The organism is Amycolatopsis sp. VC5-11, from assembly GCF_037034185.1.
GTDB classification, from domain to species: Bacteria; Actinomycetota; Actinomycetes; order Mycobacteriales; family Pseudonocardiaceae; genus Amycolatopsis; species Amycolatopsis nivea.
The window spans coordinates 393,403-505,332 of record NZ_JBAGKF010000001.1 but is presented as its reverse complement, the minus strand read 5'-3'; the positions used below and the strand labels follow the sequence as shown (position 1 = coordinate 505,332).

General features: G+C 69.0%; 113 protein-coding genes, 1 tRNA gene, 2 pseudogenes and 1 riboswitch (2 of these 117 cut by a window edge). Of the genes and pseudogenes, 59 read left to right on the top strand and 57 right to left on the bottom strand.

Annotated features, from left to right (window positions below; translation table 11 throughout):
- On the top strand, window positions 1-378 hold the 3' portion of the coding sequence (locus tag WA670_RS02585; protein ID WP_134670276.1) for a TetR/AcrR family transcriptional regulator. 228 nt of this gene lie to the left of the window's left edge; only the last 378 of its 606 coding nucleotides appear in the window; its start codon lies off the left edge, out of view; it ends in the stop codon at window positions 376-378.
- Between the two features lie 6 nt (window positions 379-384).
- Here the strand turns inward: WA670_RS02585 and WA670_RS02580 are convergent, their stop codons facing one another.
- Together WA670_RS02580 and WA670_RS02575 are read right to left on the bottom strand one after the other, a co-directional pair.
- Entirely contained in the window at window positions 385-798 is a 414-nt protein-coding gene (locus WA670_RS02580; protein WP_134670274.1) for a RidA family protein, read from the bottom strand.
- A 14-nt stretch (window positions 799-812) separates the two neighbouring features.
- Window positions 813-1,469, bottom strand: coding sequence for an HD domain-containing protein (locus WA670_RS02575; protein WP_238603829.1), 657 nt, complete (start codon window positions 1,467-1,469; stop codon window positions 813-815).
- A gap of 72 nt (window positions 1,470-1,541) precedes the next feature.
- Here WA670_RS02575 and WA670_RS02570 point away from each other — a divergent pair, with 72 nt between their 5' ends.
- Window positions 1,542-2,474 (top strand): GlxA family transcriptional regulator, encoded by a 933-nt coding sequence (locus WA670_RS02570; RefSeq protein WP_238603830.1) that lies wholly within the window; start codon window positions 1,542-1,544, stop codon window positions 2,472-2,474.
- Here the strand turns inward: WA670_RS02570 and WA670_RS02565 are convergent.
- From WA670_RS02565 to WA670_RS02555, 3 genes are read right to left on the bottom strand one after another with little or no spacing between them, the layout of a single operon-like run.
- Window positions 2,450-3,160 (bottom strand): FadR/GntR family transcriptional regulator, encoded by a 711-nt coding sequence (locus tag WA670_RS02565; protein ID WP_336156828.1) that lies wholly within the window; start codon window positions 3,158-3,160, stop codon window positions 2,450-2,452. The two genes, WA670_RS02570 and WA670_RS02565, sit on opposite strands and share 25 nt — an antisense overlap.
- Window positions 3,157-4,143, bottom strand: a complete 987-nt coding sequence (locus WA670_RS02560) for a lactonase family protein (protein ID WP_336156827.1) — start codon at window positions 4,141-4,143, stop codon at window positions 3,157-3,159. The genes WA670_RS02565 and WA670_RS02560 overlap by 4 nt, the downstream gene beginning before the upstream one ends.
- Window positions 4,140-4,754 (bottom strand): bifunctional 4-hydroxy-2-oxoglutarate aldolase/2-dehydro-3-deoxy-phosphogluconate aldolase, encoded by a 615-nt coding sequence (locus tag WA670_RS02555; protein ID WP_134670264.1) that lies wholly within the window; start codon window positions 4,752-4,754, stop codon window positions 4,140-4,142. Before WA670_RS02555 ends, WA670_RS02560 begins: the two co-directional genes overlap by 4 nt.
- A gap of 80 nt (window positions 4,755-4,834) precedes the next feature.
- Between WA670_RS02555 and WA670_RS02550 the strand changes: the two genes are divergently transcribed.
- The 9 genes and pseudogenes from WA670_RS02550 (at window position 4,835) to WA670_RS02515 (ending at window position 12,892) form a co-directional block, all read left to right on the top strand.
- Window positions 4,835-5,515 carry an SDR family NAD(P)-dependent oxidoreductase gene (locus WA670_RS02550; protein WP_336156826.1) on the top strand — a complete coding sequence of 227 codons (681 nt, stop codon included), beginning with the start codon at window positions 4,835-4,837 and terminating at the stop codon, window positions 5,513-5,515.
- Window positions 5,516-5,523: 8 nt separating this feature from the next.
- Entirely contained in the window at window positions 5,524-6,672 is a 1,149-nt protein-coding gene (dgoD, locus tag WA670_RS02545) for a galactonate dehydratase (protein WP_336156825.1), read from the top strand.
- 158 nt (window positions 6,673-6,830) lie between these two features.
- Window positions 6,831-6,944 (top strand): annotated as a pseudogene (locus WA670_RS45165) (enolase C-terminal domain-like protein); the annotation flags it as partial.
- Between the two features lie 34 nt (window positions 6,945-6,978).
- Entirely contained in the window at window positions 6,979-8,406 is a 1,428-nt protein-coding gene (purB, locus tag WA670_RS02540; protein WP_043834707.1) for an adenylosuccinate lyase, read from the top strand.
- Between the two features lie 145 nt (window positions 8,407-8,551).
- Window positions 8,552-9,355 carry a substrate-binding periplasmic protein gene (locus WA670_RS02535; protein ID WP_336156824.1) on the top strand — a complete coding sequence of 268 codons (804 nt, stop codon included), beginning with the start codon at window positions 8,552-8,554 and terminating at the stop codon, window positions 9,353-9,355.
- Between the two features lie 20 nt (window positions 9,356-9,375).
- Entirely contained in the window at window positions 9,376-10,137 is a 762-nt protein-coding gene (locus WA670_RS02530; RefSeq protein ID WP_037808728.1) for an ABC transporter substrate-binding protein, read from the top strand.
- A gap of 4 nt (window positions 10,138-10,141) precedes the next feature.
- Window positions 10,142-10,882, top strand: a complete 741-nt coding sequence (locus tag WA670_RS02525) for an amino acid ABC transporter permease (RefSeq protein WP_037808725.1) — start codon at window positions 10,142-10,144, stop codon at window positions 10,880-10,882.
- Window positions 10,879-11,619, top strand: a complete 741-nt coding sequence (locus tag WA670_RS02520) for an amino acid ABC transporter ATP-binding protein (RefSeq protein WP_037808724.1) — start codon at window positions 10,879-10,881, stop codon at window positions 11,617-11,619. Before WA670_RS02525 ends, WA670_RS02520 begins: the two co-directional genes overlap by 4 nt.
- Before the next feature lie 385 nt (window positions 11,620-12,004).
- A complete protein-coding gene (locus WA670_RS02515; protein WP_336156823.1) occupies window positions 12,005-12,892 on the top strand; it encodes an MOSC domain-containing protein in 888 nt (295 codons plus the stop codon).
- Here the strand turns inward: WA670_RS02515 and WA670_RS02510 are convergent.
- Window positions 12,775-13,569 carry an SAM hydrolase/SAM-dependent halogenase family protein gene (locus WA670_RS02510; protein ID WP_336156821.1) on the bottom strand — a complete coding sequence of 265 codons (795 nt, stop codon included), beginning with the start codon at window positions 13,567-13,569 and terminating at the stop codon, window positions 12,775-12,777. The genes WA670_RS02515 and WA670_RS02510 overlap by 118 nt on opposite strands.
- Window positions 13,570-13,616: 47 nt before the next feature.
- Here WA670_RS02510 and WA670_RS02505 point away from each other — a divergent pair, with 47 nt between their 5' ends.
- The 6 genes from WA670_RS02505 to WA670_RS02480 all read left to right on the top strand — a co-directional run bounded on the left by WA670_RS02505 (window position 13,617) and on the right by WA670_RS02480 (window position 19,500).
- Entirely contained in the window at window positions 13,617-14,498 is an 882-nt protein-coding gene (locus WA670_RS02505; RefSeq protein ID WP_336156820.1) for a phosphoribosylaminoimidazolesuccinocarboxamide synthase, read from the top strand.
- 71 nt (window positions 14,499-14,569) lie between these two features.
- Complete coding sequence (locus WA670_RS02500) at window positions 14,570-15,391, top strand: helix-turn-helix domain-containing protein (protein ID WP_336156819.1); 822 nt, start codon at window positions 14,570-14,572, stop codon at window positions 15,389-15,391.
- A gap of 30 nt (window positions 15,392-15,421) precedes the next feature.
- Window positions 15,422-16,258 carry a patatin-like phospholipase family protein gene (locus WA670_RS02495; RefSeq protein WP_336156818.1) on the top strand — a complete coding sequence of 279 codons (837 nt, stop codon included), beginning with the start codon at window positions 15,422-15,424 and terminating at the stop codon, window positions 16,256-16,258.
- Between the two features lie 627 nt (window positions 16,259-16,885).
- Entirely contained in the window at window positions 16,886-17,416 is a 531-nt protein-coding gene (locus WA670_RS02490; RefSeq protein ID WP_078870270.1) for an NADPH-dependent FMN reductase, read from the top strand.
- Between the two features lie 436 nt (window positions 17,417-17,852).
- Window positions 17,853-18,713, top strand: coding sequence for a class I SAM-dependent methyltransferase (locus tag WA670_RS02485; RefSeq protein ID WP_336156817.1), 861 nt, complete (start codon window positions 17,853-17,855; stop codon window positions 18,711-18,713).
- A gap of 88 nt (window positions 18,714-18,801) precedes the next feature.
- On the top strand, window positions 18,802-19,500 hold the full coding sequence (locus WA670_RS02480; RefSeq protein ID WP_336156816.1) for a DUF2334 domain-containing protein: 699 nt from the start codon (window positions 18,802-18,804) through the stop codon (window positions 19,498-19,500).
- A 2-nt stretch (window positions 19,501-19,502) separates the two neighbouring features.
- Here WA670_RS02480 and WA670_RS02475 read toward each other — a convergent pair whose 3' ends face one another.
- A complete protein-coding gene (locus WA670_RS02475; protein WP_043834695.1) occupies window positions 19,503-20,144 on the bottom strand; it encodes an MBL fold metallo-hydrolase in 642 nt (213 codons plus the stop codon).
- A gap of 199 nt (window positions 20,145-20,343) precedes the next feature.
- Here WA670_RS02475 and WA670_RS02470 point away from each other — a divergent pair, with 199 nt between their 5' ends.
- Both WA670_RS02470 and WA670_RS02465 read left to right on the top strand, forming a co-directional pair.
- Window positions 20,344-21,840, top strand: coding sequence for an aldehyde dehydrogenase family protein (locus WA670_RS02470; protein ID WP_238603843.1), 1,497 nt, complete (start codon window positions 20,344-20,346; stop codon window positions 21,838-21,840).
- A gap of 9 nt (window positions 21,841-21,849) precedes the next feature.
- Complete coding sequence (locus tag WA670_RS02465) at window positions 21,850-23,013, top strand: lactate 2-monooxygenase (protein WP_336156814.1); 1,164 nt, start codon at window positions 21,850-21,852, stop codon at window positions 23,011-23,013.
- A gap of 4 nt (window positions 23,014-23,017) precedes the next feature.
- Here WA670_RS02465 and WA670_RS02460 read toward each other — a convergent pair whose 3' ends face one another.
- The gene (locus WA670_RS02460) at window positions 23,018-23,353 is read right to left on the bottom strand and encodes a hypothetical protein (protein WP_037808705.1); all 336 of its coding nucleotides are present in this window, start codon (window positions 23,351-23,353) and stop codon (window positions 23,018-23,020) included.
- Window positions 23,354-23,447: 94 nt separating this feature from the next.
- On the opposite strand from WA670_RS02460, the gene WA670_RS02455 reads away from it, so the two are divergent.
- Window positions 23,448-24,632: a glycosyltransferase 87 family protein gene (locus tag WA670_RS02455; protein ID WP_037808702.1), complete on the top strand. Its 1,185-nt coding sequence runs from the start codon at window positions 23,448-23,450 to the stop codon at window positions 24,630-24,632.
- Here the strand turns inward: WA670_RS02455 and WA670_RS02450 are convergent.
- Together WA670_RS02450 and WA670_RS02445 are read right to left on the bottom strand one after the other, a co-directional pair.
- Window positions 24,629-25,441 (bottom strand): class I SAM-dependent methyltransferase, encoded by an 813-nt coding sequence (locus tag WA670_RS02450; protein WP_037808699.1) that lies wholly within the window; start codon window positions 25,439-25,441, stop codon window positions 24,629-24,631. The genes WA670_RS02455 and WA670_RS02450 overlap by 4 nt on opposite strands.
- On the bottom strand, window positions 25,438-27,018 hold the full coding sequence (locus WA670_RS02445; protein ID WP_336156813.1) for a GMC family oxidoreductase: 1,581 nt from the start codon (window positions 27,016-27,018) through the stop codon (window positions 25,438-25,440). The genes WA670_RS02450 and WA670_RS02445 overlap by 4 nt, the downstream gene beginning before the upstream one ends.
- Before the next feature lie 443 nt (window positions 27,019-27,461).
- Between WA670_RS02445 and purS the strand changes: the two genes are divergently transcribed.
- Complete coding sequence (purS, locus tag WA670_RS02440; protein WP_037808692.1) at window positions 27,462-27,701, top strand: phosphoribosylformylglycinamidine synthase subunit PurS; 240 nt, start codon at window positions 27,462-27,464, stop codon at window positions 27,699-27,701.
- Window positions 27,698-28,375, top strand: coding sequence for a phosphoribosylformylglycinamidine synthase subunit PurQ (gene purQ, locus WA670_RS02435; protein WP_037808690.1), 678 nt, complete (start codon window positions 27,698-27,700; stop codon window positions 28,373-28,375). Before purS ends, purQ begins: the two co-directional genes overlap by 4 nt.
- 51 nt (window positions 28,376-28,426) lie before the next feature.
- Here purQ and WA670_RS02430 read toward each other — a convergent pair whose 3' ends face one another.
- The 4 genes from WA670_RS02430 to WA670_RS02415 form a co-directional block, all read right to left on the bottom strand.
- Window positions 28,427-28,795, bottom strand: coding sequence for a pyridoxamine 5'-phosphate oxidase (locus tag WA670_RS02430; protein WP_336156812.1), 369 nt, complete (start codon window positions 28,793-28,795; stop codon window positions 28,427-28,429).
- Window positions 28,796-28,946: 151 nt separating this feature from the next.
- Window positions 28,947-30,296, bottom strand: coding sequence for an outer membrane protein assembly factor BamB family protein (locus WA670_RS02425; RefSeq protein WP_037808688.1), 1,350 nt, complete (start codon window positions 30,294-30,296; stop codon window positions 28,947-28,949).
- Window positions 30,297-30,403: 107 nt separating this feature from the next.
- Window positions 30,404-32,146 (bottom strand): ABC transporter ATP-binding protein, encoded by a 1,743-nt coding sequence (locus tag WA670_RS02420; RefSeq protein WP_037808686.1) that lies wholly within the window; start codon window positions 32,144-32,146, stop codon window positions 30,404-30,406.
- The gene (locus WA670_RS02415) at window positions 32,143-33,777 is read right to left on the bottom strand and encodes an ABC transporter ATP-binding protein (protein WP_442893060.1); all 1,635 of its coding nucleotides are present in this window, start codon (window positions 33,775-33,777) and stop codon (window positions 32,143-32,145) included. Before WA670_RS02415 ends, WA670_RS02420 begins: the two co-directional genes overlap by 4 nt.
- 109 nt (window positions 33,778-33,886) lie before the next feature.
- On the opposite strand from WA670_RS02415, the gene purL reads away from it, so the two are divergent.
- Window positions 33,887-36,193 carry a phosphoribosylformylglycinamidine synthase subunit PurL gene (gene purL, locus WA670_RS02410; RefSeq protein ID WP_037808684.1) on the top strand — a complete coding sequence of 769 codons (2,307 nt, stop codon included), beginning with the start codon at window positions 33,887-33,889 and terminating at the stop codon, window positions 36,191-36,193.
- Between the two features lie 36 nt (window positions 36,194-36,229).
- On the opposite strand, the gene WA670_RS02405 is transcribed toward purL, so the two are convergent.
- From WA670_RS02405 to WA670_RS02390, 4 genes are all read right to left on the bottom strand, one after another.
- Window positions 36,230-36,892, bottom strand: a complete 663-nt coding sequence (locus tag WA670_RS02405) for a nitroreductase (RefSeq protein ID WP_336156810.1) — start codon at window positions 36,890-36,892, stop codon at window positions 36,230-36,232.
- A gap of 16 nt (window positions 36,893-36,908) precedes the next feature.
- Window positions 36,909-37,844 carry a pentapeptide repeat-containing protein gene (locus WA670_RS02400; RefSeq protein WP_336156809.1) on the bottom strand — a complete coding sequence of 312 codons (936 nt, stop codon included), beginning with the start codon at window positions 37,842-37,844 and terminating at the stop codon, window positions 36,909-36,911.
- Between the two features lie 4 nt (window positions 37,845-37,848).
- The gene (locus WA670_RS02395) at window positions 37,849-38,685 is read right to left on the bottom strand and encodes a hypothetical protein (RefSeq protein WP_336156808.1); all 837 of its coding nucleotides are present in this window, start codon (window positions 38,683-38,685) and stop codon (window positions 37,849-37,851) included.
- 189 nt (window positions 38,686-38,874) lie between these two features.
- On the bottom strand, window positions 38,875-39,765 hold the full coding sequence (locus tag WA670_RS02390) for a lysozyme (protein ID WP_275292931.1): 891 nt from the start codon (window positions 39,763-39,765) through the stop codon (window positions 38,875-38,877).
- Between WA670_RS02390 and WA670_RS02385 the strand changes: the two genes are divergently transcribed.
- Window positions 39,758-39,892, top strand: a complete 135-nt coding sequence (locus tag WA670_RS02385; RefSeq protein WP_255443103.1) for a hypothetical protein — start codon at window positions 39,758-39,760, stop codon at window positions 39,890-39,892. The two genes, WA670_RS02390 and WA670_RS02385, sit on opposite strands and share 8 nt — an antisense overlap.
- A gap of 46 nt (window positions 39,893-39,938) precedes the next feature.
- Here WA670_RS02385 and WA670_RS02380 read toward each other — a convergent pair whose 3' ends face one another.
- Both WA670_RS02380 and WA670_RS02375 read right to left on the bottom strand, forming a co-directional pair.
- On the bottom strand, window positions 39,939-40,727 hold the full coding sequence (locus WA670_RS02380) for a lysozyme (protein WP_240014529.1): 789 nt from the start codon (window positions 40,725-40,727) through the stop codon (window positions 39,939-39,941).
- A 119-nt stretch (window positions 40,728-40,846) separates the two neighbouring features.
- Window positions 40,847-41,500, bottom strand: coding sequence for a type VII secretion system-associated protein (locus WA670_RS02375; RefSeq protein ID WP_037808668.1), 654 nt, complete (start codon window positions 41,498-41,500; stop codon window positions 40,847-40,849).
- Window positions 41,501-41,559: 59 nt separating this feature from the next.
- Here WA670_RS02375 and WA670_RS02370 point away from each other — a divergent pair, with 59 nt between their 5' ends.
- From WA670_RS02370 to WA670_RS02355, 4 genes are all read left to right on the top strand, one after another.
- The gene (locus WA670_RS02370) at window positions 41,560-41,940 is read left to right on the top strand and encodes a sterol carrier family protein (RefSeq protein WP_106961382.1); all 381 of its coding nucleotides are present in this window, start codon (window positions 41,560-41,562) and stop codon (window positions 41,938-41,940) included.
- A gap of 168 nt (window positions 41,941-42,108) precedes the next feature.
- Window positions 42,109-42,987, top strand: a complete 879-nt coding sequence (locus tag WA670_RS02365; protein WP_336156806.1) for a helix-turn-helix domain-containing protein — start codon at window positions 42,109-42,111, stop codon at window positions 42,985-42,987.
- A gap of 486 nt (window positions 42,988-43,473) precedes the next feature.
- Window positions 43,474-43,713: a DUF397 domain-containing protein gene (locus WA670_RS02360; RefSeq protein ID WP_020664000.1), complete on the top strand. Its 240-nt coding sequence runs from the start codon at window positions 43,474-43,476 to the stop codon at window positions 43,711-43,713.
- On the top strand, window positions 43,700-44,092 hold the full coding sequence (locus WA670_RS02355; RefSeq protein WP_336156805.1) for a hypothetical protein: 393 nt from the start codon (window positions 43,700-43,702) through the stop codon (window positions 44,090-44,092). The genes WA670_RS02360 and WA670_RS02355 overlap by 14 nt, the downstream gene beginning before the upstream one ends.
- A gap of 108 nt (window positions 44,093-44,200) precedes the next feature.
- On the opposite strand, the gene WA670_RS02350 is transcribed toward WA670_RS02355, so the two are convergent.
- The gene (locus WA670_RS02350; protein WP_134662128.1) at window positions 44,201-44,494 is read right to left on the bottom strand and encodes a DUF1330 domain-containing protein; all 294 of its coding nucleotides are present in this window, start codon (window positions 44,492-44,494) and stop codon (window positions 44,201-44,203) included.
- 81 nt (window positions 44,495-44,575) lie between these two features.
- Here WA670_RS02350 and WA670_RS02345 point away from each other — a divergent pair, with 81 nt between their 5' ends.
- The 4 genes from WA670_RS02345 to arfB all read left to right on the top strand — a co-directional run bounded on the left by WA670_RS02345 (window position 44,576) and on the right by arfB (window position 48,281).
- Complete coding sequence (locus WA670_RS02345; RefSeq protein ID WP_078870268.1) at window positions 44,576-45,058, top strand: MarR family winged helix-turn-helix transcriptional regulator; 483 nt, start codon at window positions 44,576-44,578, stop codon at window positions 45,056-45,058.
- A 120-nt stretch (window positions 45,059-45,178) separates the two neighbouring features.
- Window positions 45,179-46,717, top strand: a complete 1,539-nt coding sequence (purF, locus tag WA670_RS02340; protein ID WP_037808661.1) for an amidophosphoribosyltransferase — start codon at window positions 45,179-45,181, stop codon at window positions 46,715-46,717.
- A 31-nt stretch (window positions 46,718-46,748) separates the two neighbouring features.
- Entirely contained in the window at window positions 46,749-47,819 is a 1,071-nt protein-coding gene (purM, locus tag WA670_RS02335) for a phosphoribosylformylglycinamidine cyclo-ligase (protein ID WP_037808659.1), read from the top strand.
- Window positions 47,820-47,852: 33 nt separating this feature from the next.
- Window positions 47,853-48,281, top strand: a complete 429-nt coding sequence (gene arfB, locus WA670_RS02330) for an alternative ribosome rescue aminoacyl-tRNA hydrolase ArfB (RefSeq protein WP_336156803.1) — start codon at window positions 47,853-47,855, stop codon at window positions 48,279-48,281.
- On the opposite strand, the gene WA670_RS02325 is transcribed toward arfB, so the two are convergent.
- Both WA670_RS02325 and WA670_RS02320 read right to left on the bottom strand, forming a co-directional pair.
- A complete protein-coding gene (locus tag WA670_RS02325) occupies window positions 48,278-49,009 on the bottom strand; it encodes a GNAT family N-acetyltransferase (RefSeq protein ID WP_238603857.1) in 732 nt (243 codons plus the stop codon). The genes arfB and WA670_RS02325 overlap by 4 nt on opposite strands.
- 182 nt (window positions 49,010-49,191) lie before the next feature.
- Window positions 49,192-50,088: a Gfo/Idh/MocA family protein gene (locus WA670_RS02320; RefSeq protein WP_037808651.1), complete on the bottom strand. Its 897-nt coding sequence runs from the start codon at window positions 50,086-50,088 to the stop codon at window positions 49,192-49,194.
- 83 nt (window positions 50,089-50,171) lie between these two features.
- Window positions 50,172-50,229: riboswitch (cobalamin riboswitch) on the top strand.
- A 49-nt stretch (window positions 50,230-50,278) separates the two neighbouring features.
- On the opposite strand from WA670_RS02320, the gene WA670_RS02315 reads away from it, so the two are divergent.
- Genes WA670_RS02315 through WA670_RS02300 form a run of 4 tightly spaced genes read left to right on the top strand, consistent with a single transcriptional unit; the run spans window position 50,279 to window position 54,372 of the window.
- Window positions 50,279-50,929 (top strand): hypothetical protein, encoded by a 651-nt coding sequence (locus tag WA670_RS02315; protein WP_037808649.1) that lies wholly within the window; start codon window positions 50,279-50,281, stop codon window positions 50,927-50,929.
- Window positions 50,916-51,995, top strand: a complete 1,080-nt coding sequence (locus WA670_RS02310) for a CbiQ family ECF transporter T component (protein ID WP_106961381.1) — start codon at window positions 50,916-50,918, stop codon at window positions 51,993-51,995. Before WA670_RS02315 ends, WA670_RS02310 begins: the two co-directional genes overlap by 14 nt.
- A complete protein-coding gene (locus tag WA670_RS02305) occupies window positions 51,992-53,590 on the top strand; it encodes an ABC transporter ATP-binding protein (protein WP_336156801.1) in 1,599 nt (532 codons plus the stop codon). Before WA670_RS02310 ends, WA670_RS02305 begins: the two co-directional genes overlap by 4 nt.
- Window positions 53,587-54,372 carry an ECF transporter S component gene (locus WA670_RS02300; protein WP_037808640.1) on the top strand — a complete coding sequence of 262 codons (786 nt, stop codon included), beginning with the start codon at window positions 53,587-53,589 and terminating at the stop codon, window positions 54,370-54,372. Before WA670_RS02305 ends, WA670_RS02300 begins: the two co-directional genes overlap by 4 nt.
- On the opposite strand, the gene WA670_RS02295 is transcribed toward WA670_RS02300, so the two are convergent.
- The 3 genes from WA670_RS02295 to WA670_RS02285 all read right to left on the bottom strand — a co-directional run bounded on the left by WA670_RS02295 (window position 54,365) and on the right by WA670_RS02285 (window position 56,420).
- Window positions 54,365-55,198, bottom strand: coding sequence for an alpha/beta hydrolase (locus tag WA670_RS02295; protein ID WP_336156800.1), 834 nt, complete (start codon window positions 55,196-55,198; stop codon window positions 54,365-54,367). The two genes, WA670_RS02300 and WA670_RS02295, sit on opposite strands and share 8 nt — an antisense overlap.
- A 68-nt stretch (window positions 55,199-55,266) precedes the next feature.
- Entirely contained in the window at window positions 55,267-56,127 is an 861-nt protein-coding gene (locus tag WA670_RS02290) for a 3-hydroxybutyryl-CoA dehydrogenase (RefSeq protein WP_078870267.1), read from the bottom strand.
- Window positions 56,128-56,237: 110 nt separating this feature from the next.
- Entirely contained in the window at window positions 56,238-56,420 is a 183-nt protein-coding gene (locus tag WA670_RS02285; RefSeq protein WP_037716129.1) for a DUF3073 domain-containing protein, read from the bottom strand.
- Window positions 56,421-56,627: 207 nt separating this feature from the next.
- Here WA670_RS02285 and WA670_RS02280 point away from each other — a divergent pair, with 207 nt between their 5' ends.
- Entirely contained in the window at window positions 56,628-57,524 is an 897-nt protein-coding gene (locus WA670_RS02280) for a hypothetical protein (RefSeq protein WP_238603863.1), read from the top strand.
- On the opposite strand, the gene WA670_RS02275 is transcribed toward WA670_RS02280, so the two are convergent.
- From WA670_RS02275 to ygfZ, 3 genes are read right to left on the bottom strand one after another with little or no spacing between them, the layout of a single operon-like run.
- Window positions 57,505-58,449: an asparaginase gene (locus WA670_RS02275; RefSeq protein ID WP_134727620.1), complete on the bottom strand. Its 945-nt coding sequence runs from the start codon at window positions 58,447-58,449 to the stop codon at window positions 57,505-57,507. The genes WA670_RS02280 and WA670_RS02275 overlap by 20 nt on opposite strands.
- Entirely contained in the window at window positions 58,446-59,009 is a 564-nt protein-coding gene (locus WA670_RS02270) for an RsiG family protein (protein ID WP_037809370.1), read from the bottom strand. Before WA670_RS02270 ends, WA670_RS02275 begins: the two co-directional genes overlap by 4 nt.
- A gap of 49 nt (window positions 59,010-59,058) precedes the next feature.
- Entirely contained in the window at window positions 59,059-60,180 is a 1,122-nt protein-coding gene (gene ygfZ, locus WA670_RS02265; protein WP_037808630.1) for a CAF17-like 4Fe-4S cluster assembly/insertion protein YgfZ, read from the bottom strand.
- A 31-nt stretch (window positions 60,181-60,211) separates the two neighbouring features.
- Here ygfZ and WA670_RS02260 point away from each other — a divergent pair, with 31 nt between their 5' ends.
- Window positions 60,212-61,057 carry an aminodeoxychorismate lyase gene (locus WA670_RS02260; protein WP_134727618.1) on the top strand — a complete coding sequence of 282 codons (846 nt, stop codon included), beginning with the start codon at window positions 60,212-60,214 and terminating at the stop codon, window positions 61,055-61,057.
- 43 nt (window positions 61,058-61,100) lie between these two features.
- On the opposite strand, the gene WA670_RS02255 is transcribed toward WA670_RS02260, so the two are convergent.
- From WA670_RS02255 to WA670_RS02210, 10 genes are all read right to left on the bottom strand, one after another.
- Window positions 61,101-61,502 (bottom strand): hypothetical protein, encoded by a 402-nt coding sequence (locus WA670_RS02255; protein ID WP_134662116.1) that lies wholly within the window; start codon window positions 61,500-61,502, stop codon window positions 61,101-61,103.
- Between the two features lie 2 nt (window positions 61,503-61,504).
- Window positions 61,505-62,356 (bottom strand): biotin-dependent carboxyltransferase family protein, encoded by an 852-nt coding sequence (locus WA670_RS02250; RefSeq protein WP_134727617.1) that lies wholly within the window; start codon window positions 62,354-62,356, stop codon window positions 61,505-61,507.
- Entirely contained in the window at window positions 62,356-62,958 is a 603-nt protein-coding gene (locus WA670_RS02245) for a 5-oxoprolinase subunit B family protein (RefSeq protein ID WP_134662114.1), read from the bottom strand. Before WA670_RS02245 ends, WA670_RS02250 begins: the two co-directional genes overlap by 1 nt.
- A 16-nt stretch (window positions 62,959-62,974) precedes the next feature.
- Window positions 62,975-63,586: an FABP family protein gene (locus tag WA670_RS02240; protein WP_037808622.1), complete on the bottom strand. Its 612-nt coding sequence runs from the start codon at window positions 63,584-63,586 to the stop codon at window positions 62,975-62,977.
- A gap of 129 nt (window positions 63,587-63,715) precedes the next feature.
- Window positions 63,716-65,050, bottom strand: coding sequence for an MFS transporter (locus tag WA670_RS02235; RefSeq protein ID WP_134727616.1), 1,335 nt, complete (start codon window positions 65,048-65,050; stop codon window positions 63,716-63,718).
- A 100-nt stretch (window positions 65,051-65,150) separates the two neighbouring features.
- Window positions 65,151-65,456, bottom strand: coding sequence for a DUF1416 domain-containing protein (locus WA670_RS02230; protein ID WP_037808620.1), 306 nt, complete (start codon window positions 65,454-65,456; stop codon window positions 65,151-65,153).
- Complete coding sequence (locus tag WA670_RS02225; protein WP_134727615.1) at window positions 65,456-66,292, bottom strand: sulfurtransferase; 837 nt, start codon at window positions 66,290-66,292, stop codon at window positions 65,456-65,458. The genes WA670_RS02230 and WA670_RS02225 overlap by 1 nt, the downstream gene beginning before the upstream one ends.
- Window positions 66,293-66,321: 29 nt before the next feature.
- Window positions 66,322-66,756 carry a DUF4395 domain-containing protein gene (locus tag WA670_RS02220; protein WP_134727614.1) on the bottom strand — a complete coding sequence of 145 codons (435 nt, stop codon included), beginning with the start codon at window positions 66,754-66,756 and terminating at the stop codon, window positions 66,322-66,324.
- Between the two features lie 619 nt (window positions 66,757-67,375).
- Window positions 67,376-67,810 (bottom strand): TlpA family protein disulfide reductase, encoded by a 435-nt coding sequence (locus WA670_RS02215; RefSeq protein WP_134727613.1) that lies wholly within the window; start codon window positions 67,808-67,810, stop codon window positions 67,376-67,378.
- Window positions 67,811-67,815: 5 nt separating this feature from the next.
- Window positions 67,816-68,718 (bottom strand): LmeA family phospholipid-binding protein, encoded by a 903-nt coding sequence (locus WA670_RS02210; RefSeq protein WP_158714415.1) that lies wholly within the window; start codon window positions 68,716-68,718, stop codon window positions 67,816-67,818.
- 174 nt (window positions 68,719-68,892) lie between these two features.
- Between WA670_RS02210 and WA670_RS02205 the strand changes: the two genes are divergently transcribed.
- The 6 genes from WA670_RS02205 (at window position 68,893) to pstB (ending at window position 74,722) form a co-directional block, all read left to right on the top strand.
- A complete protein-coding gene (locus tag WA670_RS02205) occupies window positions 68,893-69,624 on the top strand; it encodes a winged helix-turn-helix transcriptional regulator (RefSeq protein ID WP_037809366.1) in 732 nt (243 codons plus the stop codon).
- Between the two features lie 22 nt (window positions 69,625-69,646).
- Entirely contained in the window at window positions 69,647-70,546 is a 900-nt protein-coding gene (gene mshD, locus WA670_RS02200) for a mycothiol synthase (RefSeq protein WP_134727612.1), read from the top strand.
- A gap of 239 nt (window positions 70,547-70,785) precedes the next feature.
- Entirely contained in the window at window positions 70,786-71,916 is a 1,131-nt protein-coding gene (gene pstS, locus WA670_RS02195) for a phosphate ABC transporter substrate-binding protein PstS (protein ID WP_037808611.1), read from the top strand.
- 188 nt (window positions 71,917-72,104) lie between these two features.
- Window positions 72,105-73,025 (top strand): phosphate ABC transporter permease subunit PstC, encoded by a 921-nt coding sequence (pstC, locus tag WA670_RS02190; RefSeq protein ID WP_037808608.1) that lies wholly within the window; start codon window positions 72,105-72,107, stop codon window positions 73,023-73,025.
- A 2-nt stretch (window positions 73,026-73,027) separates the two neighbouring features.
- The gene (pstA, locus tag WA670_RS02185; protein WP_037808607.1) at window positions 73,028-73,942 is read left to right on the top strand and encodes a phosphate ABC transporter permease PstA; all 915 of its coding nucleotides are present in this window, start codon (window positions 73,028-73,030) and stop codon (window positions 73,940-73,942) included.
- A gap of 3 nt (window positions 73,943-73,945) precedes the next feature.
- A complete protein-coding gene (gene pstB, locus WA670_RS02180) occupies window positions 73,946-74,722 on the top strand; it encodes a phosphate ABC transporter ATP-binding protein PstB (RefSeq protein ID WP_009084706.1) in 777 nt (258 codons plus the stop codon).
- A gap of 114 nt (window positions 74,723-74,836) precedes the next feature.
- Here the strand turns inward: pstB and phoU are convergent, their stop codons facing one another.
- The 6 genes from phoU to WA670_RS02150 all read right to left on the bottom strand — a co-directional run bounded on the left by phoU (window position 74,837) and on the right by WA670_RS02150 (window position 82,703).
- Entirely contained in the window at window positions 74,837-75,511 is a 675-nt protein-coding gene (phoU, locus tag WA670_RS02175) for a phosphate signaling complex protein PhoU (RefSeq protein ID WP_037808604.1), read from the bottom strand.
- Between the two features lie 84 nt (window positions 75,512-75,595).
- Window positions 75,596-76,966: an LCP family protein gene (locus WA670_RS02170; RefSeq protein ID WP_240691208.1), complete on the bottom strand. Its 1,371-nt coding sequence runs from the start codon at window positions 76,964-76,966 to the stop codon at window positions 75,596-75,598.
- A 1,676-nt stretch (window positions 76,967-78,642) separates the two neighbouring features.
- Window positions 78,643-78,969: a hypothetical protein gene (locus tag WA670_RS02165; RefSeq protein ID WP_336156794.1), complete on the bottom strand. Its 327-nt coding sequence runs from the start codon at window positions 78,967-78,969 to the stop codon at window positions 78,643-78,645.
- Between the two features lie 1,414 nt (window positions 78,970-80,383).
- Window positions 80,384-81,043, bottom strand: coding sequence for a GGDEF domain-containing protein (locus tag WA670_RS02160; RefSeq protein ID WP_051172550.1), 660 nt, complete (start codon window positions 81,041-81,043; stop codon window positions 80,384-80,386).
- A gap of 114 nt (window positions 81,044-81,157) precedes the next feature.
- The gene (idi, locus tag WA670_RS02155; RefSeq protein ID WP_275292918.1) at window positions 81,158-81,721 is read right to left on the bottom strand and encodes an isopentenyl-diphosphate Delta-isomerase; all 564 of its coding nucleotides are present in this window, start codon (window positions 81,719-81,721) and stop codon (window positions 81,158-81,160) included.
- 148 nt (window positions 81,722-81,869) lie between these two features.
- Entirely contained in the window at window positions 81,870-82,703 is an 834-nt protein-coding gene (locus WA670_RS02150; RefSeq protein ID WP_134662108.1) for an alpha/beta fold hydrolase, read from the bottom strand.
- A 165-nt stretch (window positions 82,704-82,868) separates the two neighbouring features.
- Here WA670_RS02150 and WA670_RS02145 point away from each other — a divergent pair, with 165 nt between their 5' ends.
- The gene (locus WA670_RS02145; protein WP_134727607.1) at window positions 82,869-83,288 is read left to right on the top strand and encodes an Hsp20/alpha crystallin family protein; all 420 of its coding nucleotides are present in this window, start codon (window positions 82,869-82,871) and stop codon (window positions 83,286-83,288) included.
- A gap of 220 nt (window positions 83,289-83,508) precedes the next feature.
- On the opposite strand, the gene dusB is transcribed toward WA670_RS02145, so the two are convergent.
- Complete coding sequence (gene dusB / locus WA670_RS02140; protein ID WP_336156788.1) at window positions 83,509-84,681, bottom strand: tRNA dihydrouridine synthase DusB; 1,173 nt, start codon at window positions 84,679-84,681, stop codon at window positions 83,509-83,511.
- 95 nt (window positions 84,682-84,776) lie between these two features.
- Between dusB and WA670_RS02135 the strand changes: the two genes are divergently transcribed.
- Both WA670_RS02135 and WA670_RS02130 read left to right on the top strand, forming a co-directional pair.
- A complete protein-coding gene (locus WA670_RS02135; RefSeq protein ID WP_336156787.1) occupies window positions 84,777-87,206 on the top strand; it encodes a DUF2339 domain-containing protein in 2,430 nt (809 codons plus the stop codon).
- A 181-nt stretch (window positions 87,207-87,387) separates the two neighbouring features.
- Window positions 87,388-87,789, top strand: coding sequence for a TIGR03667 family PPOX class F420-dependent oxidoreductase (locus WA670_RS02130; RefSeq protein ID WP_037808590.1), 402 nt, complete (start codon window positions 87,388-87,390; stop codon window positions 87,787-87,789).
- A 14-nt stretch (window positions 87,790-87,803) separates the two neighbouring features.
- Here the strand turns inward: WA670_RS02130 and WA670_RS02125 are convergent, their stop codons facing one another.
- Entirely contained in the window at window positions 87,804-88,391 is a 588-nt protein-coding gene (locus tag WA670_RS02125; protein ID WP_037808587.1) for a superoxide dismutase, read from the bottom strand.
- A gap of 1,038 nt (window positions 88,392-89,429) precedes the next feature.
- Between WA670_RS02125 and WA670_RS02120 the strand changes: the two are divergent.
- A pseudogene (locus tag WA670_RS02120) lies at window positions 89,430-89,903 on the top strand (DUF6328 family protein); the annotation flags it as partial.
- Between the two features lie 124 nt (window positions 89,904-90,027).
- Entirely contained in the window at window positions 90,028-91,857 is a 1,830-nt protein-coding gene (locus tag WA670_RS02115; RefSeq protein WP_275292913.1) for a LamG-like jellyroll fold domain-containing protein, read from the top strand.
- 1,294 nt (window positions 91,858-93,151) lie between these two features.
- Here the strand turns inward: WA670_RS02115 and WA670_RS02110 are convergent.
- Complete coding sequence (locus tag WA670_RS02110; protein WP_009084674.1) at window positions 93,152-93,649, bottom strand: Lrp/AsnC family transcriptional regulator; 498 nt, start codon at window positions 93,647-93,649, stop codon at window positions 93,152-93,154.
- A 180-nt stretch (window positions 93,650-93,829) separates the two neighbouring features.
- Here WA670_RS02110 and WA670_RS02105 point away from each other — a divergent pair, with 180 nt between their 5' ends.
- Window positions 93,830-95,356: an APC family permease gene (locus WA670_RS02105; RefSeq protein WP_336156784.1), complete on the top strand. Its 1,527-nt coding sequence runs from the start codon at window positions 93,830-93,832 to the stop codon at window positions 95,354-95,356.
- Here the strand turns inward: WA670_RS02105 and lysA are convergent.
- Complete coding sequence (lysA, locus tag WA670_RS02100; RefSeq protein ID WP_037808576.1) at window positions 95,353-96,687, bottom strand: diaminopimelate decarboxylase; 1,335 nt, start codon at window positions 96,685-96,687, stop codon at window positions 95,353-95,355. The genes WA670_RS02105 and lysA overlap by 4 nt on opposite strands.
- Window positions 96,688-96,897: 210 nt before the next feature.
- Between lysA and WA670_RS02095 the strand changes: the two genes are divergently transcribed.
- The gene (locus WA670_RS02095) at window positions 96,898-97,863 is read left to right on the top strand and encodes an RNA polymerase subunit sigma-70 (RefSeq protein WP_240691206.1); all 966 of its coding nucleotides are present in this window, start codon (window positions 96,898-96,900) and stop codon (window positions 97,861-97,863) included.
- 4 nt (window positions 97,864-97,867) lie between these two features.
- Here the strand turns inward: WA670_RS02095 and WA670_RS02090 are convergent, their stop codons facing one another.
- Entirely contained in the window at window positions 97,868-98,770 is a 903-nt protein-coding gene (locus WA670_RS02090) for a dihydrodipicolinate synthase family protein (protein WP_037808572.1), read from the bottom strand.
- A 373-nt stretch (window positions 98,771-99,143) separates the two neighbouring features.
- A complete protein-coding gene (locus WA670_RS02085; RefSeq protein ID WP_134727602.1) occupies window positions 99,144-100,373 on the bottom strand; it encodes a M20 metallopeptidase family protein in 1,230 nt (409 codons plus the stop codon).
- 76 nt (window positions 100,374-100,449) lie between these two features.
- On the opposite strand from WA670_RS02085, the gene WA670_RS02080 reads away from it, so the two are divergent.
- The 5 genes from WA670_RS02080 (at window position 100,450) to WA670_RS02060 (ending at window position 102,744) form a co-directional block, all read left to right on the top strand.
- The gene (locus tag WA670_RS02080; protein WP_037354362.1) at window positions 100,450-100,932 is read left to right on the top strand and encodes a tRNA adenosine deaminase-associated protein; all 483 of its coding nucleotides are present in this window, start codon (window positions 100,450-100,452) and stop codon (window positions 100,930-100,932) included.
- A 23-nt stretch (window positions 100,933-100,955) separates the two neighbouring features.
- Window positions 100,956-101,396, top strand: a complete 441-nt coding sequence (locus WA670_RS02075) for a nucleoside deaminase (protein WP_037808568.1) — start codon at window positions 100,956-100,958, stop codon at window positions 101,394-101,396.
- Window positions 101,397-101,439: 43 nt separating this feature from the next.
- Window positions 101,440-101,526 (top strand) — tRNA-Ser (locus tag WA670_RS02070).
- Window positions 101,527-101,616: 90 nt separating this feature from the next.
- Window positions 101,617-101,940 carry a hypothetical protein gene (locus WA670_RS02065; RefSeq protein ID WP_134727601.1) on the top strand — a complete coding sequence of 108 codons (324 nt, stop codon included), beginning with the start codon at window positions 101,617-101,619 and terminating at the stop codon, window positions 101,938-101,940.
- Between the two features lie 9 nt (window positions 101,941-101,949).
- Complete coding sequence (locus WA670_RS02060) at window positions 101,950-102,744, top strand: SAM-dependent methyltransferase (protein ID WP_037808562.1); 795 nt, start codon at window positions 101,950-101,952, stop codon at window positions 102,742-102,744.
- Here WA670_RS02060 and WA670_RS02055 read toward each other — a convergent pair.
- A complete protein-coding gene (locus tag WA670_RS02055) occupies window positions 102,741-103,310 on the bottom strand; it encodes a hypothetical protein (RefSeq protein ID WP_037808561.1) in 570 nt (189 codons plus the stop codon). The two genes, WA670_RS02060 and WA670_RS02055, sit on opposite strands and share 4 nt — an antisense overlap.
- Window positions 103,310-103,603, bottom strand: a complete 294-nt coding sequence (locus tag WA670_RS02050; RefSeq protein ID WP_037808560.1) for a hypothetical protein — start codon at window positions 103,601-103,603, stop codon at window positions 103,310-103,312. The genes WA670_RS02055 and WA670_RS02050 overlap by 1 nt, the downstream gene beginning before the upstream one ends.
- 325 nt (window positions 103,604-103,928) lie before the next feature.
- On the opposite strand from WA670_RS02050, the gene WA670_RS02045 reads away from it, so the two are divergent.
- On the top strand, window positions 103,929-104,855 hold the full coding sequence (locus tag WA670_RS02045) for a TauD/TfdA dioxygenase family protein (protein WP_134727600.1): 927 nt from the start codon (window positions 103,929-103,931) through the stop codon (window positions 104,853-104,855).
- A 4-nt stretch (window positions 104,856-104,859) separates the two neighbouring features.
- Here WA670_RS02045 and WA670_RS02040 read toward each other — a convergent pair whose 3' ends face one another.
- Entirely contained in the window at window positions 104,860-105,423 is a 564-nt protein-coding gene (locus WA670_RS02040) for a TetR/AcrR family transcriptional regulator (RefSeq protein ID WP_134662095.1), read from the bottom strand.
- 94 nt (window positions 105,424-105,517) lie between these two features.
- On the opposite strand from WA670_RS02040, the gene WA670_RS02035 reads away from it, so the two are divergent.
- The gene (locus WA670_RS02035) at window positions 105,518-106,225 is read left to right on the top strand and encodes an alpha/beta fold hydrolase (protein WP_134662094.1); all 708 of its coding nucleotides are present in this window, start codon (window positions 105,518-105,520) and stop codon (window positions 106,223-106,225) included.
- Window positions 106,226-106,602: 377 nt separating this feature from the next.
- On the opposite strand, the gene WA670_RS02030 is transcribed toward WA670_RS02035, so the two are convergent.
- Entirely contained in the window at window positions 106,603-107,619 is a 1,017-nt protein-coding gene (locus WA670_RS02030) for a CapA family protein (protein WP_134727599.1), read from the bottom strand.
- Window positions 107,620-107,744: 125 nt separating this feature from the next.
- Between WA670_RS02030 and WA670_RS02025 the strand changes: the two genes are divergently transcribed.
- A complete protein-coding gene (locus tag WA670_RS02025; RefSeq protein ID WP_336156779.1) occupies window positions 107,745-110,246 on the top strand; it encodes an endonuclease/exonuclease/phosphatase family protein in 2,502 nt (833 codons plus the stop codon).
- Between the two features lie 372 nt (window positions 110,247-110,618).
- Here the strand turns inward: WA670_RS02025 and WA670_RS02020 are convergent, their stop codons facing one another.
- A complete protein-coding gene (locus WA670_RS02020; RefSeq protein ID WP_037808549.1) occupies window positions 110,619-110,990 on the bottom strand; it encodes a hypothetical protein in 372 nt (123 codons plus the stop codon).
- Window positions 110,987-111,930: the end of an FtsK/SpoIIIE domain-containing protein gene (locus tag WA670_RS02015; RefSeq protein ID WP_336156778.1), read on the bottom strand. It continues 1,807 nt past the right edge of the window; the window shows 944 of its 2,751 coding nt (coding positions 1,808-2,751); its start codon lies beyond the right edge, outside the window — the gene reads right to left on this strand; its stop codon occupies window positions 110,987-110,989. Before WA670_RS02015 ends, WA670_RS02020 begins: the two co-directional genes overlap by 4 nt.

The following is a 111,930-nucleotide window of genomic DNA, read 5'->3' as shown; positions in this document are numbered from 1 at the left end:
CGGCAGCTCGAGGACCTGACGACCCGGAACCGGGGCGTGCAGGCGACCGTGGAACTCGTGCTGGACATGCTGCTCGGCCCGCAGAGCGGCGATCCGGAAGCCGACGCCGAGGCGGTCCTGCTGCGCTACGAACGCCTGGTCGCGACCGGGCGGCGGCCGTATCTGCGCCCGTTGATGCGGACGCTGTCCCAGCAGCTCAACGAACTGCTGACGGAGATCCTGGCCCGTTCCGGGACGCCGGTGGCCAAGGACGAACTGGACCGGCTGGTCGCACTGGTCGACGGGGCCGTGGTCAACGCGCTGATCGCGGTCGACCCGGCTCCGCGCGCCGCGGCCGGGCGGATGCTGCGGACCGCGCTCGCCGAGACCGTCCATTAAGGACGGTTACTCCGGATAGGCCGCCGTGGCTCGGATTTCGATCAGCAGTCCCGGGCTGGCGAGTCCGCTGACGCCGATCATCGACCACGCCGGGTACGGCTCGGCGGTCACGAGGCGCTTCTTGGCTTCCAGGAAACCGGGCAGGTGCTGGTGGATGTCGACGTGGTAGCTCGTGATGTCGACCAGCGCGGAGAGGCCGAGTCCTTCCAGGCGAAGGATTTCCTCGATCCGGCGGAGCGCGATCTCGGTCTGTTCTTCGATGGTTTCCGCGATCTCTCCGTCCGGGCGGCGGCCGATCGTCCCCGCGATGAAGAGGTGGTTGCCCGCGCGGACGGCGGCTGAGTAGCCGAATCGGCTGAAGGCTGATGCCCCGGACGGCCCGAAAACCTCGGAGTCCTCGGGGATTTTGACGGCGTACATGGTGGATCCCTTTCTCAGATTCCCCAGCGCGATGTGCGCGAGGCGCGTTCCAGCCGGGTTTCGCCATCGGCCTCGCGTTCCCGCAGGAAATCAGCGGGGACGGACGGGACTGGCGCGTTCTTCGGATTCTTCGCGGCCTGCGCGACGATCGCGTCGGTGAGCGAGCGGACCATCTCGAGCCGCGGGTAAGCGGCGTGGATCGCCACGCCCTCCTCGTCGGTGACGGCCGAGAGGTACTCGGCGCCGACCGGGCCGCCGAAGTCGACGGAGACCCCGGCGCGGACGAGCACGCACAGCGGACCACGGCGTTCCGCGATGCCCGCGGTGGTGTGCAAGGCGATGGCTTGCCAGACCTCGTCGGCGTCCGCGGTGGAAATCCCTTGTTTTGCCAGGAAACCAGCCGCTCGGTCGGCACCTTCGACCTCGAAGCGTTCCACGTGCGGACCGTCCGGTGCGACGCCGATGTCGTGCATCACGCACGCGGCGAACAGCAGGTCGTCGGCATAGCCGGATACCGCCAACCGGTCGGCGACCAGCCGCGCGAACAGGTAGGAGCGGACGCTGTGGTTGAACACCGACTGCGATTCCACCGGGCGGACGACCTCGAGGACGGCGTCCGCCAGCGGAGTCGCGGGCAGCGCGACCACCGGGTCCGAAAGGAGTTCGGTCATGCCTTCAAGCCTGGCCCGCACGGCTCTGACCTGGTGAGTGGCAAGTTTGCCGTACTTCGATAGAATCTTGCCATGACGGTGCATCGGGTCGCGGTGCTGGCGCTCGACGGGGTCCTTCCGCTGGACCTGGCGATTCCGGCGCAGGTGTTCCAGGTCCGGCCGCAAACGCACTACGAGATGTCGCTGTGCGCGCTCGGTCCGACGGTCGCGACCAGCGCCGGGTTCGAGCTGGCCGCGGAAGGCGGGATCGAGGAGCTGCGCGCGGCGGACACGGTGATCGTGCCGGGGTACGACCCGATCCGCGAGACGCCGGAAGCGGCGGTCGAGCTGCTGGCCGAGGCGCGCGATCGGGAACGGCGGGTGGTGTCCATCTGCACCGGTGCGTTCGCGCTGGCCGCCGCGGGAGTGCTGGACGGCCTGCACGCCACGACGCATTGGGAATATATCGACGAATTTGAGCGGGCGTACCCTTCGGTCCAGGTCGACCGGGATGTGCTTTACGTCGACGAGGGCGACGTGCTCACCTCAGCGGGGGTGTGTTGCGGCATCGATCTGTGCCTGCACATCGTGCGCCGCGACTTGGGTGCCGCGGTCGCCAATCGGATCGCGCGCGGTCTCGTCGCCGCTCCGCATCGCGAAGGCGGGCAGGCCCAGTACGTGCCCGCGCCGCTCGCGGACGCTGGCGACGCTTCGCTGTCCGCCACGCGCGAATGGGCGTTGCAGCGACTGGACGAATCGCTCAGCATCCGCCTGCTCGCCCGGCACGCGGAGATGTCGCAGCGGACGTTCCTGCGCAGGTTCGCCGAGGAAACCGGGACCACGCCGTTGCAGTGGCTGCTCAACGCCCGGCTCGGCAAAGCGCGGGAACTGCTGGAAACCACGGACTATTCGGTGGACCGGGTCGCGCGGGACTGCGGTCTCGGCACTCCGGCCAACCTGCGGCTGCATTTCCGGCGGACTCTCGGGACCACGCCGACTGCCTATCGCCGCGCGTTCACTTCCTGACCCGACCGCTTCGCGTCGGCGGCGGATTTCACCAGCAGCTCCAGCATCGCGGTCTCCGCGCCGACCGCGTCGTGCGCGGCGATGGCGTCGAGCACCCGGCGGTGGCTCGGTACCGGATCGTCGGTGGGACCGGCGCTGTGGACGAGTTTGTCCCGCTCCGCCAAGCCGATCGCGATGACGCGTTCGATCTGGAGCAGGAAGTTGTTGTGCGCGGCGGTCAACAGGCTGCGGTGGAACGCGAGATCCGCCTCGACGCTCGCTTCCGGATCCGGTGCTTCGACCATCGCGTCGAGGGCGGATTCAAGCGCGGCAAGGTCTTCGGCGGTCGCACGTTCGGCAGCCATCCGCGCCGCCGCGGGCTCGACCACGGCGCGGACTTCGGCCAATTCGTCCAGCAGACCAACGTTTCCGCGTGCGGTGGTTTGCCAACGCATGACGTCGGCGTCGAGCAGCTGCCAGCTCTCGCGCGGTTGCACGTAAGTGCCGTGCTTCTGCCGCGCGCCGATCATTCCCTTTGCTGCCAACACCTTCAGCGCTTCCCGCAATGCGGTGAGGCTGATGTCGAGCTCCTCGCGCAGCGCGGGAAGGTCCAGCACCATGCCCTCGGGCCATTCGCCGGACAGAATGCGCGCGGCGAGCGTTTCCACGGTCTGTCCGTGCAGGCCGCGAGGGCGTTGGTCGGTCACCGGAGTGGGAGTACGCACGTCGGGGAGCCGGTCGGATACTTCCGGACGTTCGCGTTTCCCAATTCCTTCAACGGGAAAGCGGAAACGACATCGTCTTTGAAGGCGGCGGTGTAGCAGGTTCCGTCCGCTACCGCGAAGTTCCACGGGAACGAACCGCACGGCTGATCGGCCGTCGCGCGCAGCGGGGTCCCGGCGAACGACGTGATGCATTCCGGGCCGCGATTCGACAGGTAGATCCCGGTGTCGAGCACTTCCAGGTGCGCCACCAGGGATTCGCCGCCGGCCGCCGTCGCCGGGGTCGCCGCGACGAACTCGAACGCTCCCGGCGAAGTCTCGCGCATCGTGATCAGCTCGCCGGACAATTCCCCGGCCACGTAAGCGATTCCGTCCGCGCCGCGCACGAGCTGTCGCGGTCCCGTGCCCGGCGGGAGCGACGAGACGGCCAGCGGAGTCAGTTTTCCTTCGGGAGACAACGTGTAGCTGCGGATTTCGTCGGTGCCCAGATCGACGGCGCTCACCACCGAGCTGTCCGCCGACGACACAGCCATGTGGACGTGCGGACCTTCCTGCCGGTCGGCGCGCGGCCCGCTTCCGGTGTGCTGCACCAGGTCCGTGCGTCCGTCGATCCGGCCGTCCTCGCGCAGGGCGAACACCGCGAGGCTGCCGCCGCCATAGTTGGCGCACAACAGAAACCGGCCGTCCGGCGTCACCGCGAGATGGCACGGGCTGGCCCCGCCGGATTCGACCACGTCGAGCGCGACCAGGCCGTCGGCGACCGAAACGGAGGTGATCTCGCCGTAGCTCGTCTCGTTGGTCGCGTACACCATCGGCAGCGCGGGATGCTGGGTCAGCCAGGTCGGCGACACCATCGGCAACGTCGAATCCGCGGTCAGTTCCTCGCCGGAGCGCCGGAAAACCGCGATTCCCGTGCCGTTCCCGCCGGTTTCGGCGGTACGGCAGCCGACGAGTACGACGTCGCTCACGAGCTCTCCCTCACCAATGCGGCCACTCGGGCCCGGATGTCCTCAGCGGATCCACGGGTCAGCGCCGACCCGATCCCGCAGGCGACGGCGCCCGCGTCGAGCCAGCGTGGCACGTCCTCGGGAGCGATTCCACCCGTCGGCACGAGCGGGGCTTGCGGAAGCGCGGCGCGCACGTCCTTGATCCACTGCGGGCCGAGCGCGGACGCGGGGAAAACCTTTACGGCATCAGCACCTTCCTCCATCGCGCGCACGATTTCGGTGACCGAACCGGTGCCGGGCAGCGCCGCGACGCCGTACCGATGAGCGGTACGCAAGACCTCGGTGTGCAGCGACGGGGAGACGAGAAACCGGGCCCCTGCCCGGATCGCGGCCGTCGCGGACGACTCGTCGAGCACCGTGCCGGCCCCGATCGTGGCGTCCGGATACGCGGTGCTCAGCTCCTCGATCGCGACGAGCGCGCCCGCGTTGGTGAGCGGGACTTCGACCGACTTCAACCCGGCGTCGAGCACTGCCCGCGCGGCGGCGACGGCCGAGGCGGCGTCCGCCGTCCGCACGATTCCGACGACGCCCTGACGCACCGCTTCGCGCGTGATCTCCCACCGGTATCCCATGGCGGCCAGCCTAGCAGGCAAATTATAAATTACTAATTATTCTTGACTGTGGCTCGAGCGCCCCGGCATGCTTGCGAACCATGCGCACTGCCGTGGTGACCGGTGCGGCGTCCGGAATCGGAGCCGCGACCGCCCGTCAGCTCGAAGCCGACGGTTACCGGGTGATCGGCGTCGACCTCGCTCCCGTGCCCGGCGGCGTGCGAGGCGACGTGACGGATGACGAGACGTGGCAACGAGTTCTTGATCTGGCGCGCGAAGTCGACGCCGTGGTCAGCAACGCGTACCTGCCGACTTTGGGCCCACTGCACGAAACCGACCGCGCGCAATGGCAACGGCAGCTCGACGTGAACCTCACCGCGTCGTACCTGGCCGTCCGGACTTGCCTGCCCTCGCTGCGCTCTCGGCGCGGCTCGGTGGTGCTGGTTTCCTCGGTACACGCCCGATTCGGGCTTCCCGGACATCCGGCGTACGCCGCCAGCAAAGGCGCATTGGTGTCTCTGGCGCGGCAATTGGCCGTGGAGTACGCGCCGGAGGTCCGGGTGAATTCGGTGCTTCCCGGTCCGGTCGAGACCGAGGCCTGGGACCGGATCAGCGCGGAAGACCGCGAACGCACCACCCGCGCGACACCCGTCGGACGGCTGGGCGACCCGGCCGAAGTCGCCGCGGTGATCGCGTTCCTGCTCTCGCCCGCGGCTTCGTTCGTGACGGGGGCGGACCTGACCGTCGACGGCGGCTGGTCGGCCGCGAAAGATTCTGCTTAGGAGACAAGGTGCAGATCACCGGGATCGAAACGTTCCTCGTCGCGCCGCGCTGGTTGTTCCTCAAGATCAGCACCGACGAGGGCATCGCCGGCTGGGGCGAACCGGTCGTGGAAGGCCGCGCCGGGACCGTGCGCGCGGCCGTGCACGAGCTGGCCGAGCTGCTCGTCGGGAAGGATCCGCTGCGCATCGAGGACCACTGGCAGGTGCTGCGCCGAGGCGGCTTCTACCGCGGCGGTCCGGTGCTCTCCAGCGCGCTCGCCGGGTTCGACCAGGCGCTGTGGGACATCGCGGGCAAGGCCCGGAACGCGCCGGTGCACGAGCTGCTCGGCGGTCCGGTGCGCGACCGCGTGCGGGTGTATTCGTGGGTCGGCGGCGACCGTCCGTCCGGGATCTTCGACGCGGTTTCCGCGCAGGTCGAGCGGGGTTTTACCGCGGTGAAGATGAACGTCGCCGGACCGCTCGGGCCGATCGTCACGCCCGCCGAGGCTCAGGCGGCGCTGGCCCGCGCGAGGGAGGCCAGGGAAGCGCTCGGACCCGACCGGGACCTGGCGATCGACTTCCACGGCCGCGTCTCGCCCGCGATGGCGCGGCGGCTGGTGAAGATGCTCGAAGAAGTACAGCCGATGTTCGTCGAGGAGCCGGTGCTGCCGGAACTGCCCGCCGACGTGGTGGCGTCGGTGGTCGAGGCCTCGACGGTGCCGATCGCGCTCGGGGAACGGCTGTTCTCGCGCTGGGAGTTCAAACCGGTGCTGGACGCGGGCGTCGCCGTCGTGCAGCCGGACCCGTCGCACGCGGGCGGCATCTCGGAGCTGCGCCGGATCGCCGCGCTGGCCGAGGTGTACGGCGCGAACCTGGCCCCGCACTGCCCGCTCGGCCCGATCTCGCTGGCCGCCGCGATGCAGGTCGCGTTCGCGACGCCGAACTTCCTCATCCAGGAGCAAAGCCTCGGCATGCACTACCACGACGGCCGCGAGCCGGTCGCCTATCTCGCCGACGACGCGCTGTTCCGCTTCGTCGACGGCTACGCCGCACGCCCGACCGCGCCCGGGCTCGGCATCGAGGTGGACGAGGCCGCGGTCCGCCGCGCCGACGAGACCGGACACGCCTGGCGGTCCCCGGTGTGGCGGCTGCCCGACGGCAGCTTCACGGAGTGGTGAGGTGTCGGCGGTGTCGCTTCCGATCGCGTGCGCGTTCAGGAAGTCGCCGACACCGGCCGGTGGGCGTGGTGGCTGAGACCTCCGCGATACGCGAGCGGTGACGAGCAGGCCGGGTTGGCGATGCCGGTGCAAGACCCGCGTCGACGGGACGCCACGCCCCCGGCCTCGGTATCGAGGTGGACGAGGCCGCCGTCCGCCGCGCGGACGAGACCGGACACGCCTGGCGGTCCCCGGTGTGGCGGCTGCCCGACGGCAGCTTCACGGAGTGGTGACCGCCCCGCTGACCTGCGCAGGTATCGTGGCCGCGTGACGGACAAGCCCCGCATTCCGAACGTGCTCGCCGCCCGCTACGCCTCGCCTGAGCTGGTGGCGCTCTGGTCGCCCGAACGCAAGGTCGTGCTCGAGCGGCGGCTGTGGCTCGCCGTGCTGCGGGCCCAGGCCGAACTGGGCGTCGAGGTGCCCGACGGCGTCCTCGACGACTACGAGCGCGTGGTCGAGCAGGTCGACCTCGACTCGATCGCCGCGCGCGAACGCGTCACCCGGCACGACGTGAAGGCCCGGATCGAGGAGTTCAACGCCCTCGCCGGGCACGAGCACGTGCACAAGGGCATGACCTCGCGCGACCTCACCGAGAACGTCGAGCAGCTGCAGCAGCTGCGGTCGCTGGAACTGGTCCGCGGTCGCGTCGCCGCGGTGCTGTCGCGGCTGGCCGCGCTGGCGGTCGAGCACTCCGACCTGGTGATGGCCGGCCGCTCGCACAACGTCGCCGCGCAGGCGACCACCCTCGGCAAGCGCTTCGCGACCGCCGCCGACGAGCTGCTCGTCGCGTTCTCCCGGCTGGACAACCTGATCGAGCGCTACCCGCTGCGCGGCATCAAGGGCCCGGTCGGCACCGCGCAGGACATGCTCGACCTGCTCGGCGACGAGTCCACTTTGGACCAGCTGGAATCCCGGATCGCCGAGCACCTCGGCTTCGGCAACCGGTTCGTCAGCGTCGGCCAGGTGTACCCGCGTTCGCTCGACTTCGACGTGCTGTCCACTGTGGTCCAGCTCGCCGCCGCGCCGTCCAGCCTCGCCAAGACGATCCGGCTGATGGCCGGCCACGAGCTGGTCACCGAGGGCTTCAAGCCGGGCCAGGTCGGGTCGTCGGCCATGCCGCACAAGATGAACACTCGGTCCTGCGAGCGCGTGAACGGGCTCGCCGTGGTGCTGCGCGGCTACCTGTCGATGATCGGCGAACTGGCAGGCGACCAGTGGAACGAGGGCGACGTCTCGGATTCCGTGGTGCGCCGCGTCGCGCTGCCGGACGCGTTCTTCGCGCTCGACGGCCTGCTCGAAACCTTCCTCACCGTGCTCGGCGAGTTCGGCGCGTTCCCGGCCGTGGTCGAGCGTGAGCTTGATCGCTATCTCCCGTTCCTCGCGACCACCAAGGTGCTCATGGCGTCGGTGCGCCGGGGCGTCGGGCGTGAGACGGCTCACGAGGCCATCAAGGAGAACGCCGTCGGGGTCGCCCTCGCGATGCGCGAACGCGGCGCGGAGAACGACCTCCTCGACCGGCTCGCGGCCGACGAACGCCTCCCGCTCGACCGCGCTGACCTGGACGAACTCCTCGCCGACCGGATCTCGTTCACCGGCGTGGCCCCGCGTCAGGTCGAAGAAGTCGCGGCGCGCGTCGAGGACGTGCTCAAGCGATTCCCGGACGCCGCGGCGTACGCGCCGCAGCCGATTCTGTGAGTGCGCGCACGTCGTCCACGTGCTGAGACGGCATTACTCGATCGGGCGAAGCTTTTAGTCTTTGTGCCGAACCCGGAAGCGCCAGGCCGCCACCCCGCGGCCTGGCGCTTCTTGTCTGCGCACGCCGGATATTCAGGAAGAAGTCATGAGAAAGATCCTCAGCACGCTCGCCGTCGTTGTCGCCGCCACCGCGGGCCTCACGGCGTGCGGATCCTCGGACGCTTCCGGGGAAACCCTGCGCGTCGGCACCCTCACCGACGCCCCGCCCAGCATCTACCTCGAAAACGGCCAGTTCACCGGGTACGACAACGAACTGCTGCGGGACATCGCCAAGCGCGAGGGCTTCCAGGTCGAGTTCGTCGGCACCGAGTTCTCCGGCTTGCTCGCCAAGGTCGCCGGCGGCCAGCTCGACATCGGCAGCTCGACGATCTCCGCGACGGCCGCGCGCAAGAAGACCGTGGCGTTCAGCAACGGCTACGACACCAGCTACACCACCGTCGTCAGCAAGAAGGGCGCCGCGCTGCCCGCCGCGAACTCGTTCGCGGGCAAGCGGGTCGGCGTCGTGCAGGGTTCGGTGCAGGACGAGTTCGCGGGCAAGCTCGCCGGTGCGCAGGTTGTCCGTTTCCCGGACTACAACGCCGGTTTCGCGCAGCTGAAGACCGGCGGTCTCGACGGCTGGGTCGTGCCGAAGGACATCGGCCAGAAGTACATCGACCAGAACCCGACGATTCCGCTCGAATTCGGCTACACCGTCGCGGACAAGGACACCCCGTCCGCCTTCGCGGTCGCCAAGTCGAACCCGGAGCTGCTGAAGAAGATCAACGACGGTCTCGCCAAGGCGATCGCCGACGGCACCGCGGCCCGGCTGCACGCGCAGTTCTTCAAGCAGGCTCCGGTCGCGAAGGAGCTGGAGAAGGGCGGCCCCGGCCTCCCGGTGGCGAACTCCTGATGCCCGGGCACACTGGTGGCATGAAGAAACTGATCGTCACCGCCTTCGCGGCGGCACTGGTCGCCGGTCTCACCGCGTGCGGTGGCGACGCGGGCGAGACCCTGCGAGTCGGCACGCTGAGCGATTCCCGGCCCAACGCCTACCAGGAGAACGGCCAATTCACCGGCTTCGACAACGAGCTGCTGAAGGATATCGCCGCGAAAGAAGGCCTGAAGCTGGAATTCGTAGCGACCGATTTCTCGGCGCTGCTCGGCAGCGTCGCGAACGGCCGGTTCGACATCGGCAGTTCGGCGATCGCGCAGACCGACGAGCGCAAGAAGACGGTGGCGTTCAGCGATCCGTACAACTACCAGTCGCTCGGCATCGAGGCGAAGGCGACCGCGGGCATCTCCGACGAGAACTCGTTGACCGGCAAGCGGATCGGCGTGGTGCAGGGCACGGTGTCGGACACCTGGCTCGCCGCGAACGCGCCGAAGGCACAGGCGGTCCGGTTCCCGAACGACGCGGCGGCGCTGAGCGCACTGAAGTCGGCGGCGATCGACGGCGCGGTGTTCGACCAGGTGTCCGCGGAGGATTACGCGAGCAAGAACCCCGAGCTGAAGGTCACGAAGGCGATCACGACCAGCATCCCGCACGGATACGCGGTGCGGAAGGGCAACACCGAACTGCTGGGCAAGCTGAACGACGGCATCAAGAAGGCCGTCGCGGACGGCACCTGGGCGAAGGTGCACCAGCAGTTCGAGCCGAGCATTCCGGTTCCCGCGGATTTCAAGACGAAGTAGCCTGATGGACCAGTTTTTCGACACTTTCCTCAACTGGCAGTACATCTGGGAGGTTTTCCCGGACCTGCTCAAGACCGGCCTGCTGAACACCCTGATCCTGTCGGTGGCGGCGGCTATTATCGGGACCCTGCTCGGCATGGTGCTCGCGGTGATGGGCCTGTCCACCAAACGCTGGCTGCGCTGGCCCGCGCGGGTGTACACGGACATTTTCCGTGGCCTGCCCGCGATCCTGACGATCCTCGTGATCGGTCAGGGCGTCGGCCTGCTCGCTCGCGGCCTGGTGGGCAACAACCCGTACCCGCTGGGCATCGCCGCGCTGAGCCTGATCGCCGCCGCGTACATCGGCGAGATCTTCCGGGCGGGCATCCAGAGCGTCGACAAGGGACAGCTGGAGGCGAGCCGCGCGCTCGGCATGAGCTACACCAAGGCGATGCTGCTGGTGGTGATCCCGCAGGGCGTGCGGCGAGTGCTGCCCGCGCTGGTGAACCAGTTCATCGCGCTGGTGAAGGACTCGACCCTGGTGTACTTCCTCGGTTTCCTTACCTCGCAACGGGAACTGTTCCGCATCGGCCAGGACCTCGCGGCCAACACCGGCAACCTGTCGCCCCTGGTCGCGGCGGGCGTGGTCTACCTGGTGATCACGGTTCCGTTGACCCACCTGGTGAACTACATCGACAAGCGGTTGCAGACCGGTCGAAAGGTGACCACGGAGACCAAGGAAATGATCGCGGGCGGGACGGTATGAGTACAGCGATTCGTTCGTCCTCGGTGGAACTGAAGGACATCCACGTCCGATTCGGGACGCTGGAAGTCCTGCGCGGGGTGAACCTGAAGGTGCCGAGCGGCAGCACCACGTGCGTCATCGGCCCGTCCGGTTCTGGGAAATCGACTCTGCTGCGCTGTGTGAACCGCTTGCAGGAGCCGGATAGCGGCGACCTGCTGCTGGACGGGGAAAGCGTCATCTCCTCGGATCCGGACGCGCTGCGCCAGCGGGTGGGGATGGTGTTCCAGCACTTCAACCTGTTCGGACATCGTTCGGTGCTGGACAACATCGTGCTCCCCCTGCGCAGCGTGCGCGGTCTGTCCAAAGAGGACGCAGTGGAAGTCGCCCGGGCGCGACTGGCGGAAGTCGGACTCGCGGACAAGGCCCCGTACCGCCCGGCGGCGTTGTCCGGAGGCCAGCAACAGCGGGTGGCGATCGCCCGTGCGCTGGCGATGGAACCGGAAGTGATGCTCTTCGACGAGGCCACGAGTGCGCTGGACCCGGAGTTGGTGAAGGGCGTCCTGGACCTGATGGCTGGGCTGGCTTCGCGGGGCCTCACGTTGATCGTGGTGACGCACGAGATGGGCTTCGCCCGCAGCGTGGCCGACGAGGTCGCGTTCATGGACGCTGGGCGGATCGTGGAGCAGGGGACGCCGCAGCAGATGTTCGAGGCACCGGCTAGTCCTCGGTTGCAGCAGTTCTTGTCGCAGGTTTTGTGACGGGACGGCCGTCCTCGCAGACGCTGTCGCTGGTCCGCGTGGCTTCCCGGGAGTCCTGGAGCCGCCGGGCCAGCGACGGTGCCACTCGCTGCACTGCCTGGTCGATCGGCAGCAGATGGACGGCCCGGATCTCCGGTCGGTGAGGGGTAGCCGGGCGGCTTCCGAGGTGGAGATCCGCCCGCCGTCGAAGATGAACGCGAGCCCTTCCGGCATCCGGCCGTCGTCCGGCGCGTAGTCGAGAACCAGCAGCGGGCTCGACGAGCAGGACGCGTCCGGTTTCGTCGCGGAGCAGGGTGCCAGCCGACATCCGCGTACCGGCGCGGCGGCGGTCCGTGCGGGATCGTGCGCCCCAATCCCCTCCTGACCACCAGGTACCGTGAACCCCATGGGGACGATCTCGCGGCTCACGTATTACCCGGTCAAAGGCTGTGCCGGCACGACCGTCCAGTCCGCCGACGTGACCCCGGCCGGTCTCGCGCACGACCGCGAGTTCATCGTCACCGCGGCCGACGGCGACTTCCGCAGCCAGCGCCGCTTCCCCGTCATGGCCGCCATCCGGCCGCGCCTCCTGGACGGCGGCGCCCGCCTCGCCCTGTCCGCGCCCGGCGTCGAAGACCTGACCATCGAGGTCCAGAAGGACGGCCGACGGCACCCCGCGTCCACCTTCAACTGGACCGGCGAGGGCGTCCACCAGGGTGCCGACGCCGCGGAGTGGTTCTCCGCCGTGGTCGGTCAGCCGTCCGTGCTGCTCGGCGTCACCCCGGAGCATGACCGCGTCACGAGCGGTGAGACTCCCGGCACCGCGCGGTTCGCCGACGGGCACGCGATCCTCGTGATCTCCGAGTCCTCTTTGGACCACCTGAACGAACGGATCGCCGAGCGCGGCGGCGAACCGGTGCCGATGGACCGGTTCCGGCCCAATCTCGTGATCCGCGGCTGGGCGGAACCGCACGCCGAGGATTCGGTGCGCCGGATGGAAGCCGGCGGGGCCGAGTTCGCCTACGCGAAGCTGTGCGTGCGCTGCGCGGTGCCGATGGTCGATCAGGAAACCGGCAAGCGCTCCGGTCCGGAGCCGATCCGCTCGCTGGCGGCGTACCACCGCGACCCGGACGGCGGCGTCCTCTTCGGCATGAAGGCGGCGGTGACCCGCCCCGGTCAGCTGGCGGTCGGCGACGCGGTGATGGTGCATTCCTCGGTCGGCCCGATCCGCAGCACCGAAGCCGCCGAACCGCCGTTGACCGCGACGGCCAGCTTGCCCGCCGAGTCGGTGTAGACGAGGTTCGCGCCGCGCGGCACGTCGGCGAAGGTCCGGCCGATCGTGGCGGACACCGCGACGTGCTCGCTGTGCACGGTCACCTCACCGGTCAAGCCGGTTAGTTCGAGGTCGGCGGGGGCGGCGGCGAGCTGGACGTTGCCGAAGTGGTCGACGGTCAACACGTCCGACACGAGCTTGCCCGGAAACGCCGCGATCAGCGGCTCTGGCAGCCGCACCAGGTCGCGGACGGCGGGGCCGAAAGAGCCGGGGTGTGCACCGAGAGCGAGCTTTGCCGCGACAGGGGCGAAGATGTCTCGGCCGTGAAAGGTCGCGGACGTCGGCGTGCGCACGTCGATCACGTACGCCGCGTACACGCCGCCTAGCGCCTCTGCGGCAGGTAGAAGCAGGCCGTTGTCCGGGCCGACGAGGATGCCGTGCGTCGCGACCACCACGATGCCGCGGCGCTCAGTGCCGACGCCTGGGTCGACGACAGCGAGGTGTACTGCCTTAGGCAGCGACGGCACGGTCTGCGCGAGCACTGCCGCGCCTGAGCGCACCTGCTGCGGCGGGACGAGGTGCGTCACGTCGAGAACGCGTACGTCGGGCGCGATGCCCGCGATGACCCCGTGGCAGGCGGCCACGAAGCCGTCGTGCAGCCCGTAGTCGGAGGTGAACGAAATCCAGCGGTAGGCCATGACCTGCATCATCCTCGCTGTAGCGGTGCTCGGGTTAGGGTGCAGCAGTGACGACGCTCGCCGATTACCCGAAGATCGCCGCCGGAAAAGTCCGGGACCTGTACGCGGTCGGGGACGACCACCTGCTGCTGGTCACCTCGGACCGCATCTCCGCTTACGACTTCATCCTGGACACGCCCATCCCCGACAAGGGCCGCGTGCTCACGGCGATGAGCGTGTTCTGGTTCGAGCAGCTGTCGGACCTGATCCCGAACCACCTTGTCGCGTACGACGACCCGCGCATCCCCGCCGAGGTACGCGGGCGCGCGCTGCTCGTACGCCGTCTCGACATGCTTCCGGTCGAAGCTGTCGCGCGCGGGTACCTCACGGGGTCCGGGTACTCGGACTATCAGCGTACGGGCGCAGTGTGCGGCGTAGAGCTGCCCGAAGGGCTCGTGGAGGCATCGAAGCTGCCGTCGCCGATCTTCACGCCCGCGACGAAGGCGGCGTTCGGCGAGCACGACGAGAACGTTTCGTTCGACGCAGTGGCCACGACTATCGGCGCGAAGCGCGCGGAGGAGCTACGCGAGGCGACGCTCGCGGTGTACCGCCGTGGCGCGGAAGTGGCGGCGAAGCGCGGAATCCTGCTGGCGGACACGAAGTTCGAGTTCGGAGTGGACGAGACGGGCGCGCTGGTGCTGGCGGACGAAGTGCTGACGCCGGATTCGTCGCGGTACTGGCCGGCGGAGGGGTACGAGCCGGGAAGGGTGCAGCCGTCGTTCGACAAGCAGTACGTGCGCAATTGGCTGACGGGGCCGGAGTCGGGTTGGGAGAGGGCGTCGAACGTACAGCCGCCGCCGTTGCCGAGTGAAGTGGTGGAGGCGACGAGGGGAAGGTACGTGGAGGCGTACGAGAGGCTGACGGGGTTGTCGCTGGAGGACTGGCTGTAGGCCGGGGAAGCAGCAGAGGGCCCAGGGAGAGAACCCCGAAAACTGTCGGCACCCCCTGACACACTGCAACCATGACCACACCGTACGCAACACCGCGCGCGAGGGCATTGGGCCTGGAGTTACGCGCGGCGCGGGAGAGAAGAAGACTGGGTGTAAGAGAGTTGGCCCGGTTGCTGGGGATGACGCCTGGTTTCGTGACGAACTGGGAAAGAGGACTGCGGCTGCCGAAGCCGGAGGACATCGGAGCGGTACTGGCGCACTGCAGGGTGATCGGGCCGGATCGCAGGCGAATAGTGGAGATGGCGCGAGGAGCGCGAGAGCAGGACTGGATAGACGGCGGCGGAGAAGAGCCGTACCTGGAGTGGGAACGCACGGCGGAGGCAGTGTTCGGCTGGGAGCCGGAAGTGGTGCCGCCGCTGTTGCAGACGAGCGGGTACGCACGAGCGCTGTTGTCGAGCACTGCGGGCGTTGCGGCGGACGAAGTGGACGCGCGCGTAGCCGAGAGGCTGTCGCGGCGCGCGGTGCTCGATTCGGGCGCGCGGTGTGTGCTGGTGCTGGGGGAAAGGGCGCTGCACAAGAGGATCGGCGACGCGGACGCGATGGCGGAGCAGCTGTGGCATCTGCGCGAGCGGTTGGCGGAAGGCAAGGCCGAGGTGCGAGTGGTCCCGGCGGACCGCCGTCCCGATCTGGGCAGGGCGTTCACGATTTTCGATTTCGCGGACCTGCCCTCGATCGTCCACGAGCGGTTGCTGCGGGAAAGCGCCAGCAGCTCGAGTCCGGCGCGGGTGGCGAAATACCGCGAGGTGGCGGAAACGCTGCTGGAGCTGGCCCTGTCGAAACCCGAGACGGACGCCCTGCTGGAGTCCGCGCTACGGAAATTGTCGGTGCCGTAGGGCAGAGTGGGTGCCGGTGAAAGGAGCGGCATGAGCCGAGCTTTGGTGTTGGGCGGCGGTGGCGTCGCCGGGATCGCGTGGGCGACCGGATTGCTGACCGGACTGGCGGAAGCAGGCCAGGACGTAACCGATGCCGACGTGCTGATCGGCACGTCAGCAGGCGCGGCGGTGGCGGCGCAGCTGGGCAGCGGATTGCCGCTGTCGCAGTTGTACGCGAGGCAAACCGATCCGGCCCTGCAAGCGGCGGAGATCGCGGCCGAGTTCGACCCGGAAAAGTTCGGCGAGGAATTCGCCGCGGTGCTGGCCGACGGCGGCACCGCGGCGGAAACCCGCCGGGCGATGGGAAAGTATGCGCTGGCCGCGGAAACCGTCCCGGAACCGCGACGCCGCGCGGTGATCGAATCCCGCCTGCCGTCCCACGAGTGGCCCGAGCGCGCGGTGAAAATCGTTGCGGTGGAAGCGGAAACCGGCGAACCAGCGGTGTTCGACAGCTCGTCCGGCGTCTCGCTGATCGCCGCGGTGGCGGCAAGCTGCGCAGTGCCCGGAATCTGGCCAGCAGTACCGATCAACGGCGGTTGGTACGTCGACGGCGGCGTCCGCTCCGCCTCGAATGCCGACTACGCAACAGGTTTCGCCCAGGTGACAGTGGTCGTCCCCATGGGTGCGGCGGAGCCGTTCCCGACGGAGCGGCCGTTCGACCAGGTACTGGCGGACCTGCGCTCGGCAGGAGCGAAGGTAGCGGTCTTGGAACCAGACGAGGCCTCGGTCGCGGCGATCGGCCCGAACCCACTGGACCCGGCAACCCGATCCGCAGCCGCGGCGGCCGGGTTGGCACAGGGACAACGAGGAGGGGTGGTGTGGGAGTGAGGACGCCCGGCCACGCGACAGCTGGCTGCTGACCTCGGCGAGCCGCTTCCCGGCCCAGGCCGATTGCTGCCGGTTGGGAGATGGGGCGGAGCCTGAGCTGCGCTGGCTCTCGGCGGTCCGCCGGTTTTGGCGCGGGTTGGTTGGCCGCGCGTTTGCGGGCGGCGGGGCCTGAGCCGGGCTGGCATTCGGCGGGTTGCCGGTGCAGGTTGGTTTGCGGCGCGTTTGAGGCGGGCGCGGAGCCTGTGCTGGGCGGGCTCTGCCGCGGGTTGCCAGTTCGGTGCGGGCTGGCTGCTGCGGTTACAGGTCGGCGGGTTGCCTGCGAGCGGCCCAGTCCGACCCCGGCTGGTCGTAGCCAGTTCCAGGTCGGCGCGGAGGCCCCATTCGGCTGACTCTCGTCGAGCCCTGCCAGTGCGAAGCAGATTCGTCGGCTCCAGCCCACTCCGGAGCTAGCGCTCCACGAGGGTGGCCCGATTCGCCATCAATCGTTCACCGCCAAGCTCGGCGCGCCCTGGAGGCGGGCCCAGGCAGCAGGGTGGTGATTGCGTTCGCGCGGTAGCAGTGGATGAAAGTCAGGCACGTTCCAAAAAGCCAGCCCCGCGAGCACCCACGCCCTGGCACACTGGGCTTGTGCTTCTGCTCATCAGCGGCAGCCTGCGGGCCGGTTCGGTCAATGCGGCTGTCATCGCTACCGCGGCTGGGTTTGCGGCGTCCACTGTGTACGGTGGGCTCGCTGGGCTGCCGCATTTCAATCCGGATTTTGACCGGGATCCGTTGCCTGGCGAGGTTGTCGCGTTGCGGGAGGCGATCGGGGCGGCGGACGGTGTCCTGTTTTGCACCCCGGAATACGCCGGTGGCCTGCCGGGTTCCTTCAAGAATTTGCTCGACTGGACGATCGGCGGCGGGGAGATGTACGGCAAACCCGTCGCGTGGATCAACGCATCCTCGGTCGCCGCGCCGACTGGGGGTGCGGACGCGCATGACTCTCTCCGCAAAACCCTCACCTACGCGGGCACTCGCATCGTCGACGACGCTTGTGCTCGGATTCCGATTCCCCGCCAAGCTGTCGAGAACGGATCCCTCATTGATCCCGACCTGCGGGGGCGGGTCGCGGTCGCGGTGCGGCGGCTCGTGGAGGCGGCCAAACCGGTCAATCCGTGAGTCGCTGAGCCCAGTCGAGGAAGCTCTCCCGTTCGGCGCCGGTCAGTACCGCGGCGGGCGGGGTGTTCGGGAGGGCTAGCACTACGGCGTCTTTCGGCAGGTCGCGAACCTGTTCTTCGGCAAGGGAAGTCGGTGCCGCCGCTGAAACGCGGAACAGGAAGGCCAGTGGTCCGGGGCCTAAGGACTCCACGATTTCGACGCGGCCGCGGCCGAAATCTCGTAGTTCCCTGGGTAGGACGGAGGCCTGTATGGAACCTGCGGACAGGAGGATTGCGGGCCGCGGTTTTCCTGGGAGGGTGGCTGGTTCGGCGCGTAATTCGCTGCCGTTCCAGGGGGTTGCTGGAACCACAAGTCTTCGTCGCCACATGGCCATGGCGTGCAGGCTAACGCGAAAATCGGTGGCACTGCGGCATTTGCCCGGTTAGCGTCCGCAGGCGTGAGTTACGAGCATCCTCTCGCTTACCTCATCGGGATCGAAGGAGCGGCGTTGCTCCGCGCGTTCACCGGCGAGCACGATCGCGAGTTTGTCGAAGCGCGGTTGGCCGAGATTCGCGCGTTGCTGGCTGACGAGGACCTGGCCGACGGCGTCGAGGTAACCCAGCTCGCGCCTAGAGACGGTTACGCTCGCTGGGCTGCCGCGTATGACTCTGGCGAGAACGCTGCGTTCGCTGACGAGCCCCACGTCGCGGCGATCCTTGACGCCATTCCGCCGGGTCGGGCGCTTGATGCTGCCTGCGGCACTGGGCGGCTCACCCGGCTGTTGGTCGAGCGCGGTCACCACGTGGTCGCCGTCGACGGTTCTCCGGAGATGCTCAGCCATGCCAAGGCCGACTCGACTTTCGTTGCTGACCTGCATGAACTTCCGGTCGATGACGGTTCGCAGGACGTCGTGCTCTGCGGCCTCGCGCTATCGCACGTACCGGACCTGGCACCGGTGATCGCGGAGTTCGCTCGCGTCCTCGCCCCGGGTGGGGATCTCGTCCTTTCCGACGTGCATCCCGAGCAGGTCCAGCGCGGATCGATCCCGTCCGTGCGCACGGCCGACGGCAACCCGGCTCGGGTGCGGACGAGTCATCATCGTGTCGGTGATTACTTGCGTGCATTCTTCGCCGCCGGTCTCGCGCCGGTGAGCTGTGCGGAGCCGACGCCCGCACTAACCGAACCGCGCCACGTACCTGGTGGTGGGCCGTGGGATCTCTGGCCGTGGTCGTTGAACGGCCTGGTGCCGGACGCGTTGGCCGCGGCGGCGAAGGACGTGCCGTCGATGCTCATTTGGCACTGCCGCAAGGCCGCATAACCCAGCGGTGACTGTCCGCCGTGTAAGTCTCACTCGCAGTTCACGGAGCGGTCAGGCGGTCGCCACACGGCTGCGGCGCAATGGTGGCGTGGATGCTCGCCTGCTGGTCTCGCTGTCCGGGGTCACCACGCGCACGCTGCACCGTTGTGCGCATCTGGCGGCCGAACTCGAACGTCGGCATGTCCCGTTGTCGATCCTGCATGTCGCGCGCACCGAGGACGGGCCCGTGACGGCTTGGGTCCGTACGCGCGCCGCGGCGGGTGACTCGGTGCTGCTCAATGGCTACGACCACCGCATCCCGCCGACGCATCGCGCCGTGCACCTGGGGCGTAAGGCCGAGTTCGCCGTGCTCCCGGCGCACGAGGCGCGGCTCCGGCTCATCGCTGCGAAGGCCGCCCTCGACGCGACCGGCGTGACTGTTGACGGCTTCGCGCCGCCGCGTTGGCTGGCGTCGGCTGGCACTGTGCAGGCGTTGCGGGAGCACGGCTTCGCGTTGTGCGCTGACCAGAACGCCGTACGGGACCTGGTGACCGGCGAGACCCGGCGCGCGCGAGTGCAGGACTTCACGAGTCAGTCGCACCGTACGGAGACTGTCCGCTGCTTCGCGCTCGTACTCGCCTCCGCGCGGGCCGCGCGCCGAGGCGGGCTGGTGCGGCTTGGCATTGACGCCGCTGACCTCAGCCGCCCCGGCTTACGGCAGGCGTTGCTGGACGCGGTGGACGTGGCCCTCGAAAACCGGGCCTTCGGGAGCACCTACGGCTCCCTGCGCCACACCGCGCCCGCGTAGCCCTAGACCTCCGTCGCGACGCCTCGTTCCAGCGCCTTCACCTCGGTGCCTTCCGGGGCGAGGTTCTGGAACAGCCCGTAGTGCATGTTCGCCGCCGCGTTGGCCAGCACCGCCTCGTGGATCGGCACCGAACGGCGCGGCGCGACCGCACGCAGGAAGTCCACCGCTTCGCCGGCCTTCAGCCACGGCGCCCCGGTGGGCAGGCCGAGCACGTCGACCTTCTGCTCGGGCACGAAGAGCGAGTCGCCCGGGTGGTAGAAGGCGCCGTGGTCGACCAGGTAGCCGATGTTCGGGATCACCGGGATGTCGGCGTGGATCACCGCGTGCTCGCCGCCGGTGACCGACACCGAGGTGCCGCCGATCTCGAACGCGTCGCCGGGCTTGGCGACCTCGAACTCCAGGTGCAGCTTCTCGATGGCTTCGGCCGAGCCCGGGTCGACGATCAGCTTCGCGCCCGGGTTCGCCTTGAGCAGGCCGGGCAGCCGTTCGACGTCGAGGTGGTCGAAGTGCTGGTGGGTGATCAGCACCGCGGACAGTTCGCGCTCGTTCTCGAAGCCGGTGGAGAACGTGCCAGGATCGAGCAGAATCCGCTCCGCGGCGGTCTCGAGCAGTACGCAGGAATGTCCGAAATGGACGATCCGCATCAGGTTTTCTCCTTACCAAGATCGGTCGGTTCAACCCTACGCTCGTGGCCTGGTCCGCGAGGGCGTCCAGCGAGGGCTCCCGGTCGGAGGACTTTCCGCGCCAGTTCCGGGATGCCATGCTGGCGGGAAGCCCGGGCAACTGTTGGCAGAGTGTCAGCAACCTCGTAGCCTGGGGGTTCACCGAGACGGGGAGACGCCGATGACCGCGGTCCAGCCGAAGCCGACGCCCGTCGGCGAGACGTTCGATTCGCTCAGCCCGGCCACCGACGAGGTCGTCGGCACCTACCCGGTGCACACGGCCGACGAGGTCAGCGCCGCCGTCGAGCGGGCGAGGGCGGCCGCGCGCTGGTGGGACGGCCTCGGCTTCGCCGGGCGCGCGGAGCGGCTGCAGCGCTGGAAGGGCGTGCTCACCCGGCGGCTGCCGCAGCTGTGCCAGGTCGTGCGCGACGAGACCGGCAAGCCGATCGCGGACGCCCAGCTCGAGAGCGTGCTGGCGATCGAGCACATCGCGTGGGCGGCGAAGAACGCCCGCAAGGTGCTCGGCAAGCACCGCCGCTCGTCCGGTCTCCTGATGGCCAACCAGGCCGCGACCGTCGAGTACCTCCCGCTCGGCGTCGTCGGCGTGATCGGGCCCTGGAACTACCCGGTGTTCACCCCGCTCGGCTCGATCGCATACGCGCTGGCCGCGGGCAACGCGGTGGTCTTCAAGCCGAGCGAGTACACCCCGGGTGTGGGTAAGTGGCTGGTGGACGCGTTCGCCGAGATCGTGCCCGAGCAGCCGGTGCTGCAGCTGATCACCGGATTCGGCGAGACCGGGGCCGCGCTGGTCGGCTCCGGCGTGGACAAGATCGCGTTCACCGGCTCCGCGGCCACCGGCAAGAAGATCATGGCGGCCGCCGCGAACACGCTGACCCCGGTGGTGATCGAGGCGGGCGGCAAGGACGCGCTGCTGGTCGACACGGACGCGGACCTCGAGGCGGCGGCTGACGCCACCGTGTGGGGCGCGTTCTCCAACTCCGGCCAGACCTGCATCGGTGTCGAGCGCGTCTACGTGCACGAACGGGTGGCCGACGAGTTCGTCGCCAAGGTGGTGGAGAAGGCGAAGAACGTGCGCGCCGGCTCGGACGAGGACGCGCAGTACGGGCCGATCACCATGCCCTCGCAGCTGTCGGTGATCCGCGGTCACATCGAGGACGCGCTGAAGCGCGGCGGGAAAGCGCTGGTCGGCGGCGTGGAGAGCGTCGGCGACCGCTACGTGCAGCCGACCGTGCTGGTCGACGTCCCGGAGGACTCCGAAGCGGTGCGCGAGGAGACGTTCGGCCCGACCGTCACCATCGCCAAGGTCCGCGACATGGACGAGGCGGTAGAGAAAGCCAACGCGACCAAGTACGGCCTCGGTTCCACGGTGTTCTCCCGGGCGCGCGGCGCCGAGCTGGCGTCGCGGCTGCGTGCGGGGATGACCGCGGTGAACGCGCCGCTGTCGTTCGCCGGGATCGCGTCGCTGCCCTTCGGCGGCGTCGGCGACTCCGGGTTCGGCCGGATCCACGGCCCGGAAGGGCTGCGCGAGTTCGCCCGCCCGAAGGCGGTGGCCCGGCAGCGGTTCACTGCGCCGCTCACGCTCACGTCCTTCTCCCGCAAGGAATCCACGGACGCGCTGGTCGCCAAGCTGGTGACCGTCCTGCACGGCAAGCGTTAAGGAGCACTGTTGCCCGGCTTCGGCGATTTCCAGCACGAGATCTACTTCGCCGGATTGTCCGGCCGCGTCCCGGACCTGCCGATGTCGTACGCGGAACTGGAAACGCGTGCGGCTCAGGCGCTTCCGCCGTCCGTACTGTCCTATGTGGCCGGTGGGGCCGGCGACGAGCGGACCCAGCGCGGGAACGTCGAGGCATTCGAGCGCTGGGGCCTGGTCCCGCGGATGTTCGTGGGCGCGAAGGAACGCGACCTGTCGGTGGACCTGTACGGGATGAAGCTGCCGTCGCCGCTGTTCCTCGCGCCGGTCGGCGTGATCGGCCTGTGCGCGCAGGACGGCCACGGCGACCTCGCGACCGTTCGGGCCAGCGCCCGAACGGGCGTGCCGATGGTCGCTTCGACACTGAGCGTCGACCCGATGGAAACGCTCGTCCCGGAACTGGGCGACACTCCGGGCTTCTTCCAGCTGTACACGCCGACTGACCGTGACGTCGCCGCCTCGCTCGTGCAACGCGCCGAGGCGGCGGGCTTCCGCGGCATCGTGGTCACGCTCGACACCTGGGTGACCGGCTGGCGGCCGCGCGACCTGTCGACGGCGAACTTCCCGCAGCTGCGCGGGCATTGCCTGGCCAACTACTTCACCGACCCGGTGTTCCGGAAACGGCTCGGCAAGGCTCCGGAGGACGACCCGGCGGCCGCCGTCGGACTGTGGGCCCAGCTGTTCGGCAACCCGCTGACCTGGGAAGACCTGCCCTGGCTGCGCTCGCTGACCAAGCTTCCGCTGCTGGTGAAAGGCATCCAGCATCCCGACGACGCCCGCCGCGCCATCGACGGCGGGGTCGACGGGATCTACTGCTCCAACCACGGCGGACGGCAGGCCAACGGCGGTCTCCCGGCGCTGGACTGCCTTGCCGAAGTGGTCGATGCCTCCGGCAGCACACCGGTGCTGTTCGACTCCGGTGTGCGCTCCGGAGCCGACGTGGTCAAGGCGCTGGCCTTGGGCGCGACGGCGGTGGGCGTCGGCCGCCCGTACGCCTGGGGGTTGTCGTTGGCTGGTGAGGACGGCGTTGTCCATGTGCTGCGTACCTTGCTCGCTGAAGCTGACTTGATCATGGCTGTGGACGGCTATCCGACTCTGGCCGACCTCACCCGCGAAGCGCTGCGGCGAGTCGGCTAGACGCTTACGCGGGCAGGAAGTACCCCTCGCTCTCGTCCCACGGGATTTCGAAATCGTCGAGGTGTACGTGCCACTGCGCGTCCGGAAGGGTACGGCGCAACTCGGTCACCGAGCCCAGCACGTGTTCGAGGATCGGCATGACCCGGTCGAGATCGAGCGGCATCTTGGTGGACCCGGCCACGATCGCGTCCGGCTCGCCTTCCTCATACAGGAAGAGAGATTCCTCGTCCGGGTAAGGAAAAGACGACTGGCGTGTGGTGACGACGCCTTCGACAGCGGCGGTCTCGGCAGCGGTGAGCGCGGTCGCCCGGCTCGCGTTGTAGTAGAGGGAAGTGCTCATGGGCCCGACTGTAACGACGGGGTCCGACAATTCCGGGAAAACAGTCATCCGGAACAGCCCGCCCGTCGAGCAGGCAGCTACAATCGCCGCCCGTATGTGGTTTCAAGGAAAGTCCGGGCGGATCCTCGCCTGGTTGTCCGCACTCGGCGCGGTAGCCCTCGTCGCGGGCATCGCGGCCGTCATCAGCAGCTTCAACCCGGTTGACCTGCAGGTCTACCGCTTCGGTGCGGACGCGGCCGTCCAAGGCGGCGACCTTTACGGCCCGCTCCCGACCACCACAGCCGGGTCGATGCTGCCGTTCATCTACCCGCCGTTCGCCGCGATGCTCTTCTCGGCCCTGGCGCTCCCGCCGCTCTCGATCGCGTCGGTTCTGCTCGACGTCCTCTCCGCCGCATCGCTCTGGGTCGTCTTGTACACCACGGTCCGCCACCTGTGGCGCCACTGGAATCGCCGATCCACGGCCGTCGCCGCGTCCACGCTCACCGTTGCGGCGCTTGCCTTCGAGCCCGTGCGCTCCACCATCGGCTTTGGACAGATCAACCTCGTCCTGATGGCCCTGGTCGCCGTGGATTGCCTGGCGCCCAACCCACGCTGGCCGCGCGGAATCCTCGTCGGCCTGGCCGCCGCGATCAAGGTGACGCCCGCTGGTTTCCTCCTTTTCTTCCTGCTCGCCAAGGATTTCCGCGCCGCCCGCAACGCACTGCTCACCGGTGCCGGAGCGACCTTGCTCGGCTTCCTGATCGCCCCGCGCGCGTCCGTCGAGTACTTCTTTGGCGGCGGCCTCACCGGTGCCGACGGCTTCAGCGGCTCGCCCTACGCGACCAACCAGACCATCCAAGGCGCCCTCAACCGCCTCGCCCTGCTGCCGCCGGCCCACGACCTGCTGTGGCTGGCGTTGTCCGCGTTCGTCCTGGTCGCCGCCGTACTTGTCATGCGGCGCGTCGACAGTTCGCTCGGCTTCGTCGTCAACGCGGCGGCGGTGCTCGTCCTGTCCCCGATTTCCTGGTCGCACCACTGGGTTTGGGTGGTGCCCGCGACGCTCATCCTGGCCGCCCGCGTCCGCACGCTTCGGGCCGCCGCCGCGTTGGCCGCGGGCGCGTCGGTTTTCATCGCCGCGCCGCACACTTTCGTGCCCTCCAGCGGGATGCGGGAACTCGCGTGGGAACCGTGGCAGCACTTAGTCGGCGACGCCTATGTCCTTCTCGGCTTGGGTTTCCTTGCCTGGCAACTGTTCGCGGTGCAGTTCGCGCGGGTTCCCGAACTCGAACGGGTCGGTTAGGCGGAACCGGGCCAAACCAGCGTCACCAGGTCCCGGCCGGACGACCCGAGATCTGGTGGCATCTCCGGATCTATCCCCATCTCCAGCAGGGCTCGCTCGACCTCGCCGGCAGCGTCGGCAGGCAAGCACAACCGCCGCCGTACGACGTCCACTGTGGACGCGAACTCCGCGTACTCAGGCTCCGGCGGCCGCCGCCATTCCACGACTTCCGGCTCGATCCCCACTTCCGCGAGCGCCGCGAGACAGTCCCCGGCCGTCGGTCCAGCCGGTCGCTCGATGCCGTGAAACCGTTGCCACAAGGGATTAAGCTCAGTCAACGGATGCCGCGCGGCCGTCTCGACCACCACCCGCCGCCTCGCCGCCGCGGTGAGTGCCGCGGCGAACGGAGCCAGGTCGGGGACGTTGTAAACCACGTTCCCGCACACGACAACGTCCGCCACACCGGCTTCGTCGGCAAGATCGGGCCACCGGCCGGACAACAGCCGATGCTCCACCCCTGCGGCCCGCTCGGCGAACGCCGCGAGCAGCTCGTCGTCGGTGTCCAACGCCGTCACCGCGGTGACGTTCGACCGGCCGACCAGGGGCAGGCTCGCCGCCCCGGCCGCCGCGCCGATGTCGAGCACCGTGCCTGGCTCCTGCAACGCTTCGGCGGCCAGCTGATAGGTCGCCCCGATCGGTGCCGCGATCTGCTGATCGGCTCGCCGCAGGAACACCTCGCGCGGCAGGACCCACGGCGATTCCGGAGGGTGCACGGTATCCGGAATCGCCCAGGCGGCAAGGAGATCCCGCCAGGTTGACAGAGCGGTCATCGAGACCGAATCAGATCAGCCGCCTTTTCCGCCACCATGATCGTCGGTGCGTTCGTGTTCCCGCGCGGCACCACGGGCATCACCGAAGCGTCCACCACCCGCAGCCCCGTAACCCCGCGCACCTTCAGATCCGGGTCGACCACCGCGTGCTCGCCGCTGCCCATCGCGCACGTGCCGACCGGGTGGTACAGCGTCTGCGTGTTCTGCCGGACGTGCTCGGTCAACGCCTCGTCCGACAGTTCATGCGTCGCCGGCAGGAACGGCCGGTCCAGGAACTTCGCCAGCGGACCCGACCGTCCGATCTCGATCAGCGACCGCAGAGCGGACTTCACTGATTCCAGATCGATCGACTCCGCGTAGTAAGCCGGGTCGATTTCCGGCTTCCACAACGGATTCGCCGACTTCAGCCGCAGCCGCCCGCGGCTCGCGACGTCGACCAGCGTGGCCGCCGACGTGAAGCCCGGACACGTGGGTTCGCGCATTCCGTTGTCGTAGAACAACGTCGGGGCCACGTGGATCTGCATGTCCGGCGCGGCCAGCCCGTCGCGGGTCGAGTAGAACGCGCCCGCCTCGCCGATGTTCGACGCGAGCGGACCGCGTTTGGTCAGTTGGTAGCGCACCAGTCCGGCGGGCGTCGCGGAGTCCGCGATGTCGGTCGTGCCCTTCGTCGACCAGATCACGCCGACCGCCGGGTGGTCGTGCAGGTTGTCGCCGACGCCGGGCAGCGCGGCGACCACGTCGATGCCCAGTTCGCGCAGATGCTCGGCCGGACCGACGCCGGACAGCATCAGCAACTGCGGCGAGTTGATCGCCCCGCCGGACAGCAGCACTTCGGCGTCCGCCCGGACCGTCGTCGGCACGCCCTTGTCGAGATAGGACACCCCGACCGCTCGGGTGCCCTCGAAAACCACCCGCGTGACCTGCGCGTTCGTCCGCACGGTCAGATTCGGCCGCGACAACGCGGGCCGCAGGTAAGCGTCCGCGGTGGACCAGCGGCGGCCGCGCTTGCAGGTGACCTGGTAGAGCCCGGCCCCCTCCTGCGACTCGCCGTTGAAGTCGTCGGTGTGCTTGAGCCCCCACGCGACCGCGCTGTCCACCCACGCGTGCGACAGCTCGTGGGTGAACCGCCGGTCCTCGACGTGCAGCGGGCCGTCCGTGCCGTGCAGCGGGCCGCCGAGGCGCTGGTTGCCCTCGGCGCGCTTGAAATACGGCAGCACGTTGTCCCAGCCCCAGCCGGTGGCCCCGTGCGCATCGCGCCAGCCGTCGTAGTCGGCGCGGTTGCCGCGGATGTAGATCATCGCGTTGATCGACGAGCAGCCGCCGAGCATCCGGCCGCGCGGCCAGTACTCCTTCTTGCCGGTGTGCTTCTGCTCGACGGTCTCGTAGTTCCAGTCCCACTTCGTCTTGAACAGCGACGCGAACGCCGCCGGGATCCGGACCTCGTCCGCGGTGTCCTCGCCGCCGGCCTCGAGCAGCAGCACCCGCGCGGACGGGTCCTCGCTCAGCCGGTTCGCCAGCACGCAGCCCGCGCTGCCCGCGCCGACGATCACGTAGTCGAAGGAGTCCTGCTCTGGCACGCTGCCTCCCGGTGGTGTTGACACCCTGTCAACGACACATCATGGCGCAGGTCACGCTACGCGCAAGTCGCCGGAAAACCGATCAGTCAGAAGTGGCATCGAAGACGGTGACGCACACGCCGTCCGCCGCGTCGTCGTCGGTCTCCACCCGGCCCTCTCCGGTCACGTCGTCCACCTTGGTGTCGCGGCGTCCGTGCCGTTCTTCACCTGGGGCCGCGGCTTCGGATCCGTCGACAGGCTGGCCAGCGGAGCCGGTTCGCCACCCGATTTGGTGTCGCGCACACACCAGCCTTGAGTTGGCGACCGACTGGGGCCAGTTGCTCCGGCGTTCCCTGCGGCCGGTGGTTCACGTCTCCCCCTCGATACCGGTCTGTCTGCCGAGCAGGCTGGTGAAGTACGCTTCCAGTGCACCCACGACCTGCAGAAATAAGGAGCAGCCAGCCGTGGCTCGAGTCGTTGTCGACGTCATGCCCAAACCCGAGATCCTCGACCCGCAGGGCCAGGCGGTGGCGCGCGCGCTGCCGCGGCTCGGCTTCTCCGGGGTCGCCGACGTGCGCCAGGGGCGGCACTTCGAACTCGAGGTCGACGACGACGTCGATGACGAGACGCTGGCCAAGATGGCCGAGGGCTTCCTCGCCAACCCGGTGATCGAGCAGTGGACCATCCGGCGGGTGGAGGCGTGAGCGCCCGCATCGGCGTCATCACCTTCCCCGGCACGCTCGACGACGGCGACGCCGCCCGCGCGGTCCGCTACGCCGACGCCGAGGCGGTTTCGCTCTGGCACGCCGACGACGACCTCAAGGGCGTCGACGCGGTCGTCGTCCCCGGCGGCTTCTCCTACGGCGACTACCTGCGCGCCGGTGTGATCGCCCGCTACGCGCCGGTGATGTCCTCGGTCATCGACGCCGCGCACAAGGGCATGCCGGTGCTCGGCATCTGCAACGGCTTCCAGATCCTGTGCGAGGCCGGCCTGCTTCCCGGCGCGATGATCCGCAACGTCGGCCTGCACTTCGTGTGCCGCGACCAGTGGCTGCGCGTGGACAACAACGCCACCGCGTGGACCACGCGCTACGAGGCGGGCGCGGAGATCCTGATCCCGCTCAAGAACAACGACGGCTGCTACGTCGCCGACCAGTCCACTGTGGACATGCTGGAGGCGGAGGGCCGGGTCGCGTTCCGCTACGTCGGCGGCAACCCGAACGGCTCCCGCAACGACATCGCGGGCGTCACCAGCGAGAACGGCCGCGTGGTCGGTCTCATGCCGCACCCGGAGCACGCGATCGACGCGCTCACCGGTCCGTCCGACGACGGCCTCGGCATGTTCTACAGCGCGGTCGACGCGCTCGTAAAGGCCTGAGCCAAGCACCGAAAAGGGGCCCCGGGAAACTTCCCGGGGCCCCTTTTCGCGTTACTTGCTGTGGTCGCTGGAGAGCCAGCGCTCGGTGCGCACCCGCACCAGCACCGAGTTCTCCGTCAGCGAGCCCTCGACGAACTTCCGCGCCTCGGCCTCGGGCGCGTACCGCGAGGCGATGGCGAGCGCCTGCTCCTCCGTCGGAGCCGAGGACCGGTCCACGACCGGACCGGACACCGTCACGTACTTGTACGGCTGGGTTTCCTGCTGCACCGTGAGGCTCAGCTTGCCCGCCGCCTCGATCGCCCGGTCCTTCGCCGATCCGCGGTCCATCCAGATCAGCAGTTCGCCGCCGGGCTCGTAGTCGTACCAAACCGGCACGGCGAGCGGGGCCGCGCCTTCCCGGCCGATCGACAGCACGCCCACTCGCTGCTCCGCGAGGAACTTCTCGTTCGTCCACCGTCATGACCGCCATCCGGCGTCACCCCCAGGCTAGGAAGATCAGGATCCGCTTGAGGCCAACGCCGGACGCCCGGCGGACATTCCGGTCTCGGGGCTCGGGCCGGGACGGCCGTGCTCAGCCGAGCCGGAAGACCAGTGCCGTGGACTGTGCGGTGTAGATCGCGCGGACTCCGTAAACGACCCCGTCTGCCCAGAACAAGCGGCAGAACCACGGTGCCAAGCTGCGATTGCCGGGACCCGTGAGCGAGACCGTGCGCACGGGTGTCACAGCTCCGGTGTCCAGGGAGAACTTGACGATGTGCTGCTCAGGACCGTCCTGGCCGGCGGAGACCACGGCGATCACCTGCCCGTTGTCCACCGCGAGCGGCGCCGCGACAATGCCGCCGCCGGGCGCCGGGACTTCCCAGCGTTTGGCGCCGGTGCGGAGGTCGAACGCGGCGAGGCGGTTGGGCTTCTGCGGGCTGGTCAGCGCGATCATCGTGGTGCCCGTGACGAGTGCTCGCGAACGTCGATGTGACGTACCGTTGGAGGCCCCGCTCAGGCTGTAGCCGAATCCGTCGTCGCCCATGAAGCCGTTCAACGCGTCTCCGGCGTCGATGGTGGAAACCGGTTCGAGCGAGTCGTCGAGAGTCGCGTACATCCCTTTCGATGCGTCGCTGACGTAGGCGACCAGCGGCGACGCGCTCACCCACGCCATCGTGAGGTAGGACTTGCTCTTCACGAACTCGTTGTGCTGCTTGGTTTTCCCGGTCGCGGGATCGACGGCAACGGCGACGTACAAGCTATCGCCGGCGTCCTTGGCGCTGCAGTGGGACAGCAGCACGAAGTCCGCGCTCCGCGGCAGCCCGTCCGACGGGATGCAGTTCGAGTACACCTTCTCGTCGGTCGGTGGCGTGACCTCGGACCAGCGGACGGCGCCGGTGGCCGCGTCCAGCCCGAGCAGTTGCTGGTAGTGCACGACCACGACCGAACCGCCGACGATCTCCAGCACTGCGTGCTCGTCGAGTTTCGCCTGCGACGAGCTTCCCGACGAGGTGATGGGCATCGTCCGCTGCCACAACAGCTTTCCCGCGTTGACATCCAGCACGGCCGCGCTCGAACAGAGATCCCCATAACCGACGGCGATGTGGTTGTCGACGACAGAGGTGCTCGCCCCGCAGAAATGGCCGGCGGGGGAAGGGATCCGCCAGCGTTCCTTTCCGTCGCTCCGTGCGTACGCCACCGCATAGGTGTCGTTCACCAGCACCAGATCGTCGCCCACGACCCAGGAATCGATGCCGATGTCGTACGGCGGGACCCGGTCCGCTCCCAGCTGCCACGGACCTGGCTGGGACACCGCGATCGCGTGACCGGACACCGTGCCCCTGTTGAGCGCGAGCGGTACCGCGATCGCCGCGATGACCACGGCTGCCAGAAATGCCGAGATTCCGAGGAAGGCCCGCCGGCCACCCTTTTTGTCAGTCACTACCCGCTCCCCCCTTAGATGCGCGTAGTGTATTTGGGGAAATCTGATTCCCCCAAAGTTCCGCCACAGTTTTCACCGCTTCGGATTTGTCGACCGGGAATCGCGCTTCAGCTTGCCGCCGCGACCAGTCGCGAGTACGGGCCGCCCGCCGCGATCAGGTCCTGGTGCGGGCCGAGTTCGGTGATGGTGCCGCCCTCGACCACCGCGACCCGGTCCGCCGCCGCGGCCGTGTGCAGCCGGTGCGCGATCGCGATCACCGTGCGGCCTTCGAGCACCGCGTTCAGCGACCGTTCCAGCTCGCGCGCCGAACCGGTGTCCAGCAGCGACGTCGCCTCGTCCAGTACCAGCGTGTGCGGGTCGGCCAGGACGACCCTGGCCAGCGCCAGTTGCTGCGCGAGACCGGCCGGAACCGCGTACGCGCCCGAGCCGAGCTTGGTGTCCAGCCCGTCCGGCAGTCCGGCCGCCCACTCCTCGGCGCCGGCGGATGCGAGCGCGTCCAGCAGTTCCTCGTCGGTCCAGTCCCCGCCGCCGCGCCGGGCAGGCAGGGCCAGGTTTTCCCGCAGCGTCCCGGAAAACGTGTGGTGTTCCTGCGTCAGCAGCAGCACCTCGCCGCGCAGCACGTCGTCCGCGAGCGTCGACACCTCGGTGCCGCCGACCCGGATCGAACCCGCGGTCGGCGCCGAGATCCCGGCCAGCAGCCTGCCCAGCGTCGACTTGCCCGCACCGGACGGTCCGACGATCGCCAGCCGTTCCCCTCGCGGCACGCTCAGGCTGATGCCGTGCAGCACCTCGCGGTCGGAGGTGTAGCCGAACCGGACGTCGCGCACCTCGATGTCGCGCCCGCGCGGCACGTCGGCGACCTTGTCCGCCGATTCGGCAGGCTGCACGCCGATGATCCGGCGCGTCGCGGCTATCGCGACCTGCAGATCCTCCAGCCAGAACAGCGCCTCGCTGAGCGGAGCGGTCATCGCCTGCGCGTACGCCAGCATCGTCGTGATCGTGCCGAGCCCGGCCCAGCCCTGGCTGTAGGCGAACAAGCCCAGCAGCAGGAGCGCCGCGATCGGCAGCACGTAGCTGATCTCGAGCGACGGCAGCCAGCGCATCTGCAGCGCCCGCATCCGGCGTTCGCCGAGCGTCGCCTGGTCGAGTGCGTGGTACCCGGCGCGGACCCGCCGTTCGGTGAGGCTGAGCGCCTCCGAGGTCCGCGCGCCCTCCACGGTCTCGTGGGTGGTCGACTGCAGGTCGCCCCAGCGGTCGAGCATCCACGCGAACGCGCTCGGGATCTTCCGCTGGTACCAGATGTTCACCGGCACCAGGATCGGAATCGCCACCAGCAGGGCCAGCGCGAGCAGCGGCGACGTCACGATCATCGCGATGGTGGTGAACAGCACCGTCACCGCGGCGATCAGGATTTCCGGCGCGGCGAACCGCACCGCGACGTCCAGCCGGTTGATGTCGCTGGTCGCCCGGCTGAGCAGGTCGCCGGTGCCGGCCGCCTCGACGGTGCCCAGCGGCAGGCCGAGCGCGTTCGTGACGAACCGTTCGCGGGTCTGCGCGAGCACCCGTTCGCCGAACATCCGGCCGCGCAGCCGCGCCGCCTTCCTCGCCCACGCCTGCAGCACGAGCACCGCCACGAACGCCACGGCCAGCAGATCGACCCGCAGCGTGGTGCCGTGCTCGACCACGCCGTCCACGAGCCTGCCGAGCAGTTGCGGCCCGGCCAGCCCGACCACGGTGGCCAGGCAGAACAGCCCGAGCATCACGGAAAACTCGCGCCGGTGCTCGACCGCTACGCGTTTCGCCCAGCGCCGCACTTCGCGTTTCGACGCCAGCGGGAGCCGCGTCGTCATACCGTCACTGCCTTTCCGTGCACGACCTCGTCGGCCACGTTCCTCCACAGTGGACTCTGGCTGAACACCACTGTGGTCCTGCCGGTCCGCAATTCCTTGGCGCGCTGGGTGATCCGGGCCTCGGTGTGCGCGTCGACCGCCGACGTCGGCTCGTCGAGCAGCAGCACGTCGGGGTCGATCGCCAGCGCGCGGGCCAGGCTCAGCCGCTGTCGCTGCCCGCCGGACACCTCGCGGCCGCGTTCGCCGATCAGCTCGTCGACGCCGCGCGGCAGGGCCTCGATGATGTCCTCGGCGTCCGCCGCGTGCAGCGCCGCGAAGATGTCGACCCCGCGCGGGTGCTCCGGGGTCAGCTGATCACGCAGCACCCCGGAAAACCACAGGTCCTGGTTGTGCGCGTACACCACCCGCCTGCGCAGTTCGGCGAGCGCGACGCGATCCGCGGGCACCCCGCCGACCAGCACCTGTTCGCCCTCGTCCGCGTCGGCGAACCGGCTCATCCGCGCGGCGATCGCCTCCGCCTCGGCGCCAAGATCGACCACGGTCAGCTTGCCCGGCGCGATCCGGATGCCGCTGGTGGTGTCCACCAGCTCCAGCGGACCGTCCGGCAGCGGCAGCGGCGACACCGGCTCGGCGAGCTTCGGCCGCAGGGCCAGCAGCCCACACACCTTGCGCGCCGCGACCAGTCCGGAGCTGAGCGAGCTGACCTGTTCGGTCGCCGTGGCGACCGGCACCACCAGAAACGCCGAGAGGCCATAGAACGCCACCAGTTCGCCGACGCTGATCGTGCCGTCGAGCGCGAGCCGTGCGCCCAGCCAGGTGATCGCCACCGTGACCAGCCCCGGCAGCAGGACCTCCGCGCCCGCGAGCCAGGATTCGCTGCGCCCGACCTCGACGCCGGAGCGCCGCACCAGCTGGCTCGCGTCGCGGAACCGGGCGAGGAATCGCCGTTCGCCGCCGACGCCGCGCAGGATCCGCAGCCCGGACACGATGTCCGCGCCGAGTGCGTTCACCTCGCTCAGGTTCTCCCGCTGCGCGGTTTTCCGCTTCTGCAGCGGCGCGAGCAGCGGACCGATGCCGAGCACCGCGAGCGGGACGCCGACCAGCGCGACCGTGCCCAGCACCGGCGAGGTGCCGAGCATCGCGATCCCGATGACCACGAACGCCACGATCGAACCGAACGTGCGGCCGATGACCTCGAACGCGTTGCCGACCCAGTTCATGTCCGACGACGTGACCGCGACGACGTTGCCGGTGGTGGTGGCGTCGCGCAGGGACGCGCCGAGCCGGGTGGTGTGGTCGGTGACCAGGCGCTGGGTGGAGCCCGCCCCGTGGATCCACATGCCATACGACGCGAAGTGCAGCCCGGTGCCGAGCAGCGCCTGCGTCACGCCGAGCACGCCCGCGAGCAGCGCCCAGCGCCACAGCGCGGACGAGTCGCCGTCGGCGATCGCCCCGACGCCCCGGCCGATCACCAGCGGCAGCAGGGCGCTCGGCAGCGACCAGCCGGCCCCGGTGACGATCGCGGCGAGGACGAGCCCCGGCCGTGCGCGAAGGACCGCCAGCAGATACCGGACCGGCGTCGGACGTTCCGGGAGCCGGATGTCGGGGAAGCGGTACGTGGCGGAAAGCACGATCATTGACGCTAAGCCGCTGGGACGCTCCGGCGCGACTCATTTATGCCCCGCGCGAGCAGGCTGGGCGGCTGTGGGTGTGACCCGGCCGACACGTAGTCTTAGGGCCGTGGCGAACCCTGACACGGATACCGTGACCAGCACAGTTGACACCACCGCAGTGGCCGCGGCGACCCCGGAAACGAGCCAGCCGTACGTCGAACTCGGCCTCGCCGAAGACGAGTACGCGCGGATCCGGGAAATCCTCGGCCGCCGGCCCACCGACGCCGAGCTCGCGATGTACTCGGTGATGTGGAGCGAGCACTGCTCCTACAAGTCCTCGAAGAAGCATCTGCGCTACTTCGGCGAAACCGCCACCGACGAGATGAAGGCCAAGATGCTGGCCGGCATCGGCGAGAACGCGGGCGTGGTCGACATCGGCGACGGCTGGGCGGTCACCTTCAAGGTGGAAAGCCACAACCATCCGTCCTATGTGGAGCCGTACCAGGGCGCGGCCACCGGCGTCGGCGGCATCGTGCGCGACATCATGGCGATGGGCGCGCGGCCGCTCGCGGTGCAGGACGCGCTGCGCTTCGGCCCGGCCGACGCGCCGGACACCAAGCGCGTGCTCCCCGGCGTGGTCGCGGGCGTCGGCGGCTACGGCAACTGCCTCGGCCTGCCGAACATCGGCGGCGAGCTGGTCTTCGACCCCTCCTACGCGGGGAACCCGCTGGTCAACGCGCTGTGCGTCGGGGCGATGCGCACCGAGGACCTGCACCTGGCGTTCGCCTCCGGTTCGGGCAACAAGATCATCCTGTTCGGCGCGCGCACCGGTCTCGACGGCATCGGCGGCGTGTCCGTGCTCGCCAGCGACACCTTCTCCGGCGACGAATCCGCGTCCGGCCGGCGGAAGCTGCCCAGCGTGCAGGTTGGCGACCCGTTCACCGAGAAGGTGCTCATCGAGTGCTGTCTCGACCTGTTCCGCGAGAAGCTGGTCGTCGGCATCCAGGACCTCGGCGGGGCCGGGCTGTCGTGCGCGACGTCCGAGCTGGCCGCGGCCGGTGACGGCGGCATGCACATCTACCTCGACCGGGTTCCGTTGCGCGCCACCGGGATGACGCCCGCCGAGGTGCTCTCCAGCGAATCGCAGGAGCGCATGTGCGCGGTCGTCGCGCCGGAGAACGTCGAGGCGTTCATGGCGGTCTGCGCCAAGTGGGACGTCATCGCCACCGACATCGGCGAGGTCACCGACGGCGAGCACCTCGTCATCACCTGGAACGACGAGATCGTGGTCGACGTGCCCGCGCACACCGTCGCGCACCAGGGCCCGGTGTACGACCGCCCGATCGAGCGCCCGGCGTTCCAGGACGGCCTCGTCGCCGACACCTCCGCGAAGCTCCCGCGTCCGTCGACGCCCGAGGAACTGCGCGCGGACTTCCTGAAGCTCATCGCGTCGCCGAACCAGGCGTCGAAGGAATGGGTGACCGCGCAGTACGACCGCTACGTGCGCGGCAATTCGGTGCTGTCCCAGCCGTCCGACTCCGGCATGATCCGGATCGACGAGGAGAGCAACCGCGGCGTCTCGGTGGCCACCGACTGCAACGCGAAGTTCGTCTACCTCGACCCGTACCGCGGCGCGCAGCTCGCGCTGGCCGAGGCGTACCGGAACGTCGCCACCGGCGGCGCGACCCCGGTCGCGGTGTCCGACTGCCTCAACTTCGGCGCCCCGACCGACCCGGGCGTGATGTGGCAGTTCGAGCAGGCCGTGCACGGTCTCGCCGACGCGTGCGTCGAGCTGGGCATCCCGGTCACCGGCGGCAACGTCAGCTTCTTCAACCAGACCGGCGACACGGCGATCCTGCCGACCCCGGTGATCGCGGTGCTCGGCGTGATCGACGACGTCACCCGCCGCATCCCCACCGGCATCGGCGCGGAAGCGGGCGAGACCCTGCTGCTGCTCGGCGACACCCACGACGAGCTGGACGGTTCGGCCTGGGCCCGCGAACTGCACGGGCACCTCGGCGGCGTCCCGCCCCGCGTGGACCTGGCCCGCGAGAAGCTGCTGGCCGACGTCCTGGTCGCCGGTTCGCGCGACGGCATGATCTCCGCCGCGCACGACCTCGCCGACGGTGGTCTGGCACAGGCGCTCACCGAGACTGTCCTCATTGGACAGTGCGGGGCCCGCGTGTTCCTCGACCGCGACCAGGACCCGTTCGTGCAGCTGTTCTCCGAGTCGTCCGGCCGCGTGCTGGTGGCGGTCCCGCGCACGGAAGAGCTGCGGTTCACCGAGATGTGCACCGCGCGCGGCCTGCCGTGGCGCAAGACCGGTGTCGTCGACCCGGATTCCGGAACGCTGGAGATCCAGGGCGTCACCGAGTTCTCCCTTGAAGAACTGCGCGAGACCTGGGAGAAGACCCTTCCGGCGCTGTTCGACTGAGCCCTCGTGAGTGCCGGTGCGGACCGGCGCCGGCACTCACGAGCGGAAGGTGACCACCTCCGCCAGCTCTGCCCGCGGAATCGCCGGCCGGGGCTCGTCGGGATCCGCGTACCCGATCGACATGCCGCAGCCGAGGACGTATCCGGGCGGCGGCTCCGCGATCTCCGTGACGCTCCGGTGGTACCGGCCCCACGCGATCTGTGCGCAGCTGTCGAGCCCTTCCTTGCGCAGCAGCAGCATCACGGTCTGCAGGAACATCCCCGCGTCCAGCCATTGCGGGGGAAGCATCTGCTCGTTCAGGTAGCAGAAAAGCGCGACCGGAGCACCGAAGCAGTCCCAATTCCGGACCCGGACCCGCTCCCGGCCCGCGTAATCCTCCCGCGCGACCCCGACCGCGCCGTAGCGCAGCGCGCCCAGCTCCTCGATCCGCCGCGCGTACTGCTCGGGCAAGGCTTGCGGATAGGGCAGCACCTGAGGCGGATCGCCGGTGTCGCCGTCCGCGATGCGCTGCCCGACCAGGTATTTCAGCTCGGCCAGCTTCGCGCCGGTCAGGACGTAAATCCGCCACGGCTGCAGATTTCCCCCAGACGGGGCGCGCAGGGCCGTGGCGAGGACTCGGGTCAGGACTTCGCCGGGTACCGGCTTGCCGAGGAAGCCGCGGACAGACCGCCGGGAACGCACCGCTTCGTAGACGTCCACGGTTTCTTGATGCTACTCAGATCGGCACCGCGACATAGCCGCCATTCTGCGGATCCAGCTTCCAGCCGTCCGGCAGCGCTGCCTCCACCGGACCGGAGAAAGCCGCCCCGTCGAAAAGGACTTCCTTCGCGAAGGTCGCGCCCTTGAAGGTGGTCGGACCGGCGAACGTGGTGTGCGAGAAATTGGCCCGTTCGGAGAATTCGGTACCGGAGAACCAGGCCCGGTCGAGAAAAGTCGCGTTGCGGCAACGGAAAACGCCCACCAGGCGGCCCGGACCCGTACCCGCGGCGGTGAAGTAAGCCTGCCCGGTGAAGACGGAGCCGCTGAGGTTCGTGCTGCTGTACAGCGAAGCGTGCCGCAGCAGCAGGCCGCCGATCCGGCGGCGGGAAAGGTCGAAGTACTCCAGGACCGCGCCGGTCAGATCGAGGTCCGGACCCGGTCCGTCCACATCGGACGGTGGCAGCAGATCCCGGATCAGCCGTTGCGCGGTGAGCCGCACCTGCAGCTCGCGTTCCTCTTCGGCGGTGCCTTCCACGCCCTCGTAACGGCCGTGCATGAACGGCCGCCGCAGATAAGAACACAGCACGTCCAGCACGGTCTGCCGATACTCCGGCCGCGTCCGCGCCAGCCCGGCCAGCGCGTGCAACGCGCCGACCCGCACCTGATCGGCCTCGTGCCCCAGCAATTCGACCGACTTGGCGAACCGCTCGTCGGAGATCCGCTCGCGGTCGACGTCGTGCCGCTGCTGCTCGATCGCCTGCCGCGCCTCCTCGACGCGGCGGCGGCGATCGTTGAGCCACAACGCGTACAGCGCCACGACCGCGCCACCGGCGAGACCGGCGGTTTTCAACGCTTCACTGCGGCTTGTCGCGGGGTCGGCGAGCAACCAGCCGCCGACCCCGCACAGCAGTGCCACGGACGCGATCAACGTCCACAGCAGCGGCGAGCGCACCGGGTCAGAACGCGAGGATCAGGTACAGCCCCACGCAGTAGCCGCCGCTGCGGTTCATGATGACCATCGTGCCGCTGGCGTCCTTGCCCGACAGCTTGCCGGTGATCCGGGCGCTCGTCGTGGCGCTGCCCGCGGTGACCTTGCTCAGCGTGAGCTGCGGGTCGCCGCTGGTGGTCTCGTCGATGCTGCGCTTCGACATGCTCTCGGTGCCCTGGCAGGCCATCGCGGTCGCGCCCGCCGCGTCCTTGGCGTTGAGCTTCGCGAGGAAGTCGTCGATGACCTGCTTCGCCTCGCCCGACGCGCCGCCCGAATCGGGGTCGTCGCTCGAATCCGTGGACGGCGACGACGAGTCGCTCGGCAGCGGAGCCTCCGACGACTGCGACGGGGCCGGGGCGGGCGGCTGCGCCTGCGTGGTGCCCTTGTCGTCCTTGCTCAGGAAGAACCCCGGCGCGACGAACCCGGTGATGCCGAGCGCGACCACCACGACGACCGCGACGGCGATGCCGATCCACAGGCCGGTCTTGTTGTTCTTCGGCGGCTCGCCGCCCGGTCCGCCCGGGTATTGCCCCTGGTCCCAGCCCTGCTGCGGGAACTGCTGGGTGCCGCCGTACGGCTGCTGCTGGTACCCCGGGTACTGCTGCTGAGCGTTCGGGTCCCAACCCTGCTGCTGGGCGTTCGGATCCCAGGCGGGCTGCTGCTGCTGGGGGTTCGGGTATCCGCCCGGCTGCTGGGCCTGGTTGGGGTCCCACCCCGGCTGCTGCGGCACCCCGCCCGAGCCGGGCTGCTGCCAGCCCTGGCCGTAGGGGTCCCCGCCCTGTCCGGGCTGCGGTGGGTAAGTCATGTCCGGTTCCGCCTTCCTGCTGCACCGACTCGCGCCGCGGTCTGACGCCCCGCCGGCCCAGGCGGTTCCGTCTCCGCCCCAGGTCTGCATTGTGCAAGGCGGGCAAAGCTCGCACAAAAGCGGCTCCCGGCCGCCCCGCCCGGCAGGAGGAGGGGAGAACCGGGAGCCGCGTCCGTGCGCGCCCTCAGGTCAGCCGTTGGCGAGTGCCTGCAGCCGGTCGTAGGCGCCGTTGAACGTGTCCTGGTCCAGCGGGCTCGAGGTGTACTGCCACACGGTGTAGTAGCCCCAGTTGTACGGAAGGGTTCCGGCCGAGGACGCGTACCGCGCGACCCACAGCGGCGCGGTGCTGGAGAAATCGCCGCTGACGCACTGGTTCCACCAGTTCGTCGACGTGTAGATCACCGGCCAGCGGCCCGTTTTCGCGTGATAGGTGTCGTGGAAGTCCTTGATCCACGCCGTCATCGACGCCTTGCTCAGCCCGTAACAGGTCGCGCCGTAGGGGTTGTACTCCATGTCCAGTGCGCCGGGCAGCGTCTTGCCGTCCCCTGACCAGCCGCCGCCGTGCGCGACGAAGTAGGTCGCCTGCGCCGCGCCGCTCGAGGTGTTCGGGGTGGCGAAGTGGTAGGCGCCGCGGATGAAGCCCTGGTTGTAGGAACCGTTGTACTGCTGGGCGAAGTACGGGTTCGTGTAGTTCGTGCTCTCGGTCGCCTTGGTCCAGACGAATCGCTTGCCCTGGCCCCACCAGTTGGCCCAGTTGACGTTGCCCTGGTAGCTGGCGACGTCCATGCCCGCGACGGTGGCCGCTACCTGGTTCGGCAACGCGGCGGCGGGTTGCGGTTGCTGTGCGGCGGCTTTCGTCTCGGGAGTGGAGTGATCCCCCTCGACGCGCCGGATCTGCGATCCCATGGTGTGGTTGTTCGCCTGGATGTCGGCGTTGACGGAGTTGATCTCCCGCGCCGAAAGCGGGGAAGCCGCCGGGGCGGCCGTCGCCTCGGTCGAAGCGCCGAGCAGGAGCGCGACAACCGGGACGGTCAGAGCGGAAAGCAGCGCGCCGCGCCGCCCTCTTCGGGAAGTGGACATCGTCGATCCCTTCACAGATACCCTCGCGGAGGGCGGCTATGTGCAGGTAGCCGCCACGGGGGAGATTCTTGAGGACGAATCGTCGTTTGTCATCAAGTTCCGTGAAGATGAATGGGCGAGTGGGTGATTTTCATCGAGCGGTGATGACTAATTCGTGACCGCGTCACGAACGTTCACCCGAATGCCAGATTGCGCAGGGCTGACTGGGTTCCGTTGAGCCAGTTCTGGTCGCCGGGCAGGGCGCCGCTGTTCGAGAACTGCCAGATGGCGTGCTGTCCCCAGCCCGCGGGGAGTTCGCCGATGAAGGAGTTGTAGCGCGCGATCCAGAGCGGATTCCCTCCGAAAGAAGGGTTGTTTCCGGTGCAGCGTTTCCACCAGCTGGTCGACGTATAGATCGTCGGCAGCCGTCCGGTGCGGGCGCGATAGGTGTCGGAGAACGCGCGGACCCACGCGACCATCCCGTTCGCGTCCTTGCCGTAACACGTTTCGCCGTAGGGGTTGTATTCCATGTCGAGTGCACCGGGCAGCGTCTTGCCGTCGGCCGACCAGCCGCCGCCGTGCGCGAGGAAGTAGTTGGCCTGCGCGGCGCCGTCGGACACGTCCGGGCGCGCGAAGTGGTAGGCGCCGCGGACGATCCCGGCTTGGTAGGAACCGTTGTACTGCTGGGCGAACTGCCCGCTGACGAACCCGGTGCCCTCGGTCGCTTTCACGTACACGAACTTCGCGCCCGCTCCCGCCGCGGCGGGCCAGTCGACCGGGCCCTGGTGTCCGCTGACGTCGTGGCCGAGGTACTGGTCTTGTGTCGTGTACGAGATGTTCGGCGCTCCCAGAACGCCTTCGTGCTTCGCGATTTGCGAACCGGCGTAGTTGTCCGCGGCCCCGGCGTAGCTCGGTGCCGCCTGCGCCGTTTCGCACAGGGACGTGCCGGTGATCCCGGCGAAGAGAACCGCGCTCCAGCGCAGCAGCAGATGACGCTTCACCCAGGGCTCCTCACCGGACGCGTGTACTCCTACTGCGTCACGATGCACGGGCGAGCGGGTTTCGGCGAATCATGATCACTCGGCAGTGTGGTCTGCCCAGGTCAGCGCCGTTCTTCGGCCAGCGCCTTCATCAGGTGCTCGGCCGGCACGACGGCGGTGATCAGGTCGTGCGGGTTGACCGCGAGCGGATGTCCGGCGAGCAGCCCGACGATGTCGCGGCCGAGCACCGCGCGGGCGTGCGGCCATTCGCGCGGCACCAGCGACTTCGACGTGTACGCCGGGACCATGACCCGTCCGTCGGCGTTGTGGAAGCCGATCACCGTGCGCTGCACCGGGGACAGGGCGTAGACCAGCAGCGTCGAATCGAGGATGACGCGCGGCAGGTCCTCGGCGGGCCGGTGTTCGGTCCGGACCATTTGCAGCAGCCGCTCGAGTTCGTTGCGCGGCTCGGGAAAACCGAGCGCCTTCGGCGAGGGCCGGTACCGGTCGTTGGGGTGGAAGTCCTCGACGACCTCGCCCGTCCCGTTCACCGGATACGCGCCGACGACCGCCCACGACGGCACCGGACCGCGGGCGTCGAAGGCCTCGTCGATGACATACAGCCAGCTGTTCGGGTTCGTCCGCGCGTTGGCCCGCATCTCGGGAGTGATCTCGGGTTTTCCCTGCGGCCCGCGGCGGGGGTACGCGTTCCGGCGCGCGCGTTTGCCCGCCGGGGTCCGGGAAACCATCCGATCTGCCTCGTCCCGCTGCGCCATCGCCGTCCCTCGGTGCCGGGTGCCTGAAAGTCCGTCCGCGGCCACTCTACTGTTGTCGCATGGCCTCTTCGCGTTCGGTCGATCCCGCTCAGTTACGAGCGGCGGTGCTGGCCGTTTCGGACTGGTTGCGTGGTTCCGGACCGGATCCGGCCCGCGCCGAACTCGCCGCCGCGGTGCGCGCGACCCTGCGGACGCTCGCGCAGGACGCGCCGGGGCACACGGTCGAGGTCCGGGTGCCGCCGTACGCCGCGGTGCAGTGCATCGAGGGCCCGAGGCACACCCGCGGCACGCCGCCCAACGTCGTCGAGACCGACCCGCGGACGTGGCTCGAACTGGCCACCGGCCTCCTGGACTGGGACGACGCGCTCGGCGCCGCCCGGGTGTCCGCCTCGGGCAGCCGCGCGGACCTCGCGCACTGGCTCCCGGTCGTGCGAATCTGATTTTCCGCGGCAATTGTTCTCTCAGGAGTGTCTTCTGAGGCACACACTCCGTAGAATCCCCTGAGCCGAGGCCTGTGCCACGCTGTCCGGGGCAGTGCCTTGCGTGTACTTTGGGTAGTCGGATTTCGATTCCCGTGACGAACGAGCGGCGATGGAAGGGCCCTGGTCATGAACGCGGTAGGCGTGTCCGCCGGCGAGCAGAGCCTCGGCCCGACAGCGCGCCGGATGATCCTCGGCTCGCAGCTTCGCCGCTTGCGCGAGGAAGCCGGGATCACGCGCCAGCAGGCGGGCTACAACATCCGCGGTTCGGAATCCAAGATCTCCCGGCTGGAACTCGGCCGCGTCGGCTTCAAGGAACGCGACGTCGCCGACCTGCTCACCATGTACGGCGTCTCCGACGAGGAGGAGCGCAAAGCGTTCCTCGACATGGTCAAGCAGTCGAACGAAGCGGGCTGGTGGCGCAAGTTCGGGGAGACGGTGCCCGGCTGGTTCACCGATCTCGTCGGCCTTGAGGAAGCGGCGTCCCGGATCCAGATCTGGGAGCCGCTGTTCGTGTCGGGCCTGCTGCAGATCGAGCCCTACGTGCGAGCGATCTTCAGCCACGGCCGTCCGGAAATGGCCGACGAACGCGTCGACCAGCTGGTGGCCCTGCGCATGCGGCGGCAGAAGATGCTGGCCCGCCCGGACGCGCCGCGCATCTGGGCGGTGCTCGACGAATCGGTGCTGTACCGGCCGATCGGCGGACCGAAGGTGTTCCGGCAGCAGCTGGAGTACCTGCTCGAGGTCACCACGCTGCCGCACGTGTCGGTGCAGATCCTGCCGTACTGCCGAAGCGGTTTGTCAGCCGAGCACGCGTTCTCGCTGCTGCGCTTCGCCGAGGCGGAGCTGCCGAACATCGTCTACGTCGAGTACCTGACCGGCGCGCACTACCTCGACAAGCGCGACGAGATCGAGAAGTACGGCCGCGCATTGGACCTGCTGGCCGTCGACGCGGAGACCCCGGAACGCAGCCGGGCACGCATCGCCAAGCGCAAGGCCGAGATCTAAGCACTCCGCTCTTCCTCGCGCCGGGGGATCGCCTCGGCGAAATTCTCTCTGCCGAGAATTCCGTCCCGCCCATCCGAGGCAGGGGTAGTCGAATAGAGAACGCCCCCACCCCATTCTCCTCACCGAGCGTGCATAAGTCCGGAAACTGCCTTCCACTGACCCGGTCGCACTCTTCCTATCGCTGCTCCGGCCGTCACGGTAAGTGTTCCGTATTCACCCGCTGCACCCGGCGGCGGCGAGTCACGAACGCGGTGCGTTATCAGGCCGCCAATATCGTGACCCGGGGTAATAATTAGCCCGTTCGGGTAGTGCTCGAATCACCTGTCTGGGAACTTCTACTGAACCGTGTCGTCACGCAGTGAGAAATTTGCAGAAAATTCTGCACGTGCATTTACCGCTGCATGCGCGCGTGCTAGCGTCGAAGTCACAGGCAGATGCACATGCAGATTCCTGAGCTTTTCATCGTCCTTCCCGGAAGGTGGCATCATGGCTGAGCGGTTCGAGAACGGTATTCCGGCCGACCGTCTGACCGGCGCCCAGTGGCGCAAGGCGAGCTACAGCGGTGCGGTGGGCAACTGCGTCGAAGTAGCCCCGCTGACCTCGGGCGAGATCGCGATGCGGAACTCCCGTTTCCCGGAGGGCCCGGCGCTCGTCTACACGCGCGCGGAGATGGCCGCCTTCCTCGCCGGCGCGAAGGACGGCGAATTCGACGATGTCCTCGGCTGAGGCCGCCGTCGTGGGCTCCGCCTTCGACATCGAGCAGGGCCTGCAGCGACTCATTGCCCGCGGCTACCAGTTCGTCCACCCGACGGACGGAGCGGGCGAAGTGCAGGCCGTGGTCGGAGTGCGAGTGCACGACAATGTGGTGGACGTCGTCCGGCTGAACGCCGAAGACGACGTCGAGGCCACGCGCCTCCCTGGCAGCGAGCAGAACATCTTCGCCCCGGCGGCCACCCTGTGGCGCTCGCGCGGCGAAGCAAGCCAGGTGCTGGGCGAAGTACTGGCCCTCCCCGAGCGCCAGCCGGCCCCCGCCGCGGCAGCCTCCGCGAACGGCTGCTGGGTCCCGGGCCGAGGCGGCCGCTCGAAGTGGCTGGCCGCCCGCTGATCCACCCTCCGCGCTGTCCCCATCGGTGCCCCTGATTTCAGGCCCCGTACGAAGTGGCCCAATCCACTTCGTGCGGGGCCTGGCTCATTTCCGGCCCGTGCTGGTCGGTCAGACGCCTTCGATGATCCGGAAGTCGCGCTCGACGGCGTCGCCGAGGGTTGCCAGCGCTTCCCGGTACGCCTCGCTCTCGTAGGCCGCGACGGCTTCTTCGAAGCTGTCGAACTCGATCAGCACGACGCGCTCCGGGATTCCGGACTCGTGGACGACGACTCGGCTGCCGCCGCGGGAGAGCACCCGACCGCCCGCGGCCTGGACCGCGGCGGCGGCCAGCTTGTTGTAGGCGGCCAGCCTCTCCGGGTCGGAAATGACGCGGTAGACGCTGACCCAGTAGCCCTTGGCCACGGAAACCTCCTGTGTTCGGCCGGACGCGTCCGGCCGGTGGGGATGCATAAATGATTAATATAAATAGTCTATGCTTCTCGCATGAGCCGTCAAGCCGCGACTCGCGGCGCTGCGATCGGGTCGGCCCTCTACGAGCTGGCCACCAGGGCTGCGAGACGCCTTCCGCGCGACCTCAGCGTCACGTCCGCCGCCACCCTGGCCACCCTGCACCGGTGCGGTCCGCGCCGGATCACCGATCTGGCCGTGGCCGAGGGCGTCACCCAGCCCGCGATGACCGTCCTGGTCCGGGCGATGGAGGAGTCCGGGCTGGTCGAGCGGAGGCGCGACGCGTCCGACAAGCGGGTCACGCTGGTGTCGCTGACCAAGGCTGGCGAGTCCTACGTCCAAACGCGTCGTCAAGCGGGCGTCGACGCGTACGCGCGGTTGATCGACGAACTCGCCGACGACGAGGTCGAGGCCCTGACGGCGGCGCTTCCGGCGCTGGCGCACCTGGCAGAGCTCGAAAGCCGGAGCCGAGAAGGGTCGAAGCGTCCACTCCGGTCCAAGACCACTGGCCTGAACTGAGAGCACCGCTCCGGAAATCCTCCCCCGTAGTGGGCAGAACCACGCCGCGGACCGGCCCCCCACCTCATCCACCCCTTACACTTGGACTCGGCCCGCCCACGTCTTCCTGGGAGCTTCCCGGTGGTTTCCGACCCCTCCGCCAGTACTGATCGACCCGAAGATCAACCCGAACCGGAACCCCGTGAGGAGTGCGGCGTCTTCGGCGTCTGGGCTCCCGGGGAAGAAGTCGCCAAGCTCACCTACTACGGCCTCTACGCCCTGCAGCACCGCGGGCAGGAGGCAGCGGGCATCTCCGTCTCGGACGGCTCGCAGATCGTCGTCTTCAAGGACCTCGGGCTCGTCAGCCAGGTCTTCGACGAGCAGGTCCTGCAGTCCCTGCAGGGGCACATCGCCGTCGGGCACTGCCGGTACTCCACGACCGGGGCCACGATCTGGGAGAACGCCCAGCCGATCTTCCGCACCACGGACACCGGCAGCGGCCTGTCCTTCGCGCACAACGGCAACCTGGTCAACACCGCCGAACTGCGCGATCGCACCGTCGCCGCGGGGCTGAAGCCGCACGCCGGGCTCACCGGGTCCTCCAGCGACTCCGACCTCGTCTGCGGGCTGCTCGCCGCGAACGCCGCGGACAAGGGCATCGAGGCCGCCGCGCTGGACCTGCTGCCGACTCTCAAGGGCGCGTTCTGCCTGGTCTTCGCCGACGAGAACACCCTGTACGCGGCCCGCGACCCGCACGGCGTGCACCCGCTGGTGCTCGGTCGGCTGGAGCGCGGCTGGGTCGTGGCGAGCGAGACCGCCGCGCTCGACATCTGCGGCGCGTCGTTCGTGCGCGAGGTCGAGCCGGGCGAGCTGATCGCCATCGACGCCGAGGGGCTGCGTTCGTCGCGGTTCGCGAACCCGGAGCCCAAGGGCTGCGTCTTCGAGTACGTCTACCTCGCCCGTCCGGACACCTCGATCGCCGGCCGCAGCGTGCACGCCACGCGCGTCGAGATCGGCCGCAAGCTGGCCGCCGAGCATCCGGTCGACGCCGACCTCGTGATGCCGGTGCCGGAGTCCGGCACGCCGGCCGCGATCGGGTACGCGCAGGGCTCCGGCCTGCCGTACGGCACCGGTCTGGTCAAGAACGCCTACGTCGGGCGCACCTTCATCCAGCCGTCGCAAACCATCCGGCAGCTCGGCATCCGGCTGAAGCTGAACCCGCTGCGCGACGTCATCCGCGGCAAGCGCCTGGTCGTGGTGGACGACTCGATCGTCCGCGGCAACACTCAGCGCGCGCTCGTGCGGATGCTGCGCGAGGCGGGCGCGCTCGAGGTGCACGTGCGGATCGCGTCGCCGCCGGTGCGCTGGCCGTGCTTCTACGGCATCGACTTCGCGTCGCGGGCCGAACTCGTCGCCAACGGCGTCGACCTCGACGGCATCCGCCGTTCGATCGGAGCCGATTCGCTCGGCTACATTTCGCTGGACGGCCTGGTCGCGGCGTCGGAGCAGCCGAAGTCGCGGCTGTGCACGGCCTGCTTCTCCGGCGAGTACCCGATTCCGCTGCCCGAGGACGCGCTCATCGGCAAGCACCTGCTCGAGAGCATGGACGCCGCCGGTGGCGCGGCGACTCCCGTCAGCGCCGCCGGGTACGGTGCCGAAGACGCCGTCCGGCGTCCGTGAACCAAGCATGTCCAGTAGGGAGTCCGCTTCCGTGAGCGAGTCCACGAGCGCCACGTACGCAGCCGCCGGGGTCAGCATCGACGCCGGTGACCAGGCCGTCGAGCTGCTCAAGCCACACGCTGAGCGGGCGACGAGGCCCGAGGTGCGCGGCGGGGTCGGCGGTTTCGCCGGGCTCTTCTCGCTCAAGCTCGACAAGTGGAAAGAGCCGATCCTCGCGTCGTCCACCGACGGCGTCGGCACCAAAATCGCGGTCGCGCAGGCGCTCGACAAGCACGACACGGTCGGCATCGACCTGGTCGCGATGGTCGTCGACGACCTGGTCGTCACCGGGGCCGAGCCGCTGTTCCTCCAGGACTACATCGCGGTCGGCAAGGTCGTGCCGGAGAAGATCGCGGCGCTGGTCGGCGGCATCGCCGAGGGCTGTGTCCAGGCGGGCTGCGCGCTGCTCGGCGGCGAGACGGCCGAGCACCCCGGGCTGATGGGCGAGCACGACTACGACCTGTCGGCCACCGGCGTCGGCGCGGTCGAGGCGTCCGCGCTGCTGTCGCCGGAGAAGGTCCGCCCCGGCGACGTCGTCATCGCGATGGGCTCGTCCGGCCTGCACTCCAACGGCTACTCGCTGGCCCGGCACGTGCTGCTGGACATCGCGCGGATGCCGCTGGACGGGCACGTCGAGGAGTTCGGCCGCACCCTCGGCGAGGAACTGCTCGAGCCCACCAAGATCTACGCGAAGGACTGCCTCGCGCTGGTCGCCGAGACCGAGGTGCGCACGTTCGCGCACATCACCGGCGGCGGCCTCGAGGCCAACCTCGCGCGCGTGATGCCGCGCGGCCTCGTCGCCAAGCTCGAACGCGGCACGTGGACGCCCGCTCCGGTGTTCGCACTGATCGGGCAGCGCGGCAAGGTCGAGCGCGCGGAGCTGGAGAAGACGTTCAACATGGGCGTCGGCATGGTCGCGATCGTGTCCGCCGAGGACGTCGACCGGGCGCTGGCGGTGCTCACCGCGCGGCACGTGCCCGCGTGGATCCTCGGCGACATCCAGCCCGCCGAAGACCCGGACGGCCCGCGCGCGGTGCTGTCCGGCGACCACCCGCGGTTCTGAAAGCCGCTTGCCTCGTCTTGAGACACTGAGGACATGGCGGAGGACGTACGCGTCGGCGCCCGGTTCGTGATCCCGGGCGCCGAACTGCGAGAGCGCTTCTCCCGATCCTCGGGACCGGGCGGACAAGGCGTGAACACGACGGACTCGCGCGTCGAGCTGTCGTTCGACGTCGCGGGCTCCGCCGTGATCCCGCCCGCGCTGAAGGAACGCATCACGGCCCGCCTCGGCACCCGCCTGGTCGGCGGAGTGCTCACCATCGCGGCCAGCGAGTACCGCTCCCAGCTGATGAACCGCGACGCGGCCCGGGAGCGGCTCGCCGATGTGCTGGCGAAGGCATCCGCGCCGCCGCCGGCCAAACGGCGTCCCACCAAGCCGTCGCGAGGCTCGAAGGAACGCCGTCTGGCCGTGAAGAAACGCCGCAGCGACGTAAAACGCGGCCGCGGCGGGCGGTACGACGACTAGCTCAGCGACAGGTGCACGCACTCACCGGCGACCTGGTAACCAGCACGCCGGTACACCGTCCCGATCCCCACATCGCCCGGCGTGAGGAACGCCGTCCGCGCACCGCGTTCGTGGGCTAAGCGCGTGAGGTGCGCGGTGATCGCCGCCGCGATGCCTTGGCCGCGGTGTTCTGCGGAGACGGCGATGCCGACGATTTCCGTTGCGCCGGAGACGATATCCAGCGCGATTCCGCCGCCCACAATGGTTTCGCCGTGTTCGGCCAGGACGGTCAGGTAGTCGCGGTTGCGTTCGACATCGGCGTCCGACACGTCGGGCGACTCGCCGAAGGCGACGTTCTGCACGGACCGCAGGCGGCGGAATTCGTCGTCGGACGACGGTTCGCGCAGCTGAATGTGTTCTGGCGCAACACAATCGACGAGGTCCTCGGTGGCGCAGGTCATCACCGGCACGCGTCGTTCCAGCGTGAACCCCTCGGTGACGAGCGCTGCCTCGACATCGGGAGCCGCGTCGGTGAAGAACTCCAGCCGGGGCAGGAGATTTCGTTGCCGGTAAGCGGAAATCAGGAGAGCGATCTCGGCGGACGAAGGGTTCGCGCCATCGTCGGGGATGGCGTAGTTCGCCATCGGATGAGAGCTGTCCTTGGCGAAAGTCGCCAGGAACGGGCCGATTCGCTCGGTTTCGCGGCCGATCGGTGCGGTCGCGCGGACGTATGCCTGAAGGGCGGACATCTCTGGTGGAAGCCTTTCGCGAAGAAGGAATGCGCGGGCAGCACAACAACTGGCAACCCCACGCCGGGCGCGCAGGCCGAACAGCTCAGGCCAGGCGGCCGGGGCGGGCCGTGGCGGAGCACATAGGCATTCCTTCGTCCGAAACGAACTTCCCGTTCATCGTCTCAGACCCGGCAAGCGAATTAACGGTTCAGCGCGGCGCGGGCCTGGTCCACGATCCGGGCCAGGTGCACGCCCCGGCGGACATCGCAGGGATGCGTGGTCGTTCCGCACGACACCATCGCGGCGAAGTCGTCCAGCAGCGCGGTGTACGCGTCGTTCGCCGTGCCGGTGCGGCCCAGCGTGCGGAGGCCGTGTTCGCCGAAGACCGAATACTCGACCACCGTCGGCTGGACCGGCAGGCGCAGGCTGAGCGTCGCGGTGCTCGTGATGCCGCCCTCGTGTTCGAGCAGCAGTTGCCACAGGTCTTCGGGACCGCGGTGGGCGGCAAGGACGTCGGTGATCGGGCCGAGGGCGGCATCGAGCAGGTCGAACGCGTGCGGGCCGATGTCGGCGAGCGCGCCGCCGGCCGGATCCTGCCGCCAGGCCGAGGTCGCGTACTTGCCGCTGAGCAGTGCGCCCGACAGCCAGTGCACGCTGCCGCCTCGCCATCCGCCGGCGGCGGTGACGCCGTCAAGCCAATCGCGCGTCTGCTGGGCGAACCGCAGCGTCAGCATCACCAGCGAAGCGACGCCAGCGGACGTCACGGCGTCGGCGAGACGTTGCGCCGTGGCCAGGTCGGGAGCGATCGGTTTCTCCAGGATCAGGTGCTTGCCCGCCTCCGCGGCCCGGGTCGCCAGTTCGGCCTGCACGGTCGGCGGCACGGCGAACGCGAGCGCGTCGACCTGCTCGAACAGCTCGTCCAGATCGCTGGTGGGCACGGCGTCGTAGGCCTGCGCCAGCGCGGTGGCGGCCTCCGGCCTTCGGCTCCACACAGCACTGAGCACGGTCCCCGGATGGTCCGCGAGCCCGGGGGCGTGCACCGTGGTGGCCCACGGTCCGGTTCCTACGAGGCCGACGCGCAGCTGGTCCTGTCCCACGCCCGGAAGTGTAGGTGTGTCCGCGGTCGCTTCCGGCGCGGCCTGCGGTGCGTTAACGTCGACAAGTTCTTCGCCACGAACGGGGGAAGCCGGTGAGAATCCGGCGCTGGCCCGCAACCGTGAGCGGCCCCGCGAGGGACCGCGAGCCGGATCGCCCGTCGTGGTCCGATCGATGCGAGGTACATCTGACATGCGGTTCGTGCACGCGCGGCACTGGGGGCGAGTCCTCGCCGGCTGCGCTCTTCTCGTCGCTACCGGTCTCGGCGGTGCTTCTTCCGCCTCGGCCACCACGCCCGGCAAGGGCACCGACGGCTACTGCCAGGACGACAACGGCGTCACGGTGATCGTCGACTTCCAGGGGCTTGGCGGGGAAACCCTCATCCGGTGCGCGCCGGGCAAGCAGGAAAACGGCGTCACCGCACTGCAAAACGCCGGCTTCGAAATCACCGGCGCGGGCAAATACGGCCTGGCCGTGATGTGCAAGATCGAGAGCAAGCCCGCGGATCAGACCTGCACCGGCATGCCGCCGGAGAAGGCGTCGTGGAGCTTCTGGACCGCCACCAACGGCGGCAAATGGCAGTCGGCGCAGGTCGGTGCGCAGAGCTGGAAGCCGCCCGCCGGAGCGTTCGAGGGCTGGTCGTTCGCGATCGGCAAGTCCTACACCGAGTATCCGCCGCCGCGCACCGAGCCGGTGCGCAAGGCCAACGCGCCCGCGCAGGCTCCGGCGTCCACTTCGGACAGCGGGTTCTCGTGGGGACTGGTGATCGGCATCGTGGTCGTCGTGCTGCTCGTGGTGGCCGGGACGGTCGTCGCGGTGCGCCGCAGGCGTGCTGGGCAGTAGTCCGCGAGCGCTCCATCCCGGCGCGTGGTGGGTGTGGGCGCTCGCGCTCGCCGTCGCCGCGAGCCGGACTACGAATCCGGTGCTGCTCGCTCTGGTGATCGCGGTGGCCGGGTTCGTCGTGGTGCTCCGCCGCGGCGACGCGCCGTGGGCGCTGGCGTTCCGGATGTACGCCTGGATCGCCGCGGTGATCCTGGCATCGCGCGTGCTGTTCCGGATCCTGATCGGCGGCGAGGACGGCGGCCACATCCTGTTCACGCTGCCGACCATCCCGTTGCCGAGCGTCGCGGCCGGCATTCAGCTCCTCGGCCCCACCTCGGCCGAGGAGCTGCTCGGCGGGCTTTACGACGGGCTCCGGCTGGCGACGATCGTGCTCTGCGTCGGCGCCGCGAACGCGTTGGCGAACCCGAAACGCCTGCTCAAGGCGGTACCCGGGGCGCTGTATGAGGTGGGGACGGCGGTGACCGTCGCGCTGTCGGTGGCCCCGCAGCTCGTCGAGAGCGTGCAGCGGGTGCGTCGGGCGCGGCGGCTGCGCTCCGGGAAGACGCGTGGCTTCCGGTTCGTGAAGGGGATTTTCGTGCCGGTGCTCGCCGACGCCATGGACCGGTCGCTGCAACTCGCGGCGGCCATGGATTCGCGCGGCTACGGGCGGCGCGGCTACCTCTCCCCGCGCGTCCGGATGCTGATCGCGACCTGCGTGCTGGCCGGTTTGGTGGGTGTCGCGGTCGGGGTTTACGGCGTGCTCGACGGGTCCGCGTCGTGGCTCGGCGTGCCGATGCTCATCGCCGGTCTGGTGCTGGCCGCCGCCGGATTCGTCCTCGGCGGACGGCAGATCCGGCGCACGACCTACCGGCCCGACCCGTGGCGGCTGCCGGAAACGCTGGTCGCGCTGTGCGGCGTCGCGACCGCCGTGCTCGTGCTGCTCGCCGACCCGGTTTCGCTCACCACCCCGGCCAGCCCGCTGACCTGGCCGGAGCTGCCGCTGCTGCCGGCCGTCGCGGTGCTGATCAGTGTGCTGCCCGCTTGGTTCGCGCCGCGTCCGGCGCTGGTGTCGGAGGTCGCCCGATGATCGAGTTTTCGCACGTCAGCGTCACGTACGACGGGGCGGACCGGCCGGTGCTCCGGGACGTCGACCTCACGATCGAGGAGGGCGAACTCTGCCTTGTCGCCGGCCGTACCGGGGTCGGCAAGTCGACCTTGCTCGGTGCGGTCAACGGCTTGGTCCCGCATTTCACCGGCGGCACGCTGGCCGGCCGGGTCAAGGTCGGCGGGCTCGACACCGCGACGCATCCGCCGCGCGAACTGGCGTCGGTCGTCGGCGTGGTCGGACAGGATCCGCTGGCCGGTTTCGTCACCGACACCGTCGAGGAAGAACTCGCGTACGCGATGGAGCAGCTCGCTGTCGCGCCGGACGTGATGCGCAAACGCGTCGAGGAAACCCTTGATCTGCTGGGCATCGCTGAACTCCGCGACCGTCCACTTCGGACGCTCTCCGGCGGGCAGCAGCAACGCGTCGCGATCGGCGCGGTGCTCACGGCGCACCCGAGCGTGCTGGTGCTGGACGAACCGACGTCAGCGCTCGACCCGACCGCGGCCGAGGAAGTCCTGGCCGCGATCACGCGTCTGGTGCACGACCTGGGCACGACGGTCGTCGTCGCCGAGCACCGGATGGAACGCGTCGCGCAGTACGCCGACCGCCTGCTCTACCTACCCGGCGACGGCACCGTCGTCTCCGGGCAGCCCGCGGAGGTGTTCGCCGAGACCGATGTCGCGCCGCCGATCGTCGAACTGGGCCGGCTCGCGGGTTGGTCGCCGCTGCCGCTGTCGGTTCGCGACGCGCGTCGGCTCGCCCGCCCGCTGAGGGAACGCCTGGCCGAGCGTCGCCCTGCTGCGGCGGCACAAAGCTCTGGCGAAGCGATCCTCACCGCGCGGGGCGTGCGGGTTCGGTACGGCAACGTGAACGCGGTGCGGGGCGTTGACCTGCGGCTGGACCGCGGCGAGGTCGTCGCGCTGATGGGTCGGAACGGCTCCGGCAAGTCCTCGCTGCTGTGGGCGTTGCAGGGCAGCGGACCCCGCTCCGACGGCACGGTCGACGTCCTCGGCGCGGACCCGAAGACGCTCCGGTCTCGGGCCGCCCGCACGCGCGTCGGGCTGGTTCCGCAAACCCCGTCTGACCTGTTGTATCTCGATTCGGTCGAAGCGGAATGCCGCCAAGCTGACGTCGAATCGGAGGTCACCGCGGGCACCGCGCGGAAGCTCCTCGACCGCCTCGTTCCGGGCATCGAAGACGACACCAACCCGCGTGACCTGTCGGAAGGCCAGCGACTCGCCTTGGTCCTGGCCGTTCAGCTCGCCGCCGCCCCGCCGGTCGTGCTGCTGGACGAGCCGACCCGCGGCCTGGACTACCCGGCGAAACGGCACTTCGCGACCATCCTCGCCGACCTGGCCGCTGAGGGACACGCGGTGCTGCTGGCCACCCACGACGTCGAGTTCGTCGCCTCCGCCGCGCACCGCGTCGTGGTCCTCGCCGAGGGCGAAGTGGTCGCCGACGGCCCGACCGCGGACGTCGTCGTGGCCTCGCCCGCCTTCGCTCCACAGGTGGCGAAGATCCTCGCGCCGGAGCCGTGGCTGACCGTGGACGCGGTGGCGAAGGCGTTGGCGTGACCGATTTCCTGGGCCCAGCCGTCCGCATCCGGCACCGCACGGCGCTGGTGCTGACGGTGGCCGTCGTGGTCGGACTGGCGATGTTCTGCTGGCCGCTGCTGGCCCGCAGCACCGTCGGCACCTCCGCGCACGTGACCGACGCGCCGTTCGTCTTCCTCGTGACGCTGCCGGTGCTGATCCTGATCGTGCTGGCGGAACTGTCCAGCGGCGGACTCGACGCGAAGGCGCTCGCGCTGCTCGGCGTGCTGTCCGCGGTGAACGCCGCGCTGCGTCCGCTCGGCGCGGGCACCGGCGGGATCGAGCTGGTTTTCTTCCTGCTCGTGCTGGCCGGGCGGGTCTTCGGGCCGGGCTTCGGATTCGTCCTCGGCTCGACGTCGCTGTTCGCGTCCGCGCTGCTGACCGGCGGCGTCGGGCCGTGGCTGCCGTTCCAGATGCTGGCGTCGTCGCTGGTCGGGCTGGGTGCCGGGCTCCTGCCGCGCCGAGTGAAGGGCCGGTGGGAGATCGCGCTGCTGGCGCTCTACGGAGTGGTCGCCGCGTACTTCTACGGCCTCGCGATGAGCCTGTTCACCTGGCCGTTCCTGGCGGGCCACACCGCGCTGGACTTCGTCCCGGGCGGACCGCTCGGCGAGAACCTGCACCGGTTCCTGGTGTTCACCGTGCTGACGTCCACGTTGGGCTGGGACACCGGCCGCGCGCTCACGAACCTGGTCGCGATCCTCGTGCTGGGCCCGGCGATCCTGACCGTGCTGCGCCGGGCCGCACGACGAGCGGCGTTCACCTGAGCCGCTGGCCGACCTTGTCCAGGACCTCGACGAACTGAGCCATCCCGGCCGCGTTGGGGAAGTGCGAGGTGTCGATGTCGTGCACCTCGAACTGATTGCCGGGAGTGCGCGCGTCGGCCTCGGCGATCATCCGGTCCTGGAGGGCGAGCGGCACCAGGTGGTCTTGGAGATGCCGGACGTAGCACCTACGGACGCGCCCCCACCGCTCCGGCGTGCCGCGCGAGTCGGTGGCGCCGCGGCCGATGATGTCGTCCGGAGCCATCGCGTTGAGCAGGGCGTAGAACTCGCCGTCGGTGGCGTCCGCGCAGAGCGCTGCCTTCGCCGCCGTCAGCGCCTCCGCCGAGGAAGAACGCCAGTTGAAGCGCATCGCGCCGATCACCGCCGGGTCGGCTGCGATGAACCCGAGCATCGCCCCGACCTGCGACGACGCGGCTTCAGGCGTGGCCAGGTACTCCTCCGGCGTCGGCAGCTCGACGCAGCAGAACGCGGCGTCGTAGATCAGCGCCGACACCAGCTCCGGAACCTCTTCGGCGACGAGCGTGACCAGCGCGCCGCCGATGCTCGACCCGACCAGCACGACCGGGCCCAGCTTCGCCGCCCGGCGGACAACGTCCACAGTGGTCGCGACCTGGTCAGCCACGGTCACGCCGGCCAACTCCGACGGTTCGGTGGCGAACGCGTCGAGATCCTGCGGTGCCTGGTACGACAGCCGGAACTGCTGTTCGGGCTGCGGCACCCCCACCCCGCGATACCCGCGCAGCACGAGTTCCGGCGGGGCGGCGGACACGCCGTTGGCGCCGGCGGCGAAGACGAACGTCGAAGTCATGCCGCACAGTCAAGCGATCCGCCCGGCCGCGCACAGCGGGGAAAAGGTGATCAGGCCCGCAACTAAAGTCAGGAGTACGAGTAGAAGCCGCGGCCGGTCTTCTTGCCGAGCAGCCCGGCGTCGACCATGCGCAGCAGCAGCGGCGGCGACGAGTACAGCGGCTCCTTGAACTCCGCGTACATCGAGTCCGCGATGGCCTTGATGGTGTCGAGGCCGATCAGGTCGGACAGCCGCAGCGGACCCATCGGGTGCGCCGTGCCCAGCTCCATGCCGCGGTCGATGTCCTCGGCCGAGGCGAAGCCCGATTCGATCATCCGGATCGCCGACAGCAGATACGGCACGAGCAGCGAGTTCACGATGAACCCGGCCCGGTCCTGCGACCGGATCACCGTCTTGCCCAGCGCGCCGGTGGCGTGCTCCTCGGCCCGGCGAGCGGTCTCCTCGCTGGTCAGCAGCGACGGGACCAGTTCGACCAGCGGCAGCACCGGCACCGGGTTGAAGAAGTGGATGCCGACGACCTGCTGCGGACGGCCGGTGGCCATGCCGAGCTTCATGATCGGGATCGACGACGTGTTGGACGCGAACACCGCGTCCTCGCGCTCGACGATCTTGTCCAGTGCCCGGAACACGTCGACCTTGGCCTGTTCCTGTTCCAGGATGGCCTCGACGACGAGATCGCGGTCGGCGAACTCGGCGATGTCCGTGGTGAAGCGCAGCCGTCCGAGCGCCGCCTCGGCGTCCTCGGCGGCCAGCTTGCCGTTGCGGACGCCGCGCTGCAGCGACTTCTCGATGCGCGCCTTGCCCGCGTCGAGGGCGGGCTGGTTCACCTCGGTGACCAGCACGTCCAACCCGGACCTGGCGTGCACCTCGGCGATGCCGGAGCCCATGAGCCCGGCCCCGACCACACCTACTCGTGCGATGTCGCTCACCCGTCCCACTCCTTCACCTCATCGGCGTGCCGAGAAAACGGGCAGCACACAACGCACGAGGGCGTCTCGGACCTTGGTCCGATTCCGCCCTCGCGTGTCGTGTGCCTGCGTCAACGGCGGTACTCGTCGTACCCGTCGTCGTACGGGTCCTCGTACCGCTTGTCGTCCTCGTGGTTGTCCGAGGAACTACTCGACAGCTCGCGCTGCAAAGCATCGAAGTCGGTTTCGTGGGAGCTGTATTTGAGCTCGCGCGCCACCTTCGTCTGCTTGGCCTTAGCCCGGCCGCGCCCCATGGCTCGACCCCCTCGCACAGGGGCGGGGCGGCCGGGGGAATCGGCGGCCCCGCATCGTCTCGACAGTTCTTTCCTGCTGACACCGTACCGTGTCCCGGGGGTTGGATGCGACGTGGCACGGTGTGCTCGTCGCGACAGTGTCCGCCGGACGCCGGTTACCGGCACGTCGATGCCGATCGGTGCTGGTCGGCGTGCCACGATGCTCGGGTGCTCCGACCCTTCGTGGCCTATCTGCGGGTGTACGAACCTCTGCGCGCGCTGGGCGATCCCCCCGCGCAACAGCTGGTCGAGGCCGTTTCCGCGGGCGGGCTCAGCCGGATCGGGATCGGCGAACGCGAACAGCGGATGTGGCTCAAGTCACAGGCGGCCGCGCCGGTTCGGCTGCTGCCCGCGCAGCTGCGCGACGGACGGCCCGCGCCGAGCCTCGTCACCGACGTGCTCGTGCTCGACCCGGCCGACGTCCCCGCCGGCCACACCGCCGAGGGCCCGTTCGCGTGCCCGCTCGAACTGCGCGCCCGCTCCGCCGCGGCGTTGAGCACCTTCCTCGCCGACGCCGAGCCCGCGTTGCGGATCGCGGTCCTCGACGCGGGCGGCGTCACCGCGGACAAGGCCCGCGCGCAGACCAAGGCCGCGATGACCGACCTCACCGCCACCGCCGCGCACACCCTCACCACCACCTGGACCGTCCCGCTGCCCTGGTTCTCGCTGGTCGATCCGGACGAACGCAAGCTCGTGCTCGGCAGCGGCCCGGACGACCCGGTGCGGGAGGCGTCCTGGCGCACCCCGATGTCCGCCGCGCTCCGCCGGGCGTCCGAGGCGGGCGAGCTGATCGAGACGACCTTCGGCGACTCCGGCCCCGGCCGGGTGCTGTCGCAGACCCGGCAGTGGCTGGAGAGCTTCGACCCGGACTCGGTCGTCGAACTGGACTACGGCGGTCTCGTGCAACTGTTCGCCGACTCGCTGCTCGACGCCGACTCCACCGCGGAGGAGGTCCACGACATCCTCGACGCGCTGCGCACCGGGAACGTCGAGGAGCTGGCCGAGCTGTTTTCGCAGCTGCGCGAGTTCTGGGGCGACCTCGCGGCTAAGGAACACTCCAACTGACCCGCAGCTCGCCCTGAGGTGTGCCGCCGCCGAGCACCGGCGGGTGAGCCAGATCGGACAGCTCGTCCGGGGTCTCGATGCCCAGGCGCGCGAGCACGGCCATGGCCAGCGGCGCCAACGCCCGCTTGTTGCCGTCCGCGATCTTGATCGCGCACGCGGTGCCGTCGCCCAGCGTGAACGCCAGGACACCTTCCGCGCCGCTCTTCGACAGCAGCCCAGGCACGGCCTGCATCAGCCGGGTGTCCTCCCGCCCGGTGCCCGCGACCAGCCACGGGTGCGCACGCATCGCGTCCGCGACTCGGCGTTCGTCGGTACCCGGTTCGGCCTGCGCGAGCCGGCCGAACGACCGCGCGAGGCCGGTCGGCGAGAACGCGAACAGCGGCGCGCTGCAGCCGTCGACGCCGACCGCGGCGATGGCTTCGCCGGTCAGCTCCTCGACCGTCTTCGCGAGCTGGACCTGCAACGGATGGTCCGGCAGCTGGTAGCCCTCGGTCGGCCAGCCGTTCGCGACGCAGGTGGCGAGCATCGCGGCGTGCTTGCCGGAGCAGTTCATGGTGATCTTCCGCGGCTCGTCGGCCGCGCGCCGGGCGTCCTCGCCGATCGGCAGCTCGGCCGGGCAGGCCAGCGCCGCCGGATCGAGCCCGGCGCCGGACAGCATCGCGGCGACGCGCTCGACATGTCCGGTTTCGCCGGAATGCGAGGCGCAGCCCAGCGCCAGGTCCGCGCCGTCGTAGCCGAGACCGGCGCGGAGCATCCCGACGCCCTGCAGTGGCTTGTTCGCCGACCGGGGGAAGAACGGGCTGGTCACGTCGCCCGCGGAGAACCGGACGGTGCCGTCGGGCGCGGTGACGACGAGACATCCGTGGTGAACGCTCTCGACGAAACCGTTCCGGACGACCTCGACGAGAATCGGCTGGCCGGTCATTCCTCGACGCGCCCCAGTTCGCTGTCCAGCAACTGGTCCACAGTGGCCGCTCCGCTGCTGTAGCGCCCGGCGATCTCGGCGTTGAGCGTGTCCATCACGCCCTGGACCTGGCGGCGGAAGGAGGACACGGAGGCTTCCTCGGCCGCGTACGTGTCCAGCGCGGCGGCGAGCTTGTCGTCCGACAGCGAGCCGACGTCGGTGAGCCCGGTGTCGCCGATCAGCGCCTCCGCGTGCCTGCGGTGCTCGCCCGCGCGGGACGGTTCGAGCTGCTGGTGCCTGCCGGAACCGGCGGCCGGGCCGAGCGCGTTGTCGGCGAGGATGGACGCGAGCCGGTCGACGATGCTTTCCCCGCCGGACGAGCGACGCTCCTGTTCGGCGCGCACGATGTCGATGCGGGCGTGCAGGAGCCGGCGCAGGTAGGACAGGTCTGTCTCTTCCTGCGCGGCCTCGTCGCGCCGCTCGCGCAGCACCGGGAGCGGCAAGTCGCCTAATCCGGTGAGATATCCCGGGCCGAGGACGCGGTCGATCCGTCGCCGCCCGCCGGGACGCACTTCGATCACGGGCACATCCTGCTCCACATTCGGCGACGACGCTACCGTCGAGTTCACTTCAGCCCCGCAGTCTCTGCGCTGCTTCCCGTCCGGGCGCCGCGTGCTCGCCCGGCACCGAGTCCGGATCGACAGTGGCCTGGACCACTCGGTCCTCGTCGCCTGCCAGCAGCTCCGCCCCGCCCGGCACCGAGCGTTTGACCAGCGCCAGCGCGATCGGCCCGAGTTCGTGGTGCTGCGCGACCGTGCCGATCCGGCCGACGACGCGCTCGCCGAGCTTCACCGGGTCGCCGGTCTCCGGCGTGATCTCCGGCGAACCGTCGAGGTGCAGCAGCGCGAGATACCGCGGCGGGCGGCCGACGTTGTGCACCTTCGAGACGGTTTCCTGGCCGCGGTAGCAGCCCTTCGCGACGTGCGCGGCCGAGCCGATCCAGCCGACCTCGTGCGGGATCGTCCGTTCGTCGGTGTCGACACCGAGCCGCGGATGCCGCGATTCCACGCGCAGCGCGTCGAACGTCCAGGAGCCAGCAGGACGCGCGCCCGCGTCGGTGAGCCGTTGCCACCATTGAGTGAGCTGAGCGCGCGGCACCACGAGATCCGCGCCCGCTCGCGTCGGCCACGGCATCCGGCGGGCGAAACCGCCTTCGGGCAACGCGGCCACCGAATACGGCTCGGTGCCGAGCTCGATGCCGAGCACGCTGTCGGTCTCCGGGCCGAGCACGGAAAGAACGGCGAGTTCTTCGGTCACGTCGCGAATCTCGACCTTGGACCAGAATTTCATCGCTTCGAGGTACTCGCGCAGGGTTTGCTTGCCGCCCTTGGGCAACGCGCTCGTGACGAGTGGGCCGGGGTCGCTGTCGAGGTACACCGTCTCGCCGGCGTGCGCGAGCACGAAATGGGTGTCGACGTGGCCCTGGCTGTCGAGGACGAGCGCTTCGGTGCCGGTGTTCGCGGCGAGTTCGGTGACGTGTTGCGAGATCACCAAATGCAGCCAGGACAAGCGTTCCTCGCCGGTGACAGCGAGGATTTCTCGGTGCGAGCGGTCGATGACGACTACTCCTCGGGCGGCGGTGCGCTGCTCGGCGAACGGATCGCCCCAGTGCCACGGAACTCCGGCTTCCGGGTGGCCCTCGGGCGCGGCGACCGCGCGGGGGATTTCGAGCAGCGGCGAGCTGTACGGCATAGCCCTAAGGGTAAGTGAGTACCTTGAGGGGATGCGCGTTCTCGCCTTCCTCGACGGTTCACTGGCCGACCCCGAAGCCGCTCACCTCCGGGTGGACGACCTCGGCCTGCTGCGCGGAGACGGGGTGTTCGAAACGATCCTCGTGGCAGTGAAAAAGCCGCGGGAAATGCGTCCGCACCTCGACCGGCTCGCCCGTTCCGCGGCGATGCTGGACCTGCCTGCCCCGGACCTCGAGGGCTTCGCCCGAGCCGCGCAGGCAGTCGTCGACGCGTGGCAGGGCGGCCCGGAGATCGCACTGAAACTCGTGTACACGCGGGGTGTCGACGGCGATCCGGAAGGCAAGCCGACAGCGTTCGCGATGGGCCTGGAGGTCGAGGAGAAGGTCCTGCGGGCGCGCACCGAAGGCGTTTCGGTGGTGACCCTGGAACGCGGTTTCGGCCCCGAACTAGCCGAGCGCGCCCCGTGGCTTTTGCTCGGCGCGAAAACGGTTTCCTACGCGATGAACATGGCCGCCCTGCGCGAGGCGACCCGTCGCGGAGCCCAAGATGTGATCTTCACCGCTACCGATGATTCGGTGCTCGAAGGCCCGACGTCGACGGTCGTCCTGGCGAAGGAGCGGACGCTCTACACCCCGCCGTCCACTGTTGGCATCCTGCCAGGAACGACGCAGTACGCATTGTTCCGCGGCGCGGAGAAGGCGGGCTGGTCGGTGAAGGTGGAGCCGCTGTCGGTGGAGGACTTGCTGCGAGGGGACGGCGTGTTCCTCACGTCGTCGGTGCGGAAGGTGACCCGGGTGCACACCCTGAACGGGACGGTATTGCCGGATTCGACGGGGTTGCACGGGGAGCTGGTGGCGGCTTACGAGAGCGAGTACTGAGAGCCTGGTGAGCGGCTGTGCCGGTGCTAACCGGCGCAGCCATTCACGACCCGCTGATCAGCACCACCGACGGTGTGACCCCCTCCGCTCGATATGCGCTGATCTTGTGGTGCCCGTCCACCAGCAATGGCCGCGTACCGGACAAAACCACCGCCACCGGCCGGTGTCCCGAGCGGATTGCCGTGCGGTAGTACGTGACCCGGGCATCGTCGTCGGCCGGCCAGTCGCTTGCCGGGATCAGATCCACCGCCTCGAAGCGTTGCGGGCCGCTGACCCGGTACTGGCCGTCGACAAGCAACGCCAGCAGTTCGCGGAGGGTTTCCGCCAGCGGGAGGCGCACCTGACCGGTCGCGAGCGCGATGCGCAGCGACTGCGGCAGCTCCGCCCGTCCTCCGGTGTTCAGCTCCAGGAAACCCGCGCCGCCGGTGATCGTTACCCGTTCCACGCTCACAAGGACGCTTGGAACCGCACCGAGGTTCCGGGGCGTGCTTGAGCGAGTGCTCCGAGTGACTCCCGTCTCACGACCGCGATCACCGGATAACCGCCCGTGGTCGGGTGATCGGCGAGGAAGACCAGCGGCAATCCGTTCGGCGGGACCTGAATCGCGCCGGTCAGCACGCCCTCGCTCGGCAACTCCGAAGTGGACACTCGACGTAGCGGCGGCCCGTCCAGGCGGACCCCCACTCGGTTGGATTCCTCAGTAACCGTCCACTGTGCGTTGAGTGCGCTCGCCGCGTCGGCGAACCAGTCGTCGCGCGGGCCAAGCAAAACTCGCACCGTCAAGTCGGGCGGCGCGGGCGAGGCGGCGACCACGTCCGCACCGGACGGGACACCGGTGACAGGGCCGAGCGGGACCGTAGTGCCAGCTTCCAGCGGCGACGGGCCGAGTCCAGATAGGACATCAGTCGACCGGCTTCCCAACACCGGCGCCACCGCGATGCCGCCGGACACCGTCAGGTAGCAGCGCAGACCGGTAGCAGGTCGGCCGATCGTCAGTTCTTGGCCTGGCCGCAACGGAATCGGCGTGTGCGAGCCGGTTTCCCGTCCGTCCACGGACACCTCGACCGGCGGTCCGGTCACTGCGGCGGTGCACGAAGCGGTCGCCCGGACGGTGAACCCGCCCAGCAGGGTTTCGATCCCGGCGGCGTCCTCGGGATTGCCGACCAGTCGGTTGCCGAGCCGTAGCGCGGCGACGTCAAGAGCACCCGACGGTGGGACGCCCAGATGTGCGTAACCAGGACGGCCGAGGTCTTGCACCAAAGCCAGCGAACCGGGCGAGACGATCTCCAGCGCGCGCATCACACGCTCCGGAACCGCACCCGGAGACCGGGCGTGAACAGCGCCGGTTGCTCGGCGGAAGGATCGAAAAGCGTCGCCTCGGTGTGCCCGATCAACCGCCAGCCACCAGGGGATTCCCGGGGATAGACGCCGGTGTACTCGTCGGCGATAGCCACCGAGCCAGCGGGGACGCGGGTGCGCGGCGAGCTGAGCCGCGGCTGCTGGAGTTCAGCGGGAAGCCCGGCGAGATAACCGAAACCGGGCGCGAAACCCGTGAACGCGACCGTGTAGACCGCGCTGGTGTGGAGAGCGATGGCCTCGTCCACGCTGAGCCCTGCGTCCTCAGCGACCAGCGCGAGGTCCTCGCCGGAGTACTGCACGTCCAAAACGACTTCGCGGCCGTCCCCGGCAGGCGGATGGTCCAGATCGGCCGAAGCCAGCAAGGAACGCGCGGCTTCCAGCGCCCCCGTGGACGCGACCACGAGCAGGGTGCGGGCCCCGGGCACGATCTCCTCGACGCCGTCGAGCGCGGCTTCGGTGAGGGTCGCCCGGGCCGCGCTCATCTCCTCGAGCGAGGCGCAGTCGAGCAGGGCGGCGTGTTCGCCGTACCGCCGCCAGCGCACGGCGTCTCCCGGAGCCTCAGCCCACCACGCGGCGCAGCAGCGCGGAGGCGTGCGGCTGCATTTCCTGGCCGACCATCGCGCGCTCCTCGACGTACCCGAGGTCGCCGTTCACCAGGCCGTACAGCCGCTGCGCACCGGTGACCTCCTTGGCCGTCGCGGTGCGGATGACCGCGTCGGTGCCGAGCTCCCAGGACGTCTGGCTGCGCGGCTTGCCGTAGTACAGCTCGACGATGCCGGAGCTGTGCGTGAGCAGCAGCTCGATGGTGTCGTCCTCCTGCGGCCGCCAGAACCCGGTTTCGCGGGCGGCGGGCCGCAGCACGCTGCCGTCCTCGTTCAGCAGCCACGAGCGCGCCTCGTGGAACAGGAACGGGCGGCCGTCGTGGGAGACGGTCAGCTGCTGGGCGAACTTGATCGGCCCGTCGATCGTCGGGTAGTCGATCTCGCCCTCGCCGCGCCAGACGCCGACGAGCGGCAGCAGAGCGAGGCACGCGTCGTTCAGGTTCGGGCCCTCGCGCAGGTTCGCCGTGTCGTTCGGGATCGGCAGGTCGTCCCACAACGGCAGGTTGCGGTCGCGCGTGCTGGCGGCCCGCTCCTCGGCTGCTGCGATGGCTTCGTCGCCACTCGTCATGCTGATCAGCGCTGGTCGGCGTACAGCCGGTAGACGACGTAGACCGCGAACCACACGGTGGCGATGCCCGCGATGATCAACAGGGTCGTAAACAAGGTCTCCACAGCGAGGACAATAGTCCGCCCCGGCTCATCTAGCGCTGCGCAGGGTCGCGGCGGTGAGGACGGTCACCGCCAGCAGCGCCGAGCCAGCCACCGCCATCGCGGTCCGCAGCCCGGTCGTGAGCGTGCTCCCGTGATCGAGAAGCGCCCCGAGCGCGGCCACGCCGAGCGCCATCCCGACCTGTCGCGCGGCGTTCACCGTGCCGGCCGCGGTGCCCGTGCGCTGCACCGGAAGCCCGGCGAGACCGACGACGTTCGTCGGGGTGATGCTCAGGCCGAGCCCGACGCCGGACAGCGTCAGCGGCACGCTGAGCAGCCAATACGGACTCGTCGGGGCAGCCAGCAGGAAGGCGAAACTTCCCGCCGCGGTGATGGCGAGACCGATCGGCAGCACGCGTTCCGCGGTGAACCGGCCGGCGAACCGTCCGGAGAAGAACGCGAGAACAGCGTTGGCGACGACGTACGGCAGCATCTGCACCCCTGTCGTCGAGGCGGTGCTGCCCCACGCCTGCTGCAGGTACACAGCGATCAGCACCGGCAGCGGGTAGCAGGCAAAACCGAGGACGAACGAGGTGAAGATCGAAGCGGCGAACCGGAATTTGCCGAACAGCCGGATCGGCAGCATCGGATGCGGGGCGCGCAGCTCCACGACGATGAACGCGACCAGGCCCAGCGCGCCGACCATGGCGACCACCGCGTCGGACGCGATCACGGCGTAGGTGAACGCCCCGATCCACAACGCGCCCAGCAGTTGTCCGAGCAGATCCAGCGCGCCGTGCGCCGGATCGGACGATTCGTCGAGACCCCGGCGACCGGCGAGCACTGCGACGATCCCGATCGGCAGGTTGATCAGGAAGATCGTGGGCCAACCGAGCGCGTCGGTGATCGGTCCGCCGATAAGCGGGCCGATGACCAGCGCGCATCCGGCCACTCCGCCCCACGCCCCCAGCATCCGGGCCCGTTCGCGCGGCTCTGGATACGCGTGCGCCAGGAGCGCGATGCCGCCCGGGATGACCGCCGCGGCCGCTGCGCCTTGCACGACGCGCGCGGCGATGAGAAGCGTGAGCGTCGGGGCGAGGCCGCAGCCCAGCGAAGCGAGCGTGAACACGGCCAGTCCGCCGAGGTAGATCCGCTTGCGGCCGTACCGGTCGCCGAGCGTGCCGCCGGTGAGCATCAACGCGGCGAGCGCGACGGTGTACCCGTCCACAATCCATTGCAGGTCAGTGAATTCAGCGTGCAGTTCGCGCTGAATGGTCGGCAGCGCGACACTCACGACGCTCGCGTCGAGCAACGCCATGAAGCTGCCGAGGAACACGGCGGCGGCCAGCAGCGGGCTCCGCGTAATGGTTTTCGTTTCGGACACACTCGCGAGCTTGGGTCCTCAAGCCGACTTGAGGTCAAGCGTCCCGGACACGAGGAAGGGCCCCTCGGAAACCGAGGGGCCCTCCTGCGGAAAAGCGTTGTCAGGCAACCGAAATGGCCAGCTGGTGCAGGCCAGGGCCTTCCGCGGTGACGTTGGCCTCGCCGTTGCCCGTGCGGTGCAGTGCGCGCACCGTCCAGGAACCCTCGGCCGCGTAAAACCGGAAGTCGCCGTCCGCCGAGGACACGACCTCGCCGGCGAAGTCGCCGCCGCCGTCGAGCAGCCGGACGAACGCGCCGCCGACCGGTCCCTCGGTGCCGGTGACCTTGCCCGCCAGGACAACCTGGCCGTTGGTGTCGAAGTCCGCCGGGGTCGCGACCTGTGCCGGTGCGCTGCAGCCGTCTGCCATCACTTAGCTCCCAACTCGACCGGAACGCCGACCAGCGACCCGTATTCCGTCCACGAACCGTCGTAGTTCTTCACGTCTTCCTGGCCGAGCAGCTCGTGCAGGGCGAACCAGGCGATCGACGAACGCTCGCCGATGCGGCAGTACGCGATGGTCGGCTTGCCCTCGTCGTAGCCCGCCTCGGCGTAGAGGTCCTTGATCTCCTGCTCGGACTTGAAGGTGCCGTCCTCGTTGGCGACCTTCGCCCACGGCACGTTCAGCGCGCCCGGGATGTGACCCGGCACCTGCGACTGCTCCTGCGGCAGGTGCGCCGGGGCGAGCAGCTTGCCGGAGAACTCGTCCGGCGAGCGCACGTCGATGTAGTTCTTCGAGCCGATCGACTGGACGACCTCGTCGCGGAACGCGCGCAGCGACAGGTCCTGCTCCTTGGCCTTGTAGTTGGTGGCCTCGCGCTTGACCTCGTCGGAGTTCAGCTCGCGGCCGTCGAGCTCCCACTTCTTGCGGCCGCCGTCGAGCAGCTGCACGTTCTCGTGGCCGTAGAGCTTGAAGTACCAGTACGCGTAGGCCGCGAACCAGTTGTTGTTGCCGCCGTAGAGGATCACGCGGTCGTCGTTCGAGATGCCCTTCTCCGACAGGAGCTTCTCGAAGCCCTCCTTGTCGACGAAGTCGCGGCGGACGCCGTCCTGGAGGTCGTTGCGCCAGTCGAGCTTCACCGCGCCGCGGATGTGCCCGTTGTCGTAGGCGGTCGTGTCCTCGTCGACCTCGGCGAACACCACGCCCGGGGTGTCCAGGTTTTCCTCGGCCCACTGGGTGGTGACCAGGACGTCTTCTCGGCTCATGGAAGCTGGCTCTCTTTCTTGGTTGGGGTTTACGAGGACGCCCGCGCGGGGCTGAAACGCTTGATCAGCAGGTACATCTGGCACCCGAGGCAGTAGTTGAACGCCGCGTTGAGGAACGCGGCAAAGAGCGCGAACGCGGTCGCGACGACGCCGAGCGGCGTCACTCCGGCCGCGAAGCCGATCGTGCCGACGAGCGCGAACACGAACCCGATCGCCTGCGCGAACCGCAGCGGGGCGGCGTCCTCGCGTTCGGTCGGCGGCCCGAGCCGCGGCGCGATCGCGAGCCGGTACAGCACCGAGTACGGCGCGGGCTTGAGCCCGACGAACGCACCGATCGCGAAGACCACGGTCTGCAGTGCGAGCAACGGCCACCACTGCGTGACCAGCACGACGGCGAGCACCACCGTGGTCACGATCGCGGCGAACCTGGGACCTCGCGGGTCTACGGCCGGTCCGGCGGACATGGGTTCCTCCTGCTCAGTGCGAGGGGAAGGGCGTGCGAGCGCACGCGGCGAAGACGGGCAGAGCTGCGAGACGGCGCGAGACGTGCTTCAGCGCCGACCGGAAAACGGCAGACACAAGCTGCTGCGCACGCGGCAGAAATCGACCGCGCGGCGCTGCGTCAGGAGGGTGATGGGCAGCTCGTCCACAGGGGGAGGGTACCCAGGCTCGCTCGCTCCCGGAACCATGTTCATTCCTTGGGACGAGGTCCGGATCCTGAGAATCAACCGCCGCGGACCGCGGGGCCGGGCGCTTCCCCAATGTGGCATTGGGTGCGTCAGATGCACCGAATGCCGCATTGGGTGCGCTGGACGCACCGAACGCCACATTGGTTGCGCTGGACGGGCCGAACGCCACTTTGGGTGCGTGGGACGCACCGAACGCCACATTGGTTGCGCTGGACGGGCCGAACGCCACTTTGGGTGCGTGGGACGCACCGAACGCCACATTGGGTGCGTTGAATGAGCCAGCGGCGCGCAGCGTCTCCGTTGAGGGCGGCGGCGGGGGCATGGATGGAGCACCCAATGCCACATTGGGGGCGGCTCAGCGATGCGGGAGCGCGGCGCGGCAGCCAGGCGGAGGTCAGCGCGTAGCGGCGGCGAGGTGCGGGCGGAGCGCTTCCAGCAGCTCCGGGCCCTTGGGCACGCCGCCCACGCGCAGCAGTTCCCGGCCTTCCGGGTCCAGCGCGAGCGTGGTCGGCGTGCTGAGCACCGACAATGCCTGCGCGACCTCGGGACGTTCGGTGACGTCCAGGTCGACGTGGTGCAGGCCGTCGGTCTTCTCCGCGAGCGACGAGAGAATCGCCCGCGTGTGCCGGCACGGGGTGCAGAACGTGGTGGAGATCTGCACCAGGGTGACGGCGGATTGCGGATCAAGGGCCTCGGAGACCGGAGCGGGAAGCGTCCGGGTCTGCGCCGCCGGTTTGGCCGCGCGGATCCGGCCGTTGCGGGCGCGCAGGACCAGGCCAGCGGCCGTCGCGACGACCAGCGTCGCCAGCAGCACCCACACTCCGGTCACCGGGATCAGCCTCCGTGGTTGGTGGACAGGTCGGCGAAGTTCACGTCGTGCGCTTCGCCCTTGATGGTCACCGAACCGCTGTCCACGCGGACCGCGGTCGGGGTGACCGACAGCGGCAGCCGGGTCGTCGAAATGCTGGCCCGGAAGTTCGGCAGCAGAGCTTTCTGCACAGCTTCCGGAACGATCGTGGTGCTCTGGTCATTCCCGAACTGCAACCGGTAAGGCACGATCGAGATCGTCTTCTCCTTGAGCTGGATGAGCGCGAAGCAGAAGATCTCCACCTTCTGCCCGGCCACCTGCACGTCGCCGGAGATCCGCACGCCCGCGCTGGTGCCGTCGGCCGGTTCGCCGTCGGCGTTGGTCGGCGTCGGGTCCGGCTGCTTGCCCTGCTCGGTGTCGCCGTACTTCACGTACGCCTGGGTCGACTGCTCGATCTTCAGGTTCTGGATCTTGTTCAGCGGCGAGACCCGGGCGAGGTCGGACGCCTTGATCGTCACCGCACCGGTGAGCTTGCCGATCTTCACCGCCTTGGTGTTGCCGGACGTGAGGTCCGACAGCGGCGCGATGACGTCCTCGAGTTCGGCGCTCACGCGCAGGTCGCGCAGTTCGCTGCCGACCGGCACGCCGTCCGCGGAAACGGTGATGTGACTGTAGTCACCGGAGAGCGCCTGCACGGTGAACGGGAAGCCGTGGATGGTGACCGACGGATCGTCGCTCAGCCCGAGCTGTGCGCGGGCCTTCTGCGAGATCGTGTGCTCGGCGTAGGCCGCCGCTCCGAAATCCGCACCGACCAGCAGGAGCACCAGCACTCCCAGCACGATGAGCCACCGCCGCACGCGCCTGCCGCGGCGGCCGCCGCCGGGGTTAGGGGCCGGTCGGTCGTCCCGGGTCACGGGCCTGCTCGCCATCGCCTCGGTTCTCCTGTTCGGGTGGATTTCGTCGTGGTGCGGGTCACGCTCCGGCCGTTAGACCAGGTGTGATCGATCCAGCACGAGCTAGGTGCCGGGGTGTTCACCCGCTATTCTCACTTAGCACCGACCGACGCCACGTTCGAGGCGACGAATCTGAAGGCGGTGCGGATCATGAGCTTGGACCTGCTGGTGCTGACGGGGGAACTCGACGCTACCTCCGTACTACCTGCGCTGGACCTGCTGCCGCACACCGTACGCGTACGCGAGCCGGAAGTGACGGCCCTTCTCGACGCGGGTCACCGGGACGTCATCCTTCTCGACGCGCGCAGCGACCTCGCGTCCGCGAAGAGCCTGTGTCGTCTGTTGAAGGGCGCGGAGGACGAATCGGGCACGCCGGTCATCGCGGTGGTCGGCGAAGGCGGTCTGGTCGCGGTCAACGCCGAATGGCGCACGGACGACATCCTGCTGCCCACCGCTGGTCCCGCGGAGGTCGATGCACGGCTGCGGCTGGCTACCACTCGCGACGGCATCGGCCTGCAGGCAGACGCCGAACTGCGCGTAGGCGACCTTGTCATTGACGAAGCGACGTACACGGCGAAGCTGCGCCGTCGCACGCTTGAGCTGACGTACAAGGAGTTCGAGCTCCTCAAGTACCTCGCCCAGCACGCTGGTCGCGTGTTCACTCGCGCGCAGCTGCTGCAGGAAGTGTGGGGTTACGACTTCTTCGGCGGCACGCGCACGGTCGATGTCCACGTACGGCGGCTTCGCGCGAAGCTCGGTCCCGAGCACGAGCAGATGATCGGCACCGTGCGAAACGTCGGCTACAAGTTCGAGCGACCGGCGAAGGGTGCGAAGCCGGTTGTCGCCGTTCCGGCCGACGCTTCGGAGCTGACCTCCCGCTGACATTCGCCGGTAAGGTCGGTTTGTGGCTATCGACCTTGGCGACTGGACGACCGATCCCGACGACGCGGTGCGCGAAGTGCTGCTCGCGGTCAAAGCGACTGACGGACGCCCCGAGGTCGACCCGGCCGGACCGTTGCCGCGCGAATTCGAAGGCGGACTGCATCTTCTCGCCCGCTTCGACGGCGCGCCCGCGGGATACGTCCACCTTGACACCGAAGGCGATTCCCACGGCCATCAGGTCGCGGAGCTTTTCGTGCACCCGGATTTCCGGCGTCGTGGCGTCGGCACCGCGCTCGCGCAGGCGGTAGTCGAGCGCGCCGACAAGGGTTTGCGCGTGTGGGCACACGGCGATCACCCCGGTGCGGCGGCGATCGCGGCGAAACTCGGCCTCGGCAGGCAGCGCGAACTGTTGATCCTGCACGTCGACGTTGCCGATGCGGATTGGCCGGAACCGGTGCTGCGCAACGGTTTCCGGCTGCGCACCTTCGTTCCCGGGCAGGACGAGGACGCGATGGTCGCGGTCAACGCGCGCGCGTTCGACTGGCACCCGGAACAGGGCGCGCTGACCGCCGCCGAGGTGCGCGCCGAGGAACTCCAGGCCTGGTTCGACCCGGCGGGCTTCTTCCTCGCGGAGAACGAGAACGGCGAGGTCGCCGGCTTCCACTGGACGAAGGTGCACGACCCGGTTCCCGGCCGGTTCGACGGAGGCCCGGTCGGGGAGGTCTACGTGGTCGGCGTCGATCCTGCTACTCAGGGTAGTGGGCTCGGCAAGGCGCTGACCTTGGCCGGACTCCGCTACCTGCGCTCTCGGGGACTACCGAGGGTGATCCTCTACGTCGAGGGCGACAACGCCGCGGCATTGGCTGTGTACAACAAGCTGGGGTTCCAGCGTTTCGAGACCGACGTTCAGTACGGTGAGTGATCACGGTCGACCCGACCGGTGACCCGTGTTACTTTCTGCGTACTGGCAGGTCACGAGCAGGCCACGGCACCCGTTCGGGGTAGTAGTCCTGCTCACAAACGGTGACTTGTTCACCTGCCGTTCATGCAACCAAGGACGCCCGTCCACCGAGGCTGCCTAGTGTCCGGTTCCGGTGCGGCTCACTCGCCGCCAATCCCGACCGGATTCAAAAAGGCACATCTCCGAGTGGAGGAAATGCAGTGAAGATCATGCGGCCCCTGGGTGCCGTCGGCATCGTGGCGAGCGCCGCGCTCGTCCTCGCCGCTTGTGGCTCCGACCCCTCGGCGTCGAGCAGCGGCTCGGGCTCGAACTCCGCCGCTCCCGCCGCCACCGGAACCGCCCAGGTCGACTGCGGGGGCAAGAGCCCGCTTTCCGCTGAGGGCTCGACGGCCCAGAAGAACGCCATCGAGGTGTTCAACCAGGCCTACAACAAGAAGTGCAACGGCCAGAAGGTGAACTACAACGGCACCGGCTCCGGCGCGGGCGTCAAGCAGTTCAACGCCAACCAGGTCGACTTCGGCGGTTCGGACTCGCCGATCAAGGACGCCGACCTCGAGGCCGCCACCAAGCGCTGCGGTTCGCCCGCGCTGAACATCCCGCTGGTCGTCGGCCCGATCGCGGTCGGCTACCACCTGTCCGGCGTGGACAACCTGACGCTGACCCCGCAGGTCATCGCCAAGATCTTCAACGGCGGCATCAAGAACTGGAACGACCCGGCCATCAAGGCGGTCAAGGGCAACGAGAGCCTGAACCTGCCGGACAAGCCGATCCAGGTCGTCTCCCGCTCGGAGGAGTCGGGCACCACCGACAACTTCCAGAAGTACCTCGGCGCGGCTGCCAAGGACGTCTGGACCCAGGGTGCGGGCAAGAAGTTCAACGGCGGCGTCGGCAACGGTGCGCAGGGCTCGAACGGTGTCGCGAGCACCGTCAAGGGCGCCGACGGCTCGATCACCTACGTGGAGAGCGCGTTCGCCAAGGACGGCGTCACCCCGGCCAAGATCGACAGCGGCTCCGGCGGCGTCGAGCTGAACGCGCAGAACGTGGCCAAGTCGCTGGACGCCGCGAAGTTCTACCACCCGGGCACCAACGACCTGGCGATGGACCTCAACGGCATCTACTCCAGCAACGTGCCGGGCGCCTACCCGCTGCTGCTGACCACGTACGAGATCGTGTGCTCCAAGTACTCGAACCCGGACGTCGCGAAGGCCGTCAAGGCGTTCCTGACGGTGGCCGCCACCGAGGGCCAGCAGCCGCTGTCGGCGAAGGGCTACGTGCCGATCCCGCAGAGCCTCCAGGACAAGGTGCTGAAGGCCGTCAAGGAAATTTCCTGAGCGACTACCTAGCTGGTACGAAGGCTGACTAGAGACTGTCGATGAGCGACCAATCCTCGACGCGAACGCCCACCGGCGACCCCGGTGGGCGTTCGTCGTCCGCCCGAGCGTTCCCGGAGGATCCGATTTCGGACAAGCCACCCGCGCCGGCGCCGGAAGCGCCGCCCGCGCGGAAGAAGCCGACGAAGGTGCGAGCCGGTGACCGCATCTTCCAGAACCTGACCACCGGGGCCGGGATCTTCGTCGTCGCCCTGATCGCCTTGATCGGGATTTTCCTGGTCGTCCAGGCGATTCCGGCGCTGAAGGCGGACAAGGTCAACTTCCTGTTCAACCACGGGTGGTCGACGAACGACCCGGCGAACATGGCGTTCGGCATCGCCGACCTCGCCGAGGTCACCGTGGCGACCTCGCTGGTGGCGCTGATCATCGCGATGCCGATCTCGCTGGGCATCGCGCTGTTCCTCACCCAGTACGCGCCCGCGAAGCTGGCCCGGCCGTTCGCCTACGTCGTGGATCTGCTCGCCGCGGTGCCGTCGATCATTTTCGGCCTGTGGGGCATTCTCGTGTTCGCGCCCGCGATCGAACCGTTTTCCGAGTGGGTCAACAGCACCTTCTCGTGGATTCCGATTTTCGCGCCGGGCAACATCGCGCCGAACGTGCGCGGCACCATTTTCACCGCCGGAATCGTGCTGGCGGTGATGATCCTGCCGATCATCACGTCGCTGACCCGCGAGGTTTTCGAGCGCACGCCGACCGCGCAGGTCGAGGGCGCGCTCGCGCTCGGGGCCACGCGCTGGGAGGTCATCCGCACCACGGTGCTGCCGTTCGGCAAGGCCGGTTTCGTCGGCGCGTCGATGCTCGGTCTCGGCCGCGCGCTCGGTGAAACCATTGCGCTGGCGGTGATTCTGCTGATCCCGCAGGGACGCAACTTCGACTGGAGCCTCTTCGACGGCGGCGCGACGTTCGCGTCGAAGATCGCCCAGAACTACAGCGAGTTCAACAACCCGACCTCGGCCGGCGCCTACATCGCGGCCGGCCTGGTGCTGTTCGTGCTGACGTTCCTGGTCAACTTCGCCGCCCGCTCGATCGTCGGCAAGAAGGGGGAGTGACCGTGTCGACCACCCTCGAACGACCCGCGACGACACCGGCTTTCCAGCAGGTGAGCGCGGTCCGCAAGGTCAAGAACGGCGTGGCCACCGTGCTGGTGTGGCTGTCGTTCCTGATCGCCGTGATCCCGCTGGTGTGGGTGCTGTACACGGTGATCGCCAACGGGATCAAGCGGATCCCGTACACCAACTGGTGGGGCCAGGACTTCGGTTCGGTGCTCGGCGACGAGGTCGGCGGCGGCGTGCTGCACGCGATCATCGGCACCCTGCTTCAGGGCCTGGTGTGCGCGGTCATCTCGGTGCCGATCGGCCTGCTGGTCGCGATTTACCTCGTCGAGTACGGCCGCGGCAAGCTGGCCAAGGCCACCACGTTCATGGTGGACATCCTCTCCGGTGTTCCGTCCATTGTGGCCGCGCTGTTCATTTACGCGCTGTGGGTCACCACGCTCGGCCTGCCGCGCAGCGGGTTCGCGGTGTCGCTCGCCTTGGTGCTGCTGATGATCCCGGTGGTCGTGCGCTCCGCGGAGGAAATGCTGCGTATCGTGCCGGACGACCTGCGCGAGGCCTCTTACGCGCTGGGCGTTCCGAAGTGGAAGACGATCATGAAGATCGTGCTTCCGACCGCGCTGTCGGGCATTCTCGGCGGCATCATGATGGCGCTCGCCCGCGTGATGGGCGAAACCGCGCCGCTGCTGGTGCTCGTCGGGTACACGTCCTACGTCAACTGGAACATCTTCAGCGGGGAGCAGGCGTCGCTTCCGTTGGTGATGAACAACGAACGCGCCACCAACTCGATGGACCCCGGCAGCGTCGGCTTCGACCGGATCTGGGGAGCCGCGCTGACCCTGGTGCTCATCATCGCCGTGATCAACCTGCTCGCCACGGTCCTTTCCCGCATCGTCGCCCCGAAGAAGAAGTGAGTCATGGCCAAGCGAATCGACGTCAAAGACCTGGACATCTACTACGGCAAGTTCCACGCGGTGGACAGCGTCACGCTGAACGTCCCGCCGCGGAACGTGACCGCGTTCATCGGGCCGTCGGGTTGCGGCAAGTCGACCGTGCTGCGCACGCTGAACCGGATGCACGAGGTCATTCCCGGCGCGCGCGTCGACGGCCAGGTGCTGCTGGACGGGGAGGACATCTACGCGTCGGCGGTGGACCCGGTGCAGGTGCGCCGCACCATCGGCATGGTGTTCCAGCGGCCGAACCCGTTCCCCACGATGTCCATTAAGGACAATGTGGTGGCCGGGCTCCGCCTCGGCGGGGTGAAGAGCCGCAAGCAGCTCGACGAGGTCGCCGAGCGCGCGCTGCGCGGCGCGAACCTGTGGAACGAGGTCAAGGACCGGCTGAACAAGCCGGGCGGCGGCCTTTCCGGCGGTCAGCAGCAGCGGCTCTGCATCGCGCGGGCGATCGCGGTGCAGCCGGACGTGCTGCTGATGGACGAGCCGTGTTCGGCGCTGGACCCGATCTCGACGCTCGCGATCGAGGATCTGATCGGCGAGCTGAAGAAGGACTACACGATCGTCATCGTGACGCACAACATGCAGCAGGCGGCGCGGGTTTCGGACCAGACCGCGTTCTTCAACCTGGCCGGTGTCGGCCAGCCCGGCCGGCTGATCGAGCTGAACGACACGGAGAAGATCTTCTCCAACCCGGACGAGAAGGCCACCGAGGACTACATCTCGGGCCGCTTCGGCTGATTCCACTGTGGACGGACGCCCTGGTTTTCCGGCCAGGGCGGCCATTTTGTTTTCCGCGCACTAAAAAACCGCCGCCCCGCTTGTACGGCCGGGCGGCGGTTTCGCTGTGCTGGCTCAGATGGTCAGGTCTTCGTCGTCGGTGCCGTAGCCGGGCATCCGGCCGGTGACCACGAAAATCATCCGCTTGGCGACGGACACCGCGTGGTCGGCGTAGCGCTCGTAGAAGCGGCCGAGCAGCGTGACGTCGACCGCTGAGGCGACGCCGTGCGGCCATTCGCGGTCCATCAGCACGGTGAACAGGTGCCGGTGCAGGTCGTCGACCTGGTCGTCCTCAGCCTCGAGGTCCTTGGCCGCGGACACGTCCTTGGTCTTGATGATCGCCTCGACCTGGCGGGCGAGCTTCACCGCGGCCCGGCCCATCTCGGCGAAGTAGGGCTTGACCGCCTCCGGCAGCACCGGGTCTGGGTGGCGGCGGCGGGCGGCCTTGGCGACGTGCAGGGCGAGATCTCCCATGCGCTCCAGGCTTTCCGCCGCGTGGATGGCGGCGAGCACGGTGCGCAGATCGGTCGCGACCGGGGCCTGCAGCGCCAGCAGCGCGTACGCCTGCTCCTCGCATTCGGCGCGCGCGTCGTCCACCTTCGCGTCGTCGCTGATCACCTGCTCGGCGAGGCCGAGGTCGACCTCCAGCAGTGCTTTGGTGGCCCGCTCCATGGCGTCGGCAACCTGGACCGACATCGCGGCCAGGTTTTCGGCGAGCTGATCGAGTTCGACATGGTAGGCCTCACGCATGACCACACCCTACGACGTGGACTGTCCGAATACCGCATCGCTGGGTGAACCGCGTATGAACCCCGTCTAACGAATCCGGAGTGCTCAGCCGGTGTTGGCGGTTTTGCCGGAACCGGCGTTCGCGGGCGGCGCGCTGGCCGCGGTTCCGGCGGGCTGGTTGCCCGGCAGCGGAGTGTTGTCGCGCAACGCGTCGAAGAGGCTCTTGGTCTTTTCCTGCACCAGAACTTCGTTGCCGCGCTTGTTGGGCAGGCCAACGGTGGGCACGGTCAGGAAGTTGATGTTGGCCGGGTCGAGCCCGCGCATCGATTGCGCGAGTGTCATCATCTGCTGCACGCCGAGGTTGTCGCCGAACGTGGCGTGCGCGAACGCGGTGATGAATCCGGACAGTTTCCCGGGATCCAGCACGACATCCGAAGACATGACCTTCTTCAGCAGCGCCCCGATGAACGCCTGCTGCCGCTTGATCCGGCCGTAGTCGGAGGTCGGGTCGCCGACGACGTGCCGGGCACGCACGTAACTCAGCGCCTGGTCGCCGGTAATGGTCACGTCGCCGGTTTCGAGCAGCACCTTGCCGAGCGTGGTGTCGACGATCGGTTTCTCGTTGTGCACGGTCACCCCGTGCACCGCGTCGACCATTTCCTTGAACCCGTTGAAATCGATGCCGACGAAGTGGTTGATCCGCAGCCCGGTGATTTTCTGGATCACCTTCGTCATGCATTGCGGGCCGCCGACCGCGTAGGCAGTGTTGAGCTTGGCGATCTTCTGCTCGCGCACGACCTCGTCGGTAGTCTGCGATTTCGCCGGATCCCACCGGTTGCAATCCGGCCGGTCGATTTCCAGGTCTCGCGGGAACGAAACGACCACGACCCGCTTCCGGTCCGCGGGAACGTGCGCCACCATCACCGTGTCCGACCGCGCGCCCGGGATATTGGACGCGTCCCCGACATTTTCTTCAGACGATGCGCCGTCGCGGGAATCGGAGCCGACCATGAGGAAGTTCTCGTCGTTGGCCTGCGCGTCGGCGTTCTGGATGTCTGAGGAGTTTTCGTCCAGCGCGGACACCTGAGCGAATTTGGCGTCAAACCAGGTAACCGCACCCCACGCGACGCCCGTGCCAATGAAGATGAGCGCGACAACCACGATCAACGCAATCCGCCCGATCCGGACGTTGCGCGCGGTATGCCGCTGTTTCTTCTCCTGCAGCCGAGTCTGCTCCGGCTTTTCGGCAGGCTGCTCTTCTTCCTCTTCCTTGTCGAGCAATACCACCCGCTGCAACGCAGTCCGAGTCTGCTCGAACAAAGCCATCGACCGGGTAGTGAGCCGCTCCCGCCGCTCCCGACGCTTCGCTTCCTCAGCGGCGGCGTCATCATGCGCGGCGGAGAACCGAGCGAGACTGTGATCGATCTTGCGACGGTACTGAGTCGCCTCGTCGATCGCCTCCATCTCGTCGGTCATGGTGAGCGGATCCATCTCCGCCCGAACCGCCGCGGCCGGCCGAGCCGGGGTCCGCCGAGGCCGCTTGCCATTCGGCCCCTCGACGGCCTGACTCAGCTGAGTACGCTCCGGATCAACGGCGGGTTTCGCCGCCGGACTGAGCTGCGTCTGCTCGGCGTCCTCGGCCGCTACGGTGCCGAGCCCGATCCCCTTTACCGGGGTGAACTGCGTCCGATCCGCTGCGAGCGGCTGCTTTCCGTCTACGGCTGGGCTGAGCTGAGTCCGCTCGGCCTCCGGACCACCCTGCGGCCGACCATTCGGCCCGGGCCTGCGACGGGGGCGGCCGCGCTGCGGACGTTCGTTGTCCAGGTCACCGTCGAGGGCTGGGCTGAGTTGGGTTCGTTCGGGGTCTTGGGTTTTGTTTCGGACGCCCTCTTGCTGAGGGCCTTGTACTCCTGCGCCGCGACCGTCGCGGGCCGGGTTGAGCTGGGTTCGTTCCGGGCCTTGCGCCGCACCGCGGGCACCATCCAGCGCAGGGTTGAGCTGAGTTCGTTCCGGGCCCTGTGCTGCGTTCCGGCCGCCCTCTAGCGCTGCGACGCGGCCGCCGTCCAGCGCGGGGCTGAGCTGAGTCCGCTCAAGACCCTGCGCTGCGTTCCGACCACCGTCCGGCACCGGGCCGAGCTGAGTCCGCTCAGCCCCCTGAGCCGCGCTCCGGCCACCATCCGGCGCAGGCCCGCGCCGCGGACGTTCCGGTCGACGCGAACGTCCGGAACCGGCGTCGTCACCGTCCAGCGCAGGGCTGATCTGGGTCTGCTCAAGCCCCTGAGCCGCAGCCAGCCCCGGCCCATCCGGCGCGCCACCTCGCCCACGCCGCGGAGCCTGCCCGTTGCGCCCATGCTCAACCTGCTTGCCCCGCACCCGATCCGGCTCAAGCGCCGGACTCAGTTGCGTCCGCTCAAATTCGTCCTCGGGTTCCGCCCCGCCAGGCACGCCGTCGAGGTCGGGTCGCCGCCCGGCCGGTCCAGGACCCGCCACCCGTCGACGAGGTGTGTTCGGCCCCGGTACTCGGTGCCCACCGGAGTCCTGCCCAGCCGCGCGCGGCCCGTCAGGCTCGATCGGCAGCGCCGCCTCAGGCCCAGCCATCGGCAGCCCGGCAACTTCCGGTCCAGCCGCCCGTCGCCTCGGCGGACCAGGCCTTCGCGGCCCGCCCGATTCCGGCCCAGGTACCCGATGGCCGCCAGAGTCCTGCCCCGGCGCTCGCTGCACGTCGGGTTCGATCGGAAGCGCCGCCGAATCAGTTATCCGCCGCCCTTGCTCGGCGGACCTCCGCTGCGCTGCAGGCCCCGCGGAATCGGGCCCGCCCAATTCCAGCCCAGGCGCGTCCGCTTCAGCCCGTCCAGGAGCACTCTCCGCACCGTGCGGACGCCGAGGCCCAGGCGGCTCCGGCGAAACCGGAACGCCGCCCCCTTGCCGAGGCCGAGGCGGAAGCCCATCCGCCCGCCGACGCCGCGGCCGCGCCCCCAGCTCCGGAGAGACACCCTCGGCACTCCCAGGCTGCCCGCCTACCGGTCCCTGCCCAGACTCGACCGCACGACGCCCCCGCGGTTCGCCCGCCCCACCGTGCGATTCCACCGACGAAGCTTCAGACCCACCAGCCCCCATCACCGGAGACCCGCCGGGCCCCCCGCGACGCCCAGCTACGTCCTCGGCCTGCTGGCCACCGCGACGACCAGGCCGAGAGTCACCAAGCTCAGAATCCGGCGCGGCATGCCGGGTCTCCCCGCGGCCGTCGACTGGTCGAGCCCGCCGACCACCAGGTGCCGGGTAGCCACTTTCGCCAAGCCCTTCCCCCGACTCGACCTGCTCCCGCCGCCTGCCAGAACCATCCGGGTCGCCGACGCCGTCCGGTACCGCTCCGCCAAAAAGCGCCCGCCCACCCACTCGCGCAGGCCCGGCACCGCTGTCGACGTCCGAACCGCCTCGACGTCCGCCAGAAAGACCAGCGTCGCCACTGCGCCGGTCACCGCCCCCGTTCGGGCTCCCCAGCGCGGGTACGTCATCCGCCGGTCCGCTAACTCCGGTGCGCTCGGGACCGTCAGCTACCTCTCGGCTGTGCCGATTGCCGACACCGCCGAGACCATTGACCCGCCCATTCCCGCCAGCCGATCCGGCATCGTCTTCTGCCGCCCCGCCACGTCGGCTGCCTCGGCCGTTCGCGCGCCTGCCGACCGAATCAGCGTCGTTCCCGACAGACTCGCCGTGCCTGCTGCCGACTTCGCCGGCGTGTCCGTTCGCCCATCCGCCAGTTAGCGCGACGTCGCCATCCGCAGGTCCTGCTCCGTTGGCGTGCCCGTTCGCCCGCCCGCCAGTTGATGGGATGTCGCCGTCCGCTGGTTCGCCGTGCCGACTGCCTGCTCCGTTGGCGTGCCCGTTCCTCCGCCCGCCAGTTGATGCGACGTCGCCATCCGCCGGTTCGCTATGCCGGCTCCCGACCCCGTTGGCCCATCCACCAGCTGATGCGGCGTCGTCGGCAGGCTCACCGTGCCGCCCACCGATTCCGTTGGCGTGCCCGTTCGCGCGTCCGTCAACCGGCGCGTCGTCCGCGGGCTCGCTGTGTCGCTTGGCCCGCCTGCCGATCGAGCCGGTTTCTCCGCCAACCGCCTCACCGTGGCGGTTGCCGCCCCCGTTGACGTGCCCGTTCGCTCGTCCACCGGCTGGCGCAGCGTCGCCTTCCGCAGGTTCGCCGTGCCGCCCGCCAACCCCATTGACCTGCCCATTCGCCAGGCCACCCAGATCCGAGCCGTCTCCCGGCCCAGCATGCCTGCTGCCGACCCCGTTGGCGTGCCCATTCGCCCGCCGTCGACCCGGATCGGCGGGCAACCCAGCGCGGCCGTTCGTCCCCGGAGAACCGGCGTCCGGCTCCGCTCGGCGACGCCCCGGCTCAGGGCGCTCGGCGTCCGCGCGGCGACGGCCGGGTTCTGCGCGGCGGGTGCCCGGTTCCGCGAGCCGGCTCACCGGCTCCGCATGCCGTGTTCCGGGGTCCTCGGTGAAGGCGGGTCGTTCGCCGGTGTGCCGCGCGACCACGTCGGACACGCTGATGCCGCCGTGAGTGTCCATCGAACGGCGACGTCCGCCGCGGGGGCGAGCCGTGGTGTCGGAATGGCGACCGGTGCCGGGGGTGTTGCGCTCGTCGGGCACTCGGTCTCCTCTCGCACGTCAGGCGCCAGGCTGGGGCGGCTTACCTTTGAACACCCGGCGGCTTCGCCGGGTCTCCCAGGACTCGTCGTACCGGGGGAGCTTTTCGTTATCGTACGGATACCCGCCGTTCGTGACGACACCCTCCCGCGAATTTCTTCACCATGCGTCGCCCTAAGGCGCACTGAAGCGGACGAACAGGTGAAGATCGGGTTCAGTGAATGGAGTAATCGCAGACGTGCGTTACTCAGAGTGCGTAATTACCTGCGCGGTCTCGCGGTCGTGGAAAGCGACCTTGTTGCGTCCTGCCCGCTTCGCGGCGTAAAGGAGATTGTCGGCTCGATGGAGCTGACGCGGCCCGGATTCGGTGCCGTGTGCGAGGCCGACGCTGATCGTAACCCGCAGGCCTGGCCGGAGTTCTGACCAGGGGTGACGGGCGACCCGACGGCGCGCGGCGTCGGCGACCCGGACGGCGCCCCGGTGATCGATTCCCGGCAGGACAAGAGCGAATTCCTCGCCGCCGTACCGTGCGCAGAACGCATCGGCGGGCAGTCCCTCTTGCAGGAGATCGGCGACCCGGCAGAGGACGCGGTCGCCGAGAAGGTGACCGTACGTATCGTTCACGGACTTGAACCGGTCGAGGTCGACCAGGGCGACGGCCACCGCCGCGGGCAGTTCAGGCAGTCGCTGGTCGAGGTACCGGCGGTTGTAGCTCGAGGTGAGCGGGTCGCGCAGGCTGCCCGCCCGCGCGATGTCGAGCGCGGAGCGCAGGTGCCGGTAGGCCCGCCGCCAGTCGCCGCGCGTCGCGAACAGGTCCGCGATGGACTCGTGCAACGTGAGCAAGTCGGGCGCGGTCTCCCCCGTTCCGAGCTCGTCGTCCGCCGACACTCTGACCTCCGCCACTCCATCGTTTTCGTCGTAAAGGAGCGGTGGCTTGAGTCATCGGTACGTTCGAAGGTGAATTTCGCTCAAGTGGACGACGGACTTCCGCTGATGTCACGCAGCGCAGTTCTTCGCTCAGAGCGCGGAGAAGGGCTTTTTGTCCTTGAGCTGCGCGAATTGATCACGTGCCCAGTAACTCGCGTCAGTCGTCGGATCCGTGATCCACTGTGTGTAATCGGCCCAGGAAATCCACCGCCAGCCGCCTACTTCTTCCGGATTCGGCCGCGGATCGACGTCCGTCCAGGCGGCGAACACCGGACAGAACTCGTTCTCCACGATCCCCTGGAAGGGCGGCGTGCGGTAGCGGTACGTGGGCAGCACGCACTCGAGGTCGTCGAGTTCGGAGAGTCCGAGCTCGTACGAAGCCCGCCGGCGTACGGCGCTCTCCAGCGCTTCGGCGGGTGCCGGGTGACCGCACACGCTGTTGGTCCACACGCCAGGCCACACCTTCTTGTGCAGCGCTCGCTGGGTGATCAGCAGGGCGTTGTCCGAACGGCGCAGGACGTAGCAGGAGAACGCGAGGTGCAGCCGCGTCTCCGCGTGGTGACTGGCGAGCTTCGGCCCGGTCTCCCCGGTCGGCACGCCGTCCTCGGTCACGAAGACGACGCGTTCGGTTTCGGCTTCAGTGCTGGTGTCCACTCCGGATACTGAACACCACGCACGAACCGGCCGATACCGCGAGCCGGGTGGCCGTTTCGCCCGATTCGAGTGTCAGGCCTTCACGGACCGCTCGAATCTCCCGCCCATCGGACACCCCACCGAACGGCGACGCAGGCGAAACCCGGTGTCACCGGCTGCCGAGATGCTCGACGATCAGCGAGGTCAATGCCTCCGGCGCTTCCTCCGCTACCCAGTGCGACACCTCCTCCAGCATCTCGAACCGGTACGGCCCGGTGCACCAATTCGCGGTGTCGAGCGCGGCAGTGGAACCGAAGGCGACGTCCTCTGTGGACCACACGTACATCGCCGGCACCGAGACCTTGCCGATCTTCCCGCCCGGACGGCCCGCTCGATACCAGTTCAGCGCCGCGGTGAGCGCGCCTGGCTCGGACAGCCGTTGCACGTACTCGTCGATCTTGCTCGGCGGGATGCGCCGGTCGAAGATGTCGCGCAGCGCCTTGGCGTTGTCGGCCAGCATGCGGCGCTCGGTCGCGGGCGTCTGGCGCCATTCCGTCATGTAGGCCGACCGCAGGTGCTGGTCCTCGTCGGTCCGCATCGCCTCGGCGAGCGCGCCCGGGTGCGGAGTGGACACCACGGTGACGCTGCGCAGGCGCTCTGGGTGCTCGTCGGCCGTCCACCAAGCGACCGCGCCGCCCCAGTCGTGGCCGACCAGGTCGAACTTGCTCCAGCCAAGCGTGTCCGCCATCGCGACGACATCGGACACCAGCGTCGTGATGCCGTATTCCTCCGGGCGCTCGGGCCGCACGTCCGGCGAATACCCGCGCTGATCCGGCGCGATCGCGCGGTAGCCGAGCACGCCGAGTGTCGCCACCTGGTGCTCCCACTCCACGGCGGCCTGGGGAAAGCCGTGCAGCAGCAGTACCGGGCGGCCGTCTTCAGGACCGGCGGCGATGGCGTCGAAGGATCCCGCGTCGGTCGGGATGGTCAGCTGGTCGATCACGAGACGCACTCTACGGACCGGCACCGACAGTTTTGGCCGGTCCCGCGCCAGCTCTGTGATGTGAGCTACACGGGAACAAATAAGTTGAGTCGTACGTTGGCAACTTTGCAAGGCTTGGTCAGCGCCCCAGCAGCTGGCCGCAGTTGTCCGAAAGGGGATTCGACAATGCTGATCCGCACCGACCCGTTCGCCCAGTTCGACCGTCTGACCCAGCAGTTCTTCGGCGGTCAGGGCACCGCGCCGCGCTCCGTCCCGATGGACGCCTACCGCGCCGGCGACGAGTACGTCATCCAGTTCGACCTCCCGGGGATCGCCCGCGACTCCATCGACGTGAGCGTCGAGCGCAACGTGCTTACCGTCCGCGCCGAGCGCACGCCGGTCGCGGTCGAGGACGCACAGGTCCAGGTGTCCGAGCGGCCGCGCGGCAAGTTCTCGCGCCAGCTGTTCCTCGGCGACACGCTCGACACCACGCGCATCGCCGCCGACTACGTCGACGGCGTGCTGACGCTGCGCATTCCGGTCGCCGAGAAGGCTCAGCCGCGCAAGATCACTGTTGGCGGCGCGCCGCAGGAGATCGACGCCTGAGTCGGCTGTACCCAAGTTGTCCTCAGGTTGTCCACAGTGGGTTGTGGATAACCTGGGGACACTTGCTATCTATGCAGGTCAGCGGTGGGTTTTCGGCTCGGCTGGCTGCCGTTTGCGTGCACGAAGTACTCCGCGCCGAGCGCGCACACCCGTGGTTGAGCCCCAAGCGCTCGTCGGGTAGATGTCGGCAAAGCTCAGCGTCGTTCTGGCCAGGCTGTGATCAGCCGCCGGAGTGCATGTCTTCGGCCTCGGGGACGCAATCGTCGTCCGGGTCGTCGAGCCAGCCGTGCGGGAGCGTCACCTTGCCCGGCGAGCCCTGCCGCCCGCGCGGTCCGGTCGCGGCGCTCGGGAACGGGGCGTCGTGGTCCAGCTGTGCGATCAGGTCGTCGAGCTGGTTCAGGCTCGTCACCATCGCGAAGCCGCGGCGGAGTTCGGAGCCGACCGGGAAGCCCATCAGGTACCAGGCCATGTGCTTGCGGATGTCGCGCATGGCCTTGTCCGGGCCGTCGTGCTCGATCAGCAGCTCTGTGTGCCGCCGCAGGACGCGCGCGACTTCGCCGAGGTTCGGCCCCTCCGGAATCTCCCGACCTTGGAAGGCGGCTTCCAGCTCGCCGAACAGCCACGGCCGGCCGAGGCAGCCGCGTCCGACGACGACGCCATCGCAGCCGGTTTCGCTGACCATGCGCAGGGCGTCGTCGGCGGAGAAGATGTCGCCGTTGCCCAGCACCGGGATGCTGGTGACCGCCTCTTTCAGCGCCGAGATCTTCGACCAGTCGGCCTGACCGGAGTAGCGCTGCGCGGCCGTGCGCGCGTGCAAGCTGACGGCAGCCGCGCCCTCGGCTTCGGCGATGCGCCCGGCGTCGAGGAAGGTTTGATGGTCGTCGTCGATGCCGACGCGGAACTTCACGGTGAACGGAACACCGCCCTCTGCCGCCGCCTTCGCCGACTCGCGCACGATGTCCGCGAACAGCCGCCGCTTGAACGGCAACGCCGCGCCACCGCCCTTCCGCGTCACCTTCGCGACCGGACAGCCGAAGTTCGAATCCACGTGGTCCGCGAGCCCCTCGCCGACGATGATCCGAACCGCTTCGGCCATCGTCTTCGGGTCGACCCCGTACAGCTGCATGGACCTCGGCTTTTCGTTCTCGCCGAAGGTCATCATGTGCATCGTGCCGGGGTGCCGCTCGACGACCGCACGGGCGGTGATCATCTCGCACACGTAGATGCCAGCGCCGTACTCCTGGCAGAGCTGCCGGAACGCCACGTTGGTGATGCCCGCCATCGGAGCGAGCACGACGGGAGGATCGACCTGGTAGGGGCCGATCTTCAACGTGGGCGCGCTCAACGTGGCAGTCACTCTTCCATTGTCGCCCGTGACGTACGGCACACGCATCCGGGCAGGTCGGTGGCCGCGAGACCATCTCGTGTCCAGCCTTTGAGTAGTGCTACGGATCCGATCATCGTGCCGTTTCGCCCAGGCTGTCCGGTATGACCACGGAAGCTGCAACGCTCCACCGCCTGGCCGGCGAACTGGACGACCTCGGCCGCCGCCTGACCCACGTAGGCGCGGAACTCCGCGCGGTGCGCCCCCAGCCCGAGCCGGCCACCGACCAGCCCGACGAGGCGCCCGCTCTGGACGCGCCCGCGGACTCCCAGCCGACGACGGGCCAACCGGGCGGCCACGCCGAGCCGACAGCGCGGACTGCGGAGGCGTCACCGGCGGACTACCCGCCTGGCGACACTCAGCCCGTCAGCTCCGACTACCCGGCCATGCCAGCCGTCGGCTCCGACCAGGCGGCCGCAGCAGCCGTCGGCTCTGACCAGGCGGCCGCGCCGGGCCATGCCGACAAGGCAGTCTCTTCCGCCGCACCGGACCAGACCGCCACTGCACCGGATCAGGCCGCCGCCGCGCCGGACCAGACTGCCGCGCCGGACCAGGCCGCCACACCGGGCGTGCCGTCCGCGTCAGGTCGCCCTGCCGAGTCGAGCCCGTTTGCCGAACCTGGCAATGCTGCCGTGTCGGGACACCCCGCCGGACCTGGCCAACCTCCTGCGCCTGGCCACAGCTATCCCGCTGCCCCTGGCCACTCGCCCGCCCCGGGCTACCAAGCTGCGCAGGGCCCGTACGCGTACCCGGCCTACTCGGCCGCACACGGGGTGCCGTACTACCCGCGCCCGGGCTACTACCCGTACAACCCTTACGCAGTCCCGTATTCCGCCCAGCCGATGTCCGGCGCGACCCACCCGTCGCCGCCGCGCCCCGGGACCGGGCAACCCGCCGCTGGCGATGCCGGAGCCGAACAGTTCGCCGCCCAACCGGGCCACGGACAGCCCACCGCCGACCAGTCCGCCCAAGGACACCCGCAGGCAACCGCCCAACAGCCGCCGTATGGCCAGCTGCCATACGGACAGCCGCCCTACATCCCGCCTCCGACGCTTCGTGAGCGACTCGGCCGCGAAGGCGCGGGTTCGCGCCTTCTGGCGTGGGTTGGCGGTGCCGTGACGTTGCTCGGGGTCGTTCTGCTGCTGATCTTGGCCATCCAGCGCGGCTGGCTCGCTCCGTTGCCGCGAGTGGCGGTCGGCGCTGCGTTCGGTGGGATCCTGGTCGGCGCGGGTGCTTGGCTGCACCGCAAGCCGGCGGCGCGCACGGGAGCATTCGCCCTTGTCGCCACTGGGATCGCGACGCTCTACCTCGACACTGTCGCTGCCACCTCCTTGTACGATTTCCTGCCGGTTCCCGCCGGACTCGCGGTCGGCTTGGCGATCGCGGTGGGCGGACTTGTGCTTGCGGTCAAATGGGATTCCTCTCTCCTGGCGATTGCCGTGGTGGGAGGATGCGGAGTGTGTGCGCCCCTGATCACCCGGGGCTTCACCGATGAACTCGTGACGTTCCTTCTTATGATCCAGATCGCGACCGTCCCTGTCCAGCTTCGACGGTCATGGTGGCCCCTTTCGTTTACTGCGGCCATTCCTCCCTTGACAACGGCGTTGATCGGTACCGGACTGCGCACGTTGCCGGTGTGGGCAGTTATCGCCGCTGGCGTGGTCAGTGCGGCGGCAGCACTGGTTTCGTTGCGGCGCAATGACAATGAGCCTTACTCGCTGTCCGTCCTGGCTGTTTCCCCGCTGCCGATCCTGGTCGCCGCGCTGATGCTGCACCGGCCGGAATCTGTGCTTCTCGCGGGCGGAACGGCGGTCGTGCTCATCGCGACCTGGATCATCGTTCGAGGGAATTCCGGTACTGTCGCAGGGATCGCTGGTCTTGTCGCCGCGATGCAGGCGACCGTCACGCAGTTCGATGGCGGAGCTGTCCTGCTTGGCGAGGCAGTTGCGCTCGCGTTCGCGGCGAAGTTCACTCGAAACCGTTTCGCGCTAGGCGGTTCTCTCGTCTTCGCGGTGATCGGCGGACTGTTCACGCTCGGGTCGGACGTGACACCGGCGCTGCTGATCCTCCCGAATTGGCATCCGCGAGATCTTCTCCTGACCGCGCTGGTCTCGGCTGTCCTTCTGCTCGCTGCCGCGATTGCGTTGCCGTGGGCGGCAATTCAGCTCAACGTGGTGAAGTCGGCCAGTCTCGCGCCTTGGCTGCCTGCCGGATTGTGCGCGCTCTACGGCGCTGCTGGGCTGGTGCTCACCGCGTCCATGCTCGTAGCCCCTGGTCGTGGTGGATTCCTGGTTGGCCACACGCTCGTCACGGTTTCCTGGACGGTGGTGGCGTTCGTCCTTCTCCTGCGCGGGATCAAGGTGGTCGCGTTGCGGATCACCGGACTGGTGCTGGTGGCCGCTGCCGTCGCGAAGCTCGTGTTGTTCGACCTTGCCACTCTGGACGGGTTGGCTCGCGTGGGCGCGTTCCTCGGTGCCGGTGTGATCCTGCTTGTGGCGGGTGCCCGGTACGCGCGGGTTGTCGCGTCGCGCTGAACTTGCGAGAAGTCCCCCGATCCGGGGAAACGAGATTGACCTCGGATCGGGGGTTTTCCTTGTGCGGCAACAAAACTGAGCCGTGTCGGGAAGCGGCTTGAGACGGCTCGCGAAGGTCGGCGGGGCAGAACTGTCGGTGGCTCGTGGTTACCTGGGAAACCTACCGAGGAGGTATCCGACCATGACCTACACCCACGACCCGAAACTCATTGAACGCGCGGGCGAATCCGTCGCCTGGCTCACCACGGTGACTCCCAGCGGACGCCCCGCGCCGCGGCCGGTTTGGTTCGTGCTCGACGGCGAGGACATCGTGGTCTTCAGTCGGCCGGGCACGGCCAAACTCCGGCATCTCGCCGCCAATCCGGAGGTGAGTTTTCACCTGAACAGCGACGAACACGGCGGGAGCATCATCGTCGTCAACGGACGTGCGCAGGTCGACGAGGCCAAGGCCTCCGAAGCACCTGGCTACCTGGCGAAGTACCAGCGGCATTACGCCGGCATCGGGTTCGCCGATCCAGCTGCCTTCGACGCCGACTACTCCGTGCGGATCCGGATCGTTCCGGAGAAGTCCTGGGGGTTCTGAGGGCAGCTCCTGTTTTAGAAGCCGACGTCGAGGCAGGCCAGCCGTCCACCCGCGGTGCCGGCGTGCCCGGGGTTGGTGTGGGTGTGGGTTTCGTGGATCACCACGGACTTCGCCCGTCGTCCGTCGAATGTCCAGTCCACAACGGAGGTTGCATGACCGATGCCTGAGCGGTTGGTGGTGAAGTCGAGCCAGATCTCGTTGCGCGGGTTGGCGTAGGCCGGATCCACCGAAGGCTTCACCGGGTCCGGCACGTGCTGGAAGTGTCCGCCCGCGGCGTCACCGGTGGCGCCGCAGGAGTTGACGTGCGCGTGTGCACCGTATTCGTGCTGCGGCAGGAGGCCGCTGATCACCAGCACGGTGGTGGTGCCGACGCGGCCGGCGGACAGGGCGGAGACGTGCGCCTTGGCACCGACGGGCACGAGATCCGGACGGTAGGTGACGGCATGGCTGCCCGGTACGTACGCCGCGAATGTGCCGTGGGCAGCAGTGAAGTGCAGAGGAGAGTCCGTCGCTGGAGTGGCTGCGGCGGAGGTGGCCGAGAGGCTCGTGACGGAGAGACCAGCGGCGAAGGCCGCGGAAAGGAGTTTAGGGAGGAAACGCATGAAACTTCTCTAACCAGTCGGCGCGTGCCGTGCCATGTTCTCCACTCGAACGTGTGGAGGTTGCCCGGATCTCGGGACGGCTTTCCTCGGGCGTGAGGTGCGTGGGGTTGCCGGGTGGGACAGCGTCGGGATCAGCCGGATTCAGACTCTGTCCGGACCGGGTGAGTGCAGGTCAGGCGTGGGCCAGGCCGGGTGCGGAGTGCTGTCTGGATGCACCGCGGTGAGGTCAAGCCTGGTGCTGATGCTCGTCGCGGTGAGGCTCTGAGGCGCGCAGGTGCGGTTCGAGGCACGCTCCGCGTACGAGAGCGGCTAGCGAGCCGGTGGAGTTGGGAGGTCGTTGCGGTGGACGTGAAGGTCGTCCGGCTGGCGTGGTGAGTTTTCGGGCCTTGACGCGGTGGGTACTTGGCAGCGTGGCAGCGTCGGACTTGCCCGGCGGTGCTTTGGCGAGCACCGGTGGAGCCTGACATGCCTGACGACCCGAACAGCGCCATGGGGTTTGACGGCCGTCGTGCGGACGACCATGAGTCGGCGGGTGCCAGCGGACCGGCCGAGACCCGTGGGGCGTCGGAGAGCGGTCGACCGGCGGACGCCAGCGGGCAGGCTGGCAGCGGCGGGTCAACTGGCGGCGGATCAGGCGACGGTGGACCGGCTGACGGCGGATCGACCGGCGGCGGACCCACCGGCAGCGGGCTGGCGGGCAGCGGCGGACCGGTGCAATCCAGCGGGCGAGCTCGGGCTGGTGAATCGGCGCAGGTCGCCGGATCGCAGCAGCCCAGTGAGTCGGCGCAGGCCACCGGTCAGGCGGAGGCTCCCCGGCTGGGACAACCCGGCGGGTCGCCGCGACCCAGCGGACCGGCCGAGGTTTCCGGACTGCCGCAATCCGGCGGGGCACCGCGACCCAGTCGACCGGCCGAGGCTTCCGGACGGCCGCAACCCAGTGAGTCGGCGCAACCCGGCGGACTGGCGAAGGCGATCGGTCCGGCGCAGGCCACCGGGACAGCGGACGTCGAGGGATCGGCGGACGTCGGCGACGACGTCGAGCACACCGGCGAGACGCGGAACCAGATGTTGCAGCGGAACGTCGGCGAGCTGCTGCAGGAGCTGCGGGTCGCGCAGGCGGGCGTGCAGATCCTGTTCGGGTTCCTGTTGTCGGTGGTCTTCACGGGTCGGTTTCACGACGCCAGCGGGTTCGAGAAGACGCTGCACCTGCTCGCGGTGTTGCTGACTGTCGCGGCGACGGCGTTGCTGATCGCGCCTGCGGCGTGGCACCGGATGCTGTTCCGGACTGGGCGGCGGGAGCAGATCCTGCGGGTCGGCAACCGGGTCGTGCTTGTTGGGTTCGGGTGTCTTGCCGCGGCGATCACGGTGACTGTCGCGCTGATCGCGAAGGTCTCTTTCGGACCGGTTGCGATGGGGCTCGTCGGCGGGATGGCGATCTTGCTGTTCGGGCTGCTGTGGTTCGCGGTGCCGGGCATGCTCGTCGGCGACCAAAGGCGACGCGACGGTCACTGAGCGGAACCAGCGCAGCCTTCCGTTTGTCCTGCGCAGGACAGAAACGCCGGGGACATGGAGCTGTTCATCGAGCCGTCGGCAATTGTTGCCGTAGCGGTCGGGACCGGCCCGTAGCTTCCTGCTCGTGACTGACTCTTCACGGCGGAACTTCCTGCGCGGTGCCGGAATTCTCGGCGCTGGTGCGGCGGTGTCCGCGCTTCCTGGCCTGAACGGGATCGCCGCGGCTGATCCCAGTGTCGCTCGGCGGCCGGACGGTGACAGCCCGCGGTTCACGATCGCGGTCATGCCGGACACCCAGTACCTGTTTGACGAGGACCGGGGCGACTCGACGCCGGTGGACGCCTCGTTGTCGTACCTGCTGCGCCACGGGCACGACGACAACGTTGTCTTCCTCGCGCACCTCGGCGATCTCACGCAGAACGGGCAGGCCCGGGAGTTCGCTGGCATCAGCCGGTCGTTCCAGGTGCTCGACCGGTTCCGGTTTCCGTACAGCACTCTCGCGGGCAACCACGACATCGACGGCTCCACCGACGACCAGCGCGGGCGGACGCCCTACCTCGACGCGTTCGGGCCGCAGCGGCAGCGGAATTCGCCGACGTTCCGCGGCTCCTCAAAGGACGGCTACAACACCTACCACGTGTTCCGGGCCGCCGGCCGGGAATGGCTGGTGCTTGCTATGGACTGGCGTCCGTCATCGGGCGGGTTCGCGTGGGCTAAGCAGGTTCTCGCGCAGCACCCGAAGATGCCCGCGATCCTGACGATCCACGAGCTGGTCAACTCCGACGAGCAGGGCAAGGCGTTCCTGTCGGACTTCGGCAAGCAGGTCTGGGACGAGTTCGTCAACGAAAGCGACCAGATCTTCCTGACCCTCAACGGTCACTACTGGCCGCCGAGCCGGATGGTGAAGCGCAACGCCGCCGGCCACGACGTGCACCTGCACCTCACGAACTACCAGGACCGCTACTACGGCGGCAGCGGCATGATCCGGCTGTACCAGTTCGACGTCGCCCGCGGGGTGATCGACGTCCGCACCTTCTCGCCGTGGCTCGACGATCGGCGCGACCTCACCGAACTCGAGCGCATCGAGGCCGAGCGCAGCACCGACGTCGACTACTTCAGCATCGACATCGACTTCGACAAGCGGTTCGCCGGTTTCGCGCCCGTTCCAGTGCCGCCGGCCCGTCCGGTGAAACCGCAGCTTGTGCCGGGTACCGTCGCGTACTGGCGGTTCGAGGGCGGCCGTGCGGGGGCTCCGGTTCCGGACAACGCGCTGATCAAGGACCTCACCGGCCGCGGGAACGATCTGCGCCGCGCGACCGTGCCGGGCAGCGGGCCTGACGCGTTGACTTACTCGGCGGATTTCTCGCCCCGCCAACCGTCGCGGGCGAGCCTTCGCTTCGACGGCGCGCGCAACCCTGGCCGCGGCGCGTACCTCCAGACCGTCGACAGTGCGCCGATGAACAACCTGACCTTCCAACGCGGCTACACCGTCGAAGCGTTCATCCGGCTGCCCGAAGACTTCCGCGACGGCACCCACGGCTGGTGCGGCATCTTCGCGCGCCTCGGCAACGGCGGCGCGGCCGGGAAGTCCGGCGACGACCCCAACGAATCGGCCGCGACGTTCAGCGTCTCGGACGGTGCAGAACTGCAGTGGGCGGTGTTCCCGTTGAACCAGAACGGGATTTCGACCAACTGGGGCCACGAGCTGCCGTTGGCGAAGTGGTGGCACGTCGCGGTCGTCAACGACGGACGGCGCAGCACACTCTACGTCGACGGCTGCCCGCTGCTGCGCAACCCCAAGACTCCGGCGATCGGCCTCGCGAACCCGGGCGGCAGCTGGCTGGTCGGCGCGTCGTCGTACCGGGGCAAGGTGGAGCGCAGCTTCTACGGCGAGATCGGCGAGGCCCGCGTGGTCGACCGGGCGCTGGCGCCGCGGGAATTTCTGCTGGGCTGATAAGCGGTGCCGATTGGCTGCTCGGCAATTGCGGAGGGTGCTGGCCGGGGACTGGATCCGCGACCGGCTTGCCGGCGGTGTGACGATCGGGAATCTCTGACGCGTTATTCCGATTGCGCGGTGGGCACATTCTGCCAGTGCGGCCGTTCGGGGGTATTGGCGAAACTGACGGCTTCCGCCAGTCGGTCTAATCGGGGGACGGGGTAATAGTCATTTTGAAGTAGTATCGGAACGGTCGGAATTCGTTCAGGGTGGGTGCTGGATCCGGGAATTTCGCCGAGGGCGGTGCTGTGCCGGTGAGCGGGACGAGGCATGCCGCGGGCGAGCGTTCCCTTGCCGGGGACTGGGGCAGGGAACGTCGGTGTGCGGGGCAGCGGCAGCGCTGGACCGTTGCCTGGGCTGGGGCTCCTGGACCAGCGGCGATGCTGGGTCGGAGTTCCGTTGCCTGGTTGGCCCGGATGCCGGTGACTTGTGCCGGGTTCGGCGTGGATGCTGATCGGTGGCTCGGAACTCGTTGCCAGGTGCTGGTGGCGTGGTTGGAGTTCGTTGCCGGGATCAGCACGGGTGCTGGAACCGGTGGTCGAGCCGGACCGTTGTCGGGACCGGCTGCGTTGCCGGAACTGGTCAGGCCCGCTTCGCCCGTTGGGCAGCGTCGTTGCTGGAACGGGGAAGCCCGTGCTGGCCAGCGCCGTTGCTGGGCCAGCAGTGGAACCGTGCCGGACTGGCGTTTCGGCCGTAGCCGGGTGCCAGGGCGGATGGTTCGGGTGGAGCTCGTTGCCGGGACTGACGTTCGTGCCGGGATTCCGAAACCGGGGCCAGCGCTGATGCTGGCACCGGGACTCCGGTGTCCAACGCCTGGATGTTCCGCCTTGGTCAGTTTCGGAATCGGCCAAGCGAGGCCGGGACACGCGCCGCGAACGGGGAGCGTGCCGCGGAACCGAGGTGGCCCAGTCCAAGGAGCAGCCGGTCCAGTCCAGGGGCCAGCCTGAACCGGTCCGACGGGGGCGACCGCGCTGGCCCAAGGGCTCCAAGGAGCCCAAGGGCATCGCCCGAGCAACCCGATCCGGATACGCCAACCCGCGAGTCAAGGTCAAAAGCCCAGCTCAAGGGCCCAGTCGGCGTCTGGCCCAGTCGCCGCCGCGCCGGAGGCGTGAGCGGCACCTCAGACCGAGAACCCCACCGAGAACTCAGCCTGAGCACGCCAGCCCATGAACCTAGCCAGCACCCAGCCGCGAAACCCGACCGCGGACCCAGCCGCGAAACCCAGCCCAGCACCCAGCCGCGAAACCGTGGATCAGGCGGTGAGCCGTCCCCACGAATAGTCCTGTTTCGCGAGCTTCAGGTACACGAACAGCTCCGTCGAGACGACGCCCGCGATGGGCCGTACCTCGTCGCCGAGTACGGACAGGAGGTGGTCGTCGTCGCGGCAGAGCAGTTCTGCCAGCAGGTCGAAGCGGCCTGAGCAGAGGGCCACCTGGTGTACGTCGGCGACCTTGGCCAGCTGCTGGGCCACTTCGCGGGCGTCTCCGTCCACCGTGATGCCGACCATCGCCCTTCGGGTCAGGTCGACGTGTTCTGGTGAGGTCACGGCGACTATCTGCACCATTTCCTCTCGCAGCAGCCGTTGTACTCGCTGCCGCACCGCGCCCTCCGAAAGACCCACCGCCTTGGCCAGTGCGGTGAAGGACGCCCTGCCGTCTTCCTGTAACAGCGTGATGAGCGTCCGGTCGGTCCCGTCTAGCGCTCTCGGAGCACGCGGTTCCTCGATTTTCGTACGGTTTTCGTCACCCATGCCGTCCCTCCCTGTGTTTCGGCATGTGATTCGTCAGACGCGCAGCGTATCGGCAGGAGCCGGAGAGCAGGAGACCCTTTCCCGTTTTCTTCTCCAGATGGCGGACATGCGGGCCCCGTTCTGGCTCCGGCAAACAGCGGGTACGGTCGCGAACCGCCGATCTTGAGGAGGAATATTCCAATGACCGAAGCCGTCGCCGCGCCTGTGGTGCCGGCCAAGGGGCTCCGTTCGAACGCGCTGGGCATGGTGTCCTCGACGGTGATCGGGATGTCTTCGACCGCCCCGGCCTACTCGATCGCCGCGACGCTCGGGTTCATCGTGCTCGCCGGAACGGGGTTCAAAGCCGCCGCGTTCGTGCTCCTGTCGTTCGTGCCGGTGCTGTTCGTCGCTTTTGCCTTCCGGGAACTGAATGCGGCCGAACCCGACTGCGGCACCAACTTCACTTGGGCCACCCGGGCGTTCGGCAGCCGCGTTGGCTGGATGACCGGCTGGGTCGTCCTGGTGGAGCAGTTTCTGGTGATGTCCAGTCAATCCGCGCTGACCGGCCGGTACACGCTGCTGCTGTTTGGTCTAGACGACCTCGCGAACAACCGCGCGGTGACGACCGCCATCGGATGTGCGTGGCTGCTCGCGCTCTGCTGGCTCTGCTACCGCGGCATCGAGGTGTCCGCGCGGGCGCAGTGGATCCTCCTCGGCATCGAACTCGCCGTCCTGGTGATCTTTTCCGTCGTAGCGCTCACGCGCGTCTACAGCGGCACTGCGGGCCCGCAAGCGACCACGCCGCGGTGGGACTGGCTGTGGCCGAGCGGAGTGAGCGTCGGGACGGCGGTGTCGGCGGTGCTGCTCGCGGTCTTCATCTACTGGGGCTGGGAGAGTTCGCTTTCGGTGAACGAGGAATCGGCTGATCCGCGGCACGCGCCGGGCCGGGCGGCGATTCTGTCGACAGTGCTGCTGGTGCTCAACTACCTGCTGGTGACCGTCGCTGCGCTGGCTTTCGCGGGCGTCGGCGAGCACGGGATCGGGCTGGCCAACGAGGCGAACGCCGAGGACGTGCTCGCCGGCCTGGGCGGCGCGGTGTTCGGGACGTCCGGGTTCGGCAAGGTCATGGGGGTGCTGCTGATCGTGTCGGTGCTGACCAGCGGCGCGGCCACGAGCCAGGCGACGATCATGCCCGCCGCGCGCACCACGCTGTCGATGGCCAGCCACGGCGCGCTGCCCAAGGTGTTCGGCCGCGTGCATCCGAAGTACCAGACGCCGTCGGTGACCACCTGGGCGTTCGGGCTGGTGTCGCTCGCCTTGTACGTGCTGCTGGCGTTGTGGAGCCGGAACGTGCTCGCGGATTCGGTCGACGCGGTCGGGCTCACGATCGCGATCGAGTTCACGGTGACGGCGCTCGCGTGCGTGTGGGTGTTTCGCCGGACGCTGTGGTCGAGCGTGCGCAATTTCCTGCTTCGCGGCTTACTGCCCTTCGTAGGCGGCGTGTTCTTCCTGGCGGTACTGGTGCTCGCGGCGATCGCGTACGCGAAGCCTGACGCCGGAGAGACCACTGTGTTCGGCATCGGCGGCGTCGCGGTGATCGGTGTCGTGGCGATCCTCGTGGGCTTTCCGTTGATGTTCGCCGTGCAACGCGCCTGCCGTGACTTCTTCGCCGGGCGGCGTCTGACGCGCGGCGCCGTTGCTCGTGGCGGTCAGACCATCGAAAGCTAGCAGCGGCGAAGCAGGTCTTCTTCGGTTTCGCGGCGTACGAGGAGCGTCGCGTGCCCGTCGCGGACGCCGACGAGCGGTGGGCGGCCGACGAGGTTGTAGTTCGACGCCAGCGAGTGGTGATACGCGCCGGTGCACGGCACGGCCAACAGATCGCCGACGTGGATGTCGTCGGGCAGACAGACGTCCGCCAGTACGTCGCCGGACTCGCAGTGTCGTCCGACCACTGTCATCGGCGTACGCGCGGCCTTCGTGCGACGGCCGACGAGACGTGCGGTGTAGCGCGCGCCGTACAGCGCAGGGCGCGGGTTGTCGCTCATGCCGCCGTCGACAGCGACGAAGGTGCGCGCGCCGCGCTTCACGGCGCACACGCGGTAGACGGTGATTCCGGCCGGTCCGACGATCGCGCGGCCGGGCTCGATTGTCAGGCGTGGCAAGGGAAAGTCGTGTGACGAGCATTCGTAGCTCAGTGCGACGCGGAGGCGGCGTGCGTACCCGTCGAGGTCGAAGGACGCTTCGCGGTCGGCGTACGGCACTGCGTGGCCGCCGCCGAGATCCAAGTCGCGCAACGTGATTCCGTACTGGTCGCGGATACGGACGAGTACTTCGACCATCCGTCGCGCGGCTTCCTCGTAACGGTCTACACGGGACACTTGCGAGCCGATGTGGCAGTGCAGTCCGGTTAGTTGCAGGCTTGGCTGTGAAAGCACTGCTGCGACAGCGCGGTCGACGTTGTCGCGTACGTCGGGGCGTAGCGAGAAGCCGAACTTCTGCCCTTCGGTGCCGGTCGTGATCGCGGCGTGCGTGTCGCCGCTGACGCCGGGCGTGACGCGGATAAGGACGCGCTGTGCGCCATGGGCGAGCGCGCCGAGCTGTTCGACTTCGTCGAGAGAGTCGAGGACGATGCGACCGACGCCGTACTGCAGCGCGGCTTTCAAGTCTTCCGGGGTCTTCGCGTTGCCGTGCAACAGAATGCGCTCCGCGGGAAAACCGACAGCGCGTGCGACGGCGATCTCTCCAGCGGAGCACGTGTCGAGCGACAGTCCTTCTTCGGCGACCCAACGCAACACTGCTCGCGTACAGAGCGCCTTGCTCGCGAAGGCGACGTCGGCCTCCGGCAGCGCACGGCGGTACGCGCGGGCTGTTTCGCGCACCTGTTCCTCGTCGAGGAGGTAGGCGGGCGTACCGAAGCGCGCGGCGAGGTGGCTGACCGGCGCGCCGGCGAAGAGCAGTTCACCGCCTTCGCCGAGCTTCGTGCCTTGCGGCCAGAGCCCCGGTTCCAGATGGTCGGCGGCCTCGCAGCCGAGACTCGGGAGCAGCTCGCTGAGCGTCACGGTTACCTCCGGTCGATGTCGATCGCGGCGAACATCGCCAGCACACTGCGCCGAGCCCGGACCGGAACGTCCCGGAAACGGGCCCCTGACGGTCCGGGCGGCCGTGCTGACGGGTTCTTAACGCACGAGTAACTTCCGCCACACCCCGGTTGAGCTGGGCTTTGCTGAGTTATCCGGGGATCCGCCGTCTTATCGGACATGGTTGAACAGATGACGGACTTCGCGAGCGAGACCGAGGCGTACCGGCACGAGCTGCGGGTGCACTGCTACCGGATGCTGGGCTCGTTCGACGAGGCGGAAGACCTGGTCCAGGAGACTCTGCTGCGCGCGTGGCGCGGCCGTTCGACGTACGCGGGCCGCGCGAGCCTGCGGGCGTGGCTGTACCGGATCGCGACCAACGCGTGTCTCGATCACCTCGAAGCGCACCCGCGCGAGCTGCCGATGCTCGATCTGCCAGTTGCGCACGACTCCGACCTCGCGCCGCGTCCCGACGTCGCGGTTCCCTGGCTGCAGCCTGCGCCCGACAGTGCGCTTCAGCCGGACACTGTCGTCGTCGCGCTTGAGACGGTGGAGTTGGCGTTCCTCGCCGCCATTCAGCATCTTTCGCCGCGACAGCGTGCTGCGTTGGTGCTTCGCGACGTACTCGGCTGGTCCGCGCGTGAGACGGCTTCAGCGCTCGGTACGACGCCTGCGTCGGTGAACAGCAATGTGCTGCGCGCGCGGGCCGAGTTGCAGGAGCACCTGTCTACGCGACGTACGGAGTGGGCGTCTGCGTCCGGGAGCGATGAGGAACGCGCTGTTGTCGCGAAGTACGTCAAAGCGCTCGTAGAGCACGACGAAGCGGCCTTCGCTGAACTGCTGCGCGAAGACGTGCGTTGCAGTCACGCTCCCGGCGCTGGCGGGCACATGGGGCCGGAACCGACTTGGTACGCGGGGCGGGACACCGTGCTCGCGGGCTGGGCACCGGCGTTGCATGGTGGCGACGCTGCGGAATTCCGTGTTGTCGAGACCCGTGCGAACGGTCTGCCCGCGCTCGCCACGTACGCGCGCACAGTCGGCGAGTTCCGGGCCTTCGGCCTGGTGACGCTGCGGCTCGACGGCGGCCGTGTCGCGGAGGTGACCACCTTCGGTCCGGAAGTCTTCCCGACTTTCGACCTCCCGCCCGCGCTCGCCTGAGGCGTTACGAAAGCCCCCACGCGGACAGGATCCCGAACAGCTGGTCCCGTTCCCCGGCGGTCAGCAGCCTGCTCGGCGGTCGTACGTCGGGGCGGCACAGGCTGAGTTGCGAAAGGGCGTCCTTGACCACGCTGACGTTGTTGGCGTTCCCGTGCGCGGCGCGCATCTCCTCGAACGGGCGGATGCGGTCCCAGATTTCCATCGCGCCGTCGAAGTCGTGGTTGCGGAGACGGCGGAACAGGTCGAGCGAGATCTGCGGCGCGACGTTCACCAAGCCGGAGGTGAAGCCCGTCGCGCCGACTGCGAAGTACCCAGGGGCGGACAGTTCGGCGAGACCGGCGATCCACACGAAGCGCTCGTACCCCGCGTCGCGCGCGACGGTGCGGAAGCGCACCGGATCCGGCACCGCGTACTTCACGCCGATTACGTTCGGCGCGACGTCGGCGAGCTGTGCCAGGTCCGCACCCTCGATGGCGGGGTTGCGCACGTACAGGACAACCCCGAGTTCGGGCACTTCGTTCGCGATAGCGCGGTGGTAGTCGATCCAGCCCGCGCGCGATACGTACGGGTGCACGGGCTGATGGATCATCACCATGTCCGCTCCGGATGCGCGCGCGTGCTTCGCGGCCTTCACGGCTGTACGCACGTCATGGCCGACGCCTGCGAGGACGCTCGCCTCGCGCGCGGCCTTCGTGGTGACTTCGAGACACTGTCGCGTTTCTTGCTCTTCGAGTGCGTAGAACTCGCCGGTGTTGCCGTTCGGCGTGACGACCTCGATGCCGCTCAGCACGAGCCGTTCGACTAGCCGCTCGTACGTCTCGGCGTCCACGTCCCCGGCCGCGGTGAAGGGAGTCACCGGGATCGCCACCACGCCGGCGAGCCGCTGTCGCTGTTTCTCGAACGCCACGAGCAGATCCGATCTGATATATGATGTCTCGACAGTCGGAGGGTAACACGAGGTGGCCAGGACGATCGTCCTGATCTTTGGGATATGCGTCCTAGATCGGTGCTGAAGGGCGGCCTGGCCTGGCAAAACTAGGTACCGCTGGCCGACGACCGGATTACCTCGCGTGGGGACCTGGAACGTGCCGCTGCGCACCCGCGAGGTGCGGGAGTCGGGTCGGCGGAGCAACGAGTCGAGGTCACTGACGTGCGGCTGCCGCTCGCCTCATTTCGCATCACGTACACGTTCCGGCAAGCCCCGACAGAACGCGAGTTCGTCTTCCTCGCGCAAGCAGCCTGAGTCGGCACGCCCCAGCGAAAGGGGCGTGCCGAAACCCTCAGCGCAGAGCGTCCAAGGCGAACGCCGTGTACATGGCCACCCCGGCGGCCATCGCCGGTTCGTGGAACTTCACCCGGTTCGAGTGGTTGTCCTCGGTGGTCGCCGGGTCCGCTCCCGGCTCGCGGGCGCCGATGAACGCGAACGCGCCCGGAATCCGTTGCAGGACATACGAGAAGTCTTCCGCGCCCATGATCGGCGTGGTCAGCTCCTCGACGTTGTCCTCGCCCAGCACCTCCGCACCCAGCGACAACACCTCGGCCGCCACTGCCGGGTCGTTGACCGTCGTCGGGTAGCCCGGGTCAACGCCGGCCGACACGCGGCAGCCGTGGGCCGCTCCGACCGCCTCGCACACCTTCGGCAGTTCCTCGCGGATGAAGGACCGCGTCGACTCCGACAGGGTGCGAATGGTCCCCTCGAGCACCGCCGTCTCGGGGATGATGTTCGTCGTCGTCCCGGCCTGGATGCGGGTCACCGAGACCACCGCCGGGTCGAAGACGCTGATCCGGCGCGTGACCATCGTCTGGATCGCGCTGACCATCGCCGCCGCGGCGGGGACGGGGTCGATCGCGTCGTGCGGGGCGGAACCGTGGCCGCCGCGGCCGTTGACCTCGACGCTGAACGTGTCGGCCGACGCCATCATCGGCCCGCCGCGGACCTGCAGGACGCCGCTCGGGCTGTTGGCGATCGTGTGCAGGCCGAAGGCTCGCGTGACGCGCGTGCCCGCCGCGTCCAGCACTCCCTCGTGGATCATGTGCCGCGCGCCGTGGAGGCCTTCCTCGCCGGGCTGGAACATGAACACGACCGAGCCGGCCAGGTCGTCGACCCGCTCAGACAGCAGCCGTGCCGCGGAGGCGAGCATCGCGACGTGCGTGTCGTGGCCGCAGGCGTGCATCGAACCGTCGATCTCGGACGAGAACTCCAGGCCGGTGTCCTCGGTGAGCGGCAGCGCGTCCATGTCCGCCCGCAGCAGCACGGCCGGGCCGGGACGGGCGCCGCGCAGGACGCCGGTGAGCGACGTCGTGGAGCGGCCGTCGGTGAGTTCGATCGGCAGGTCGGCCAGTGCGGTGCGGATCGCCGCCTGGGTGCGTGGCAGCTGCAAGCCCTGTTCGGGATGCCGGTGCACGGCGCGGCGAAGCTCGACAGTGCGGTCCTGGAGCTGCCGCGCGGCGTCGAGCAGCCCGGCGTGCCGGTTGCCGGGCAGGGTGGGGAGGTCGGTGGGTCCGGTCATGGCTCGATAGTGGCACCTCGCACGCTTCGGGCGCACCGTGCGTGCGTTCGCCAGCGAGGCGGAATACGGTGTGCGCATGGCGGTGCAAGAGCCGGTCACGGGCTTCGCGATAGCTGTGGTCCGTGAAGACGGTCGGTGGCGGTGCAGTGCGCTCGATTCCTCGGCGCTCACAGAACTGGATGCGGCGATCACCGAGCTGGGCAAGCTCCGGTCGACCGGGGCGGCGTTCGGCCTGCTGGCCGTCGACGACGAGTTCTTCGTGATCGTCCGGCCGAGCCCGAGGGGTCCGTCGCTGCTGCTGTCGGACGCCGCCGCGGCGCTCGACTACGACATCGCGGCGGACGTCCTCGACGTCCTGCGCGTCGACCCGCCCGACGAGGACGACGACGCCGTCTGGCCCGAGGGCGACCTCGAGATCCTGGCCGACCTCGGCCTGCCCGGCGGCGAGCTGGAGGTGATCGTCGGGGAGGTCGACCTCTACCCGGACGAACAGCTCCAGATGATCGCCCAGCGGTGCGGGTTCGAGGCCGAGTTCTCGAAACTGCTGGACCAGCTCTGAGACGGCCGGACGACACCGAAGCCGTGCGGGCCGCGCTGGACGCGGCTCGCGCCCCCGGTGCCGACGTGCCCATCGGCGCGGTCGTCTTCGACCCCGACGGGCGCCCCCTGGCCGCGGCTCGCAACGCGCGGGTCGAGCTGGCTGACCCCACCGCGCACGCGGAGATCCTCGCGCTGCGCGCGGCGGCCCGCGAGTTCGGCGACGGCTGGCGGCTGGAGGGCTGCACGCTCGCGGTCACGCTGGAGCCCTGCACGATGTGCGCCGGCGCGCTCGTGCTCGCCCGCGTCGAGCGGTTGGTGTTCGGGGCTTGGGAGCCCAAGACGGGCGCGGTGTCGTCGCTGTGGGACGTCGTGCGCGACCGCCGCCTCAACCACCGGCCGGAAGTTCACGGCGGAGTGCTCGAAAGCGACTGCGCCGCCCTGCTCGAGGCGTACTTCGCGGACCGGCGGCTGGGGGCCGAGTAGACCCCGCCGCAAGCCGCGAAGAGGGTCCGGTATTGTTCTCGGCGGTGGCGTGTCCGAGCGGCCGAAGGAGCACGACTCGAAATCGTGTGACGGTTAATCCCGTCCGTGGGTTCAAATCCCACCGCCACCGCTCTTCACGAACGAACCCCGACCGGGCACTCCGGCCGGGGTTCGTTCGTTTGACCCTCCGGTAGCTGGTCCCCGTACCGGAGGTGGCGCTTTGTACATCTATGCCCGGCGTCGTTCGCTCACGTTCAGCGGCAAGCAGGTGACGATCAAGGCCGCGATCAAAGACGGCCTGTTCGGCGCGGACAAGAAGCACAGCTTCACCGTCAGCCGGATCAGCGGGGTCAGCAACACCGAACCCGGCGCGTTCAGCCCGGGGTGTCTCAAGTTCAAGGTGACCGGCGCGTCGACGGCGGTGATCGAGAACCCGGCTTCCGGCGGCGACAAGGCCGATCTGTGCACGTTCTACTACAGCTCCTCCGACCGGAAGAAGGTGCGGGAGCTGGTCGCGGCCGTCAAAGCGGCGATGGCGAAGTAGCGTGGACGCATGAGCGAGGAGCTTCCGCCGGTCGGCAAGACCGCGGTTGGGGTTGCTGGGCTTCGGGCGTTGGAGAGCGGGCGGCCGGACCGGCTGTTCGATGATCCGTACGCGGGCGCGTTCTTCCACGCCGGCCGCGCGATCTTCGAGGGCCGGGAACGTCACCACGAGCTGGGGATGGTCTTCGCGCACCAGGTCGCGATCCGCACCAGGTTCTTCGATGACTTCGTTTCCGGCGGGACCCAGACGGTGCTTCTCGCGGCTGGTCTCGACGCTCGCGCGTTCCGGCTCGACTGGCCTGACGGGGCGCGCGTGTTCGAGGTCGATCTGCCGGACGTGCTCGCGTTCAAGGAAACCGTACTGTCCGAAAAAGGTGCGCGGCCTCGGTGCGAGCGCACGACGGTTCCGGTGGATCTGCGCGGCGACTGGGTCACTGCCTTGAAAAACAACGGATTCGACCCGGATCAGCCGACCGTCTGGCTCGCTGAGGGGCTGCTCGTCTACCTCAGCCGGGACGAGGCGGAGCGGATGCTCACGGCGGTCACCGAGTTGTCCGCGCCGGGCAGCCGGGTTTCGTTCGAACATCGGCCGGACGGTGATCAGGACGGGCTGCTGGAACGGGCGCGTCAATTCGGCAGCGAGGTGACGGCGCTTTGGCGCGGCGGTCTCGCGGGGGACGCTCCGAAGTGGCTCGCCGAGCACGGCTGGCGGCCGGAAACCGTTACGGTCGCGGAACTTTCCGTCCACTATGGACGCGAGCCGCTGCACCACACGCGCGGCGGATTCGTGACTGCGACCCGTTAATTCTCTTCCTGCAACACCGGTGTGCCGAACGCGTCGAGGAAAGTCGTTGCCTCTCCTATGGTTGCGACGCCGCGCGCGACCGCTTCCGCGATGGTCCCGCATGCCTCCCGCACCGCTGGCTCCGCGGATCGGTCGCCCGCCAGCAGCGCGACGGCCGCTGGGGTCACTCCTTCGGCGATCAGCATGACCCGCGCCGCCGTCTGATCTGCCAGCCGGTCAAGCAAATCCGCCAGATCCAGGCCGACCGACGCTGTCCGCGCGGCGGCTTCGGCGGCCTGCCGGTAGTGCGCGTCCAGTTCGTCGGCGCTGCCCCGGAACTGCGCGGCCGGTTCGCCGCCCCATTTGCGTTCCGCGCTGTGCGCCCCGCGTTCGAACTCCAGCCGGGCCATCACCAGCACGTCGCGGCCGCCCGACAGCGTGCGCGCGGATTCGCGGATCGTCTGCGGGGAACAGTCGATCTGGCGCAGCGCGGCGACCGGGTCCGGTGCGCCGATCGCGGCGGCCGCGGCACTCAAGGAAGCCAGTCCGGCGGCCGCGTTTTCCAGTGCCGGGTGGAGGAACGGCATCAACTCAGCAGCGCCGTCGCGATCGTCGGGCGGTGGTGGTGGCCGCGGGCGGCCATCCGCAGCTGGCCGGCGAGGTCGGACGTCGCGTCGCCGAGCATGCGCGCGTCGACGTCCCGCGCGGCGAGCGCGGCCTCCCACCGGGCGGCGATTTCCCGCGCGGGCGCGGAAATGCCCCACGGCGTCGATTCGAGACGGGCTTCGGCGAACCGGCCCGCGGCACGGTCCGCGTCGGCAGCCGCTCGATCGAGCGCGTCCGCGGCGGCGTTGAGCCGCTCGCTCGTCGAACCTGCCATCGGGACCTCCGCTTCCGGGAGAGCGCGAACCGCGGCCCGTCACCCTCTCCAGAGATCTAACCCCATCGAGGCCGCCCGGGTCACTCGGCCGGGCGTGCGACGATTCCACATCGTGGAGATCCTTGACCCACGCAACCGAACCCGGCCAGAATTGGAGTCATGCCAGAGAACCGGGTAGTGCCGCAAGCCGGCCGTGCCCCGGCGCGGTCGGACGGCGAGGGCGTGGCCGCTCTCCTGAGGCGTCGCGGTCGTCTCGGCTCTCCTCCCGCGTAGGCGATTTTCCGCTGCTGTAGCCGAATTCACCTATTCTTCCGGGAGTACCCCCATGTCTGTAGACCTGCCTGCCCGCCTGCGCTCGTCCGTCACCCCGGACGACGGGATCCTCGAAGGGCCGCGCGTGCTGCGCCGCCTTCCGGACGGTGTCGAAGAACGTCCCTACGAGCTTTTCGCCCTGCGTCCGCTCGGACGGGTGATCGGCGCGGAAATCTCCGGAGTGGACCTCGGCGCACCCGTGTCGCCGCGGTTGCGTGCCGAGCTGAACCGCGCGTTGCTGGAGTGGAAGGTGCTGTTCTTCCGCGACCAGCGCATCACGTCGCAGCAGCAGCGCGCGTTCGCCGCGAACTGGGGCGAACTGGAGACCAACCCGTTCATCGCCCGCGGAGATTCCGATCAGGTCGTGCGGTTCACCCGCACCGCCGGGATGCCTGGGTACGAAAACATCTGGCACACCGACGTCACCTGGCGGCCGAATCCGGCGCTCGGTTCGGTGTTGCGGCTGGTCGAGGTCCCGCCGATCGGCGGCGACACGATGTGGGCCGACATGGCCGCCGCCTACGACAACCTGCCCGCCGACGTCCGCGAGCGGATCGACGGCCTCACCGCGGTGCACGATTTCGTCCCCGGTTTCGACCGGTTCACCGACCCGGACCTGCTGGCCCAGTGGCAGGACGCGTACCCGCCGGTCGAGCACCCGGTGGTGCGGACCCATCCGGAGACCGGACGGCGGACGTTGTTCGTGAACCAGGCGTTCACCACGCACATCACCGGCCTCGACCGCGCCGAAAGCGACCGGCTGCTGCGGTATCTGTTCCTCCAGGCGCACACGCCGGAGTTCCAGGTGCGGTTCCGCTGGCAGCCGGATTCGGTGGCGTTCTGGGACAACCGCGCGACCCAGCACTACGCGGTCAACGACTACCACCCGCACGTCCGGATCGCCGAGCGCGTCGCGATCGTCGGGGACCGGCCGTACTGACCGCTCACGACACCCCGGTGAGCACGGTGTCGACAAGTCGCTCGAGATAGGCGGCGTCGGCGGATTTCGCGCGGATCAGGGTGTGGAACCAGAGGTTTCCGCCCAGCAGATCCATGATCATCTCCGAATCCGCGGCGTCGGCGAGTTCGCCTCGGTCGTGCGCCCGGTCGAAGACGGCCTGCTCGCGGCCGAGGCGGTCGGCGAAGAACCGTCCGGCGGCCTCGGCGGTGGCGGGCCGGTCCGGCAGCGCGGAGACGACGGCCGTGATGACGCGCCGGTTCGCCGGATCGGACAGCAGGCGGTGGATCTGCTTCGCCAGTTCGAGGAGATCGCCGCGCAGGGAACCGGTGTCGGGAATCGCGAAGGCGAGTTCCGGGGCCTGCACGAGTGCGTCCGCGAGGACCTCGTCCTTGGTCGCCCACGTGCGGTAGATCGTCGTTTTGTGCACCCCGGCCCGCGCGGCGACCGCTTCGATCGTCAGTGCGTCGTAACCGCGTTCGGCCAGCAGCGCGAGGGTCGCGGAGAAGATGGCGTCCGCCTTGCGCGGGCGGGTGGCGGTCCGATCCATGGCTCAATCCTAGCCAGGTTTGCAACGGTGCGTTGCATTTGGTAGACCGGTGCCATGCAACGGTCCGTTGCATTCCTGGGTGGAAGGCGGAGACATGAGCGACGTGCTCCCGGTGGTTTTCGTGCACGGCATCCGGTTGTCCGGGGCGTGCTGGCAGCAGCAGAAACGCCTGGCCCGCGGTCGAGTCGCCGCGCCGGACCTGCCTGGGCACGGCACGCGGCGCGGGGAGAGGTTCACTCTCGACGGTGCGGTCGACGCGGTCGCCGAGGCCATCGACGAGGTCGGCGGCCGCGCGGTTCTGGTGGGCCATTCGCTCGGCGGCTACGTCTCGATCGCGACCGCGGCCCGGCATCCGGAGCGGGTCGTTTCGCTGGTGGGAGCCGGATGTTCGCTCCAGCCGAGTTCGGTGCTGCGCGGCGGATTCCGGTTCGCACGCCGTGGGCTGGCGACTGCCGTAGACGACGGCGCTTCCTTCAGCGCATGGCTGCTCCGCCGGGTTCTCCCCGCGGAAGTCGCCGAGCCGGTCATCGCCGCGGGAATCGCTTCCGAAGTCATCCCGGACGTGATGGAGGCGGCCGCCGGGATGGACCCGCTCGCCGACCTCGCCCGGTACCCGGGGCGGGTACTGCTGCTGAACGGCCGCCACGACCACTTCCGCCTCGGCGAGCGGCGGTTTTTGGCTGCGTGCCAGGACGGGGCGCTGCAGATCGTGCCGGGGGCGGGCCACTACCTGCCGCTCACCCACGGCGAGAGTTGCGCGCGGGCGGTCGACGGCGTCGCGACGGCCCTCGTCAGCGGTTAATGCTCGCGAGTGGCGAGGCGGGCCGCCTTCCTCCCCCTCCCGCGCTCCCCTGCGCGGTCAAGGCGGCGCCTCGCCACTCGCGAGGCTTCCCCGGGGCAAATCCGTGGAGCCGCGGTCGCGGGCGAAGCGGAAAGTCCCGCGCCCGCGGCTGTTTTCCCGGGTGGTGACACCTGCGCACTCGACGACGGTCAACCCCCACGTGACCGTGTCGCCTCCCCCGCGAGGTGCTACCCGTGAGCGGCGGGGCGGCCCGAAAGTGGTCTGGGCCACAGTTTCCGCGCTCATCGGTAAGGTACTCCCGCCCGGTACCAGTCGACCCCGGGCTTGAGCTGCATTTAAGGCAGATGCGCCGTCCGGGTGACGGCGGGACCAGCGGTCTAGCCGCGAAGTCCTTCGACTGTCGCGAAGCCATCACTGACTGTCACCTTCGTGCCGCGGCGAGCCGACAGCTCCACGAACCGCTGCAGTGCTTCGTCGGCGTCGTCTCCGGTCAACGGTACGCATTCGTTGTCTTCGTCGCGGCGGATCGGCACTAATTCGACCCGCATCTGCTCGCCGACGACGCAGCCGGCGAGCAGGCCGTCCCGGTGCCGGTCGCGCACCGCGGGCCAGTCGAAGACGAGGTTGCCGAGGCTGTAGAGGATCGGGCGGCCGCGATACACCTCGACCGGCTGCACGGTGTGCGGTCCGTGCCCGACGACCAGGTCGGCGCCGGCGTCGATGATCGCGTGCGCGTAGGTCACCTGATATTCGGCCAGTTCGTCGCCGGGGAGGCCCCAGTGCATCGACACCACGACGTGGTCGGCCTCGGCGCGGGCGCGGCGGATGTCGGCGAGCAGCAGCTCCAGGTCGCGGCGGACCGGCGTGGTGTGCACGATCGGCGGGCGGCCGGGGACGTCCAGGACGCGCGGATCCGGTTGGTACGACGTGTAAGCGCCCGCCGCGGCGACGCCCGGCGAGTCCTCCGTCGCTTCCTGCCCGACGGGCCAGCACAGCGACGTGTAGGCGAGGAACGCGATCCGGCCGCCGGGTCGTTCGAGGATCGCCGACGCGTGCGCCTCGGCGAGGTTCGCGCCCGCGCCGCAATGCGCGATCCCGGCGCGGTCCAGCACGGCGAGGCTCGCCATCGCCGCGGCCGGCGGGTAGGTGACGTTGTTGGCGACGGACACGACGTCGATCTCGGCGGCGGTCAGCGCGGCGACCATCTCCGGCGGCGAGTGCCGCCAGTTCGGTTTGTGCGGGATGTCCATGCCGGTCGAGCCGGACAGCGGTCCTTCGAGATTCACGAACCGCACGTCGGCGCCGGTGAGCAGCGAGGTCAACGGGTCGAACGCCGTTTCCGGCTTCGCGCGGCCCTGCAGGTTGACGTCTCCGCCGAGTACGAGCGTGATCATTGCGTCAACCCGTCCAAAGGAGGAAATCCCTCCAGCTCGTTACGAATCGTTGCCCTTTCGTCTTCCTCTGCTTCGCTTGTTCGGGGGACGATGCCTCGACCGTTGACATGCAGAGGGGACTCAGGGTGACCATATCCCGTCGTCCCGCCGGGGGCCGCAGCGCCGGTGGGGCAAGACTGACCAGAGGCGCGGTTGCCGTCTCCGCAGCTGCTCTCGCGCTGGGCGGACTGGCCGCGCCCGCTTCGGCGGCGCCAAGCGCGGACGCCCTGATCGCCGAGGTCTACGGCGGTGGCGGCAATTCCGGCGCCACGCTGACCAACGACTTCATCGAGCTGGCCAACCACGGCGGCGCGCCCGTCGCGCTCGACGGGTACAGCGTCCAGTACCTGCCCGCTTCGGCGAGCGCGTCGAGCAAGTGGCAGGTCACGCCGCTCGCCGGGTCCGTCGCGCCGAAGGGCCGCTACCTCGTCGCGGAGGGGAAGGGGAACGGCGGCACGATCGCGCTGCCGACGCCCGACGCGACCGGGGGCATCGCGATGTCCGCGACCGCGGGGACGGTCGCGCTCGTGTCCGACAGCGCGCCGCTGACCTGCAAGTCCGCTGCGGATTGCTTGGCGGACAGCCACGTCAAGGACCTCGTCGGCTTCGGCGATGCCGTTGTCCGCGAAGGAAACCCGGCCGCCGCGGCGTCGAACACGACCTCGGTCGCGCGTGCCGCGACGCTCGCCGACACCGACGACAACAGTGCGGACTTCGCCGTCGGCGACCCGACGCCTACCAACACCAAGGGCGAGACCACCGGTACGCAGCCGGGCGAACCGGGTGTTCCGGCGAAGATCCACGACATCCAGGGCACGACGCGGATTTCGCCGTTCAAGGACAAGCAGGTCGAGGACGTCACCGGCGTCGTCACCGCGGTGCGGAGCTTCGGCTCGGCGCGCGGGTTCTGGATCACCGACCCGCATCCCGACAGCGACCCGCGCACCAGCGAGGGCCTATTCGTGTTCACCGGATCGACGACCCCGGCGGTGGCGGTCGGCGACGCGGTCACCGCGCAGGGCAAGGTCAAGGAGTACTACCCGGACGCGCCCGCGACCTCGAACTACCAGTCGCTCACCGAGCTGACGAGTGCACAGTGGATGGTCGGCTCCTCGGGCAACCCGCTGCCCGCCCCGACCGTGCTGACGCCGGACCAGGTGCCGGATGTGCTGGCTCCCAACGCGGGCGGCAACATCGAGCCGTTGCCGCTCGAACCGTCGAAGTACGCGCTGGACTTCTGGGAATCGCACGAAAGCGAGATCGTCCAGGTCTCCGACGCGCGCGTGGTCGGCCCGAGCAACAAGTACGGCGAGCTTTACGTGACCACGAAGCCGCAGCAGAACCCGACTCCGCGCGGCGGCACGGTTTACCTCGGCTACGACAAGATCAACACCGGTGTGCTGAAGGTACAGTCGATCATTCCTGCCGCGCAGCAGGCGACGCCGAAGGTCAACACCGGCGACGTGCTCACCGGCGTCACCTCCGGTCCGGTGGAATACAGCAACTTCGGCGGGTACACGCTGTTCGCGTCGAAGCTGGGTGCGGCCAAGGACAACAAGCTGCAGAAGGAAACCACGCGCAAGCAGCGTCCGGGCGAGCTCGCGGTGGCGACGTACAACGTCGAGAACCTCGCACCGTCCGATTCGGACACCAAGTACGCGCAGCTCGCGCACGGCATCGTCGACAACCTCGCGACGCCGGACATCGTTACCCTGGAAGAAATCCAGGACAACAGCGGTGCGACGGACGACGGAACCGTCGACGCCGACGCGACGCTGAAGAAGTTCACCGACGCGATCGTCGCCGCCGGCGGCCCGCAGTACCAGTGGCGGCAGATCGACCCGGTGAACGACGAGGACGGCGGACAACCGGGCGGCAACATCCGCGTCGGCTTCCTGTTCAACCCGTCGCGAGTGTCCTTTGTGGATCGTCCGGGCGGCAGCCCGACGTCTTCGGTCGGCGTGGTTTCCGACCACGGCAAGGCGCACCTGACGCAGTCGCCGGGCCGGGTCGACCCGGGCAACGACGCGTGGGAGGACAGCCGCAAGCCGCTGGCGGGCGAGTTCGTGTTCCGCGGACGCACGGTTTTCGTGCTGGCCAACCACTTCAACTCCAAGGGCGGCGACCAGCCGACACACGGCCGCTACCAGCCGCCGACGCGCAGCTCCGAGGTGCAGCGGCAGAAGCAGGCGACGGTGCTGCAGGGGTTCGTCTCGCAACTGCTGAACGCGGACCCGCGGGCGAACGTCGTGGTGGCCGGTGACCTGAACGACTACCAGTTCTCGCCCGCGCTGGCGAAGCTGACGTCGGGCGGGTTGTTGAAGGACCTGATCTCGACGCTGCCGCCGGCTGAGCGGTACAGCTATGTGTACGAGGGTCAGTCGCAGGTGCTGGACCATATTCTTGCGTCGGCGGCACCGCGTGGGGTGGATTATGACGTGGTGCATGTGAATGCGGAGTTCGCTGACCAGGCTAGCGATCATGACCCGCAGGTGGTGCGGTTCCGGCCTTCGGCGGGGAATCCGTTCGCGGATTTCGCGAATGATGTGCTGGACCAGCTTGACCGGTGGTTCCACCGGACGGCGTAGGTAGTTGGCTGTGAGGGGAGTCCTGGTTCCGTCAGGGTTCCCCTCACGGCTTTTTTTTGCTGGGTGGATTGAGAGCTTCGGCGATCTTGGGAAGATCCTGGGGCGGCGCTTCGCCGCGAAGGTCTTCACCGTCAGAGTGACCCGGCCTCGCGTGCGACACCTCCTGGGGCGGCTGCACGCGGTTCCAAGCCGACCTCCTGACTTCGGGGTCGACCTGGTGATCCGGACCGTGAGTGGCGCGCCTCCCACGCCGTTTGAAGCTAGCCGAGCCGTCCCGACTCTGGCCCGGAGAACGGACTGGCCGATTGGGTTTCAGTCGAAGCTGAACACCCCCCGGCCTTTCACCAGCCAAGGGCACCAACCCCTTGCGGCTTAACGCTTCGCCCGCCAGCCAAGCCCCAGCACCGCCTGTACCAGTTCCTGATAACTCGGCTTGACCTCTTCCAAATACCGGTCCAAATACTGCGGCCGAGCAGTAGTCACCGGCTGCGGGTCATCCAGCGCCTCCACAAAACTCAGCCGCGAAACGTTGTGCAGCGCCATCTTCCACCACCGGTTGGCGCGCTCTCGGGTTTTCTCCTCCCGATCCTGCGCGGCAGCCACCGCCGCGTGGGCGTCCGCCAGTTGGCGTTCGATTTCGTCCGCTCGCGCCAGCTCCCACGCGCGCAGGCTGTCCGCTGAACCACGGGCCAGGCCTACGATTTCCTTGTACCGCATTGCGGGGCTGGTGGTTCCCTCGGTCACGGCGTGCCTCCCGCGGTCGGCTCGGTTTCTGGGCGCTGGAACGGGATGATGACTTCCGGTGCCCCGTGCGTGGTGCGGTCGAAGAACAACGCCCGGCCCGGTCGCGGCGACCAATGCACGACCTGACCCGCGGCGAACGGCGACAAATCATTGCCCTGGACATCCAGTGCGGCCCAGGTGCCGATGTCGTCCGTGCCGCCGAAGCCGAGAGTGTCCTTGAGGCGCGCGGTGCTGCGCCACCAGCCGATGGTGTGTACGCCATGCGCGGGGCCGTTTTTCAGCAGTGTGCGCAGATGGTCGAGACCGCTCTTCAGCTGTCCAACGGCCTTTGCCTCCAACGAAGGCAACGCGGCGTCCACACCGTACAGCAGCAGGATGCGCGGCGTCGTCGTGGAAAGCGATTCGACGATCGATTCCAGCTCGGTGGAAAGGTCTTCGGTGAGCGTCGCGATGTGCCCCTCGGCTTCCAGGCGGCTCTTCAAGTCCAACACTGCCGGGGAACTCGCCACGATGGGGCAATGCAACAGGAACTCGACCTGTCCGAGTTCCATTTGCCGGGAAAGCGATCGAGCGGCGGAGTCCATAATGGACAGCGCCTCCGCGGTCGCGCCGCCGAGTACGGCGATGTTCCGGCCGGGTACCCGGGGGAGTTCGACACCGCACGCGGCTTCGGTGACGTCGATCGACTGGCCGAGGATGGCTCGCGGCTGGGGGCTCGGCTTGAGTTCCACATAGGCCGGGAACTGTTCCAGCACCGGCGAATGCGCACCGTCGAACAGGCGTGGCCGGGTGAAGCGGCCAGCGTAGAGTTCCCACAGCTTTTGCTGCAGGTTCACGAAAACGTTGCGACTGCTCGCATCCGGCACGTGTGCGAGCTGGTTTCCGTGTGCGACACCGGAATCGTGGTTGATCACCGCGTGCCACTTGGGTGCGGATACGG

What these genes read in the sequence shown, in the direction of transcription:
- WA670_RS02580 (WP_134670274.1), bottom strand. Translation starts at nt 798, where the DNA reads ATGTACGCCGTCAAAATCCCCGAGGACTCCGAGGTTTTCGGGCCGTCC.
- WA670_RS02575 (WP_238603829.1), bottom strand. Translation starts at nt 1,469, where the DNA reads ATGACCGAACTCCTTTCGGACCCGGTGGTCGCGCTGCCCGCGACTCCG.
- WA670_RS02570 (WP_238603830.1), top strand. Translation starts at nt 1,542, where the DNA reads ATGACGGTGCATCGGGTCGCGGTGCTGGCGCTCGACGGGGTCCTTCCG.
- WA670_RS02555 (WP_134670264.1), bottom strand. Translation starts at nt 4,754, where the DNA reads ATGGGATACCGGTGGGAGATCACGCGCGAAGCGGTGCGTCAGGGCGTC.
- WA670_RS02550 (WP_336156826.1), top strand. Translation starts at nt 4,835, where the DNA reads ATGCGCACTGCCGTGGTGACCGGTGCGGCGTCCGGAATCGGAGCCGCG.
- WA670_RS02535 (WP_336156824.1), top strand. Translation starts at nt 8,552, where the DNA reads ATGAGAAAGATCCTCAGCACGCTCGCCGTCGTTGTCGCCGCCACCGCG.
- WA670_RS02530 (WP_037808728.1), top strand. Translation starts at nt 9,376, where the DNA reads ATGAAGAAACTGATCGTCACCGCCTTCGCGGCGGCACTGGTCGCCGGT.
- WA670_RS02525 (WP_037808725.1), top strand. Translation starts at nt 10,142, where the DNA reads ATGGACCAGTTTTTCGACACTTTCCTCAACTGGCAGTACATCTGGGAG.
- WA670_RS02520 (WP_037808724.1), top strand. Translation starts at nt 10,879, where the DNA reads ATGAGTACAGCGATTCGTTCGTCCTCGGTGGAACTGAAGGACATCCAC.
- WA670_RS02515 (WP_336156823.1), top strand. Translation starts at nt 12,005, where the DNA reads ATGGGGACGATCTCGCGGCTCACGTATTACCCGGTCAAAGGCTGTGCC.
- WA670_RS02510 (WP_336156821.1), bottom strand. Translation starts at nt 13,569, where the DNA reads ATGGCCTACCGCTGGATTTCGTTCACCTCCGACTACGGGCTGCACGAC.
- WA670_RS02500 (WP_336156819.1), top strand. Translation starts at nt 14,570, where the DNA reads ATGACCACACCGTACGCAACACCGCGCGCGAGGGCATTGGGCCTGGAG.
- WA670_RS02495 (WP_336156818.1), top strand. Translation starts at nt 15,422, where the DNA reads ATGAGCCGAGCTTTGGTGTTGGGCGGCGGTGGCGTCGCCGGGATCGCG.
- WA670_RS02475 (WP_043834695.1), bottom strand. Translation starts at nt 20,144, where the DNA reads ATGCGGATCGTCCATTTCGGACATTCCTGCGTACTGCTCGAGACCGCC.
- WA670_RS02470 (WP_238603843.1), top strand. Translation starts at nt 20,344, where the DNA reads ATGACCGCGGTCCAGCCGAAGCCGACGCCCGTCGGCGAGACGTTCGAT.
- WA670_RS02460 (WP_037808705.1), bottom strand. Translation starts at nt 23,353, where the DNA reads ATGAGCACTTCCCTCTACTACAACGCGAGCCGGGCGACCGCGCTCACC.
- WA670_RS02455 (WP_037808702.1), top strand. Translation starts at nt 23,448, where the DNA reads ATGTGGTTTCAAGGAAAGTCCGGGCGGATCCTCGCCTGGTTGTCCGCA.
- WA670_RS02450 (WP_037808699.1), bottom strand. Translation starts at nt 25,441, where the DNA reads ATGACCGCTCTGTCAACCTGGCGGGATCTCCTTGCCGCCTGGGCGATT.
- WA670_RS02420 (WP_037808686.1), bottom strand. Translation starts at nt 32,146, where the DNA reads ATGACGACGCGGCTCCCGCTGGCGTCGAAACGCGAAGTGCGGCGCTGG.
- WA670_RS02395 (WP_336156808.1), bottom strand. Translation starts at nt 38,685, where the DNA reads ATGACTTACCCACCGCAGCCCGGACAGGGCGGGGACCCCTACGGCCAG.
- WA670_RS02390 (WP_275292931.1), bottom strand. Translation starts at nt 39,765, where the DNA reads ATGTCCACTTCCCGAAGAGGGCGGCGCGGCGCGCTGCTTTCCGCTCTG.
- WA670_RS02375 (WP_037808668.1), bottom strand. Translation starts at nt 41,500, where the DNA reads ATGGCGCAGCGGGACGAGGCAGATCGGATGGTTTCCCGGACCCCGGCG.
- WA670_RS02370 (WP_106961382.1), top strand. Translation starts at nt 41,560, where the DNA reads ATGGCCTCTTCGCGTTCGGTCGATCCCGCTCAGTTACGAGCGGCGGTG.
- WA670_RS02365 (WP_336156806.1), top strand. Translation starts at nt 42,109, where the DNA reads ATGAACGCGGTAGGCGTGTCCGCCGGCGAGCAGAGCCTCGGCCCGACA.
- WA670_RS02360 (WP_020664000.1), top strand. Translation starts at nt 43,474, where the DNA reads ATGGCTGAGCGGTTCGAGAACGGTATTCCGGCCGACCGTCTGACCGGC.
- WA670_RS02355 (WP_336156805.1), top strand. Translation starts at nt 43,700, where the DNA reads ATGTCCTCGGCTGAGGCCGCCGTCGTGGGCTCCGCCTTCGACATCGAG.
- WA670_RS02345 (WP_078870268.1), top strand. Translation starts at nt 44,576, where the DNA reads ATGAGCCGTCAAGCCGCGACTCGCGGCGCTGCGATCGGGTCGGCCCTC.
- arfB (WP_336156803.1), top strand. Translation starts at nt 47,853, where the DNA reads ATGGCGGAGGACGTACGCGTCGGCGCCCGGTTCGTGATCCCGGGCGCC.
- WA670_RS02325 (WP_238603857.1), bottom strand. Translation starts at nt 49,009, where the DNA reads ATGTCCGCCCTTCAGGCATACGTCCGCGCGACCGCACCGATCGGCCGC.
- WA670_RS02315 (WP_037808649.1), top strand. Translation starts at nt 50,279, where the DNA reads ATGCGGTTCGTGCACGCGCGGCACTGGGGGCGAGTCCTCGCCGGCTGC.
- WA670_RS02305 (WP_336156801.1), top strand. Translation starts at nt 51,992, where the DNA reads ATGATCGAGTTTTCGCACGTCAGCGTCACGTACGACGGGGCGGACCGG.
- WA670_RS02295 (WP_336156800.1), bottom strand. Translation starts at nt 55,198, where the DNA reads ATGACTTCGACGTTCGTCTTCGCCGCCGGCGCCAACGGCGTGTCCGCC.
- WA670_RS02285 (WP_037716129.1), bottom strand. Translation starts at nt 56,420, where the DNA reads ATGGGGCGCGGCCGGGCTAAGGCCAAGCAGACGAAGGTGGCGCGCGAG.
- WA670_RS02275 (WP_134727620.1), bottom strand. Translation starts at nt 58,449, where the DNA reads ATGACCGGCCAGCCGATTCTCGTCGAGGTCGTCCGGAACGGTTTCGTC.
- ygfZ (WP_037808630.1), bottom strand. Translation starts at nt 60,180, where the DNA reads ATGCCGTACAGCTCGCCGCTGCTCGAAATCCCCCGCGCGGTCGCCGCG.
- WA670_RS02260 (WP_134727618.1), top strand. Translation starts at nt 60,212, where the DNA reads ATGCGCGTTCTCGCCTTCCTCGACGGTTCACTGGCCGACCCCGAAGCC.
- WA670_RS02250 (WP_134727617.1), bottom strand. Translation starts at nt 62,356, where the DNA reads ATGCGCGCGCTGGAGATCGTCTCGCCCGGTTCGCTGGCTTTGGTGCAA.
- WA670_RS02240 (WP_037808622.1), bottom strand. Translation starts at nt 63,586, where the DNA reads ATGACGAGTGGCGACGAAGCCATCGCAGCAGCCGAGGAGCGGGCCGCC.
- WA670_RS02230 (WP_037808620.1), bottom strand. Translation starts at nt 65,456, where the DNA reads ATGGCAGACGGCTGCAGCGCACCGGCACAGGTCGCGACCCCGGCGGAC.
- WA670_RS02225 (WP_134727615.1), bottom strand. Translation starts at nt 66,292, where the DNA reads ATGAGCCGAGAAGACGTCCTGGTCACCACCCAGTGGGCCGAGGAAAAC.
- WA670_RS02220 (WP_134727614.1), bottom strand. Translation starts at nt 66,756, where the DNA reads ATGTCCGCCGGACCGGCCGTAGACCCGCGAGGTCCCAGGTTCGCCGCG.
- WA670_RS02210 (WP_158714415.1), bottom strand. Translation starts at nt 68,718, where the DNA reads ATGGCGAGCAGGCCCGTGACCCGGGACGACCGACCGGCCCCTAACCCC.
- WA670_RS02205 (WP_037809366.1), top strand. Translation starts at nt 68,893, where the DNA reads ATGAGCTTGGACCTGCTGGTGCTGACGGGGGAACTCGACGCTACCTCC.
- pstB (WP_009084706.1), top strand. Translation starts at nt 73,946, where the DNA reads ATGGCCAAGCGAATCGACGTCAAAGACCTGGACATCTACTACGGCAAG.
- phoU (WP_037808604.1), bottom strand. Translation starts at nt 75,511, where the DNA reads ATGCGTGAGGCCTACCATGTCGAACTCGATCAGCTCGCCGAAAACCTG.
- WA670_RS02170 (WP_240691208.1), bottom strand. Translation starts at nt 76,966, where the DNA reads ATGACCGACGAGATGGAGGCGATCGACGAGGCGACTCAGTACCGTCGC.
- WA670_RS02145 (WP_134727607.1), top strand. Translation starts at nt 82,869, where the DNA reads ATGCTGATCCGCACCGACCCGTTCGCCCAGTTCGACCGTCTGACCCAG.
- dusB (WP_336156788.1), bottom strand. Translation starts at nt 84,681, where the DNA reads ATGCGTGTGCCGTACGTCACGGGCGACAATGGAAGAGTGACTGCCACG.
- WA670_RS02135 (WP_336156787.1), top strand. Translation starts at nt 84,777, where the DNA reads ATGACCACGGAAGCTGCAACGCTCCACCGCCTGGCCGGCGAACTGGAC.
- WA670_RS02130 (WP_037808590.1), top strand. Translation starts at nt 87,388, where the DNA reads ATGACCTACACCCACGACCCGAAACTCATTGAACGCGCGGGCGAATCC.
- WA670_RS02125 (WP_037808587.1), bottom strand. Translation starts at nt 88,391, where the DNA reads ATGCGTTTCCTCCCTAAACTCCTTTCCGCGGCCTTCGCCGCTGGTCTC.
- WA670_RS02110 (WP_009084674.1), bottom strand. Translation starts at nt 93,649, where the DNA reads ATGGGTGACGAAAACCGTACGAAAATCGAGGAACCGCGTGCTCCGAGA.
- WA670_RS02105 (WP_336156784.1), top strand. Translation starts at nt 93,830, where the DNA reads ATGACCGAAGCCGTCGCCGCGCCTGTGGTGCCGGCCAAGGGGCTCCGT.
- WA670_RS02095 (WP_240691206.1), top strand. Translation starts at nt 96,898, where the DNA reads ATGACGGACTTCGCGAGCGAGACCGAGGCGTACCGGCACGAGCTGCGG.
- WA670_RS02085 (WP_134727602.1), bottom strand. Translation starts at nt 100,373, where the DNA reads ATGACCGGACCCACCGACCTCCCCACCCTGCCCGGCAACCGGCACGCC.
- WA670_RS02080 (WP_037354362.1), top strand. Translation starts at nt 100,450, where the DNA reads ATGGCGGTGCAAGAGCCGGTCACGGGCTTCGCGATAGCTGTGGTCCGT.
- WA670_RS02060 (WP_037808562.1), top strand. Translation starts at nt 101,950, where the DNA reads ATGAGCGAGGAGCTTCCGCCGGTCGGCAAGACCGCGGTTGGGGTTGCT.
- WA670_RS02055 (WP_037808561.1), bottom strand. Translation starts at nt 103,310, where the DNA reads ATGCCGTTCCTCCACCCGGCACTGGAAAACGCGGCCGCCGGACTGGCT.
- WA670_RS02050 (WP_037808560.1), bottom strand. Translation starts at nt 103,603, where the DNA reads ATGGCAGGTTCGACGAGCGAGCGGCTCAACGCCGCCGCGGACGCGCTC.
- WA670_RS02045 (WP_134727600.1), top strand. Translation starts at nt 103,929, where the DNA reads ATGTCTGTAGACCTGCCTGCCCGCCTGCGCTCGTCCGTCACCCCGGAC.
- WA670_RS02040 (WP_134662095.1), bottom strand. Translation starts at nt 105,423, where the DNA reads ATGGATCGGACCGCCACCCGCCCGCGCAAGGCGGACGCCATCTTCTCC.
- WA670_RS02035 (WP_134662094.1), top strand. Translation starts at nt 105,518, where the DNA reads ATGAGCGACGTGCTCCCGGTGGTTTTCGTGCACGGCATCCGGTTGTCC.
- WA670_RS02030 (WP_134727599.1), bottom strand. Translation starts at nt 107,619, where the DNA reads ATGATCACGCTCGTACTCGGCGGAGACGTCAACCTGCAGGGCCGCGCG.